Origin of the sequence: Pseudobacteriovorax antillogorgiicola (assembly GCF_900177345.1) — a bacterium.
GTDB classification, from domain to species: domain Bacteria; phylum Bdellovibrionota_B; class Oligoflexia; order Oligoflexales; family Oligoflexaceae; genus Pseudobacteriovorax; species Pseudobacteriovorax antillogorgiicola.
The window spans coordinates 403,699-485,325 of the sequence record NZ_FWZT01000002.1 but is presented as its reverse complement, the minus strand read 5'-3'; the positions used below and the strand labels follow the sequence as shown (position 1 = coordinate 485,325).

At 45.9% G+C, this 81,627-nt stretch carries 82 protein-coding genes (1 of these 82 only partly in view); 34 read left to right on the top strand and 48 right to left on the bottom strand.

The annotated features are described in order from the left end of the window. Positions 1-21 precede the first annotated feature (21 nt). Positions 22-678: a DUF4272 domain-containing protein gene (locus tag B9N89_RS04540; RefSeq protein WP_132314906.1), complete on the top strand. Its 657-nt coding sequence runs from the start codon at positions 22-24 to the stop codon at positions 676-678. A gap of 208 nt (positions 679-886) precedes the next feature. Here B9N89_RS04540 and B9N89_RS04535 read toward each other — a convergent pair whose 3' ends face one another. Genes B9N89_RS04535 through B9N89_RS04510 form a run of 6 tightly spaced genes read right to left on the bottom strand, consistent with a single transcriptional unit; the run spans position 887 to position 6,136 of the window. Further along, on the bottom strand, positions 887-1,354 hold the full coding sequence (locus tag B9N89_RS04535; protein WP_132314908.1) for a hypothetical protein: 468 nt from the start codon (positions 1,352-1,354) through the stop codon (positions 887-889). 15 nt (positions 1,355-1,369) lie between these two features. Beyond that, a complete protein-coding gene (locus B9N89_RS04530) occupies positions 1,370-2,842 on the bottom strand; it encodes a C1 family peptidase (protein ID WP_132314910.1) in 1,473 nt (490 codons plus the stop codon). Continuing rightward, a complete protein-coding gene (locus B9N89_RS04525) occupies positions 2,842-4,095 on the bottom strand; it encodes a hypothetical protein (protein ID WP_132314912.1) in 1,254 nt (417 codons plus the stop codon). Before B9N89_RS04525 ends, B9N89_RS04530 begins: the two co-directional genes overlap by 1 nt. Then, a complete protein-coding gene (locus B9N89_RS04520) occupies positions 4,096-4,785 on the bottom strand; it encodes a hypothetical protein (protein WP_132314914.1) in 690 nt (229 codons plus the stop codon). A gap of 9 nt (positions 4,786-4,794) precedes the next feature. Continuing rightward, a complete protein-coding gene (locus tag B9N89_RS04515; protein ID WP_132314916.1) occupies positions 4,795-5,457 on the bottom strand; it encodes a hypothetical protein in 663 nt (220 codons plus the stop codon). Between the two features lie 13 nt (positions 5,458-5,470). Beyond that, positions 5,471-6,136, bottom strand: a complete 666-nt coding sequence (locus tag B9N89_RS04510; RefSeq protein WP_132314918.1) for a hypothetical protein — start codon at positions 6,134-6,136, stop codon at positions 5,471-5,473. Between the two features lie 609 nt (positions 6,137-6,745). On the opposite strand from B9N89_RS04510, the gene B9N89_RS04505 reads away from it, so the two are divergent. The 6 genes from B9N89_RS04505 to B9N89_RS04480 all read left to right on the top strand — a co-directional run bounded on the left by B9N89_RS04505 (position 6,746) and on the right by B9N89_RS04480 (position 12,646). Then, on the top strand, positions 6,746-7,495 hold the full coding sequence (locus B9N89_RS04505) for a helix-turn-helix domain-containing protein (protein ID WP_132314920.1): 750 nt from the start codon (positions 6,746-6,748) through the stop codon (positions 7,493-7,495). A 13-nt stretch (positions 7,496-7,508) separates the two neighbouring features. After that, positions 7,509-7,811, top strand: a complete 303-nt coding sequence (locus B9N89_RS04500; protein WP_132314922.1) for a hypothetical protein — start codon at positions 7,509-7,511, stop codon at positions 7,809-7,811. Between the two features lie 80 nt (positions 7,812-7,891). After that, a complete protein-coding gene (locus B9N89_RS04495) occupies positions 7,892-8,371 on the top strand; it encodes a hypothetical protein (RefSeq protein ID WP_132314924.1) in 480 nt (159 codons plus the stop codon). Between the two features lie 640 nt (positions 8,372-9,011). Next, positions 9,012-9,722, top strand: a complete 711-nt coding sequence (locus B9N89_RS04490; RefSeq protein WP_132314926.1) for a hypothetical protein — start codon at positions 9,012-9,014, stop codon at positions 9,720-9,722. 403 nt (positions 9,723-10,125) lie between these two features. Next, entirely contained in the window at positions 10,126-11,208 is a 1,083-nt protein-coding gene (locus tag B9N89_RS04485; protein ID WP_132314928.1) for a Fic family protein, read from the top strand. Positions 11,209-11,506: 298 nt separating this feature from the next. Next, positions 11,507-12,646: a hypothetical protein gene (locus tag B9N89_RS04480; RefSeq protein ID WP_132314930.1), complete on the top strand. Its 1,140-nt coding sequence runs from the start codon at positions 11,507-11,509 to the stop codon at positions 12,644-12,646. A gap of 348 nt (positions 12,647-12,994) precedes the next feature. Here the strand turns inward: B9N89_RS04480 and B9N89_RS04475 are convergent, their stop codons facing one another. Continuing rightward, positions 12,995-13,375: a VOC family protein gene (locus tag B9N89_RS04475; protein WP_132315746.1), complete on the bottom strand. Its 381-nt coding sequence runs from the start codon at positions 13,373-13,375 to the stop codon at positions 12,995-12,997. A 192-nt stretch (positions 13,376-13,567) separates the two neighbouring features. Between B9N89_RS04475 and B9N89_RS04470 the strand changes: the two genes are divergently transcribed. Next, complete coding sequence (locus B9N89_RS04470; RefSeq protein ID WP_159455139.1) at positions 13,568-14,458, top strand: effector binding domain-containing protein; 891 nt, start codon at positions 13,568-13,570, stop codon at positions 14,456-14,458. A 49-nt stretch (positions 14,459-14,507) separates the two neighbouring features. On the opposite strand, the gene B9N89_RS04465 is transcribed toward B9N89_RS04470, so the two are convergent. The 3 genes from B9N89_RS04465 to B9N89_RS04455 all read right to left on the bottom strand — a co-directional run bounded on the left by B9N89_RS04465 (position 14,508) and on the right by B9N89_RS04455 (position 17,266). Next, positions 14,508-15,368, bottom strand: coding sequence for a PAS domain-containing protein (locus B9N89_RS04465; RefSeq protein ID WP_132314934.1), 861 nt, complete (start codon positions 15,366-15,368; stop codon positions 14,508-14,510). Continuing rightward, complete coding sequence (locus tag B9N89_RS04460) at positions 15,365-16,012, bottom strand: hypothetical protein (RefSeq protein ID WP_132314936.1); 648 nt, start codon at positions 16,010-16,012, stop codon at positions 15,365-15,367. Before B9N89_RS04460 ends, B9N89_RS04465 begins: the two co-directional genes overlap by 4 nt. Positions 16,013-16,363: 351 nt before the next feature. Next, complete coding sequence (locus tag B9N89_RS04455; protein WP_132314938.1) at positions 16,364-17,266, bottom strand: LysR family transcriptional regulator; 903 nt, start codon at positions 17,264-17,266, stop codon at positions 16,364-16,366. Between the two features lie 135 nt (positions 17,267-17,401). On the opposite strand from B9N89_RS04455, the gene B9N89_RS04450 reads away from it, so the two are divergent. Continuing rightward, complete coding sequence (locus tag B9N89_RS04450) at positions 17,402-18,040, top strand: YceI family protein (RefSeq protein WP_132314940.1); 639 nt, start codon at positions 17,402-17,404, stop codon at positions 18,038-18,040. Between the two features lie 36 nt (positions 18,041-18,076). Here B9N89_RS04450 and B9N89_RS04445 read toward each other — a convergent pair whose 3' ends face one another. The 5 genes from B9N89_RS04445 to B9N89_RS04425 all read right to left on the bottom strand — a co-directional run bounded on the left by B9N89_RS04445 (position 18,077) and on the right by B9N89_RS04425 (position 24,049). Next, positions 18,077-19,240, bottom strand: coding sequence for a tetratricopeptide repeat protein (locus B9N89_RS04445; protein ID WP_132314942.1), 1,164 nt, complete (start codon positions 19,238-19,240; stop codon positions 18,077-18,079). A gap of 135 nt (positions 19,241-19,375) precedes the next feature. After that, the gene (locus B9N89_RS04440) at positions 19,376-19,765 is read right to left on the bottom strand and encodes a response regulator (RefSeq protein WP_132314944.1); all 390 of its coding nucleotides are present in this window, start codon (positions 19,763-19,765) and stop codon (positions 19,376-19,378) included. 292 nt (positions 19,766-20,057) lie between these two features. After that, on the bottom strand, positions 20,058-22,040 hold the full coding sequence (locus B9N89_RS04435) for a neutral/alkaline non-lysosomal ceramidase N-terminal domain-containing protein (protein ID WP_234996065.1): 1,983 nt from the start codon (positions 22,038-22,040) through the stop codon (positions 20,058-20,060). A 328-nt stretch (positions 22,041-22,368) separates the two neighbouring features. Next, positions 22,369-23,325, bottom strand: coding sequence for a sigma-70 family RNA polymerase sigma factor (locus tag B9N89_RS04430; RefSeq protein WP_159455138.1), 957 nt, complete (start codon positions 23,323-23,325; stop codon positions 22,369-22,371). Positions 23,326-23,353: 28 nt separating this feature from the next. Beyond that, positions 23,354-24,049, bottom strand: coding sequence for an aspartate/glutamate racemase family protein (locus tag B9N89_RS04425; RefSeq protein WP_132314950.1), 696 nt, complete (start codon positions 24,047-24,049; stop codon positions 23,354-23,356). Positions 24,050-24,072: 23 nt separating this feature from the next. Between B9N89_RS04425 and B9N89_RS04420 the strand changes: the two genes are divergently transcribed. Together B9N89_RS04420 and B9N89_RS04415 are read left to right on the top strand one after the other, a co-directional pair. Next, complete coding sequence (locus B9N89_RS04420; protein ID WP_132314952.1) at positions 24,073-24,486, top strand: gamma-glutamylcyclotransferase family protein; 414 nt, start codon at positions 24,073-24,075, stop codon at positions 24,484-24,486. A gap of 93 nt (positions 24,487-24,579) precedes the next feature. Next, positions 24,580-25,023 (top strand): hypothetical protein, encoded by a 444-nt coding sequence (locus B9N89_RS04415; RefSeq protein ID WP_132314954.1) that lies wholly within the window; start codon positions 24,580-24,582, stop codon positions 25,021-25,023. A 30-nt stretch (positions 25,024-25,053) separates the two neighbouring features. Here B9N89_RS04415 and B9N89_RS04410 read toward each other — a convergent pair whose 3' ends face one another. Continuing rightward, the gene (locus B9N89_RS04410) at positions 25,054-26,763 is read right to left on the bottom strand and encodes an ABC transporter ATP-binding protein (RefSeq protein WP_132314956.1); all 1,710 of its coding nucleotides are present in this window, start codon (positions 26,761-26,763) and stop codon (positions 25,054-25,056) included. A gap of 139 nt (positions 26,764-26,902) precedes the next feature. Here B9N89_RS04410 and B9N89_RS04405 point away from each other — a divergent pair, with 139 nt between their 5' ends. Continuing rightward, on the top strand, positions 26,903-28,234 hold the full coding sequence (locus B9N89_RS04405) for a hypothetical protein (RefSeq protein WP_132314958.1): 1,332 nt from the start codon (positions 26,903-26,905) through the stop codon (positions 28,232-28,234). 9 nt (positions 28,235-28,243) lie between these two features. Next, entirely contained in the window at positions 28,244-28,648 is a 405-nt protein-coding gene (locus B9N89_RS04400; protein ID WP_132314960.1) for a thiol-disulfide oxidoreductase DCC family protein, read from the top strand. A gap of 60 nt (positions 28,649-28,708) precedes the next feature. On the opposite strand, the gene B9N89_RS04395 is transcribed toward B9N89_RS04400, so the two are convergent. Continuing rightward, complete coding sequence (locus B9N89_RS04395) at positions 28,709-29,443, bottom strand: energy transducer TonB (RefSeq protein ID WP_165931682.1); 735 nt, start codon at positions 29,441-29,443, stop codon at positions 28,709-28,711. A 290-nt stretch (positions 29,444-29,733) separates the two neighbouring features. Then, positions 29,734-30,600 (bottom strand): Hsp33 family molecular chaperone HslO, encoded by an 867-nt coding sequence (locus B9N89_RS04390; protein ID WP_132314964.1) that lies wholly within the window; start codon positions 30,598-30,600, stop codon positions 29,734-29,736. Between the two features lie 101 nt (positions 30,601-30,701). On the opposite strand from B9N89_RS04390, the gene B9N89_RS04385 reads away from it, so the two are divergent. After that, positions 30,702-31,856 carry a GNAT family N-acetyltransferase gene (locus B9N89_RS04385; protein WP_132314966.1) on the top strand — a complete coding sequence of 385 codons (1,155 nt, stop codon included), beginning with the start codon at positions 30,702-30,704 and terminating at the stop codon, positions 31,854-31,856. Between the two features lie 45 nt (positions 31,857-31,901). Here the strand turns inward: B9N89_RS04385 and bfr (B9N89_RS04380) are convergent, their stop codons facing one another. From bfr (B9N89_RS04380) to B9N89_RS04355, 6 genes are all read right to left on the bottom strand, one after another. Continuing rightward, entirely contained in the window at positions 31,902-32,369 is a 468-nt protein-coding gene (bfr, locus tag B9N89_RS04380) for a bacterioferritin (protein WP_132314968.1), read from the bottom strand. Between the two features lie 37 nt (positions 32,370-32,406). Continuing rightward, positions 32,407-32,871, bottom strand: coding sequence for a bacterioferritin (gene bfr, locus B9N89_RS04375; protein WP_132315748.1), 465 nt, complete (start codon positions 32,869-32,871; stop codon positions 32,407-32,409). 106 nt (positions 32,872-32,977) lie between these two features. Beyond that, complete coding sequence (locus tag B9N89_RS04370) at positions 32,978-34,207, bottom strand: alpha/beta fold hydrolase (protein WP_132314970.1); 1,230 nt, start codon at positions 34,205-34,207, stop codon at positions 32,978-32,980. Between the two features lie 157 nt (positions 34,208-34,364). Beyond that, entirely contained in the window at positions 34,365-35,912 is a 1,548-nt protein-coding gene (locus B9N89_RS04365) for an ATP-binding protein (protein WP_132314972.1), read from the bottom strand. Positions 35,913-36,017: 105 nt separating this feature from the next. Then, positions 36,018-37,706 carry a Kelch repeat-containing protein gene (locus tag B9N89_RS04360; protein WP_132314974.1) on the bottom strand — a complete coding sequence of 563 codons (1,689 nt, stop codon included), beginning with the start codon at positions 37,704-37,706 and terminating at the stop codon, positions 36,018-36,020. Further along, the gene (locus B9N89_RS04355; RefSeq protein ID WP_132314976.1) at positions 37,703-38,518 is read right to left on the bottom strand and encodes a TIGR02147 family protein; all 816 of its coding nucleotides are present in this window, start codon (positions 38,516-38,518) and stop codon (positions 37,703-37,705) included. The genes B9N89_RS04360 and B9N89_RS04355 overlap by 4 nt, the downstream gene beginning before the upstream one ends. Positions 38,519-39,030: 512 nt before the next feature. On the opposite strand from B9N89_RS04355, the gene B9N89_RS04350 reads away from it, so the two are divergent. Further along, the gene (locus B9N89_RS04350; RefSeq protein WP_132314978.1) at positions 39,031-39,471 is read left to right on the top strand and encodes a YbaN family protein; all 441 of its coding nucleotides are present in this window, start codon (positions 39,031-39,033) and stop codon (positions 39,469-39,471) included. 52 nt (positions 39,472-39,523) lie between these two features. Here B9N89_RS04350 and bcp read toward each other — a convergent pair whose 3' ends face one another. Next, the gene (gene bcp / locus B9N89_RS04345) at positions 39,524-39,997 is read right to left on the bottom strand and encodes a thioredoxin-dependent thiol peroxidase (RefSeq protein ID WP_132315750.1); all 474 of its coding nucleotides are present in this window, start codon (positions 39,995-39,997) and stop codon (positions 39,524-39,526) included. 95 nt (positions 39,998-40,092) lie between these two features. Between bcp and B9N89_RS04340 the strand changes: the two genes are divergently transcribed. Then, on the top strand, positions 40,093-40,713 hold the full coding sequence (locus tag B9N89_RS04340) for a histidine phosphatase family protein (protein WP_132314980.1): 621 nt from the start codon (positions 40,093-40,095) through the stop codon (positions 40,711-40,713). 18 nt (positions 40,714-40,731) lie between these two features. Here the strand turns inward: B9N89_RS04340 and B9N89_RS04335 are convergent, their stop codons facing one another. The 4 genes from B9N89_RS04335 to B9N89_RS04320 all read right to left on the bottom strand — a co-directional run bounded on the left by B9N89_RS04335 (position 40,732) and on the right by B9N89_RS04320 (position 45,442). Further along, a complete protein-coding gene (locus tag B9N89_RS04335) occupies positions 40,732-42,081 on the bottom strand; it encodes a TldD/PmbA family protein (RefSeq protein WP_132314982.1) in 1,350 nt (449 codons plus the stop codon). Next, complete coding sequence (locus tag B9N89_RS04330) at positions 42,078-43,463, bottom strand: TldD/PmbA family protein (RefSeq protein ID WP_132314984.1); 1,386 nt, start codon at positions 43,461-43,463, stop codon at positions 42,078-42,080. The genes B9N89_RS04335 and B9N89_RS04330 overlap by 4 nt, the downstream gene beginning before the upstream one ends. A gap of 117 nt (positions 43,464-43,580) precedes the next feature. After that, on the bottom strand, positions 43,581-44,510 hold the full coding sequence (locus tag B9N89_RS04325; protein ID WP_132314986.1) for a hypothetical protein: 930 nt from the start codon (positions 44,508-44,510) through the stop codon (positions 43,581-43,583). Between the two features lie 239 nt (positions 44,511-44,749). After that, positions 44,750-45,442 carry a TIGR04211 family SH3 domain-containing protein gene (locus B9N89_RS04320; RefSeq protein WP_132314988.1) on the bottom strand — a complete coding sequence of 231 codons (693 nt, stop codon included), beginning with the start codon at positions 45,440-45,442 and terminating at the stop codon, positions 44,750-44,752. A 229-nt stretch (positions 45,443-45,671) separates the two neighbouring features. Between B9N89_RS04320 and B9N89_RS04315 the strand changes: the two genes are divergently transcribed. The 3 genes from B9N89_RS04315 (at position 45,672) to B9N89_RS04305 (ending at position 50,836) form a co-directional block, all read left to right on the top strand. Next, positions 45,672-47,831 carry a lytic transglycosylase domain-containing protein gene (locus B9N89_RS04315; RefSeq protein ID WP_132314990.1) on the top strand — a complete coding sequence of 720 codons (2,160 nt, stop codon included), beginning with the start codon at positions 45,672-45,674 and terminating at the stop codon, positions 47,829-47,831. Positions 47,832-47,892: 61 nt separating this feature from the next. Further along, positions 47,893-48,846, top strand: coding sequence for a metallophosphoesterase (locus B9N89_RS04310; RefSeq protein ID WP_132314992.1), 954 nt, complete (start codon positions 47,893-47,895; stop codon positions 48,844-48,846). Between the two features lie 169 nt (positions 48,847-49,015). Further along, a complete protein-coding gene (locus tag B9N89_RS04305; RefSeq protein WP_234996064.1) occupies positions 49,016-50,836 on the top strand; it encodes a hypothetical protein in 1,821 nt (606 codons plus the stop codon). Here B9N89_RS04305 and B9N89_RS04300 read toward each other — a convergent pair. Beyond that, positions 50,812-51,555 (bottom strand): 3'-5' exonuclease, encoded by a 744-nt coding sequence (locus B9N89_RS04300; RefSeq protein WP_234996063.1) that lies wholly within the window; start codon positions 51,553-51,555, stop codon positions 50,812-50,814. The genes B9N89_RS04305 and B9N89_RS04300 overlap by 25 nt on opposite strands. A gap of 87 nt (positions 51,556-51,642) precedes the next feature. On the opposite strand from B9N89_RS04300, the gene B9N89_RS04295 reads away from it, so the two are divergent. The 4 genes from B9N89_RS04295 (at position 51,643) to B9N89_RS04280 (ending at position 55,292) form a co-directional block, all read left to right on the top strand. Continuing rightward, positions 51,643-53,640, top strand: a complete 1,998-nt coding sequence (locus tag B9N89_RS04295) for an HD-GYP domain-containing protein (RefSeq protein WP_132314998.1) — start codon at positions 51,643-51,645, stop codon at positions 53,638-53,640. Positions 53,641-53,690: 50 nt separating this feature from the next. Beyond that, complete coding sequence (gene aat / locus B9N89_RS04290; RefSeq protein ID WP_132315000.1) at positions 53,691-54,311, top strand: leucyl/phenylalanyl-tRNA--protein transferase; 621 nt, start codon at positions 53,691-53,693, stop codon at positions 54,309-54,311. A gap of 178 nt (positions 54,312-54,489) precedes the next feature. Then, positions 54,490-54,687, top strand: coding sequence for a 30S ribosomal protein S21 (gene rpsU, locus B9N89_RS04285; RefSeq protein ID WP_132315002.1), 198 nt, complete (start codon positions 54,490-54,492; stop codon positions 54,685-54,687). Between the two features lie 14 nt (positions 54,688-54,701). Then, positions 54,702-55,292 carry an IMPACT family protein gene (locus B9N89_RS04280; protein WP_159455135.1) on the top strand — a complete coding sequence of 197 codons (591 nt, stop codon included), beginning with the start codon at positions 54,702-54,704 and terminating at the stop codon, positions 55,290-55,292. On the opposite strand, the gene B9N89_RS04275 is transcribed toward B9N89_RS04280, so the two are convergent. Next, on the bottom strand, positions 55,235-56,917 hold the full coding sequence (locus tag B9N89_RS04275) for a TldD/PmbA family protein (protein ID WP_132315006.1): 1,683 nt from the start codon (positions 56,915-56,917) through the stop codon (positions 55,235-55,237). The genes B9N89_RS04280 and B9N89_RS04275 overlap by 58 nt on opposite strands. A 65-nt stretch (positions 56,918-56,982) precedes the next feature. On the opposite strand from B9N89_RS04275, the gene B9N89_RS04270 reads away from it, so the two are divergent. Next, the gene (locus B9N89_RS04270) at positions 56,983-57,657 is read left to right on the top strand and encodes an SOS response-associated peptidase family protein (protein ID WP_132315008.1); all 675 of its coding nucleotides are present in this window, start codon (positions 56,983-56,985) and stop codon (positions 57,655-57,657) included. A gap of 13 nt (positions 57,658-57,670) precedes the next feature. On the opposite strand, the gene B9N89_RS04265 is transcribed toward B9N89_RS04270, so the two are convergent. Then, on the bottom strand, positions 57,671-58,132 hold the full coding sequence (locus tag B9N89_RS04265) for a hypothetical protein (RefSeq protein ID WP_132315010.1): 462 nt from the start codon (positions 58,130-58,132) through the stop codon (positions 57,671-57,673). A gap of 328 nt (positions 58,133-58,460) precedes the next feature. Between B9N89_RS04265 and B9N89_RS04260 the strand changes: the two genes are divergently transcribed. Continuing rightward, positions 58,461-58,880, top strand: a complete 420-nt coding sequence (locus B9N89_RS04260) for a hypothetical protein (RefSeq protein WP_132315012.1) — start codon at positions 58,461-58,463, stop codon at positions 58,878-58,880. A 187-nt stretch (positions 58,881-59,067) separates the two neighbouring features. Then, entirely contained in the window at positions 59,068-60,249 is a 1,182-nt protein-coding gene (locus B9N89_RS04255) for an HD-GYP domain-containing protein (protein ID WP_132315014.1), read from the top strand. An 11-nt stretch (positions 60,250-60,260) separates the two neighbouring features. Here B9N89_RS04255 and B9N89_RS04250 read toward each other — a convergent pair whose 3' ends face one another. Beyond that, entirely contained in the window at positions 60,261-60,530 is a 270-nt protein-coding gene (locus B9N89_RS04250; protein ID WP_132315016.1) for a TMEM165/GDT1 family protein, read from the bottom strand. A gap of 232 nt (positions 60,531-60,762) precedes the next feature. Here B9N89_RS04250 and B9N89_RS04245 point away from each other — a divergent pair, with 232 nt between their 5' ends. Then, entirely contained in the window at positions 60,763-61,161 is a 399-nt protein-coding gene (locus B9N89_RS04245; RefSeq protein WP_132315018.1) for a response regulator, read from the top strand. A gap of 41 nt (positions 61,162-61,202) precedes the next feature. On the opposite strand, the gene B9N89_RS04240 is transcribed toward B9N89_RS04245, so the two are convergent. Continuing rightward, complete coding sequence (locus B9N89_RS04240; protein WP_132315020.1) at positions 61,203-61,853, bottom strand: coiled-coil domain-containing protein; 651 nt, start codon at positions 61,851-61,853, stop codon at positions 61,203-61,205. A 533-nt stretch (positions 61,854-62,386) separates the two neighbouring features. After that, positions 62,387-62,983, bottom strand: a complete 597-nt coding sequence (locus tag B9N89_RS04235) for a hypothetical protein (RefSeq protein ID WP_132315022.1) — start codon at positions 62,981-62,983, stop codon at positions 62,387-62,389. Between the two features lie 217 nt (positions 62,984-63,200). Here B9N89_RS04235 and B9N89_RS04230 point away from each other — a divergent pair, with 217 nt between their 5' ends. After that, positions 63,201-63,644, top strand: a complete 444-nt coding sequence (locus B9N89_RS04230; RefSeq protein ID WP_159455134.1) for an NUDIX hydrolase — start codon at positions 63,201-63,203, stop codon at positions 63,642-63,644. A gap of 85 nt (positions 63,645-63,729) precedes the next feature. Here the strand turns inward: B9N89_RS04230 and B9N89_RS04225 are convergent, their stop codons facing one another. Both B9N89_RS04225 and B9N89_RS04220 read right to left on the bottom strand, forming a co-directional pair. Beyond that, complete coding sequence (locus B9N89_RS04225; protein ID WP_132315026.1) at positions 63,730-65,031, bottom strand: DUF1552 domain-containing protein; 1,302 nt, start codon at positions 65,029-65,031, stop codon at positions 63,730-63,732. Next, complete coding sequence (locus B9N89_RS04220; RefSeq protein WP_132315028.1) at positions 65,028-66,623, bottom strand: DUF1588 domain-containing protein; 1,596 nt, start codon at positions 66,621-66,623, stop codon at positions 65,028-65,030. Before B9N89_RS04220 ends, B9N89_RS04225 begins: the two co-directional genes overlap by 4 nt. A gap of 747 nt (positions 66,624-67,370) precedes the next feature. Between B9N89_RS04220 and B9N89_RS04215 the strand changes: the two genes are divergently transcribed. Further along, a complete protein-coding gene (locus tag B9N89_RS04215; RefSeq protein ID WP_132315030.1) occupies positions 67,371-68,378 on the top strand; it encodes a hypothetical protein in 1,008 nt (335 codons plus the stop codon). 112 nt (positions 68,379-68,490) lie between these two features. Here the strand turns inward: B9N89_RS04215 and B9N89_RS04210 are convergent, their stop codons facing one another. Further along, positions 68,491-68,919 (bottom strand): hypothetical protein, encoded by a 429-nt coding sequence (locus B9N89_RS04210; RefSeq protein WP_132315032.1) that lies wholly within the window; start codon positions 68,917-68,919, stop codon positions 68,491-68,493. Between the two features lie 341 nt (positions 68,920-69,260). Between B9N89_RS04210 and B9N89_RS04205 the strand changes: the two genes are divergently transcribed. Beyond that, positions 69,261-69,476, top strand: a complete 216-nt coding sequence (locus B9N89_RS04205; protein WP_132315034.1) for a hypothetical protein — start codon at positions 69,261-69,263, stop codon at positions 69,474-69,476. Positions 69,477-69,515: 39 nt separating this feature from the next. On the opposite strand, the gene B9N89_RS04200 is transcribed toward B9N89_RS04205, so the two are convergent. Genes B9N89_RS04200 through B9N89_RS04180 form a run of 5 tightly spaced genes read right to left on the bottom strand, consistent with a single transcriptional unit; the run spans position 69,516 to position 73,200 of the window. After that, the gene (locus tag B9N89_RS04200) at positions 69,516-69,809 is read right to left on the bottom strand and encodes a hypothetical protein (RefSeq protein WP_132315036.1); all 294 of its coding nucleotides are present in this window, start codon (positions 69,807-69,809) and stop codon (positions 69,516-69,518) included. Positions 69,810-69,812: 3 nt separating this feature from the next. Then, positions 69,813-70,445, bottom strand: a complete 633-nt coding sequence (locus B9N89_RS04195) for a hypothetical protein (RefSeq protein WP_132315038.1) — start codon at positions 70,443-70,445, stop codon at positions 69,813-69,815. 3 nt (positions 70,446-70,448) lie between these two features. Further along, on the bottom strand, positions 70,449-70,751 hold the full coding sequence (locus B9N89_RS04190) for a membrane protein insertase YidC (protein WP_132315040.1): 303 nt from the start codon (positions 70,749-70,751) through the stop codon (positions 70,449-70,451). Positions 70,752-70,753: 2 nt separating this feature from the next. Next, positions 70,754-71,206: a cytochrome c-type biogenesis protein gene (locus B9N89_RS04185; protein WP_132315042.1), complete on the bottom strand. Its 453-nt coding sequence runs from the start codon at positions 71,204-71,206 to the stop codon at positions 70,754-70,756. Beyond that, positions 71,203-73,200 carry a heme lyase CcmF/NrfE family subunit gene (locus B9N89_RS04180; RefSeq protein ID WP_132315044.1) on the bottom strand — a complete coding sequence of 666 codons (1,998 nt, stop codon included), beginning with the start codon at positions 73,198-73,200 and terminating at the stop codon, positions 71,203-71,205. The genes B9N89_RS04185 and B9N89_RS04180 overlap by 4 nt, the downstream gene beginning before the upstream one ends. Positions 73,201-73,453: 253 nt before the next feature. Between B9N89_RS04180 and mtaB the strand changes: the two genes are divergently transcribed. Beyond that, a complete protein-coding gene (gene mtaB / locus B9N89_RS04175; protein ID WP_234996062.1) occupies positions 73,454-74,788 on the top strand; it encodes a tRNA (N(6)-L-threonylcarbamoyladenosine(37)-C(2))-methylthiotransferase MtaB in 1,335 nt (444 codons plus the stop codon). Between the two features lie 128 nt (positions 74,789-74,916). Beyond that, positions 74,917-75,081: a hypothetical protein gene (locus B9N89_RS31235; RefSeq protein ID WP_159455133.1), complete on the top strand. Its 165-nt coding sequence runs from the start codon at positions 74,917-74,919 to the stop codon at positions 75,079-75,081. Positions 75,082-75,085: 4 nt separating this feature from the next. On the opposite strand, the gene thiI is transcribed toward B9N89_RS31235, so the two are convergent. Next, on the bottom strand, positions 75,086-76,528 hold the full coding sequence (gene thiI / locus B9N89_RS04170; RefSeq protein WP_234996068.1) for a tRNA uracil 4-sulfurtransferase ThiI: 1,443 nt from the start codon (positions 76,526-76,528) through the stop codon (positions 75,086-75,088). A gap of 199 nt (positions 76,529-76,727) precedes the next feature. On the opposite strand from thiI, the gene B9N89_RS04165 reads away from it, so the two are divergent. Then, positions 76,728-77,240 (top strand): DOMON domain-containing protein, encoded by a 513-nt coding sequence (locus B9N89_RS04165; RefSeq protein WP_132315050.1) that lies wholly within the window; start codon positions 76,728-76,730, stop codon positions 77,238-77,240. A 17-nt stretch (positions 77,241-77,257) separates the two neighbouring features. On the opposite strand, the gene B9N89_RS04160 is transcribed toward B9N89_RS04165, so the two are convergent. From B9N89_RS04160 to B9N89_RS04145, 4 genes are read right to left on the bottom strand one after another with little or no spacing between them, the layout of a single operon-like run. Next, complete coding sequence (locus tag B9N89_RS04160) at positions 77,258-78,733, bottom strand: biotin--[acetyl-CoA-carboxylase] ligase (RefSeq protein WP_132315052.1); 1,476 nt, start codon at positions 78,731-78,733, stop codon at positions 77,258-77,260. A gap of 8 nt (positions 78,734-78,741) precedes the next feature. Continuing rightward, positions 78,742-79,587, bottom strand: coding sequence for a carboxylating nicotinate-nucleotide diphosphorylase (nadC, locus tag B9N89_RS04155; protein WP_132315054.1), 846 nt, complete (start codon positions 79,585-79,587; stop codon positions 78,742-78,744). Positions 79,588-79,636: 49 nt separating this feature from the next. Next, a complete protein-coding gene (locus B9N89_RS04150; protein ID WP_132315056.1) occupies positions 79,637-80,812 on the bottom strand; it encodes a response regulator in 1,176 nt (391 codons plus the stop codon). 58 nt (positions 80,813-80,870) lie between these two features. Continuing rightward, a complete protein-coding gene (locus B9N89_RS04145; RefSeq protein WP_132315058.1) occupies positions 80,871-81,170 on the bottom strand; it encodes a hypothetical protein in 300 nt (99 codons plus the stop codon). A 180-nt stretch (positions 81,171-81,350) separates the two neighbouring features. On the opposite strand from B9N89_RS04145, the gene rdgC reads away from it, so the two are divergent. Continuing rightward, a protein-coding gene (rdgC, locus tag B9N89_RS04140) for a recombination-associated protein RdgC (protein WP_132315060.1) crosses the window boundary here: on the top strand, positions 81,351-81,627 show its start. 389 nt of this gene lie beyond the right edge of the window; only the first 277 of its 666 coding nucleotides appear in the window; its start codon is at positions 81,351-81,353; the stop codon falls past the right edge of the window.

Below are 81,627 nucleotides of genomic sequence, written 5' to 3'. Positions count from 1 at the left end.
TTCTAAGTACTTAGCGACTGCTTGTTCCTTAAATTCCTGGCTGTAGGTTGGTCTGGTTCGTTTGTTCTGAGTCACGGTAATTCTCCTCACTATGGTGAATTAGGCCGTTCAGTTAGATTTGTCCAGCACTTTTGGGGAGCTTCAGATAGGGATTCTATTGTAAATAGGACCTACTCCCTTCTTGTGAATGCAATCTGGGCGGAATCCATAAGAGAAAATAGTGAAACCTCACTCGACCAATTAGAGAAGTCGATCCCGCTAGGTTTTATAGAGTTATCAGCACAAGAGAAAGAGTTTCTTCACAGTAGCAAACCAAACCATCAAGAAGTGATTGATGCTCTTTGGAAGTATGAGGGGATAAATGTATTTCTATGGGTTCTTGGTCTAACTGATTCCCTCAGCCTGCCCAACAAAGTCTGCTCAGTCCCAGAGCTTGTATCAATGCTATTGGATAGCCAAGATCAAGTTATGAATGGAACGATGAGAAGTCCTGCCGATATCTTGGATGCTATCGACTTCAATAGGTGCTTGCACTGGCATGTTGTTGAAGCACGTTCGAAACAAAGACCAATTCCTGATGAGCTAGATGAAGGGGTCATCATGGAGCGATCCTACGCTTTCAATTGGCTTATCAACTATTGGGGACAGGATTGGGATAATACTTTTGTTTCAACGTGAAAGTATTGCACTATCCTCTACCCTCAGGACGATAGAAAGAAAGCATCATCAGATGAAGATTTACCATGGGGCTATTCATACAAACAACCTCGCAAGCGTTGCCGCTGACTTTGGCCATGGTATCGGTCAGATCTCGTGATAATGGTTATATCAATTAGAAATTAGACTGATCCTCTTCAGGGTCTATTCGGGCCCTGAAGAGGAAATATTAGTTCTTGAGATCTTCTTTATTGAAGACTTTCGTGCCTTCAATCAAAAACTCTTCTCCAGTAGTAACGTTCCTGATTTTTGCTTCTAGTCGGAATTCTGAAGGTGTACTGAACCATTCTGAATTGTCTATAGATACTTCTCGATTCAAGCAGAAAGCTCCTTTCTCACTTGATAATATCTCGTAGTGATCGCTCTCAAGTAAGTATAAATTACCTCTAGCAGAACCATCTAAACTAACGGTAGATAGGTACAACGTTTCGAGACTGTCTATTTCTATTGCATCCGAAGAGGCGATACACATCTTCACTTCATGTACGTACCATGGCCGTGTAGCTCGCAGGTATTCTCTGTAGCTAACACTCTCACTAATCAAGCTAAAGTCACTTGAATCACTATTTGAAGAAGCATTGTCACTGGAGCATGCTGTAAGAATCAAAGACGTAAAAACAAGCGTAGACTTCAACATACTTAAAAACTCCTTTCAAAGCTGATCTAGGTCATCGACCAAAGCTCTATCAAAAAAGTTTTTCCAAGAGCTAATATTTCTAAATCCTAGATCGAAGTTGTCTTTTATCAAGCTTTTCATGCCAGAGGACATCTCTTGGTTATTGGGCCAAACTCGTCCTTGTTGGCTGTTTAGTACCGAAGGATAGCAGTAAAAGTGATTGAAGTCACCACGAAGAAGCTCATCAAATCTTTTGTCGCCAAATTTACTATGGGTAGGAACTTGAGCAATTTTAAAATCGGCCCCTTTACGTGTTCCCAGCGCGTTTCGAAATAGAATATCTCTGTATAATACCCTTCCGAATGCATCGCCTGATTCTAATAAGTTAGTAGCATCACGCCACTCTGATATTGCAAATTGTACACGATCTTTCTCGGTTTCAGAAGATGTCGATCTTATTCTGGACCCCTCACACGCAAAGGGAACAGATAGAGTCTTGTAAGCACCTCTACTACGATTGTATGTGTTGTAAAAACTTCTGTAGTCAATATCGTAGATGGTAATACCAAAGTCTCCGTATTTTCTGGCCACTTTCCTTATGTAACTAAATGGTATGGCTGCGAACCCTGGAAGTTTTCGTCCATTTTGTAGTTTGCCTCTGAAACGATTGAAATCATCCAAATCCTCGTCTGAGACTTCTTGAGCAGCATTTATCCTAGATGGGCTATTCCAAGAATTTCTTACAATCAAAGCGCCTTCACCATTGTACAAGCTATTATCCCACCCTACAGCGACCACAGCATGTCTAGGCTCTTTTGCGTCTATTTCTTCAAACTTATAGCCTTTAGAGAGTCCTGTAGAAAGGTTCATATTCTCTTCTTCGAGAATATCGCCGTGAACAGTAATTACTGGTGCAAGATCTCTAGCAACGTTCTCTTTTACAAATTCAATAATATCGTTTCTGGAAGAGTAGGCATAAAAGCTATCCTTATACCCTAAGTTTCTTGCGTTTGAAAAAATGCCGTCATGCAAAACAGCCTTACTAACGCGAGGAACATGGAAGTTTCGGTAGTGATTTTCAATTTCTTCATCATTCTCTGAGCTACCAGTCACGCTGACAAACCATGAGCTACTGCCATTGTACGCAGTGAATAAACCTGCTCCATCTTCGGGCCACATGAATTCAGGTAAAATTGGTCCCCATTTTTCCATAAGGTCTAGGTCGGTACTACTTACCTTTATATTCTGCTCTTCAGCCCTTTCTCTCCAAATATAGTTGTAGGAATAAAAATTCGAGAGTCGAACCGAATAGCCTCTAAGAGCAAACTGATGTTCCAGCGCATGAGTTTGTGCAGCCGCAGCACATGAGCCGAAATTACCTTGCATAAGGCCAATAATACGAGAGGGTACGGTGCTGGGATAGAATTCTCGCTGCGAACTATTGGCTGCAGCACCAAAGCTAGTGGTAGAAGCGATTACTAGCGCTCCAAATAAGTAAGTTATTTTCATTACAAACTCCCTAATAGTTGATCTAGTAGAACTTTTTTGTACTGTCCGGGCCATCGAATTATCGTTAAGTCATACACATTTAGAGTTTCAACGTCTGGTGTTTTACACTCAGATGTTTGGCGAGCTGCGATGCAGTTGCTAGCGTGCTTATTGATTACAGCGACTGCCTCTTCTAAATCATCCTTTAGAGTGTTTAGGGCCGAGATATACTCATTACAATTGGGCCCGCGTGATGACTCGGATACCTGACAAAGTCTTGATCCGAAATACCTTCTAAGTGCGGGGCCGCCTTCACGGATGTAAGATCGTACCCTGCTTAGGGAAGTCATCACCTTCCTATAGTCGCTATAAAGATCTGTGAGAGTCTCTTTTTTATAGCTCTGGAACGTTACTGCCGAAATGTCGTTAGGCCGGCCTGGATAGGCTGAGGTGAGATATTTAGTTCGCACCGCCTGCGACTTCTTCATTTTCTTGAGATAGGACTCAATCTGAGTCATGAATTTCTCCGCGTCTTTGCTATTTGCTAGGAGCGCGCTCAAGCTAGCAACATCGCCGCCACCGAAAACTCTCGCAGCAACAGTGAGCTGCCCATACTTTGAAAGAAGTTCAGCAGATTTGACAAAATTACTCTCTATTGTATTTCCGCCCTTGGAGGCATCAAAATCAGCGGTAATCTTCTCGTAAGTTTCTAGTGTCGATTCTGACAGTGACATAAGAATATATACGCCTTGCCCTAAGCGGTATCCAGAGATGTACTCTCTGCCACATCTACGCTCGAACTCTTTATCGCTCAAAGCCGCATACTCTGGCTTGATACGCACGTTTTTCAGATAGAATCTTCCATAATCAGCTATGGCTTCAATCCCTATAGTCAGGTTGTCTGAGTCAAGGTCGAAGCGGTTCTCATACGAGGTCGAAAACGAACCAGTTGCACCAAGGTAGGAAAACGAACCTGAAATAGAAGCGTTCAGAAACCGATCGACCTCTTTATGGGTCGTAATTTGCCGCTGGTCGAGCTTGAGAGATGGGGCTCCAGAGTTGAAGGTGCTTTCACTGTGAGAGTCTTCAGACACCACGCCGTCATCAAACTCTACACAATTTTCATAGTTTTGTTCGTAGATCGGATCGATACCGAACCCCAACCGAGCTTCGGACTCTGTAGTAATAGGAATCACCGCATCTAACGTGCTAACACTTTCATTGCCGCATGAGGCAAGGAGGGCAATTGTCCCTGCTAAGGCTACATATTTCATTTAGTACCCCCTCGTTATATAAAATAGAGTCGCTCGTAAGCTCTGAGATCGTTCGCTGGTCAAGCTAGTTCCAGGCTTTGCCGAAACGAAATAGAAGAATCGACCATTAACTGTACTTAGAGAAACGACCGCATTTCGCCTAACTAAGGTTCTGATATTCGCCGATCCTCCAAGAATTTCTGCCTCGACAGCTGGCTTGAGGTTCGAGCTAAACTCGCGATCGAGACACTTACTTAGCGAATCGTTGAATAATCCATACTTTGAATCTGCTAGTGTGATATTTAGCTTCGATGGATCTTCAGGCCACTTGTTAGCACTTCGCAGCCTTGCCTTTTCTTCAACGACCTGTTCGAGAATGAGAGGAAAAAATTCTTCGATACCTTGAACATTAAACTTGGCCTTTTCGCGTTCTACAGCCCAGTTTTCCAAAGACTGTCTAATGGATGCTAGATCTAAGGTCGCGCTGCCGATCGCCAAATCGTAGGCCAAAGACCACTCCTCAAAAGTACGAGATACGCATATGGCCTGGATGGATCTCTCTGTGGAGTCTGTAACGACAATTCTCGACAGGTAAGACGAGTAGGCTGATACTATCTTGCTTACTTCTGCTTCAGCGAGCTTTTCAGCATGTGCTTGTGGCGAAAGACAAATAACAAGTGCACATGCTTTTAAAAAATTTTTGATTCTCATAAAAAACTCCTAAATTCCGGCTTTGATATAGTATAGTAGCTGACGCAGCGAAACCTTTCTCGAATACACCAGAGAGTTAGTGAATCCAAACGATAGGTCACCATTACTTATGCTAATATTGGGGTTAAAGTTACGAGGAAGAAAGTTTGCGGTGACTGTTCCAAAAGGATCTAAACTGACTTTAGAAAGTACGCGAGCAAGATAGTCGCTATCCTGACATTGAGATAGCTTTCTTTCAAAGTTACCAATCTTTGGATCATCCAATTTCATATTTTGCCTTTGTGACTGTATACCTGAATAACTATCAATCTCACTGACGACAGTCGAAATATAGGTATCTGGATCACCCGCAAAAAGCATAAGGTTTGAAATGTCTTGACCTGCTTTTAACCTGTACTTTACCCAATTTTTCAGAGATTGACCTATAACAGACTCATCGAGATCATATTGCTCCATGACTTTTTCGTATCTGCTCGACCAGCCTTCAAATACTGAAGAGACACAAACCACCATCACCGTGTTTTCTTCTAAGTCATTTGTCCTAGCCGCTAGGGCTAACGAAGTAGTGTATTGATCACTCATTTGATCTAAACTTGTAGCTGCCTGCTGCTCACCGAAGGCAGCATTTGCCAGCATTAAAGAACTGGCTAAAAGCATAGCTGTCGTTTTCATAGTCTCTCCCATATTAATAGTTACTTAGAATGCGACGCACCGCATCCTCAAGCTTTAAGTTTGTGGACCCGGCAAATCCGAGACCAAAATTAGGGGTTGATATATAGATTGTGTCTTCAAAAGTGACTTTCGAAGAGATTTCATCGATAAGTTCATCGTTCTCGCAAGCCATCTGTCGTTGCTCAAATCTGGAAAAATACGGCCTGAAAAGATCGATACGCGATTCGTGTCCGTGATAAACGAAAAATTTTTCTAAAGACGATTCCAAAGCGTCGCTGAAGCTATCTGCCTGTGGCAAAAATAGTAGTAGTAGTTCATTTTCATCTATTACTAAGTTTTTGTATTTGTCCAGACTAGCAGGGATAGCTTGTGAACGGTACTGGCCCGATAGTTCTAATGCCAGCGATGCTCGGTAGGCATCTGACCACGTTTCCCAGCCATAGTTGAAGCAAAGAAGCTTAATAGTATCTGTTTCAGAAAAGACGCTTCGCTGTAAGCTGGCTTTGAACGAGTCTTGAAGTTCCATGTAACGAGATAGATAAGTCTTAGCCTGATCGGCTTTATCTTTTGGCAAAAATGGATCACCAGGACCTCCTACCGGAGGCCAAGGGCTGGAGAATGCACTGGCATATATATAGCCACTCCAGAATAGAGCGAACGCTAAACACAAATTTTTCATATGTTGAAGCCTCCAATAAGAAATCGATAACTTGTTTAGATTGAGTAATCAGCAGTGCGGCGAGCTAGCTCTATCTTCACACTTTCTTTGCTTTTAGATAGCGTCCCATACTTAGAAAAATGAACCTTTATCTTTCTTCTTAAAGCTATGCAGGCCTGCAGTTACGAAGAGAAAAAAATGAACCTTGAAAAACTTGGTTGGAAGATAACTAGAGATAAATATAAGGGCAAACCGAAAGTCACGGTGACTGGTTTTTTTTCCACCGTGGTGGCCGGTCATCCCTACTTTAGATGGAAGGTTAGAACAACCACATAGTATTACTCAGGACTATTTGACTTGAAACATATTAGAAGTTAATTTTTGTGAAACTAAGAGTGATAGTGAGTATAAAAAGTCTTTAGAAACACATTGGAAACTACAACCATTACATTATTGATCTAAGCAATCTTTTTATAAGTTTTGATCGTGAGTAACGCCTAACATATTAGACGTGTTAATGTTTTGATGTTTTTTTGATGATTACGAGTAGCCATTAATGTATACGGTGAGTCTTGGAGTTATTTAGATGATGAATACGAAACACTACCACGAAATTGGTTGAGGTTTTTAATGAAGATCATGATGGACTTGTTGGTCACCCTTATTGAAAAGTGGCTAGAACCAGATTATAGAACTGTAGCGGCACTTGTCCGCAAAAGCGGAGTTTCTGAATCTTCTTTGAGAAGGATTATGAATCGGACTGTTACCCCAGGTGAAACAAATGTTAGGAAATTGCTAGACATCATAGCCACTCCTTCTGAGTATCATGAAGTAATGTCCGCCATGTTTCCTGGGAGCAAAGAGAATAAGGTCTATGTAGAACCAGGACCGAGGCAGGTTAACTCCGAAAATTTGGACGACTATTATAAGGACGACCATCTAGGATTTAAGATTTTTGCTGCGACTTCTAACATGAAAGGCTACAGCAAAGCGGCACTAGAGAAACTTCTTGGAACCGAAGGCAAAAGAAAAATAGATAAACTCCTAACAGCTGGAGCCTTAGAAGAAAAAGCAGGGAGGTTATACTCTGAAGAGCTTTTCCTTTCCAATGACGACGTGATTCTAGATCTCTGCACAAAAGCCCCTGACCTAGTAAGAAATAACCTAGACAAACTGAAGGGCTACTTTTTTTCGGCAGACAGATACACAGAAGAAGAGTTAGAGTTGATTGCAGATGGATTCAGAAATCTTATAGGTCTTATTGAGCAAATTAACACCTCAAAAGACAAAACTCAAAATGGTAGACCAACCGTTGTCTCCTTGTGCTTTGGGTCCATTGATGATGAAGAATTTCGTGAAAAAAATAATGACGACTTTTAAGAGGATTTAACCAATGACAAGAACGCTTGCGGCTAGCTTATCAATTCTTTTAGGCGGTACTCTTTTTAATAGTCACGTTGAGGCAGGATCGCATGGTGGGCACGTTGGTAAAACGGTTCAGCTTGACTCTGTCATATCTCTTTCCACCACTGAGTTTAGGGGGGCAATGAGAGAGGCTTTAACAAAAGGTACTGTCACTAGACCTGAAGCAGATTACAAAGTTACTACTAAAGATTCCATGTTGTTGAATAAGAAAATAGACGTAGTAAATCTAGCAACGGACAAAAAATTGGTTATTGTAGAAAAAGGGGATTAAGCGTATGCCCACGGCAGCGGTTCGTTACTTGAAATAAAATCTGTGTTGGAATGCCTTCTCACAATTGAGGAGGTCAAGCGATGCAAGCACATGTTCATAAACTCGAGGCTGTTCGTGAAGCAGTCGACTCCTGGCGTAGGAGCAAGTCACGCAAAAGCGAGTCGATGCCCGATCACTCGTGGCGAGAAGCCGCTGGATTACTAGCATGGTTTACTGCTGCTCGGGTTTCGGTCACTCGGCGCCTTAATCTCAATAGACTTAAAAAAGAGTTTGCGAAGCTAGGGCAAGAACCGGCGCTCATCCCACCTAAGCCTACTTCTGAAGAAAGAGCCAAGGCAGAGGCAGTAGCAACGGATGATCATCAGACAATTGAAGTCACTAGGGTTGATCTGGTCAAAGATGAATCTTGTTCACCTGTCGAGCCAATCCGTATTAGCGTAAATAAATTCGGGATGCAGATCGACCTAACCCTTCCGGCAGGCCATGATCCATCCTTAATCTCTTCTCTCATGAATCACTTGCTTCAAGGAGTATCTATCCTCTTCCAAAAAGTTCCATAGCGATCTTATAGTCATTCTCAAATGTAGCCAGGCTTTAAAAAGCGCATGAAAACGGGCTCGGCAGGTGTATTAAAACTGGCTCACCCTTCGGTCACTTTGAATGAGACGAATTTATTGCTTTTGCTTCCTCACTGTTGTCTATGGTACGTCCCAAGCCTCTGATGCTTTCCGGATAGTAAGATCAAGAGTCAGCGTTTCTAGGACATGAGGAGTAGTATTGGCAGCGGCATTCGTTCAAAAAGTCTGCATAACCTGTGGTAAAACCTTCAATATCTGCAGCTCGTGTTTCAGAGGCCAGAAGTCATGTTCTCTTGTAGACGATCACTGGAGTGATAATTGCAAACTAGCAATTATCTGATAAGCAGCCACTGATATATTGAGCGTCCCCCTCAAACTTGATAGTCGCGATTCCTAAACGGATGTCGTTCCTCTATATAGTTTGTGCTGGAAAAGTCTAAGCCTTACAGATGGTAAAAGTCGACGTCGCGCTAAACACCTTTCCAGTAGAGCATCGCAGTCTTAGGTTTTTGTCAGTCGGTTCAGCTTAGTCAAACTAACAAGATTGGCAGCTGCAATATTAGGCAAAATTGAAGCTCTATAAAGGGGACAGCTAACCTATTTCAGAACCAGGAATAATTCTATGCATTTTAAATCATTACCCTTAATTCTAGCCTCTATTATCTTTACGGGTTGCGTGACGACCCAAATACCCCTCGATAGTAGCTTTACGAAGGTTAAATCCTCTACAGTCGGTGTAGGTTCTAAGAAGCACCCGGAAGCAACGTTCTATCAGAAAGGCGCTCAAGGCATTCTCGATATGGCTATCTCGCAAGGTCTTAATTCCTCGTTGATTGCGACACTCAACGCCATGAGACTTGATGATGAGTACACCGATGGCTATGAGGGTAAATTCAGCAAGGCACTTTCGGGACAGGAAAGAAACGTTGTAACTATAGAAAGCAAGACAATTATGTCGCTACCTGAGTTCAAATCTCAAGATCGACGGACAAAAGGTGAAGATGAAATCCACTACGCGGACCTTGATTATCGTCAGCTAAAAAAAGACGGAATCGATTTTATTCTCGTCATCGAACCGATCCGCTACGGGCTTGAGAGAGCTTACTACGGTTTTATTCCTCTAGGTGCTCCCCAAGGACATGCCCAAGTACAGTTTGACCTTGTCGATACAGGAACAAACCGTATTGTATGGCGAGATACCGCTGAGGTTCGCTCACCCATCACTGGAGAATGGGATAATCCACCGGCATTTGCCGAATCAAAAGAAGCTATCCGGCTTAGCTACCAAACAGCACTGGGTAATCTCTTAAAAACAATCGAGAAAAACCTCTAATATGCTAAAGACTTGTTTCAATAATCAATTGATTCGATGAACTACATCCCTATAAGCCTCACAGTCTCTATCGAGCATGCTAAGGTATAGACGGAGTTTCTTGCTTCAGAGCAGGAGGCGCCTTCTCCACACCTAGGCCGGTTCCCGACCCGAAAGAATCAGCATGATAGGATAACTAAAAGATCACTTCTACTGGCCTAACCCATGGGGTCCACCTCAGAGTGAAATCCTTGTAGGGCTTGGCCAGCAGTGCTGGTGAGGGGTTTTTTGAAAAGTTCTGGGGATTTAGCCTTTCAGTATACTTTTTCCATATACTACTTGTGTTTTTCAGTATACTGTTAAGGTATACTTTACAAAGAAATACGGTATACCTAAAAAATCATTCAAATAATAATAGATAGTTATGAAATTCGAAATCAGAACATTACCTTCATACAGACCAGACCTGGACGTACTGGGAAACATCGCTGAAATTGAGCATGTCACGGGCCTCTGGGTAAAGACTACCGGGCTTTCAAAAAGCCTAATTGCATCACTAAAGAAGACTTCGATCATAACTTCTTCAGGGGCTTCAACTCGTATCGAAAAAGCTCTCATGAGTGATAAAGAGGTGGGTGACTTTGTTGCTAAGGGGCGAAAGATTACATCCATATCGTCCCGCTCTGAACGCGAGGTCGCAGGCTATATTGATGCTCTTCAATATATCTACGATAGCTCGGGTGAAGATAGAATTAGCGAGCACAATGTCAAAACCCTGCATCAACTGATGACTCAGCAATTTACTAACGAGATGCTCGCTCCAGAGCTAAGAGGGAACTACAAGACAGCCCCTAATAATGTTATTGAGCAAGATGAGATTGGTAATCCAATAAGAACCTGGTTTGAAACAACACCACCAGGGCCGCAAACTCAGTCGGCAATGACTGAACTCATTGAGATATATCACCAGCATATCGATCTCAATACACCAAAGCTAATGGTCATTGCCTGGTTTGTAGTGCACTTTCTGGCTATTCATCCGTTTCAAGATGGCAACGGCCGATTGTCTAGGCTTCTAACTATCTGGCTTCTTCTCAATAATGGCTATGAGTGGATACCATATGTATCTCATGAGAAGTATATTGAAGACAATAAGGAAGCCTATTACCTTAGACTAAGAGAAACTAAAGCCAGCTTTCTAAGCAATACAGTTGATTACCATCCTTGGATTAACTTTTTCAGCAATATTCTCGCAAGGCAGGCTAGATACTTGAAAGAGAATGTTATTGAAAAGGCAGACAGCTTCATTGTTGATAGCAATCTCGGTAAGAATGAGAAGCTTGTTATGGAAGCACTAGCTGATCGGGAGTTATCGCGGGCTGAGTTGCAGAATTTTGTGCCGATGACTGAGTTGGGTATGAAGAAGTTACTTGGGCGGTTGCGAGATAGAGGGCTGGTAGGGGTTACAGGACGTGGGAAGAGAACGAAGTACCTGATAAAAAGCTAGGGATTGAAGATCTCCCAGATGAAGCGGAACTAAGACAAGCAAAACACTTAAATAATTGAATGGAATGCGATCAGTCTTATATGAAAACTGTATCAGCACTAATTGCTCTAATGGATTTTGCCAGAAGAGCGGCAAGCCATAATCGACTTCTACAGAGCAAACCCTCTCAACGGCCTAGAAGGCTTTCTTACATGATGATTGTTACTACTAATGCCGGATGTAAGTTAAACTACCATCGTAGCTAAAGAGCTGATACCCTTAGGATTCAGTACCACCATTAGCTAAACATGGATTTAAGATGCATAGGTTTATCTTTTTAATTCTGTTCTCGATTGCCTGTAACGATGACGGTAGCAGCGATTCGAATGAAAGAGCTATATTAGAGAGTAACAGCCCTGTCCCTACGGGGGCACTAATCATCTCCGGCACGATCGAAAATGGAGAAGATGCTAACAATAACACGGTGGTTTCTGGAGAGGAGGTTTTGCTCGAAAGAAATGATGGGCTCGTCGTTTCTGAGGCAAGTATCGCCGAAGATGGTAGCTATACCTTTGATGTGGCACCTGGTAGCCTTGTAGTGGATGGCTCCTATTCCCTGACACAAACTGATGGTTCCACAGAGGGTAGTGACACTAGCACTACCGAAGACGATGATGTGGTGGGAGCCGTCGACGAAGAATACACTTATACCGTTAGAGTGGAAATCCCAGATGATGGCCAGGGCAAGGCCCTAGGCATTCGAAAAAAAGTCTCACTCAAAGAAAGTGATGTGAGCGAGGATGACCAGGGGCTGGATACTATTGCACTCGGGACTTACCAAGTTCGGCAAGTTTCCGCCATCGTTGGGACAGTTGCGTTCGCAGATGCCAATGTATCGCTTGCGGGAGTGGATGTGTACATTCCTGGTGAGCCCTACTTTGTGCGAACTGGTGACAATGGAGCCTTTAATCTCCTATTCACTCCCAAGGGGACTTATACGCTACGCCTAGAAAAGTTTCCCTATATTAAAGATGTATCCGTCACCGTAGAAAACGGCGTTACAACCAACTTGGGTACTACGACATTTGCAAGCAACGAAAGAAACCCTTTACCAATCGAAGACGTGATGATAGGCACCTGGAATGTTACCTGCTACTACAATGATAGCGCTTCTGGTGTAAGCCCGGAAAGTCCTAAAACTGGAACTTTGGTCGTAAGCTCCCTCAGTGAAGTCACAGTAACCAATGATTCATGTTTACTTCGCACGATGGCGGCGGCACCTGCAGCCTTTCAGCAATTTATCGTCTTGGGTGATGGAGCTATATCTGGAAAACACCAGGGAGATACCTATTATATCCACACGGTCATGAGTTATACCAACAATGAGATTACTTTCTCCGCTGATACCACCTCTCTAGTGTCAGGCAGTGCCATTGAAGTTTGGAGTCGTGTTCTTTAGGGTGGCATGAAACACATAGCACCATTCCTGACGCCAACTTAGTAGTAAAGCATCCGCTTGTATTATAGATTCATGTGAAACCTCATCTCCTAGGGAAAATGTCGCAAATCACGGTGGAGAGGAAATTGGATTTTAGAAATTCTATAGACGAATATTTATTAGTCAGTCTGAAAGAAAAGTCCTTCGAGCGGCTTCTCCTAGCTTATGGAAAGCAAAGCTTGCTCTTACGGCTAAGCTGTTGAGCCTTCGAAGGATCGTAAATAGTGCTAACCTTCCACGTCTAGTAGAGATCGCAATTTGGAGCATATCCCCCATTTTATCCATTCTACCTGACTTGCGAATTGAATATTACGATCTTGGGTTGTGAGTCACGAAATCGATGCCTATGCCGTTAGGATCCGTCACCGCAAAGTGACGATCACCCCACTCCTCATCCCTGATATCGAGGGCGATATTGACACCCTTAGCCCTGATCTTGGCGTAGACTTCGTCAACGTTGTCAACCTCAATGGTGAAGAAAACCCCATCACCCTTGAACGGCTTTTGAAACAGCTCTCCCTGGCTTGGGTGGTGGGGGGTGAGGAAGGCGACTTCGGATTTGGGATTGCCGGGGCAGTGAAGCAAGCAAAACCAGTCTGAGTCGAAAGTAACTTGAAAGCCAAGCTGGTCCATATAGAAGGCTCTTGTTTCCGCGAGTTTGTCGGTGATTATGCCGCCGTTGATTTTCATTTTTTCTGTATTCATTACGGTGTCCTTTCAAATTAGATGAGTGGATACTATATAAGGCGGACCTCTTTGTGCCTGCCTAGTTCCTTGCGCCTTCCGACAATAGGAAGACTATCTTCTTCAACGGTGACGGTTTTAACCGTTTGTGCTATTTTGAGTGTTGTAGGCTGTAACAAATTAAAATCAAAGACTAATATGCAACACTACATCCCCGCTGTCCGAAAGGCTCTAGCCTATATTGAGAACCAGCTGGCTCACCCTATATCTCTTGAAGCAGTGGCCGAGACTGCTGGATACAGCCTGTATCATTTTCAGCGGCTATTTGCGGCTTTGGTAGGGGAACCCCTGGCCGACTATATCCGCAAGCGTCGTCTCACGGAGGCCGCCAACAAACTAATGAGGACCAAGATTAGCATCCTCAATATCGCCCTAGAGGCTCAATTTGAATCCCAGCAGTCATTCCACCGCGCGTTCAAACGCTTTTTCAATCAGGCACCTGGAGCTTTTCGTAGAAAGCCGCAACCTTTCTTTCAAGGACGTCCTCCAGTGAGCCAAGAAATGTTGAAAAATCTTGCAGGAGACTTCTGTGCTCTCCATGATGAGGTTTTGCAGGAGGAAGCGTGGTATGTGGGAATGGGGAGGGCCTTAGGCGCCGATCATGTCCAAGAAGCGGGGCGTCTGTGGCATGATTTTATGTCCCGTCAACATGAAATCAACGGGCGTTGTTCCGACCAGACCTATGGGGTCTGCATGAACAAAGATGCAGATATACCAAGCCGCTATGGTTCTTACCTGACTTACCTCGCTTGTTGCCGGGTGGAACGGGTTCCTGATGAAGTACCCCCTGGAATGATCAGGCGATTAATACCAGGAGCGAGGTATGCCCGCTTTCGCCATGATGGCCCTCTCGATGCCTTCGCTTCTACTCTTGATTTCATCTGGGGCAAGTTTCTGCCTGAATCGGATTATGACAGGCTAGATGGACCTGATATGGAAATCTACGACGCTGATTTTGACCCTATCGGAGAGACGGTACGTATCGACGTTCTCATCCCAGTTGCGATCGGAGAAGCGGCTCAGAACTGAGTCTGTCCACCAAAATCACGTTCGAGTCGCCTCAATACTCAAGCCAAAATTATTTTGCAGACACTTTTATTTCGTTTATCATAATAATAAATCTATCAATGTGATCCTGCATATATACAGGATTATAGTTTAAACAGATTTTGACGCTCTCTTGTGAGTCTAGAGGCTGTACCTCCAATTCACTGGGTAACTGAACTCTATTTTTCTCATACCATTCATGACTTTGTCCGAACGCTTCCTTAAGTATCCGGAATTTTTTAAGTTGAAGATCCCTTAAATAACCTTCCATAATTCCAGAAAGCAAATCTAGAAGTGATTTACCGTCGAGAGAGTCTGATCCCAAAAGCGTCTTAGTATATTCACTGTAAGTGCCTTCTATACGTAAGCTACGATTAATTGTAAATAAACCTATGGGAATATGAGAGAAAATCACATCAATCTGACGCTCATATTCTTTTACCTTGGAAATGTCATGTCCCAGTATTTGGTATAGACGTTGAAAATTACCGCTAATGCCACTGAGAGGGCGCATAGTCCATAGGATTTCTTTAGTTTTACCCTCATAGTCGACTATCGGTAGTTCTATCTCGATGTGATGTTTGCGCTCTGCATTTATCAGGATCATTTCTTTTTCCTGGAAATCGCTCCATACTTCTGGATGAAAGATGTCTGATATCTGCCTTCCTAGAAGCTCTTCTATGGAGACATTAAAGTATTGCGCCATGAGTCTATTAGCTTTATAGATAATTCCAGCTTCACTGATAATCGCAAAAGATGTGGTTAGCCCATCAATCATCTGTTCGATATTGCGCTTAGCCCTTTCAAGTTCAACTACAATCTCGTGACTTGCTGCCAAGCTTTGAGTCGCTGCGATGAGCTCCGCAGTAGGATCTGACAATGACTGATTCATAGAAACTCCGTATTCCCAGCGGAATCTTCTTGCGGGGTTTGTAGGTCGTTAAAAACATCCCACTCAAGGACTTGAACTTCAGCTGTATAGGTGACGAGATGCCCGTTACAATTGATACTCCAGGTTTCTCGCGCTCTTTCTTCACCTTTATTTGCTTTAATAATTCGATCAATAAACAGAACTTCGTCAAAACCTCTTGTAAGTAATGGAAGGCTTAAACCGATAGCACTATTTTCTGATCCCAGGCTAGATTTGATCCTACCGGCAACTTCATTAGAGAGTTCTTTCATAAAGTCAAAAGATCTTAATAAATCAGCTTCGGACCTCTTTTTTCGTCCGATCGTAGATTGCTCTAAAAGATAGAAGCCTTCCGCGGTATTGAAGTGAGTCTTTAGACATATCTTTAGCTTTTTTCCAGAAATTATAATTAGCGTCATCCAGTGACCGAATATTGAAGAAAATGGATCTTGGCAGGGAAGAAGATCCACTTTTGAGCCCTTGCAAATCTCTTGATGTTTGTAGAGAGTTATGTCTCGAATTGCCGAGCTAAATGGCTCATATCTATCTCTCTGCTCTTTATTTTTGTCGAACTTGCAGAATGCAGCTTCAACCGGGTTTAACCTTTCTACTTTCAAAGCTTCCAAGGAGACCTCTTAAAATGTAGTTGTCTTAAGGGTATCAAATGATAGTAGAGTTTAAAAGATTGTGTCGTTAAGATTCTTTTTCAAAGTCAACTTTGGCGACATCACTATAGCTACGATCGTCCCTGCATAGCTATTTAAAAAGGAAAGAGAATAAAACATGCACCCCCATAGCCGGTAGAAAGTACGGAAGCGGATTTTGAAAATCGACCTAACTTCTAATGCGATAATGTGACAAAAACGGTTCCCTATCACTGAATTGTTATGAGCTCACGAAGTATGGATTCCAGGATACCAGGGAATCAGAGAAAGCAATCATGAGAGAAACGAGTCCTGGGCTAGCTGAATTGATAATCAGAGGATCGTATCTTCGCTTCGGGGATTGAATTGCTCCCAGAGCATATCCAGAAATACCTGGGTCTTTCTAGGTATATGGCGCCTACTTGGGTAGATTAGGTGAAAGCTACCAGAAACAATATTGGTACCTTGTAGCACTGGAACAAGATCTCCGGATGCGACCATCTTCTCGGCCAAGAATAGCGGCAGCAGAGCGACTCCAATTCCCGAGCGGGCTGCTATCATCGCTCCGTACATGTCGTTGCAAACCAGGATGGGGCTACCCGTGTTAACACGCTCTATCTTGCCATTACAGTTCAGTTCAACGTAGTCTACAGGAGTCCTTTGTATCACTGGAAACTGAACCAGCTCGTCGACCTTTTGTAAGTTTTCGATGCCATCCAAGTTTGGACTTGCATAGAGGCCCAAGCGGCTACGAAAAAGCTTCTTGGATATGTAGGACGAGTCTTCTAAACCCTTGGTTGCCACACGGATAGCGACATCGATCTGCTCCTGGATTAAGTCTAGATACTGATTTGAGCAACGAAAATCCACCTGCACTTTAGGGTAGTTAGCCCGAAACTTAGGGATGAACTCTTCCAAGAGTTGATAGCCAATATCGTGGGGCGCTGTCACCCGCAAGCGCCCTGAAGGCTCCTGGCTGAAAGAGTCGGAGTAAGCCATCACTTCGCTGACACTTTCAGCAACGTTCCGAGCTAGAGGCAAGAGCTTGATCCCTTCGTCCGTGACCGTCACCTTGCGGGTGGTACGATTCAGCAAGCGGACGTTGAGCTGTTCCTCCAGGCTGGAGATTCTCTGACTCACGACACTTTTGGCAAGCCTAAGCTCTTTTGCCACGGCAGAGAAGCTGCCTAGTTCATAAATTTTTACAAATAATATCAAGCTGTTGGAATCAATCATTAGGATAACCTTGATTGTTCTGATATACGAACAGTATATCCATTAATTAAGTATTTTCAAAACTTGCGGAACACCGAATAGTAGAGGTGTTGCCGGTGGCAACCCGTAAGTAAAAAACTCAAGGAGATTTCTGGTATGAAAAAGATATTCCTAAGCTTAGCATCAAGTGCCCTTCTTTTATCCTCATCAGCGCTCGCTGGCAATATGGACATCAACAAAGCTCAGTCAAAAATTGAGTGGATGGGTAAAAAGGTGATCGGTGACAGCCACAATGGGACCATCGATGTTAAGTCGGGGCACCTAAAAGTTGACAGCGGCAAATTAACTGGCGGTGAGATTGTCGTCAACATGAAGTCCATCAAAAACGAAGACGTCAAAGACCCAAAGTGGAATAAGAAATTGGTAGGCCATTTAGAGTCTGCAGACTTTTTTGCCACCGAAAAACACCCAGAGTCAAAATTGATCATCACTTCAGCTAAAAGTACTGGCAAGAATAAGTACGAGTTGCAAGGGAAGCTAACTGTCCGCGGTATCACAAAAGACATCAATAAGAAAAACAGCAAAGACAGTAAAGAAGTTGAAGTTAAGATCGAAAATGTGATGTTCGATGGCAACAAGCTTGTGGCCACCATGACTTTTGATCGCACGGTTTTCGATGTTAAGTATGGTTCTTCTTCAATATTCAAGCTAGCTGCAGATAAGGTTATCGATGACAAAATAAAGATCGATGCCACGATTTACACGACACCAGCTAACAAGCAAAGCAGCCTCTAAGTGCTGGCAAGGCTGAGGGGCGACTTTGCTCCCAGCCTAAGCTGTCTGCTTGTTTAGCTGAGCCATCATCTTCTGGGCCGGCTCCAGCCCTGAATCCGCCATCAGCGCCCTCTCACAAAACTCCCGAGCCTTTGTCATATTCTTGAGCTTTGCATAGGCAAATGCCAAGTTATAGCAGATCTTAGCGGTCATTTCTTCATCTTCGATGAGTCTTAAACAATCAAGGTACACCTTGATAGCTCCTTCGAAATCCTCGTCCTTAACGAGCTTTACTCCGGCCTTATTCAACTCTTCGGCAATCTCTTGGGAGTTATCTTGCCCTTCCATACGCTTGCTCGCCGTCTCGTAATCACCCTCACGGATAGCTACCTTTGTCAAAACTGTGTTTGCCGTATCGTTGTCACTATCCATTTTCTCCAGTTGAGCCATCTGTTGCTTGGCAAGATCGTCATAACCCAATTCAAAATTCGTGAAGCCCGCATTCTCCAAGGCCTTAAGATGGTGAGGATTCAATTCTACCATCTCGTCAAGCATCAGTTTTGCCTCGGTGTACTTGCCCTCAGCCATCTTTAATTTTGCTAGTTTGTTTCTGGCGCAAAGGGAGCTAGGGTTTTTGGTAAGGACCTGCTGATAGTAGCTAGCTGCCTCGCTGTTGTTCTGCTCTTGAGCTAGAATATCCCCTTTGAGGACCATAACACGCTCGTTGCTAACACCCATCTTGATCAGGTCATCGACCAAATCCCGGCTCATTTCATAGATTCCATTCCAATAGGCAGATTTTGCATCACGATATTTTTGAACGGGTTCGGGAAGATGATTTTCAGTTTTGATCAGATATTTGAGCTTCGCCTCGCAGCGCTCCTTGTCCAGAGCTCCCATCAAAACGTAGTCAACATCAAATTCGAGAAATAAGTTCAACGTCGACTCATTCATACGACTACCTAAAAAAAGCATCGGTTCAAAGCCGTAGTTGCCTGTGCTACGAAGCCTCTGCATGAGGGTCACTCCAGGGTTATCCGGCATATCCATCTCAACAATAAACAAGTCGTACTGGGCGCGAGAGCAAACTTCGTAGGCTTCGTGAGTGGTTTCGAAGGACTGAACATCAGTAAAGCCAAATGTAGAAAGGCACTCAATGATTAGTTGCTTAACATTGAAATTAGCCGTCACAATTGCTACTTTTGATTTTTTTGAAAGCATGTTGACCCCAAACTTTAGACGTACTCAGCATCTTCCTACATTATAAATGACATTTCATCCAATTGGCAGGAAACACCGGTAGCCCTTCTCAACAACGTCCTGCGAGTACGAGACACACATGGGGACAATCGGAATCTATTCCATAAGATTCCAGTGAAATTTCTTCGGTTGTGAAATTTGGTCAAAGGTAAATGGCTTTCTTACAATATAGTCTGGGCTGCATCGCCTACGAGATAGCTTGGTTTCAAAAAGGGACTGTCCCTCGTCCGGCAAGCCAGTCACAGCAATCACTGGAACCTCAACGCCCCTATCCTTAAGAATGCTGATCAAATCAAAGCCATCTAGTTCGGGCATCTTGATGTCGGTAAATATTAGGTCGAAGGCCGTTAGCTGCTCACTCGCCATGTTCAAGACTTCACTTGGATTAGACACTGCCTCACAGGTATAGTTATGCGACTCTAAGATGTCACATATCAGCAAAAGGATATCGAAGTCATCGTCGATTACGAGCACTTTTTGTTCCATACAGAAATCCCAATTAGCGCAGACATCAAGAATATAGGATATCGATGCCAGTCAGATATCAATATCGACGAAAACCTCTTGGGAACTTACGAAAAAGACTTGCAAAGTATGACGTTGGTAAGAATTCGCTGCGCTCGGAATTCTCAAGCCCCAGGTAGAGACTGGAGGGATACTTTTTAATAATACAGGGTAAATTCTGTTGACATTGAAAGATGAGGAAGCCTCCGAAACGAGATTTCAATCCATATCAAAAGGTATGAGGCGAACAACTCTATCGGCTAGCATACACGAACTATTTTCTTCGCAATGCAAACGGCTTGCTGCAAGTGTTGTAGGGCTGAAGCCCTGACCAGAGGCCTTTTGCTTGGCCTCGATGACAGATGCGATAAACTCCATCCTCCTGACTTGACAGTGACGTTAACCAGGTCAAAACCATCTGGGATTGGCGTAAACCCGCAGCCTCCCAATGGACGCGAGTTTCGTGATCGTGATCGTTTAGCACCTCTTGCCAGTCACTTGAAGTGGCGGACTGTTTCTCTATGCGAAAGTAATTTCCTTTGTTGGCTTGGCTATGTCGAGGATCTCCAGCCCAGAACTTAGCTGTTATTGGTTCTCCGTGCTGGTATTGACTCATCAGGGGTACCACCAAACTTCCATAGTTTTTGTAAATCGGTTTCGAGTCAAGTGTAAGCTCGATACCAGCCTTAAACCAAGGCCGTTGTAGAGCCTCATAGCCTTTTTTAACTCTGAATGGTTCGCTAGCCTTTAGCTGAGTCATGAGCTTGCGATAGATCTCTATGTAGGCTTCAAGGGTACGAATTCCAAAGAGAGTCGAACCGCCCTCGTAATGCTGTGCTTGATACTCCTCGGGGGTCGTTACATAGTGAGCATAGTCGTTGGCAAGCGCTGATAAGACCGTATAGCGAATCCCGAGGGACTCTATGGATTCACGAAGTAAACGCTTCATTCTTCGTCCCGCCATGGTTGTAATCTCAAATGGTGCAGCAATAATTGCTAAGGAGCCGATCGTGATAATCTGAAATGGTAGCACATGGGGCGTCCAGGAGGGATTGAAGCGCCCTGTGGGCAGCAGGATTTTTTTTTCGCCATGGCAGGACTGATCTTCAGGCATGAGCTGGAGATGAGGCCAAGAGGCCCCTTGCTTAGGTAGGCCTTCCTCAAAAAGAGCCAGAGGGTTTGCATTTTCAGTGCCTGCGGCAAACGCAAACCCTAAAGCTCCGTAGCATGTTTTCCCACCGTTCTGGCCATCAATCCCATAGGTATGAAGATCAATAAAGGTATGAACTATTTTCATTGGCCCAGCCAGCTCCTGCCTAGCTTCTTGATGAAGAACCTTTGCTTTTTGAAACTGTTTCTGGGCCGAATCTTCGAGCCTTTGCCAACCCTTTTGATGTTGATAGCCATCAATAGAGATTGGATAAGGGCTCACGTCTCCTGAATTGCCCTGTAGGAATCCAGCTACATAACCTTTTTGTCCTTGTTTCTGCGTGACAGATTTTTCCAAATAGTATGCTGCCAAGCCCTTGTTATCACCGCTAATCATCTGACCACTTAAAGGTAGCGATACGGGATGAACCGCAAACCAATTGAAACTGGCTAGATCCTGCCCACTTTTTTTAACGACTTTGAGCAACGTCATGGTCTCTGGCACTGGTGCTGAATAGAGGTCACGTTCCCAACTTGGGTTGCTGTTGTAAGCGGCTATCGACCGATTAAAACCAGCTCCAGATAGCCTTCCCTGATTCACAAACAGTCGACTGGGCTCCATGGAATGATAGGCATCTATGATAGATTTTACGGTCCCAGTGACGATCGCCTCATAGACCTCAGAATGAAAACCAAGGGTGGGAATATTATAAAGGGTGCGATGAGAGTAGCCCCCAAGAGCGGAATGGGTGTGGGTTGCAGCCAGCAACAGATTACGGTGTGAAAATTGCCCAGGGACTTCTTGCTCCAATCGATCTAAAATCGTCTGCTTCAAGTCAGAAAATATCATTCCCAAGTCATTCACAGTGAGACTTACAATTTGTCCCGTACAGGAGTCTTGTAACACCAAAGACCGCGACCAGAGCCTCATATGGATTCCGTGCGGCCGATGATCTGGGCTGCCGTAGCCATTCATTATGGTGCCGATCATTGGCCCGGTAATGTCATGAGCGCTAGCACCTGCAAGGTATTGGCAGTTCTTCTCTGCCTCTGCATGAGCAGCTTGAAAGAAGCTTATAAGAAGCATTCCTAGAATAGCTAGGCGCATATCAATCTTCCCAGTTCTTGAAAAATCACAAATCTTAGTCATTTTTTAGCTGGAAACAGACACTTTGGAAAGGAAAAGAAGAATCTCTAAAGCTTATCGCCGGGCCTGCAGTAGGGCGCAACCGATCAAATAGATGTAGCTAGGGGAACCCACCATTACGGTGGGTGCCACTCTGATCACTTTAGGCTCCCCTAATTGCTTAGGGGTCTGCACACCATGATCAAAGACAGCTCCCTGGAAACTAATTGTCGGTTCTCCTGCATCAATCTTGATGATTCGACCGGCGCAACCCCACCCTAGTGTACCACAGCAGCTGAGCTAAGAGCGATTAGCTCTCGCCATCGACAATCTGCCGGAGCCGTTTCAGAGCTTTCTTATGATTTTTCTTAAGAACATTGAGAGGTATATCGAGTGTCTCAGCAAGCTCTCTGGCGGAGTGATCTTGAAAATAGAGCCCATGAATCAAAGCTTTTTCTTTGTCATTCAACTGATCAATGGCCTCTTTGAGCAAGGCTTCGTTTTCTATACTTACCAATATAGCGAGGGCATTGGGAGATAGATCAGGTTCTTCAATATCTTCAATCACAACATCAGATTCAATTTCGGCACCATTGCCCCAAACAGCCTCAATCGATAGCAGTTCATCCAACTCCTGCTCGCTCAGCTGTAACGCGTCCCGTACTACGTCCTTGGTTAACGTGACGTCAGTTCGATAGCTGTAGGCCTCTCTGAGATCTCCCAGAGCGCGGAGCTTTTTTCGGATCTTGAATGGCACCGGATGCTTGCGACCCTGCTCCTCTTTAATTTTCTGCCTCAGTATAGGCCATACGAAGGATTTGAAGTCTCCCCTGGGCCTTCGCATATACTTTTTTGCTGACTGATAAAGAACTTCTTGGGCAACCCCAACAATATCGTTAAACTCTTGATCATTATCGTATTTTACGTCGATATGATAGGTTGCTGCGACTTGCCGAACGAGGTGCCAGTGCTTGGCCACCAAGCGGTGGGGCAAACGCTCCCAGTCCTGTTTTAAACGATCGAGAAACTCCGATTTGCCACTCTTATTGCTTACAATACGATCGAGTCTATCGGTATCTTCGGACCGGCTACAGATCTGATCCAAGATAATGAGCCTCAAGCGCTCGGCATCTTGCTGAGAGTCATCGCCATCTTCAACTGTCTCAACAATATCACTATAATAGCGGAGTATCTCCTGATCTAAGACCTCACTAAGTTTGGTCATATAATCGAGAGCAAACTCGCTAATGTTAATCTGTGTTGCCATGTCTGCTCCGCTGCACATTCCTCGGACTCTATTCTGACACAAGAAGGAATTCGACTCCAGCACTCACATGGGCTTCCAAGGAATCGAGAAACCGATCTTCGTCTGCGGGAATAAGAAGGCCAATCTCGGTGCACGACATGAGTATCCCATCGACACCCAATTCTTGATACTTGCTGCAAATGGCTTCGTAGAAGGCTTTCGAAGACTCTTTGATCATACCCTGAGTCAGCTCTTCGTAAATGATGCGACTCAGCTCAAGCTTCTCTTCAGGGTCGGGGCATAGGATACTCCCCTCAAACTTAGATTCAACGCGCTGCCGCAAAAAAGGCTCATCCATGGTTAACTTGGTACCCAGAAGCAGTACCTTTTGTTTTTGGCGCTGATTCAACTCAAAGGCGATTCCGTCGCCGATATGAAGCAGGGGTATTCCTAGCCTACTCTCTAATAGGGGTGCGAATTTATGTAAGGTATTGCTTGCAACCATGATTGCCTGGCAGCCAACCCGTTCGAGACGCAGCGCAGCAGACAAAACGGAGTTTGCGAGTTCCTGCCACTTTCCTGCCAGACGACAACGCTCCACAATTGAAAAGTCAAGGGAGTCTATCATGATTGGTGCCGAAGAATGGCCGCCTTTAGCTTTTCCATAAGCTTCGTTGATTCTTTTATAGTAGTGGATGGTTGAATGATAACTCACCCCACCGATAATTCCCAGGATGGGCAACATAAATCCCTTTCTTTGGTGTCAAAATGAGCAACTATGCATTTTATGGAACCCTAAGGGACTCAGAGGTTCTCAGCCTGGTAGCAGGTTCCACCATCTTGACTAAATTTCACGAAACCTTTGATCTCTCTGATTTTGGAGCTTTCTTCGTCAAAGGTCAGGCCTATCCAGCGCTCAGAGCCTGCCGCGGCAAGGTAGCCAAACTATCCCTTTTTCGCAACTTGTCTCCCAAGGAAGAGTCTGCGATTATCTATTTTGAGGGTGATGAATACCATCGCATCGCCAAGACCATTCAAGACTGTTCTTATCAAATTTTTATGGCTCATGAGTCAGTATTAATAGATCGTGAGGAATGGACTTTGCAGCAGTTTCAGAGCCTGCACAAGGCAAGCTATTTAGAAAACATTCCGGTATGGATGGAAGGGTTTAATTTTTCGTAAGATTTTGGTCGAGCTAGGAGAAGACTCCTGCCTCCCTCGGGAACGTTCCGATAGGAAGTGGGGCAAAGGTCTGAAAAGAAAAGGAAGGGCATCATGACCATTGGTAAGAATGAAGCAACCCTGGAACTCATTTTTCCTGAGGTCCGCCGCGAGCGTGTCGCTGTGCTCGCCAATGTGGAGGTCATTCTTTTCACTGGTAACCTCCCCTACGCAATCAAGCTGCAGAGGACCTGCCTGAGATGGTGTCTGAATTATTCATGGCAACTATTTGATCGCAAGAAGCAGGTCGATCACGAAGATTTCGACGTTGCTGTTATTGATTGCGACCTAGGATTTGAAACAGCCTTAAAAATCAGCCAAGTCATATATGAGCAAGAACAAAGCCTCCCTATTTTGCTCGTAGGCTCTGTTGCCAAAGGGTTTCAGTCCCATCAGTGGTCACCCAATGTGACTGGTTTTGTTCTCAAATCTTTGGGCACCGAGAAAGTTGTGGAGTACCTGATTTCTATTGGAAACGATCTGCACAAGAAGCAGTGAGACCTTGGAACATATACCTGGCCAGACCAATTAACGAATATAAATCTCATTTAACACATCATCAGTACCTACTGGAAAGTCTTTAGGAATAGCTGATAGCAGCTCCTGGGTAAATGCCTGCTGTGGATGATTGTAAATCTCATCTGCACGGGCATTCTCGATAATCCTACCCTGATACATAACAGCTACTTGATCTGAGAAGTATTTCACCACGCTCAAGTCATGAGAGATAAAGATATAGGTGAGCCCTTTTTCTTCTTGAAGATCTTGGAGAAGGTTGAGAATCTGCGCCTGCACAGACACATCTAAAGCGGAAACCGACTCATCACAGATAATAAGCTCTGGGTCGAGGCTCAAAACTCTTGCGATACATATCCGTTGTCTTTGCCCCCCAGAAAACTCATGGGGAAATCTCTGCAGCATTGTTGCATCTAGGCCGACTCTCTCAATTAGATGTTTCACTTTATCCAGGCGCTCAGCAAGAGAGCCACCATAGTTATGAATTTTCATAGGCTCCAGCATGATGTCCTCGACCGTCATCTTTGGATTCAAGGCTCCGTAGGGATTCTGAAAGATATACTGCATTTTCCGTCGAATATCGACCAAGTCTCGTTGGGGTTTGAACCCAATGTCCTGACCCTCCAAAAGGATTTGACCAGCATCGGGGGTCAAGAGCCGAATCATCGTCCGCGCTAGCGTCGTCTTCCCACAGCCTGATTCTCCAACAATCCCAAGGGTCAAGCCACGAGCTACCTTCAGGCTGACACTGTCAACAGCCTTGAATGCCTTTTTCTTTTGCCAAGGTAGAATACCTGAGCCAGCAAATGATTTGCTGATGTCTTTTAGCTCCAAGATGATTGAACTATCAGAATGGGGAACTTGCTCACTAAGCACTTCGATCTTGCGCTGCTGCAGAAAATCATCAAGGGTCGCCAGACGCCTAGGCTTAAAGTCCAGAGGCGGTCGACATGCAATCAAGCCCTTGGTATAGGCAGAGCGAGGCCTTTGGAACAGCTCGGTCATCCCGTTGACCTCTTCCAGCTTGCCTTGATACATCACACCTACGTGGTCGGCAACTTCAGCAACAACTCCAAGATCATGGGTGATGAAGAGCAAGCTCATACTAAACTCGTCTTGCAACGATCGGATAAGTTCGAGTACCTGCCTCTGCACCGTAACATCGAGAGCAGTCGTCGGTTCATCAGCAATCAAAAGCCTTGGATTGCACGACAAAGCCATCGCGATCATGACTCTTTGCTGCTGACCTCCCGAGAGTTCGTGAGGATATTTGTTAAAACTCTCATGGGGGTTGGGAATACCAACTTTATCAAGCAGATAAAGAGCTTTCTCTCGACTTTCCTTCTTGTCGTGGAGGCAGTGAACTAGCATTGGTTCCATAATTTGCCGCCCCACCCTGCTGAGTGGGTTCAAGCTGGTCATGGGTTCCTGAAAGATCATAGCGATTTGCTGACCTCGAATCTGTTGCAAGCGACGCTCATCCAGGCGGCTCAAGTCTTGCTGACCGAGAAATATTTTTCCCTGACTGACCTGAGCCATCGATGGCAACAGCCCTATAATCGCTAGCGATGTAATACTCTTACCAGACCCAGACTCGCCTACCAGGGCAAACGTTTGCCCCTGCTCGATAGAGAAGCTCACACCTTGGACCAGCTCCTTCTCAGTCTTCCCCGAACGGAACGAGACAGCCACATCTTCCAACTTTAATATCGTTTCACCCATCCGAATCTATTCCTCTACTGAGCCGATTGTCACGAGCCAGGGATCATTCTAGCACTTTTTCTAGGCCTGCCGTAGCAGTCTCCCTAGACAAGCTCTACAATATTTATAAGGGCAGATCAAATCAGGAGACTCCCACCCATTGAGACAAATCGCTTCCACCTTAGTTGTATGTGTACTGATTACTTTTGTCAGCGTCTGCAAAACAGTCGATCAGGAGAAGGCGCAACCAGCTGCTCCGGTGTTGCAACCTAGCGTCCAGATCAGAGCGCAATCTCACGACAACACTCTATGGATTCGGATCGGAGACAGCGTTGGCTGGCTGGAGCCAGGTCAGCCTTATCTGATACGATACGGAACACAAGAACTTGATTGTGAGCAGCATCCGGCGGAGTTTCAAGGAGTACTAGTAACACCGGGTTCTATCTCCCATAGAATCGCAAGCACCATTCCTTTTAAGGACCAAAAAAGCCTTTTTCTTTGCATGACCCAAAATGGAAGGCTCCTACACAAGGAAAAACTAGCCATCAGCGCCAGCAACCCTTTTGCCAGCCTAGACGGTGCACCACCGATAGTTAACTACGCACGGCGCTGTGCTGAGGAGATTGCCTATATTCCACCGATAAACTGTCTCGACGGAGAAACGCTTAGAGTCACAGTTCAAGGCCAAGAGCCGAGTACCTATCCACCAGGCCTCCAATGTGATCGACCAGCGATGTTGGATTATCAGGACCGGGCCGAAGGACAGTGCGTCCCCTATAGTAGGATTCAGAAAATTACCTTTGAAGACCCTGATGCTGTAGGTGTAATCATCTGCCGTCGCTATAAGCTACGCGACCCCAACGACCCATTATTTGATGATGTTTCCATTATCATCCACAGGAAATCCACAGGGGCAACCTGCTTTTTCCAGATGCCTGAAGATGTCGGAATCGCCCGTGATGGGCGGCGCGTTCCACCGCCTCACGAGCTTCCCACCAGCACCCCAGATGATAGCCCGAACGTGAAGGATTTTTGGCTTCCCCCCGCGGAGACAGCCCAACGCTATTGCCACCAGTGCCATGATAGCGACCCCTTTATCCACAGCCCCTATGTAGCCGGTTCGGGACAAGTTCCAAAGGCACCCGATACCCCATACAGGATTGTCGGGAAGGAGTTTGCCGACTGGCCTTCAACCCAAGCCGTCACGGTTGAGGGCGGCAACCTCTGCACATCCTGCCATCGTGTTGGCGATCGTTTTAGTTGCGAGTCCTTCTTGGATTACTCGGTGGGATTGAAGAGCATCAAAGGAGTACTTGCCAGCTTTTATCAATTTCCAGATTCCCATTGGATGCCGCCCCCTAGCGCCCTGCTGACGGCACAGGAGTGGCAAGATCGGTATCAAGAGCAGGTAAATCAAATCAGAGCTTGCTGCCAGGACCCTTCTAAGGCAGGGTGTAAGCGTGAGCCGATCACCGAGAACATTGGTTTCTAGAGCTAGGAATTGAATAAGAATAATCAGCCGATAATTTTTTATGATGGTGAGTGTGGGTTTTGTAGTCATTCTGTAAGAGTTATTCTCAGGATCGATCGTTCGGATCACTTCCTATTTGCCCCCCTACAAGGCCAGACCGCACAAGCGAGCCTTCCTGAAGACTACCGCAAGCTCGATAGCCTTGTGGTGAAAGACTCGGATGGTATGCTCAAGAAAAAGTTTTCAGCCATTGAAAGCATCGTGGCTCAGCTACCTCAGTTTCCATGGCCTCTGGTCTCGGCTGCCATGGGCCTAGTCCCCAGCGTACTTGGTGACCTTGTCTATTCTCTGATCGCTAAAAATCGATTTCTCTTTGGCCGCAAAGACGCTTGTGAACTGCCGTCTCCAACACAGAGGCAGCGATTTCTTGATTAAGGCCTTTAAAACGAGCTAGTACACTTCCATAAGAAAAAAATCGGTGCAGTCTGCCCGATTTCAAAATCGATAGCGTCTCATCTTCTGTTCTTCGCGGATAACATAGTCATAGTAAAGGGAGTAGTTGATGACAAACTTGTTTTCATCAAAATGCTTGGGTAGTGGTGGAAATGGAGCAGCCAGGTTTAGAATTTTGACCCAGGCATCGTCGATTTTCTTATCACCAGCTGATTCCACAATGGTTACCTCAGAAAGAAGGCCACTTTTTTCGATGGTCAACTGAGCCACAGATCGGCCAGAAAAGCGAATCTTGGCTCCACTTTTGATCTTTTCTCGAATATGCGGCTCATCCTTCAAAGATGACAAGGGGCTATAGAAGGCCAGCTCCACTGATTTTCGCAGGGCCGTGACGTAGCCAATGTATTGATATTCCGTGGTATTGACATCGAGCACCTCGCCTACGGGCAGGTTGTCATCGGGAATAAAGTCGTTGTAGCCGGCCATCTCTGTGCCACTAGGAAGTAAAGCCCCATAGCCCTCAGGCATAATCTTGCCACCATCCTTTTTCTGATCTGGGCTGCCCTTATTAGCCCTTGGGCTGGCTTCTAAACCCTTCTGGGTATTTTTTGGGATGATTCTCGTTTCCTGATTGGTGCGATGGTTCTGTTTGCCTAAATAGGCATCCTGAGTAGGAGGAGCGGTTTCTTCCAGAGGAGCTTCGACGATACTTTTGTTGCGGATAATTTTAATTTTGACTTTGGAATCAGCAGCCAATTGGTCTTTTTTCGGTTCCATTGACTCTAGCTGATAATCAATCAGTAGGACGAGCGAGTGCAAAACTCCGGAAATAAGCAGGGCCAGAAGCAAGACCGGTTTTGGTTTGTGGTGTCTATCTTTCTGCATACTTTCGAAGGCTATCACTGCTAGGATGAAGGAAGTATGAGACCGGTGTCTGAATATACTCTGAATCCCCTCACCAGCCCAACGTGGAAGCTCCTGCTCACACGGCGAATTCCGGCAACTGAGAAAGAATGCTTTTGCAATATTCAAGTGACATAGCAGAACCCAGCTGTTCCAACTGGGTATCAGGCTTTCAGTTCTGTAATAATTCTCTGAAGTTGAACAGGATTCACCTGATATGATTTGCCACAAAATTCACAGGTAACATCAAAGACCCGATTCTCTTGAATCATATCACGAATCTCAGCAACCCCCAATGTGCGGACCGAGTTTTCAATACGCTCCATAGAACAATCACATTGGTAGAAAGTATCGTGGGGGTGAACCAAGGGCTCAAACTCAAAATTCACCAGGTAATCCGAAACGAGATCCGATTCGCTAGCGCCCTTTGCGATCAGCTGATTGATAGGTGGGATCACCTGTTGCAAGGCTTCCAGGCGCTGCACTGTTTCCTCGGTGTAGCCAGGCATCAGCTCTAGGATATAACCACCTGCTGATTCGCAGCCGTGATCCCCAGGAATGGTGGATAGTGCCACAATGGACGGCACCTGATGAGACTGCTTAAGGTAGTATGAAATATCCTCCGCAATCTCCCCTGATACTAGCTCCACAGTTCCTCTATGAGGCTCTCTCTGAAAAGGGAGACTGCGCACCACTTCCAAGTGTCCAGAGCCTAGGCCATCAGAGATTTTGCCATGGGATGGCAAGTCAGCATTACGATTTTCACAATATACTTTGACTTTACCTTCGTATCGAGCTTCGGTGAATATGGACCCGACAGGACCATCGCCTTTGAAGTGAAGGCCAACGACCTGATCTTCTTTCAGTTGAGCTGCCATAAGGACAGCTCCGGTCATGGCTCGGCCCATCAGAGTGAGTGACAAGGCTGAAACCCGTTGGTGCTCAATCGCTGCCTGCACAAGTTCCGTTGATACGACACTTGCAATTCTGATAGTTTTGTCTTTTGAAAGATATTTTTTTACTCGAGTCATTCTTACCTCCGGCTGCCTGTTTACAAATTTTTTGTAGCCTTGTCACCTGAGTTCTGTACTACCAAGAAGCCGTAATCAATCACCCTAGGAACGAGGTCACCGTGGAAATTCGAATCGTCAAGTCGATGAGCAAGATCGAGCGCGACGACTGGAAGCCCCTAGAGTCAAGGAACTTTCCCTTCACAGACTATGACTTTTTAGCATCTTTAGAGCGATCTGGTTCCCTCGGAGAACGAACGGGCTGGTTCCCCCATTTTTTCGCCGCCTATGTAGACCACAGACTTATTGGCGCTTTGATCGCCTATCTTAAGACAAACTCCTATGGGGAGTACATTTTCGATTGGGAGTGGGCCAATGGTTTTCACCACCACCAGATCCCATATTATCCCAAATTGACTTCATCGATTCCATTCACACCTGCAACTGGGACAAAACTGCTACTCCACTCAGACTACGATCAAAAAGAGATCCGAGAAGAAGTGGATAAGGCTTTGTTGAGCCTTGTAAAAAGCAGCTCATGCAGCTCAATTCACCACCTTTTTATCCCTCAGGACGAGCTTCAGGCATGGCAGGGCTCTGGATATCACCTTCGATATAGCCAGCAGTATCATTGGCACAACCATGCCTACCAATGCTTTGATGACTTTCTAGCCAAGCTTAAGGGTAAAAGAGCCAAAGAAGTGAGGCGGGAACGGCGCCAGATTGCAGAGCAGGGTGTTGCAATCGAGTTACTTACTGGAGACAGCTTGGATCAAATGGCTAGCGATCGCTTCTACCAATTTTACCTAGCCACACTCGACAAGAAACACGGCCTAGATTACTTAACTCAGGAATTTTTCCGTCTCGTGTTCCAGTCGATGCAAGACCGGATCGTCTTATGCGTCGCTAGCTATGAAGGAGACTGGGTCGCCGCGTCCCTCAGCTTTCAAAAAGGCGACCACCTTTACGGTCGATATTGGGGTAGCACAGCATCGTTTCGAAGCCTTCATTTCGAGCTGTGCTACTACCAGATGATTGATTACGCTATCGCCAAAGGACTTAAGCTATTTGAAGCAGGTGCGCAAGGTCGCCACAAGATCCAACGTGGGTTCGTCCCCTCATGGACATACAGTGCCCACAAGATTTTTCACCCAGCCTTTGATCGAGCCATTGCTGAATATATTAGAGAAGAAAAGAGAATTCTAGACCAGGCCATGGAAGAGGATCAAAACCGATCCCCTTATAGGCCCTTCATATCTGAGAAAAGCCCTTGCTAAGCAAGCAACAGAGCTAACAAACCCATCACGCGAGTGTGCCAAGGGCTATAGTTTTTCAGCAAGATAGTTCTTGATTCCAATTTCATCAATAACGCTCAGCTGGGTTTCAAGCCAATCGATATGATCTTCTTCCGTATCCTGAAGAAGCGGCTCCACAGCTTCTTTGGTCACGTAGTCATGATGCTTGAAACAGAGGTCTATGATTTTAATGAGCTTATCTCTAACCACATGCTCATATTTCAAGTCGTTTTCAAACATGGTTTTCACATCGGTATCAACGGTAAACGGCTCTCGCTTGGATACGTCTGGTGTTCCCTCTAGGAAGATGATCCTTTCGATCACCCGAGTCGCATGGCCTTGCTCGTCTTCCATCTCGTGATTGAGCTGCTCATAGAGCTTATTGTAGCCCATGTTCCTCAAGATCTTCGACTGTACAAAATAAATGTCGATGGATGTTAGTTCACTGGTTAGCAGGTCATTGAGCGCTGCAATAATATCGGGATGACCTTTCATCGTAACTCCTTGTTTAAATCTGGCGTCTTCTTCGTGTCTACAATTGCTCAGCGAGATATTTCTCCGGCCCTAGCTCCTTGATATTGTATTGCTGGGTCTCAAGCCAAAGCAAAAACTTCTGCTCCCCCACTTCAATATCTTCCAAAAGTTCCCGAGAAACATGATCGAGCTTGTCGAGGCAAAGCTTGGTGTTAACCGCTAGCTTTTGGCACGCCCCAGAGCAAAACTTCAAGTCGTTGCCGAGACACTCAATTGCCGACTCCCCAATCGACAACTTGAGTAATTTCTGATAATTGGGCAGCCCTTCAAGCAACAGGATTCTATCTGTCACTTTTTCAGCAACCTTCATCTGCCTAATCGACTCTTTATACACTGGCTTGGCAATCTTTTCGTAGCCCCAGTCCTTCAGCATCCTTGCATGCAAAAAATACTGATTGATGGCTGTCAACTGCCCTGTCAGAACTTCATTGAGTCCTTTGATTACGTCCTGTTCACCTTTCATCGCATCCTCCCCGCAGTCAGGTTTAGAGACAATCTGCGTGGCAACAGCGTAACGAACTTGGGCCAAAAGAGCTAGACCAATCCAGTCGAGCGACTCAACCATGCTCCTAGCTGGTCTGACGAGGTTTGCGCTGCACCCGACTTGCTTTTTTCTTGCTTGTCTTGCGGCTCGCCTTAGCCTTGGCCCTTGTAAGAGACGGTGCTGGTCGCCGTGATTCGCTCGGCGCCGTCTCTACCTTCTTGGTAGACCTGCCCGGCGAACGCTTTTGTTTGTGAGGATTCCTGGTCGCTCCCTGTCGATCGCTAGGATCGTAGCCACGTGAGACATTGGTCCCTAAGCGATGGCTTTTTTGCCTTTCAACTCGGTCGAGCTGCAAGCATTGGCGGTGGAGAAATTTGCGAAACACTAGCGCAAACCGTTTAGGTGATTCAATTTGTGGACAGTGCCCCGTATCAGCTAGAAGATGCAGCTCTGCATGGGGTATTTTTTGTTGCATGAAGTAAGCTGTTTCCTTTGGAAAAAAGCTATCCTCATCACCCCACAGGATAAAGGTGGGCACTTGCACTTCAGGCAGGCGATCGTTCAAGGCCATATCATAGAGCCTAGGATCTTCATCTGAATCCAAACCCTTGATCAAATCCGCAAGAACCTTACGATGCCAGACTCCATGACGAGAGAACTCTTTGAATAAAAAATCTTTGATGGGGTGAGGAATGAACGGCTGTTTAGAAAAAACTCGCTGTAAAAAATACTCAAACTCGTCCCGAGTCTGAACATCAAAGATAACATGACCATCGAATAGCTCATGATGCAAACTATAGGGTTCATCCAAAAAGATCCCAGCGGGATCGATCAAAGTCAGAGTCTTGATCTTGTGAGGAATCATGAGAGCCACCTGCAAGGCCACCGCTCCACCTAAAGAGTTGCCAGCCACGTGAAAACCGACCAGGTTGATCGCTTCAATGAACTCAGAGAGCCAGGCGCCATAGTTCTCCAGGCAATAGGTGTCAGATCGACGTTTAAAGCTTTTACCAAAGCCTGGTAGATCGGGACAGATGATATTATAGTCAGCCACTAAATATTGGGCAGCATCGTAAAACGTGTCCTTGCTATCAGCAAAGCCGTGGAGAAAAAGAACTGTCTCATCTTTGCCACCGTCAATTTCTAAGTAAGAGATCTCACGATCACCGGTGAGCATCACTCGATCCACCCGTGCACCCATTATCTTGCGACGGAGACCGACAAAGGCTTCGTAGGCTTTCTCTCCGGCCTTGGCTTTTAAATCATCTGGAAAAACTTCGAGGACTTTGGAAAGGACTCGTTCTTGTTCTAGCAAGGCAGCCTCTAATGTGATTGCGTGATCCCTATGACTTTACTTAAAACGAAGCTGAAGCCCCTGTCAAATCTGATTTGGACGCGACCACGGAATGAAACAGAAGCAGCCACAAGAATCAGCCACGGATCAACGATCGTTAACGGGAGAACTTTATTAATTATGAAGCATTTTGGACTGGCTTTACAAATTGACCGACTACTTTGATAACGTAATCAGCCGTCACAGGTTTCTCAAGAACATGGTCAGCCTTATAGTCACTAGCGGCGAGATCCTCTGAAAGACCTGGGTAATAACCTGTACATAATATAAATGGAACGTCTTTGTCAGTCATACGAACACGAGCCAGTAGCTCTAGGCCATCGACATTAGGCATCCGGATATCACTCATGATGAGGTCTGGTTTATAGCGAAAGTAGGCGTGGATACCCTCTTCACCATCATGAGCACTGACAACATCATACTTTGCCATGCGAAGCTCTTCCTCAAAATACTCCCGTATTGACTCGTCATCTTCGACAATCAAGATTCGTGGGACATCGCTACGCTCACCTTCGCTAGACTCTGCCTTGCGTCCAGTCTTTGCACCTGGGATATAGGCTCGAAAGGAGGCTCCTTTTTGCCAGCCACCATCGACCTCCATAAACCCACGATGCAAGGATACAAACTTTTTCGCAATGGCAAGCCCCAAGCCGATTCCCAGGGTTTTAGCAACCCCCGATTCCAGCTGGCTAAACTTATCAAAGATTTTCTTCTGATCTTCTTCCTTAATTCCCATGCCTTCATCACGGACAGTGAGAACGAGGTAGGTATCTCCCTTACGAACTTCAGAGCTAGCTGACACGAAAATTTTCTTCCCCGATGGAGAGAATTTCACAGCGTTATTGACGAGGTTTTCTAAGACATGAATCATCCGTTTTCGGTCCATAGGAACATGCATATGCTCCTCGCACTCAACGACCACCTCAATATTCTTTTCGCTAGCAATGACTTGAAGATTTGAGATCACGTCACCTAAGAATTCGTCTACATCGACGTCGCCATAGTCAAGATCAAAGCCCTTTTCGAGCCTTACAACGTCGAGAATATCGGAAACCATGGTGGTGGCGTTCTTAGCATTACGCTTGATACGCTCGATAAACGATACTTGATCCGGGGTAAGGGTCTTTCGGCTCGACTCAGACATCAGGTAGTCGCAGCAAAGAGAGACAACGCTCAATGGAGTTCGCACATCATGAGAGACAACGCCCAGGTAGTCATCTTTATAGCGAAGCTGGTTACCGAGTTCTAACGTCTGATCCTCGAACCGCCCAAATTCCTCCAGGATAGAGGCTTGAATGTCGTGCCAGCTTACAATTCCTTTAATGATCTCATCCTCAACGACCGCGACATAATCCAGCTTGCAGTCCGTCATGGCCTTTGCAACTTGCCGCAGAGAGTCTCTCGGTGACACCACTGGAGGATTGTTGTGCATGATATCTTTGATTGTTGCAGTCTTGGATACTTTGTTGACCAAGGCGAGTATCAATTCGTGGGTGGTAATCAAGCCGACAACACGATCGTTATCGTTGACGACCAAGGCAACGCGATCGTTTCTCTGACCGAGATGCATCACGCAATTTTCAAAAGATGCGGTCTGGTTGAGTTTCAGCACCTTGTGATTGACTAAGCCTTCAATTGTCTTGTGATCCTGCGCTAAAGAAACCATAAGCTCCTTGCCGCCTATTCCATCGAACGATTCAACAGACTAGGGCATCGACAAGGAGCAGATAAAGCTTAGTTAGATCTTCTTACTTTTTTCGTAAATTTCCAATCATGGGTAATAAATACCACCATCGGCTAGATCAGAACCGATTCCTTGGTTGCCACCCCAGATAATCAAAGAGCTGCCTGTCCATATAGCTGTGTGATACCAGCGAGATACAGGAGTGAACTGAGAGTTCACACCAGACCAACGGCCACTTGCAGGATCAAAGTTGTACACTTCACCGAAGTAGGTCCGCAGGCGATTGGAGCGGCCGCCATAGACAAGGAGTTCATGTCCATTCCAAACAGCGCTGTGACCAACCCGCTCGATGACCATTTCCGTAGCCAGCGACGACCAGGTATCTGTGTTCGGGTTGTACAGCCCGCCAGTGCCTTTTAGCTCTCTTTGAGAACTCACGCCACCACCACTAAACACGATCATCTTGCTACCATTCCAGAATGCCTGATGACCGGCCCGTGCAGAGGGAGCATTGCTATCGTTCATCCCTTGCCAAGTTTGAGTGCTGGGATCGAAGATAGCACCAGACTGGGAAATCGTCCGTGTCGAGCCACTGACGCCTTCATACCCACCCCATACGATCAACTTTTCTCCTGTCCAAACCATGGAGTGCCCAGCAATCTTCGAGGGTGCTGCTGGATGCCCCTGATTGAGGTCCGACCACTGGCGAGTTTTGGGGTTGTATCGCCCACCTAATGGAACACCGTTGTGATCAATGCCACCCCAAACCCAAAGCTCATCGCCTGTCCATACAGTTTGCTGACGGGGATCAAAGACCCACGTGGAGCTCTGGGGTGTCCACCAGCTTGGTTTGCTTATGGTTTCGATCGCTTTGGTCTCAGGGTTCCAGATAAAGCCATCGTATTGCCAGGTTTCGGTTTGATCGACCCGTTGGTAACCACCCCAAACGATCATCGATTCTCCCGTCCAATGAGCGGAATGGAAATGCCTCGGCTTTAAACCTTGAAGTTCCGGAAGAGCGGCCCAAGAATCTGTGCTGGGTTGGTAAACCGCGCCATCACCTAAACTCGTATTTTGAGAGGAATCATAACCGCCAAAGACGACCATAGTATCCCCTGTCCACACTGCCGAATGCTTTTGCCGCGGGCTGGGGGCATCGTCAGTATTGATCGATAGCCACTCAATGCGGCCCTCCCGCCAAGCGTCAACCACCGCAATCGCGACTTTATCCGCCATGTCCTCACCCTCGCCGAAGTGATGGACCGATTCGTGGATCAGCAACTGAGTTGCCTCGTAAAAACTCTTAACCTTATCCCGGCAAGTTGGGTAAGACAGTTGTATAGGATTAGCCAGTGGCACCGGATCACCAGGCTCAGGCATCACCGTCCAACCACAGGTTGGTTTTGCATCCATCTCCCAGATATGCTTCGCCGCTAAGATATCGGCAGCCAAGAGGGCTTTCTTTTCTAGAATCCAGGTTCGTACGGCTTCGTCCTGCACAGTACGCAAAGACTCAGCACTCAAGCGACTCACAATATTCGCTGCATGCTCCCGTGCGCGCGCGAAGCCAATACGCAAGTAGTCACCACCATTACCCACACCCCAGTGACCCAATCGGCCTCCCGGCTGCACATACGGGCTTTCGACAACTGCCATGTTCGCTGCTCTCGCCTTTGCCCCAATCAAACCCCCAGTTAAGACCCCCTCAGGTGACCCAACCGCTAATCCCAAAAGGGGAATGAGGCCCATCATCATTTTCATAGACACTTCTTTCATGGTCCATCCTCCGCGATTTTAAAAAGCTGCATAGAAATGCAGTAGACTAAATCCTTTTGCTCTGGGGTTTGAAACCTTTGGCAAAAACGATGTTGAAACTTTTCGATCTCTTTCGATGCCTCAGGGACATCCTCTTTATTTAAAGCCAGGACATGGGTTTGGACATAGCGCTGATCGACTGGCTGTGTCGCAATCGCCTCCATGGCCTTTTGCAAGATTTGCCGATGAAACTTGCGGATGCTTTCTGAAGGGACCCCTCCAGGAATCCAGCCGTCGTTTTCCACGGCCTCCAGTTCATCGTCGCGATTTCGTCTTAGCAAGCCAACTCGAATCAGGCGATCAATCGCCAGTTCAATTTGGATAGGTGTGACCCCCAGACGTCGGGCAATCCATCGTGGATCACTTCGGAAGCCTTTCATATTCATCAGCTCTAAGATGCCAATGTGGTACCAATCCGAGATAATCTTGAAAGCATCCAACTTAAGTTGAAAGGTCTTGGTTTCCTCCTGCTCTGCCTGCTTCTTAAGAATCCGTAGGTGAGCATCCTGTCTCTCCTTTATCGATCGGGCATGCTTCACAGAGACCAAATCGCAAAAGTGGACCACTTCGGTTTCTCGAAAGCCTAAATTCTTGGCAATCTTTTCGGCGGCTTTTCTAGAGACTCCTTGCTTATGGTTCAGTATTTCGCTCAAGCGGGACGGCGATAGATTGAGATCCCTGGCAAAGGCTCGCAGAGAGTAGCGAGGGTTTTGCCCGCATCGCGAATCAAGTTCAGCCTTGAGAATCTGCCGATAATCGGCATGAGCTTCCATACATCTCACCTCCTGTTCCCTTATAGGGCGAGACTTTGGAGCCCATCAAGCCAACACAGAACAATTTGTTCTGTCGATCCAGGATCTTGTGATGATCGAGAATGTCAATTAGACGATATAGAATAGTCAAACCTGCAGCTTTGCTAAGATGTGCTGAGATTTCACTAGCGAACAGTAATCAGTTAGCCTGGATTAGCACTAAAAATACCAAATGGTAGGATCTAAGAAAGATAGACTAAGATTGGCAACTTATTTTTAGGATTTGACTAGACTTGAGCTGGTAAGACTCCCAAAAACAGAAAAACACCCATGCCATGATTCATTCTAAGACAAATGAAAAGGTGTCATTACAATTCATGGTCATATAGGTAAACTTAGAAGCATTCCTTGTGATCAGCAAGGTTTACTTGACGATGTGTTCTGTCTCCTTAAACGAGTCGCCAAACCAAGGCAAAGCTTCAGCGACAATCACAGAAATAAGAACGCCAGAACTTATGTCCAGAGAGAGTTTTATGGATCCACAAGCCTCGAAGAACACTAGGGTCGATTATAGCCACGAAGTGACGCCGATAAAGAATCCCATCCTGCGAACGATGCTGATGATTCTAAGCTTCGTATTTTTAGGGGTGGGCTTTGTGGGTGTGTTTTTACCAGTCCTTCCGACAACACCATTCGTACTGCTTTCCGCGTTCCTTTACGCTAGATCATCACCCCGATTCTATAACTGGATGATGAATCATCGACATTTGGGTCCTCCCCTCAGGCGCTGGAAGACGACAGGTAGTATTCCAAGGTCTGCAAAAATTTTGGCGATCAGCATGATCGCCATCACTCTCATTCCATCGATTCTTTTCGTGGTTCCTGTATTGGCAGTGAAGGTGCTTCTTGGAATCATTGGTATTCTGGTCGCAACCTATATTGCGACGCGACCGGAGTCAGACAAGGTCGCCTAAAGCGAAACCCCTAGTCTGAAGAAACCTAAGGATGATTGCCTCTCAGGCGGGGCTATAGGTGCTCTTTAATCCAATCAAGTGCATCGTCGTGATGGGTCTTTGTTTTAACTTTATCCATAATGTGCTTCAGCTTCCCATCTTTACCAACAATAAAGGTCGTTCGCACAATTCCCATGTACTCACGGCCATAGTTTTTCTTAAGAGCCCAGACTCCGTAAGCTTCCGCAACACTATGATCTTCATCAGACAAGAGATCGAAATTCAGTGACTCTTTTTCACGAAATTTATCCAGACGGGCCACTGGATCAGGGCTGATACCGAGAGCAACCGTACCCCGCGCACTCAGCTTGCGCTTTGCATCCCGCAGACCGCCAGCCTGAACGGTACACCCTGGAGTCATCGCCTTCGGATAGAAATAGACGATGACATTCTTCTCGCCACGGAAATCCTTGAGGGATACCTGCTCTCCGTCCTGATTGAGCAGCTTAAAGTTTGGAGCTAAGTTACCGATCTTTGGAAAATTCAATTCTGGCATTGGTGTTCCCTCTGAATTCTGTTAAAACTGCACACCTAATTTAGGTGAAGCCCATTCCTACGACAACAGATACTTAATGGCAAGTCATGACAAACAAGACCGTGGAAACAGAAATCTATCTCCTGCGCCATGGCCAAACGGTCAGTAACACCCTCAAGCGCATCCAAGGACAGTCAGATAGCTCCCTTACACCTAGTGGCTTAGAGCAAACAGAAAGATTGGCTCAGCGACTGGCACCGCTACAATTTGCAGCTCTTTACTCTAGCCCCCTTGGCCGTGCCTACGAAACAGCTAACGTGCTTGGTCGGTATTTAGACCTTAAAGCTCAAAAAGAGCCTCGCTTTCAGGAGATTAGTTTCGGCTCCGTCGAAGGGCTTACCTGGAGTGATGTTAAAGAAGCACACCCAGAGTTATGCGAGCAATGGCGTCAGCATGTAAATCACATTGCTCTACCTGATGGCGAAAGCCGTGACCAGGCTATGGAGCGTTTCACGACAGCCTTGGGAGAGTTGGTTCAACGTCACCAAGGCGAGAGAATTGCTATTGTCACGCATGGTGGAGTACTTGCAGCACTCTTTGCTCGCATTCTAGGTATTCCATCAGGAAAAAGGCCTCTTTGCATGATTGAGAATGCGTCCATCAACATCCTTCGGTACAGGGACGGGTGGAAAATCAAGACCTGGGGAGATGTAGCTCATCTTCCATGAGCTAGTAAAGTTTAACTATTACGCCCCCGCAACACTCACACCACCAAAACGAATCGTCGGCGCGAAAAATGTTTTGGAACTATTGGCGTGGATTTTAGAGCTTACCGCTTCAACTTGGTTGAGCAAGGAAAAGAAGTTGCCAGATATGGTTGCGTCGCGAACATATTGTTCTACTTTATCGCCATTCATCAAAATACCGTCGATAGCCAAAGAGAATTGGCCTGAAATCGGATTGGTTCCAGAGTGTAGGCCTTTCAAACCGATAACTTGGATATACCTACCTTCATGACACGTGCCTTCCTCATCTTGACCAGCTGCAAACACCAGTTGTGTTCCAGCAACTCCCAGGGCTCCCTTCGGAGAGCGAGCTCCATGTGCCGTGGTGCTTGTTCCAAAGTACTTGGCTGTGGCTGTGTTGTGATAGAAGCTTTGTAAAACACCATCTTTTAGCAAGCTCAAATCTCGTCGTGCCACCCCTTCATCATCAAACGAAGAATAGTAGAAACCTTGGTCGTACATTGGTAGATCCATCAAGGATAAGCGACTATCGGCTACCTCTGAGCCGACCTTATCCCGAAAGCGATTTTTGCCTTCCATGGCTGCCTTAGCTGAAAAACTCGATAAGAAACAGCTAAATATCTGGTCGAGCTCATCAGGAGAAAATATGATGTCGTATTTCCCGGTGGCAACAGCCTTGCCATCGAGAAGAGGAAGAGCGTACTTTAAAGCCTCATCTGCACAATACTTTGGATCAAGATCTTGAAATTTACGCCCCATCATGGAGACCCCATACATTGCCTGACGATCATCATTTTCAGTCAAGGCTGAGGTATAGCAGCTAAACGATCGCTCTCGATGATAGCCATAAGTCCCAAGGTGATTGAGATAGATCATCTCACTTTCACCATCACCATAGCCGTTGTAAGGTGAGTTTTTTACATGGCCACCACCACCCAGTACCGCAGACTCTAATTCTAGAGCCATGGCAAGCTTCTCTTCTGTCGGGGTATCGTCAGGCTGATAAAGCTTTTCTTTGGTTTCAATCTTTTCAGGCTCTTTGACGTCGATGGTTTGATACTCATCCACACCCGAAAACTTAGAGACTTCCACAGCCTGCTGAACCATCTGTCGGACGGATTCGGGGTCCATGGCTTCGGTGTAGCAGAGACCAACTTTTTGATCTTTAATCACCCGAATGCCGAGAACATTGGAACTGGAAACCTTGTACTTATCAATGGCTCCTCCTTGGGCTGTTAGAGAAAACGAATTCCCACGCAAACCCAAGACATCGCAGTAGTCAGCCTTCAACTCTAAAGCAAGATCGATGGCTTGTTGCCCTACGGTTTTCAAATCAACGGCCTGACTCATGCTTCGCCCCCCACTAAGATCTCATCGACTTTCAATGCTGGCTGCCCCACGGTTACAGGAATCGAGCCACTCACACTGCCACACATCCCAGGAGCTAATGAAAAGTTTGATCCGACCATACTGATTTTTTGCAGTGTTTCAGGACCAGAACCAATGAGAGTTGCTCCTTTCACAGCTTCCGCTATCTTACCCCCTTCGATCATGTAGGCCTCTTCGATAGCAAAGTTGAAGTCTCCCGTTCCTGGTGAAACCGAGCCACCACCCATGACTTTAGCGTAGATACCGCGGTCGACGGAACCAATAAGATTGTCGAAGGAGTGTGGTCCTGCTTCGATATAAGTGTTTCTCATCCGAGAGGCTGGCGCAAACTTATAGGACTGTCGCCGGCCAGAGCCGGTTCTTTCATAGCCTGTTTTCACAGAACCCATCCGATCGACAAGAAAACTTACGAGTTTGCCATCCTTGATCAACTGGGTTTTCTGGGTTGTCATGCCTTCGTCATCGATATTGATAGAGCCCCATTTTTGAGCCACAACCCCATCATCAACTGCACTTACTGCAGAGTGAGCGATCATCTCACCCATGCGGTCATGGAACACCGATGCCTTCTTTTCGACGGCGGTCGTTTCCAAGAGGTGGCCACAAGCCTCGTGAAAAATAACGCCTCCAAAGCCATTATCAATCACCACTGGCATTTTGCCAGCTGGGCAGGGCTTTGCCCGAAGCACTGTCACGGCTCGTTTCGCCAGAGTCTCAGCAAGTTCTTCGGGGTCGATGGATTCGGCAAACTCCCAGCCTTGCATTCCTCCCGGCCCAGCGTAGGCACGAGATTGCTCGTTGCCATCTTGGGCGATAAGCGACGTTGAGAGTCTGATGTAATGCCGCTCGTCATGAGCCTCTAGTCCTTCAGAGTTAAAAACATGGATCTTCTGCCATCGCTGGATCGTATTAATGTCAACTTGCTTAATCAGCTGATGAGACCTAGATTTTTGATCGATCGCTCGTAGCAAGCTAATTTTTTCATCAAGAGGTACGTGTTGGTCGAGTCCTCGAAGAATGGTTTGCCGATCAGGGTTTTGCGCTAGGGTAAAATCTTGGGGCACGACGGCGCGAGGATCTCTTCGGTCCTGAGCACAAAGCACATCAATAATCCGAAGAAGCTCTTCTTTATCGTCCAGGTTCGTGTAGCCGTATACAGCCTTGGTTCCAAACACCACCCGCAGTCCAATGCCATAGTCAGTGCCAGTTCTGATGTCTTTGACCTTCTGATCAACATAGGACACGGCCTCACCGACATTTCGCTCCACGAAGATATCAACAAAATCAGCTCCGTGAGCCATCCCTGCATCAATGACAGATTTTGCCACCTGACTATCAAGCATGGATACTCCTTTCACAATGAATTGATAGGGGTTCCCCACTATATCAAACCAAACAGTAAAAGCCTCCTTAAAAAGGAGGCTTTTACTGTTGAAATCGCTTATCCTAGATAGTTCAGCTTAGTTGACTGCTGCCTCCGCGATGGGAGAGGCAGTAACTGAAAAAATAGCAGTGCCAGTTAGAGCTACCACTTCGCCAACTGCTGCTTGAGTACTCTGGTCCAGCCAGACTCCGAGAGATGAGATTGTACCAACATCATTGATTGGCACGTCAGCAACGTTCCATGTCCAAACGCCTTCACTTTGATTAAGAAGAGCAAAGCGGTTATCGGAAGTTGCAAACCAATATCCACCTTGGACCGTTTCTCCTGCTGCAATGATAGTTCCGGTTGCTGCTGTAGGCAGCGTTGCTTCGAACTCATAGGCGGAAGTCAAGCCGTCTTTAACAGCAAACACAGCAAGGTGAGTCGCCATGTGTAGTATCAGAGTAGTTTTAGTGGCTCCGATCACGCGAAGCTGGCTGCGATCACCGGCAAGTTTCGTAATGTCGAAGTTATGAAGAACGACCTGATTGGGATCTGCTTCTCCTTCAGCGAGAAACTTTCGCTTTGATATTCGCTCAGCGTCCACCAACCAGAAATCTTCTGAATCGAGCGTATACATCTCACGATCACTGGGAGGCGTAATCTTTGGAAGGATAGGCACCAGACTCGTTTCCCCGGAGACACCATAGCTCCAGGCAAAGCCATCCTTGCCGAAGAATACCGTTTGGTCCTGATCGATCCGCGACACAAGAGCAATATTAGCAAAGTCTTCCGCAGCGTAGGCATCGCTGTTTGCAGCTTGCTGCAGTGCGATCCCTGAAAAATTCACAACGTCGTCACTAACGATCGCATCCTGCCTAATGTCGGAGTCCGTATCGACCACGGAATTCTCGTCATCGACGACCGCAGCCTCGACTTTCTCCCTTTTATCGACCGCCTCTTGCTCCGCCTGATTACACCCCCAAGCGGACATCGAGCAGATCAAGATGCCTACAGATACTCTCATTCCTAGTCCTCACATTTAGCTCATGACTCCGGTCCCCAAAGAATCGGAGCCTCATGTTGATGACGTAACTCGGTTTAACCCGAGGCTTTTTTTCGCCATGGTACCAATCTACGTTTCGGACTTGTGAGAGCCAAAGTTTAGGATTCAATTGAGAAAGGCCTGGGTGGAAAAAAAATGCTGTAATTATAGAGGTTAATATAAAAGCACGGCGACCCTATCGGCCACCTTTCAAGGGGCTCTCAGCGAAGCCGCACCCCTTTGTTCCGACGGCCACGAGGCTTCACATAGGGCAGCATAAAGCCTGCTAAGCCCCCCAAACTAATAGCAAATAGCCCTAGCTTGATGCCCTCATTGCGTTGGTTCGACTGAAGACGAACATTTTCGCGACGCAGTTCCTGAACATCTTGGGCCAGCTTGTCTTTTTCGGCTTTGAGACGCTTATTTGCCTCAAAAAGCTCGATCGAATTGGATGATATGTTTTTAATATCGTCCAGCCTGGCCTCTAGGTTGCTCTCCTTGCCCTTGAGCTGCTTATTTTCCGAGATCGCAAGTTTAAGTTTGGCCTTGAGTTCTTCAACCGTGTCCTTCAGAGGCTCTTGCTGACTTTGCAGTTTCTCGAACTTACTCTCTAATTGAGACAGCTTGTATTTGGCAATCGGCTCGTCCTCCAAATACCGGGTTTTTACCCAACCCTCGGTGCTGTCTTGTCCTACCAATCGAATCTTTGCGAAATCTGAGTCGCTTTTGTCACGCTCCACGATCGTAACTGCCGTGCCACTTTTCAGATGGCGTATCACGCGGCCTGCATTCTTACTCTGAGTTTTTAGAGGGATATAGAGTGTGTCTGAAACATATTTGGTTGCTCCCAGCAGTGAAAAGCTCACCCAAATAAGACTCGTTAGGACCACTGCATTTCCGGCAAAGCACCTCATCCCGTCCTCCTTTTCGATTCCTTAATCTTTTAAAATCCTATGATGTTTCCCCCATAAAAAAAAGCCCATATCGAACAATTGTACAACTGCTAAGCGTTCAAGATCCCTAAATCTATCAGATATTTGTCATATTTTTCTAAAGTTTTTAAGCAGTTTTTCCGATAAAGAACCCAGCGAAACCTAAATATCGAATTGCTTGTTGTACACCGTAGATCGGGAGGCTCATGTCGTGCACCTATTTCTGCTATTTGCACTTCTATATCCGCAGCTCAGCCTTGCTTCAACCCAAAGGCCATTGTCTGCATTGCGAATTAAACTTCATCAAAGCTCTGAAGGCATTCGAAGCAAACTTGACGAGTCAAAAAGAGCCTTCGAGGCGACTGTCCACGAAAGGTTTCTCCATAGCGAGTCTGTAGAGGAGCGACTCAAAGCAGCCATTTTCTTGGGAACCCTTTACAAAGGGCAGAACACGAGGCTATCACAGCAGTACTTAGCAACGGCAGCCTTGCTTCAGGACCCCTTTAAGACCTCTGAGTTCCGTGAAATGATTGCGCTTGCACGAGCGGAAAATGCCGCAGAGTATCAATTCAACCAGGAATCCATCGAGCTGATCAAAAGTCTTCTAAAAAGGAGTAAAAAGCTCCCATGGAGGATGGTCAAAAGTGGTTTCGAAACCGTGATGGACTACTACCATTCGCAGCAAGACCCTATGACATTTTTAGAGGTGTTTAAGGATTACTACCACAGTTTACCGAATTTCGTGCTAGATAGTCGGTACCTACAGATGGCGGCAATGGTTTTAAAGGAGCGGAAAGAATATTACTACCCGAGTTACAAACGAGTTCTTGAAGTCCTAGCCTCCTGGTACCCCTTGAATGGGGAAGCCGAGTGGGCCCTGAACCAGCTAGATACTCTGGCACAGGAGGGGCGCTATAGATTCAAGCTCGGCTATCTTAGAAAGCTATATCTGAATGGAACGATCAGCCAAGAGGCTCGGCAAAAGATCTTAGGTATCATTCGTCGTCCAATTCTAAAGGACAACAAGAAGACACCTCGCCGCATGGACAACTTAGAACTCGTGAAATTCTTTGTTCGCATTCGTGAATATGGGGAAGCCCTTGCTCTGGCAAAGACGACCTTCGAATCTAGCCAGAGCCAGTACCAACGCTGGCTGGCTGAGCAATGGATCGCATTCATCCATGGTCGGATGGGAAACCATGAGACAGCCATTGCAATGTATGAACGGTCGCTTATCCTAGAGAATAGGCCGAATACGTTCTTCATTGAAAACTACGCTGAAAATCTCATGAAAAACCAGCGTCACGTCCAAGCTGCTAGTAAATATCTAAAAGCGCTAAAAAAGAAGAATCATTATCGTTTGCGGTGGTATGCCTTCTGGAATAGCTATGCAGGAAAGATGAATCAAGATGCGCTCGACATTATCAATGGACCTGAGCGAGTCTTTAACTCATATCCCCTAAATGACAAGGCGAATGAGTATTGGAACGGTAAAATCAACTTGCAGCAAGGCAAGCAAATCGATGCCATTCGAAACTTCAAGGACGTTGTGTCTGATCATCAGCACAGTTACTACAGCACGATGATTAAAATCCAATATCAAGATATAACTCCAGTTTCCCAACATCCCATTGTATCTAGAAAGCTTCATGACGAGCATTTACCTTTTGGAGAAAGTGATCTAAAGCTCGCCTTAGACTGGGGGTTCGCTCCCCAAGCTGTAGATTTCAATGAGATTGAGGAAAGCCCGCTTCCAATTTTTGGAGCTGGCCCTCTGCCTTTAGCAATTAGCGTCACAAGCATCAGTACTAAAGAGCAAGAAGAGCGACTTAGAAAGTCTTATCCTCGCATCCTAGAAGACAAGGTTGGATTTATTGCGGAAGAGTTAGAACTCGACCCCTATATCCTGTACGCATTGATGAGAGCAGAAAGCTCGTTTAACCCAGTTGCAGTATCAAATGTGGGCGCTAGGGGGATCATGCAGATGATGCCCTACACGGCTGTCAAACTCTCTGAATTTGTTAATGACCAAAGGTTTTCCCTCGAAGAACTCAGTGACCCCGTTCACTCCATCTTCTATGGCGCTCTCTATTTCAAGTATTTACTAGAGATTTATAAGGGCAATCTTTTTGTCGCTATTGCAGCCTATAATGCTGGCCCTAAATCAGTTAACAGCTGGCTGGAAAGCTGCACACATTGCCAGGTTGATGATTTTGTCGAGTTAATCCCGTTTAAAGAAACGAGACTTTATGTAAAGAAAGTCATTAAAAACTACGCGACTTATAAAGATCTTTACGAAAGCCAACCGATTATGACTCAAATTCCAGAACTTCCTGTAGTTCCTGCAGAATTTGATTCTGAAGCATTTTAAAATCCGTTGATTTTCTCACCTACCGTGATAGGCTTCTGGATAACATTCCAGGAGCTTATTGATGTTCAGATTATGGCCTTTCGGTCTGTTGATCGCACTGCTTATTGGCTACGGTCATTGGCGCGAGAAACGCGCAAAGATGAAGGCTGGGCCACTTGTCACTGAGATAAGTATAAGAAACCCAGAACAAGTAAAACTGCTAGCCTTCGGTGATTATGGAACTGGCACCCAAGCCCAGAAAGATGTTTTCGATCTTGCTGAGACTTTATGCTTTGAAAAAAATATCGATGGAGTCCTGCTGCTGGGCGATAACATTTACATGGATGGAGTCGCCAGTGTTTCAGATCCCAAGTGGAAGTCCATCATTGAAAACTTCTTTGATCGACCCTGCCTATCTAAAATCCCACGGTATCCTGTCCTTGGCAACCATGACTATAAAGGCAACGCCGACGCTCAGATTGAATACTCAAGGCAGAACAGTCAATGGTACTTCCCCAATAGATTCTACTCTATAAAACTCGGCAAGCTGGTGGAGATCATCGCCCTCGATACAAATTATCCCGACCTTTGTTTTTCAGCTTCAGACTGTGTGGTAGACTTTCTTTGGCAAAGGCTACAAGAGTCTCAAGCACGGTGGAAGATTGCTTTGGGCCATCACCCTGTTGTAGGTTCAAGCTCTAAACACCCTATAAGTATTCAAGCTAAGCTTTTCCAACCTCTTCTTTGTCAGCTCGACGGATATCTGGCTGGTCACTCCCATCACCTAGAACACATAAAACCAAACGATTGCTCTGGAGACTTCTTTATCTCGGGAGCTGGTGGAGCTGAACTTTACCCCCCTGAACCTGGCCTTGAGACAAGCCGATTTGCAAAAGCCAGCCACGGTTTGCTATTTCTAGACATTGATGCTAGTGGAATTGAGTACAGCTTCTTCGATACAGATGGCAAACGACTTTATCGCTACTCGACACAGCAATTTGCACAAAAAAGCCAGGCTGAAACTGATGCCTACTAGTAACGATTCGATAAGGTGGTAATAAAACAACAACCTCACCTAAGAAAGATTTCTTCTAAATCTTATCGCTAGTTAATGTTTCTACAAGTATTATCCCCTTTTTATTGGCTGCTGTTTGGTGTAAAACACTTCTATCATTTCCTTACAAAATAGACTGAATTGACGAACGTTGCAGCGACAAGGTCTTCTTGCTATTGCGTACAAGTGGATCGCAAGTGGACACGACTTCAAGAGGCAGGATTTACTAGTGGCAGATCACATTAGAGATACCTATCACAAGACAAACTTTCTAGAACTTGGATACCTAGCCTTCCGACAAGGCTTTTTTAGGCATGGTAGACTTGTCAAGGTTTTTCATGAAGCAGGTCAACTTGTGGATGCAAGCGAACTATCAGACTTTCGGCCTCATATTGTTCGAATTCCCGACTTTCCTCTCAATGTGGAAGACAATCTAGACATAGTCCGTTGTATTGAACGCTTAAAGTCAAAGTCCCCTAAGATCATGACTTTGGGTTTAAATGCATCAGATGTTGTCAAGTACGCTATGGCAGAGAATCGAAACGTCAAAGAACTTCTAGAGTCTTACAAACAGGCTGGTCTCGACTATTTAGGAGGCAATGATTTTATCAATTGCGTTAGTAAATCTGCGAATGCGGCGTCCATGTGGTTCGAAGTTCACGAACTAGCTCATAGTATCGGACTACGTTCCGAAGTTTGTCTCTATCCCACACCGGATTTGGACTATGATACGCTTTGCGCCATATTCCATCGGATTGACCAATTGCAGGATCAGTATCGCGGCTTTAGTTATATAAGCTTTCCCGATCGTGGCCGCCTCAGAATGCAATTACGCTTAATTTCACTCGCGCGTTTACTAATACAGAACATTCACGACTTTAAAATTGTACTCAATTCAAAAAATACGATCTCATCTCAAGCAAAGCTTGGGTTTGGCATCAACCTCGTGGCCTGTGAACTAAGTGAGAACAATCAACTCAATCGACAAAACTTTGACACGATCATCAAAAAATCCCACCGAATCCCTGTTGACTTTGTGGAACATGCATTAAATGAACAAGAAGCGCAGAGCTTTAACTCGATGAAGCTTTATCGCCTCAAAAATAGTAGCAATCACGACTTAGACCACCTCAACGAAGTGATCACCCACAGCCCACTCCCCGCGATGGGGGTCAGTGTCGATCAGGCTTCCCATGACATCGAATTTACCGACTTCCACGCCCTAAGTATTGACACAATCCTGAGTGGTAAAGAATCCATTGCCATTCCTACAAACCGCAATATTGCTATTTGTTTCGGCTGTATGGATGATCAAAATTCAGTTTCACCATTTGGCCTAGAATCCTTAAAGGCTTTTCTGAAAGGTCGCGAAGGACAAGTACAACTGGTTGGCTTTCGAGGAATATGGGCCTTTTGCCAAGCATTAAAGATTAAATTGGAAGACTTTGCACCGATGATGCGTGACGCGGGAATAAGCGTCGTTTCAAGCTCAGAGTTAGAAACCGAAGCGTCGTTGACGACTAGTGAGATCATCAACCTTCACCGAATATTTCACAGCAACAATATCCGAACGGTTGCCAAACTAGAACTGGCAGCTCCTTACAACGGCACTGACACAGCCTTCTGGCAGCCATTCTTGCAACGCCTCCTTGCGTTTACAAGTCTGCACGAAGACACCGGGATGGTCGACGGAATTATTGTCCAGGAGTCGAGCAACTCGTTTATCTCCATCCAGGAGTACTTAAAGGCAGTATCCATCACTAGAATTGTAGCCCGCAACATTCAGAATATTATAACACCGATCAATCGGCTGTTCCGCGGCGTGATGCAACCAAAGATTACCACGGACAGAGAATTTAAGAACGTGGTGGACCTGCTACAAGCCTTTGGCGGCACTAAACTTGGGATCAAGAATGAGCCAGCAGGATCTGGCTCACCAGCAGAGGTCTATGAAAGTATCAGCTCTTCGTGAAGGTCGGCATCGGGGTAAACTTCTTCAGCTAAGAAAACTCTTTCACTTTCGATCATGTCTTCTAGAACTGTTTTGTACCAGACCCTCTTTGCACCATCCCATCGGTAAGCCCTAGCCTTCAGTTTATCTTTAGATTCAAATGGCGCTGCGGTCGCAAAAACCCGATATTCTTTCATAAATGACTTCCGAACCAGCTCTGCAAAATAAGGGCTCATCAACCTAAAGGTGGTGGCACAGTCGAATAGTGCTCTGTGAGCAAATGAGTTGACAAAGCCATGATCGGCAGCAAGGTAATTTAAGGCTCGGGTCTTGAAGCCATGTTTAGCCCAATCGATGTGTTTCATTGAACAAGCCCAGTGAGCATCCTCTAGCCCGGCAAGTTCTGCCCTTTTTTCTAAGAAGCTACGATCAAAATCAGCGTTGTGAGCAATGATGATAGAGCTTCTTTGGATCGCTGCTCGCACATAGACCCAATCTATTTTCTGTCCTTGAAGCATATAGTCGTCGAGTCCAGTAATCTTTTTTATCTCTTCGCTCAAAGCCTGCTTCGGATCTTCAACCGCACCGTACATATTCGTGATGGCAGGAACGGGTACGTCTTCTGATATCCTAAATTCGATAAGCCCGAGCTCGATAATTTTGTCTGTTTCTGGATCAATTCCTGTGGTTTCAAGGTCGATGATCAGTCCGGTATCCATATTCTGTCCTTTATAGGTCATATTGGCATTAAGTCGCATTTGTAATAGAATAGAGGTAGCTACAAGCAAAACACGTTTCTAAGCTGCACCCATTTCATAAGAGTACTCATGAGTACGGCAAAAAAAGTTGTTAAACAAGAACATTTAGACGTTCTTAAAGACCTAGATATTCAAACCTTTGAATCGCTTGTCGCGACGATTTCAAGCAACGAATACTTTCAGGCCTATGAAGTGGAGTATCCCACAGATGGAGTGTTGAGCCTCAGCTCTGGCCCCATCCACTTGGTTATTGTTGAAAAATCTGTTTGGAATGACAAGCAATCATTTCGACCATTCTTCGAACGTCGCCAGGACTCACATCTGTGCATCTGCCTCAGTTTTCTTGATAACGATGCTGACGTTTTGGATCTTGAACTCGATAGTGACCTACATGGTATAGGCCTCCCTGTTTCAGGCATCCAATTAGCCGTAACAATCGATAATCACTTCCGTCTACAGCAGGCCATCCACTCATCCACAACCGATAAAGAGAAGGTCGCCGAAACCTCTGAACACGTCAAATATGTCCTTAGAATTTCACGAGAACTCAATGGTATTCGAGATACCAATAAGCTTTTGTCACTCATTCTCCTAAAGGCCCGTGAAGTGACTAATGCTGACGCTGGCTCGATTTATGTGGTGGAGCGCCAGGATGGAAGCAATGATGGAGAAATCGTTTTCAAGGTGACACAGAATGAAACCGTCACCCAAGCACTTGACGAGTTTAGAATTCCCATTTCAGAAGGCTCTATCGTTGGTAATGCCGTGGTCAAAGAGCACAGCATCAATATTCCAGATTTGTACCATCTCGACCCCGACCCCGATAAGAACCCTTTCAAAGTAAAGCATGATCGCACTTGGGATGAAAAGATTGGCTATCAATGCCGCTCGATGCTGACTCTACCGATGTTTGATATTTCCCATCAGGTCATCGGCGTCATTCAGCTGATTAACCGGAAGAAAGACAATATTCCGAACTTGAAAAACCTAAAGGACTTTTCAGAGTTTGTTCTCCCTTTCGAGTCAGCTTCTGTAGAGTATGCAGAGATTGTTGCTCAGCAGGCTGGTATTGCCCTAGAAAACGCGCTGCTAACCCAGGAAAAGGAAGAGCTATTCGAAGGGTTTGTCCATGCCTCAGTTACTGCCATCGAGCAACGGGACCCGACAACTTCAGGTCATTCCAACCGCGTCGCTCAATTGACTCTTGGTATGGCACAGCTTCTAAACGATATCGACCATGGAAAGTTCGCATCGATTCGCTTTGATAAAAATCAGCTAAAAGAAATTGAATACGCTTCCTTGCTACACGATTTTGGTAAGCTGGGAGTACGAGAGCAAGTATTGACCAAAGCCAAGAAGCTTTATCCATGGGAGCTAGAGCTGGTTCTTGAGCGTTTTGATCATATTCGATCACGACATCAAATAGAATACCTAGAAGACACTATCAAGTACCTTCAGGATCAAAGAGCCTTCCCTCCTGGCTTCGGACCAGAAAATCTAAAACGATCCTACGAGCGAAAGCTTAACGAGCTACAAGAATTCCTTGAGTTCATCCTTAAATCGAACGAGCCGACAGTTCTAGAACAGGGTGGTTTCGAAAAGCTAAAAGACATTGCAAATCTTAGCTTTACCGATTGTCACAAAAAGCAGAAGCCCTTCTTAAAAGCCCGTGAACTAGAGGCTCTCTCTGTATCACGAGGCTCCTTAACAAGAGAAGAGTTTGCGGAGATTCAAAGTCACGTGAATCATACCTATGAGTTCCTTCGAAAAATTCCTTGGGGACGGGCTTTCTCAAATGTACCTCAGATTGCTGCCAAGCATCATGAAAAGCTCGATGGTTCAGGCTATCCAACCTCTGCGAGAGGCGGAGAGATTCCGGTGCAAACCCGGATCATGACGATCTCTGATATCTATGATGCTCTGACAGCGTCTGATCGCCCTTATAAAAAAGCTGTCCCAGTTGATCGAGCCCTAGATATTTTGAACATGGAAGTCAAAGCGGGCAAACTAGACTCGGATCTATTTAACATCTTTTTAGAATCAAAAGTTTACAACTCCACCATGTGAGCCTCATCTTCTAGATGTTGGATCGGTTTACTCGTGCTAGAATCGGGCCCATGACGACTTTGAATAAAGACATTCTCCTGCTCGCATATGCAAATGGCTTCTTCCCCATGCCCCATCCGCAAACTGAAGAGATTTGTTGGTTTAATCCAGATCCTAGAGCTATCATTCCCCTAGAACGCTTCCACCTTTCTCGCTCACTGAAACGATCCTTGCGCCGATATCAATTTGTACCCACCATCGATCAATGTTTCACTAGAGTGATGCAAGAGTGCGCTGCCCGGCAAGAAACATGGATCAATAACGAAATTGAGGCAGCCTATCATGAGCTACATATTGCTGGCCATGCACATTCGTTGGAAGTATGGCAAGATAATAATCTAGTAGGGGGGTTGTACGGCGTTGCACTGGGCCGCGCGTTCTTTGCTGAATCAAAGTTTCATCGCGTCACGGATGCCTCGAAAGCCGCTGTATATTTTCTTACAGAGCATTTAAAAATGCAGAACTTTCAACTTCTGGAAGTTCAGTTTCTAACCCCTCATCTATCCCGGCTCGGAGCGATCGAAATTCCTGCGAGCGAATACCAGAAACTCCTAAAGGACGCGATTGCCCAATCTGCCGACTTCACAGAGTTTCGATACCAATCTCCCTGGCTCACGAAAGAAAAGCCTTAACTAAAGGCTAAGTTATACCGATTCTTATGCAGCGTGACACGTTTCGCTGGATTAGTGCGCTGTTTTTTTTTACCATGGGGCATCCCGTTGCGGGAAACCCGGACATAAGTCGATTAATTTTAGGCACTTAGCCTGAATTTTTGTAAGTATAAATGACTATTTTATTACAGAGGAGTCTATGCCCGGAGTAAGATTAAGAGACGGAGACAACGTCGAGAGAGCACTCAAAGCTCTTAAAAAGCAAGTTGAGAAGGCAGGTACTATTGCTGAACTTAAAAAGCGTCAGCACTATGAGAAGCCATCGGTGAAACGAAAGAAAAAACTTGCAGCAGCTAAAAAGCGGCTCCTCAAGCAGCTTCGGATGATGAACTCCTAATTTCTGGAAATTATGTGAGCGAACAGATATTTACGAAGCCGATCACCATCGAGACGGTAGAAAAAAACTCCCGTTTCATTGGTTTCGGTTCCCCATGTGCCAACCAAGATGAATTCAATCAGTTCTTACAGGACCTTAAAAGTGAGTATCGGGACGCCTCCCACCACACCTTTGCCTATCACATTCGAGATCATGGCACGGCCCAAATTAGAGCTTCAGACGATGGAGAGCCATCTGGAACAGCCGGTAAGCCAATTCTGAATCACCTTCAAGGCAATCGACTGATTAACACGGCGATCGTCGTAGTTCGTTATTTCGGAGGAATCAAGCTCGGGGCAGGGGGCCTCGTGCGCGCTTACGGCAACTGTGCGCGGGAGGTGATTCAAGCCGCCCAGATCGAGCCCTATATCGAACAAGTTCCTATTGCATTTTCCCTGGCTTACGACCAGCAGCGGCATCTGGAGTACTGCCTTGAACGAGCCGGTGGCTCTGTGATCAGCACCGAATACACCCAGCACATGAAGTGCTGGGTACAGATTCCCAAAGATCACGTGGAAGATTTTCTCGGCCTTTTGGGTTTAGATCGCGACGAAGTTTCCTTTTGATCAAACCAAGGTAAGGGCAACGCGTACTGGGTTACCTTTGCTGGATTTTTTAGCTGAAGCTCTAGGTTTGATAGCAACAAGGCTGGTGAAATCGTGGAAACAGGAATCGTTCCCGACTCGGCGCCGCAATACCCGTTGTCGACATGATAATCCTTGCCTACTGCAACGATATTCGCCAGGCTGCTAAGGGGAGTACCAACAAAGTCTACACCCCGCACAAGGACTTCTCGACCTGTAGGATACACCTTGACTGCTGTCGTGATGTCACCAAGGAAGGCCTGGAAGTCATAAGCTTCTGTTTCCGTCTCACCCCCTTCCACTTCTAACAGGATAAACCCATAGGGAGCCTTCTTCTTCTTCACCAGCTGAATCAGTTGTTCTTTTAACTCAGCCCAATCTTTGCCATCATGACTCTCGATCACAAGGTTTCCCATCCTGCTAATAGGGCGCTCGTGAAAGTGATTGCGAGCATGTCCGTTACTTCGGTGCCGAGTCTTTTTTATAGGACTCCGTGTGGTTAAAAACCCCTTCAGCACACCTTTTTCCACTAAAAGCGACTTCTGCGGCGCTACTCCTTCATCATCGAACGGGTAGTGGCCAACAAGAGTATTTCCTGAAAAGGCACGGAGGGCTGGATCGTCATAAATCGTCAGACCCTCATGCATGATTTTCTGCCCGACGCGATCTTTGAACGTGCGACCTTCGTTTTCGGAGAGAAGCCGGTTGCCCTCTAAACGATGACCAACGACCTCGTGAATAAAAAGGCCCGCAGGTTTCGGCGCAAGTAGAACAGGCCCCGCAAAAGAGGTCATTTCATGACTCGATTCTAGCTGGTAGAGCGCCTCGACTTTCTCCTCGATCTGTCGCTTAAAAGTTTTCAGGTCTGGTAGCTCACTGATATCACAAGTGTGGGTCACGAGAGTATAGTCCTGATTCACCTTTTTGGTGTGATACCACATGTAGGCACTAAGACTGAATACCAGCTGCTGCCATACTCGCTCCACCCCCTCCGAACTAACGTAGATCTTTGTGACCACTTCAGCCGTGAACTCGCAAAACGAGCTTTTGATTTCTGGGTATTTTTTAAATACCAAGCTAGCCTTTTTCACCAAGTTCTGAAAATGCTCGTAGTCAACTTTATGGGTCTTAATATGACTCAGATCAACCACTGCAGCGTGTTTTTCAAACGAAGGCATGGTTTTATTTTCATCTAGATAGCTCACGTCTCTGGACTTGCGTCCATGATAGGCTGAGACAGCTTCCCGATACTTTGCATCTGTCAAGCGCCAGAGGCCAAAGCGAATCGCATCTTCGCTATCTTCGACTGGCATTTCAATCAACTCGTAGGATTCATTTTCCGTGGAATTGTCGCTCAGCCCACCCTTTGTCACGTGATCGTAGCGATAATTACCAACGCGAACATCAGCATAGCAATTGCGCTTGTGATCTTTTTTTTCACTACACAAGGCTCCATAACGGCCCCAAACTTCGTACGACTCTACATCACGAAACAGGTAGCTGATAAAATATGGACGAGGATGACCTGGGGCCTTAAGCTCCCTCATCGAGCGCTTGAGTTCTTTTCCCAGCGCATCACGTACCTTGTTAACAGAAGCTTTTTTCATGAACTTTCCTTGATCGTGAGACGATAAAATACTAAGCCATAGCTTAAAATAGGAGACTAGACTCCATGTGCTACTCGATGTTGATCGAACAGGACCTTAAAAACCTCGAAATCGAATTTGACGCTGAAGTAGATCAAGATGCCTTCTCTCGGTACGCGTCTATGACTCAACGAGACTCTAAGAAGTACAAGATCATCGCAGAGAATCCGCGGATCTATCCAAATTACTTTGCTCCTATTGTTACCATGAGGCGGGGCAAACGGATCGTCACTCCCATGAGGTATCGCGTTCGACCCAGCGGCTCACAATCAGAAGTACCAAGTAAATACAACATGTTCAATGCTCGAATTGACTCTCTTCTTAATCGGAAAAGTTGGCGGCCCCTGATTATGAAACAGCACGGCATTGTGATGGTACAAAGCTTTTTTGAGTGGGTCACAAGCAAGGGTAAAAAAGAAGTGATTCAAATAAGTCCCAGTTCCAAAACATTTATGGCAGTTCCAGTGATTTACGACCGCTGGGTATCCCCTGATGGTGGGGAGGGCTACGCCTCATTTGCTGTGATTACGCGGGCCCCTCCTCCAGAGGTCATAGCAGCAGGGCACGATCGCTGCCCCGTATGGCTGAGCCGCAGCCTCTACAAGCCCTGGCTTGAACCTACTGGCATGGCGGAAGATTTGATTGCAAAGATAGACCAAGAGAATCCAGAGCCCCTCGATTCTCAAGCTGCCACTCCTTAGATAGTTCCCAACATCAGTTCTCGATATATTTATCGATAGTGATTGTAATATCTTGGGTGCCAAGGGCGACTCCAGAGGCTTCCCCGGTAAGGTCTCCTGGCTGATCTCGACCAGCATTACCATCAAGATCCAAGCGGGCTTTAACTCTAAGCTTATAAGGAGGTGGTTGGTTCTCTCTCATCACCATAAGGCGCTCCTTAGTCACAAAGAATGGCAGGCTACCACCGGCTTCTGGCGCCTGATCCAGGCGGAGCTTCATAGCCCCATAGGGCATTGGCATCGGGCTTTCTTCATCGTAAACCACAACAAATAAAGTACTAATATTACTATTAATTTTATCAGAAAAGGACTCTGGAATGACCACCTCACCAGACACGTAAATATTCGATTTTTCACCGAAGTTCATGGCCGCCACCACCGACAAAATCGCCACAAAACCAACGACCAGTGTGCCAATCAACGCTATTTTCTTCATTCTATCCCCACGAAAATCACAACTGAATTGTTTCAAGGTGCGAAATATCGAACACTTAGGCAAAGTGCCCGCAACTCGCCAACCAAGAATATACTCCACTCTGGATATTATGCCAATAAGATCAGCAATTTATCAGAGTTCGCTGAGCCCAGACTTCCCTGCGAAAAGCTAACTATCTATTATAATTCATGATACAAAAAAAATTTGTCAATCCTATCATTTCTTATTGACATACATACCATATCGACGTATAAACAACCTATCAACGCCATATTGGCGTTAATGAGTTTGAAGATAAATCTGCAAATTGCTGTTAAGGAATAAATAGATGAAGTTGATTTTTTGCTTATCCACACTCGTACTATTCAACGTTGCCTGCGGTTCTGCTTCTTTCACTGGCTCAAAAGGTCGTGGTAATAGCGGTAACGAAGTTCCTCCTGAAGTTGTCTGTAGTGACAAGGATGGTTGCGAAACCCCTGAAACTCCAACAACTGAAACCCCTGGAACACCAGCTTGCGATACAGCAGACTGCCCAGTAGAAGGCCCCAACACTCCTGAAGGCCCAAGTAAGCCTGAAGAGCCAGGACCTGAGACGCCGGTTGAGTGTACTGTCGATAATAGCGGTGATGACTTCATCGAAGAAGACTGTGTTGAGACTTGTGAGGATGGTGAGTCTTGTGACAACCCAGGCCAGAACGATGATCCTTCACAGAATGACGACCCTTCACAAAGCGAAGATGAGTACTAATACTCAGAGTTCTTTATAAGCCATGACATGCTGAACATTCCTATTGGGCCGCTCTTCAACAAGAGTCGGCCCATTTTTAAGTCTTCATAATTAATACCTTTAAATTACGACCTAGGGAAACTGCTAAATGAATTTAAGATGTCACCGATTCTGTTCCTAAGGGGCTAAAAAGTTCAATAGGGTTTCCATGGGAAAACATTACAAAATATCAGAAGCGACCCGTCGCCGTTGTCATATTTTCGAGGTAGCACCGGAAGACCAGCATCGCTTCACCATCATCAGCCTTGAGCTTTTCCACTACCTATTCGAAGTGAAGCACATTGACTTCAGTATCTATTTCCGCGTTGGCAACACCATGATCGAATATATCACCCAGAGAGAATTCTCCCATGAGTTGGTCAACAACATCATAAAATCGCGAAATAAAGAGTACGATGATCTAGATATATGTCTCGAAACGAAGGACATGCCTCACTTCAATGGCATCATAAACAATGTCAGAAACAAAAAAATTCATAACCTTCTGCAAAAAGACCCACATCTCGACCCTGACACCCTCAAGCTGTTTAGTAACCTCTCTGCCGCCAGCCAAATGGTTGTCAAAGGTGGTATCGATCAAAAGGTAGCGACCTTTGCCAAGGAAACTGCTAGCCAGGTGATTGATAACCTCATGGAATCTGAGATTGCCATTGGTACCTTAAGTCGCATGGTTCTCGCTGATCCGACCTTGTACGATCACTCAGCATCAGTGGCCATGATCGCTGGTGTCATTGCTCAAAAGCTTCTGAAAAAACCGAAAGAGATTTCTGAAAAGGTCGCCCTAGGAGGACTGTATCATGACGTGGGAAAAACCTGTGTACCTTGCTATATCCTAAACAAGCCAGGCTCTTTTACCCCAGAAGAATTTGAAATTATGAAGACTCATACGACTCTGGGCTACGAGGAGTTACTGAAGGCAATTGACCAAGGGGCTCCCATCGAACAGGATGTCGCTCGGGTCGCCCACGAACATCACGAAAAATTCAAAGGCGGTGGCTACCCATGCGACAAGCATGGTCGCCTTGAAGAGCATGATCATGGCATCCATGAATATGCTCGAATTGTGACGATTGCCGACGTTTATTCCGCCCTTCTCATGAAACGAGTCTACAAAGAAGCCTTTTCCCAAGAGAAAGCTCTTTCAATCATGCAGAAAGCTTCAGAACAGTCTTACGATCCAATAATCTGGGGGATGTTCGAAAACAATGTCCAACGATCCCTAAAGTTCTACGATCTCCTAGAAAAGCGAATTGAGGACAAAAGCAAAATCATCGATATGGATGAGAAAAAGAAAAAAGATAAGGCTCAGAAATCCAGGAAATCGAGCTAAATTTTTGGCTCTCACGACGTCAGTAAAATCCACACTCCAACAACAATAAATAAGCTACCTGAAAGCCACTTCATAACGGAAGGCTTGATAAACTCTCCTAGCAATGAGCCAGCAATGACTCCTAGAGTTCCCGCAAGGGCTAGACCCAAGACAACGCCAAGAAGAACAGATAGTTTACTGCTTGATCCTGCTGATGCTGCAATGGCAGCAAATTGAGTTTTGTCGCCAAGCTCGGCGATGAAAATTGCTCCGAATGTCGTGAGAAACACTTTCCAATCCATAGCGCTTTCCGTCTTGCAAAAGATTGCAAAAAATTTGAAATTATCGTTTCTGCACTTGAATTGGTGGAAATAACAACAGTTTTCTTCCTATTGTTCCTGGCCTTTCGTTGCTCTTCATCGTCAGACAGGCTTGTCCCCAAACAGTGCGAACCAACCCAGAAAGTGTCTACTTGCTAAATATTTTTCAAGGCATAAAATCATATCTGAACAAAATACTAGCTGGTGGGCAACTGTGAACAAGCATAACAAAACGGCGGGAATTCTATTTCTCGATGATTCTCTCCCCGTCTTAGAGATGATGTCAAGGCACGTAGAGAAGTGGGGGTATACAGCCTATCGCGCAAAAAATGCGCAAAAAGCTCTGAGTTTAGTGAAAGAGAACCCTGATATTAAGGTCTGCTTTATTGATCTCAATCTTGGTGCCAATGAGACCAATGGATTCTATGTAATAAGAGATTTAAGAGCCCAATCTGATCCCAATAGGAACTTAAAAGTTGTTCTTTTAACGGCTGCTGCATCGAAGAATATTGGTGAGATAGCCAGCTCCTTAGGGGCAGACTCATACCTTACAAAGCCAATCGGCTCAGGAAAGCTCAGAGGTATCATAGAAAGCTTTCTAGCCGAAGGATAGGTTTTTCTTACGTACCTAGAGTCATGCAACCTGAGCCAGCTCTATTCCACTGAATAGAAGTTTCCTGCTAAGCATATTAAGAGAGTGTCACCATTCAGTAAGGCAATCTCCCCTGGAGTAAAAGTCTCCTCATTTGCAGAACAATTTTCTCCTTCTTTCCCTACAAATCGAAAATTTGGGCTAAAACAGCGGAATATTTCTCCGTTGTAGGAAATTCTTGCGCCCGCATCATACTTTTTATCACCAATAGTACAGCCATTGGGCTCCGCATCATTACTAGAACTATCTTCCTTCGGTTCCTCAAGTTCGTTCTTAAGGTTGTCAATATTAGCCTGTAAGATCTTATTTTCATCTTCGATCTTATCTATGGCATCGGATTTCTCGTCGATTTCCTTTTGGCTTTCAGCTAACTCTTCTTTTAGTTTACCTAGCGATTCTTCAAGATCTTTCTCGTCGGAGAGAAGATCATTTTGAAGGGAATCTACTTTGGCTTTCATCGCTTCATTGGCTTCTAATGCAGCTTCTAGGCGTTGCTCAAGTTTGGATATGTCGCCCTCACCTTGAGCTGCATCCGTAGGATTCTCATCAGTGACCGTAGTATCTAGGGGCCTATTTTGGTTTGACTGACTTCTCTTACAGCCCATCATTGTAGTGATACATAAAAAAATAACAAGTAGACTTCCTGCTTTCATGCCTGTGCTCCTTTGCTACGTCCATCGATAATCTGCAAAAACAAAAATGCAACTCTTAAGCCAATAATTCTGATTTTCAGGCTGCGATATATATTGTTGTAAACACGAAGGTTTTGGTATTTTTAAAAAAATATCTTACATAGAGACTGATCTAGATCTTTAACATCCCAGATATCGATTTCTAGTAATTTGCCGCAGTTAGCGCTGGATTGCTATTAATTACAACGTGTTTCGGCAATGGCATCAACCATGGTTAGCGATCGGCGTACTTGTGTTAATTGAAAAATATCAAAGGATTGACGGATGCTTCGCGTTCTGTCTTGGATACTAGTGCCTAGCCAAGTTGAATTCTTTTGGCTAGGCAACAAGGAGCGAGCAATGAGACAGTACGTGCTGGCTACGGTGATAAGCGAGTGACGAGGTCAACAACGCGAGGCTTCAAATCGACTAGGCACTCGATTTAGGGGAAGCTTAAAGACATTACATCAAAGGAGTTGCCGATATGATACTGGCAACTCCTTTAAAGAGCATTCCTATATGCTAGGTTTGATCACTCGTGGTTTCGTTTGCACACCATCTACGAAGTGATACAGCTGGTTGACTACCCCAGTTTGTAGGAGCTGAATGACTGAATCTCCATTATTGCCATTAAGCCCTAGATAAAGCTCTTTCACATTCCCTGTTACATTAACAGTCACATTGTTATCATTACCATTGACCCAAAGACAAACCTTATTGATCTGCGCTGCTGAGTTAAGGTTGATTGTCACTTCGTTCTCGTTGCCATTGACTAGTATATTCTCATACTTACTCACGTTAAAAACTGGGTTCCCGTTATTATCATTGAAACTTTGGGTGTACTCATCTCCCTCTGCAGCCGAGCATTCGGAATTTTGAATCGGAAGATTCACCTCTTCCACTTGCCTTACCTCCTCTTGAGGCAAGTCTATCACTGAGTCAGGACCAGCGGGAATTGAGTCTGGTGACGTCCCACCGTTTTCGGGAAGCTTGGCCTCTAAGTTGGACCCTTTACTAGCTTCCTTGTTACTTCCGCCACTTTGAAATTGATTTTCTCCACAGGAGCAGATCAAACCTAGGATCAAGTTTGAAAGAATGAACGATCGTTTCATAATGCGGTCCCTCTAAATAGTTACTTATTGCATGCTCGCTATAATTTCGATTGGTCTTGTTGCTTTTCGTCTTTTGATACTAGATTATTAACACTACTACGATTACTCTATGAGTTACCAGGCGTTAAAGGTGACTATTATTCGAACGCCTAGATGTAAGTATGCGACTTCTTTTTATAAATCTTACTCGCGATCAAGAAACATGGGAGTGTTTCCCGTGACTAAGCTAGGAGAAATATTACTTATGGTAGCCATAAATAGAATCCGAACTAGCGTCGTCGTAGTCCATAATAATGCTATCCTAGGCTTCACGGGGGAGGACCCATATAGTGGAAAAAACTACTTTTTTATTCCTGGCGGAAAGATTGAGGCAGGTGAAACCCCTTCTCAAGCAGCCATTCGTGAGACCCTAGAGGAAACCGGCTATAACATAGAAATCGACGTGGAATCTGAGAAGGTAGAAAATTACGATTTTAAGTGGAACGATCAGATCTATACTTGTCAAACAAGGTTCTTTCGGGGCTATCTCCAATCAACCAAAGCCCGAACTGTCGACGATGCTAGCTACCACAGGGGGGGTGTCTGGCTTCCCCTTAGTGAACTAGATGAAGCTTTGAGCTATCATAGAACGATACAACGAGTGGTGAAAGATCTTCTTTAGGGGGAGGCGAAGGATCAACACCCTCAGTCAAAAGGGTGCTGTTTTTCCAAAATGGTTGCAAGAATACTCGTTATTGGATTCCGGTCTATACTAAAACATCATCGATAGATTGCGTATCTCTGAGATTCAGTTGGCTAGATTCCATTTCAAACAACTTAGCGATCGTTGCAAGAACATTATCAGTACTCTGATTTTGACCTTGATAGTGAAAATTACCTTTTAGTTTGTTGCCCGCCTTCCCTATCAATAGAATAGGAAAATCTCTCGTGGAGTGTCTCAAAGCATGGCTCATCTCGGATGTAGCATAGATACAGGTGCTGTCGAGCAAGTTGCCATCACCCATAGCCTGGCTTCGTAGCTCCGTGGCAAGCGTATTAAGGTGCTCCATGACTGCTGTAGTCATTTGAGAAACTGTCCCTTGGGCATTAGGGTTATGGGTTGTCGAGTGATGATCTCCTGCTATTCCAGGAAACACCGTATTCGTCGCCCCTCCACTAAACTGAAATGAGATCACTTTACTTGTGCCACAGGAAAGAGCCAGAGTCGCAAGTTTCGCCATGATGTCATTCTTACCTTTGAGGGTCTCACCAGTAAGATCCATTTGAGGATCAATTTCACATTCCCCAAATTCACCATTAGCTTGCTTCTTCAGTTTCGATTCAATCTCGAAAATATTTTCTAAGTGAGCGTCAACTCTCTTTTGGTCTGACATTCCTAATATTTTCTTCAACTGCTTGGCATCTTCTTTTACAGCATCAATAACTCCGAGCGATAGCTCACTCTGAACTATAAGTGCCTTCTTCTCTTCTTCCGTTTTATTTATTCCTTGGAAGAGGTTTGCGAAAACCTGTTGTTGATCAAAAATGGGCTGAATCGGCGCTTGGTTCCGGTAGGAAATATTATTGAAAATTTGAATATTCTCGAAATAATGTTGCTGCGATACCCCTAACTGAATGCTCTTCTGAAGTGAGTTTCCCCCAATATGATCCGCAATAGCCTGATCAATAGTATTGTTTGGATGTGGTGAGCGGCCACTAAACTCTGAACCAGATAGGGCCGCGTAGATTCCTGACTCATGGGTTCCATTTCCCGAGCGACCATTAATACCAGATAGAACTGTCAAGTACTCCTGGTTTGCAGCGAATGGCATAAGGTTTGGGGAAAGCTGAAACTGTGCTCCTGCCTGCTGCGGGAAAAAGTCTTCGGGTATAATACCATTGCCCCAGAACCACAAGATGAAGTTATACGGTAGATTAGCTCCATTAGCCAACGCATCTCCATCGTTATTCAACAGTATGTCTAGCAATGGTAGGGCAACGGTCAATTGCACCCCCATCTTCGTTGTACCAGCCAGAAACCTGCGTCTAGTAAGATCTTTTAGGATCATGATTTTTGCTCCTCATTGATTTTGTTGGCAATCTCTTTTGCGATTTCGCTAATGAGGTCTTTCAAAGTATAGGATGATTTCTCTGATTTTTTTGTCAGTGCCTTGATCCATTCATCGGAGTTGGAATCAGGCTCTAGTCCTGTTGCTATCGCAAGCATCTTTTTAACCAAACAAGATCTTGATTCCGGCTTTTTGGATAGCTCCTTCATCAAATCTGCTGGCCCGTCGAAGCTAACATCATCAAAGCTATCTTTTGTTATAATAGGAAATCCGTTTTCTTGATTCCTAAACCTTCCCTCCTGATCAAAAACTTCAAACGCCAAACCGATTGGATCCATTTTCTTGTGGCATATTGCACATGCTTCCTGGGTCCCATGAACTTCAAGGCGATCTCTCATAGTATTAAATTCGTCCCCTTCAGGGAGAACCACCTCTTCATCACTCGGTGGTGGAGGAATGGTTTCACACATAAAGCTTTCCAATATGAAACTACCTCTTAAAGTCGGAGACGTTTTATCTACATGAGCCAAAAGTTTCATGAAACCAGGAAGTGTCGCAATACCAAGCCTATTTTGGTTCTTAGGCAACGAGATAACTTCTGATGTACCGGCAATCGTTTTACCGTAGAAATCCTCAAGAGGTTGTGTAATTCTTGTTTGGTCACCCAGATAAATATCATAGAACGAGCCATTAAGCATATTTAGGCTGATGAAATCATCGATTTCTCGCTCCATTGCAACGATAAGATCTCGGCTCGATGCTTGACTATCGGCAAGCTTTGCAAGTCGCGAAACTCCAAAGATCTCCCGAAAGATATTTTTAAACCTCTCTTCAAAATCCTTCGATGCAATCAGCTTGTCAACAAAACTATCGATAGATTCGCGGTCACTCAACTTTCCGCGTCTAGCTAGATCAAAAATTTCTTCGTCTATTACCTTATCTTTCAAAAATACGCTCAGAAACTGAGCAACCGAATAACTAGCATTTCCAACTAATGGTGAAAGGTAAAGAAACTTCGGTGACTGCAAAAAGTAGGCAAGTCCTTGGCTGATGCCATCGCAAAGATTTTGATTCTCTTTTCCGATGACATCCCGAACGATCTGATTATAGCGACTCATCTCAACCTCAGTTAAAGGCCTTCTAAAGAGCTTCTCGCCAACCTGTTTGCCCGTACGCACCGCGCATTCATCAAACTGACTTTTAATACAGTCGCATTGAGACTGAAAACTCTGTGTTCCAGTGTATTCTGCTGTAATACTTAGCGCCTTGTTATGGAGTTCAGTTGATGATGCAATTGAAAAAATTGAAATCCCTGTACCAAGACTTGTCAATCCCCTTATTCTCGCTTCGTCTGAAGATTGTAGATCTGGCCTCATTCCAAACACTTCTTCAATTGCAGAAACAACCTGTTCCCGGCTAGCTTTACGTAGGGCATGAGGTTGAGGTATTGATAAGCCCTCGTCCTGATCCTTTACGGTAGCTTCGCCTTTTGATATAGGAAGTGGTTTAAAAGGGTTTCGACTACAGGCAAGTATCATAAAAACTACGGCCAAGCCTATTAGTAATCTTGATGTTTCATATAGTATTTTCATTGCTCCTCCGCGCTCAAAACTCTATTCCAAAGTGAAGACGAGCAATTCTTGATCCACAAGCATGACCTTTTAAAACAGAGATTTAGCGAGGGAGTCCACTGATTAAAGCCAACGATAGCAATCCAAAAAGATATCTATTATTAGGATGTTCTAATGGAAATGTTAACATTAGAGCAAAAAAATCAGCCCTACGCTCATTTTCATAGCTTGATCAAGCGCACGTGAATCATTGCTACTTCGATCACCTGCCTGTACTTGAGGCACAATTTTGTGACTCTACGACTCGACGTGTTAAAAAAATGATGCACTGGGAAGTTATGCTAGAAAACAAGTACTCTTTTAAAGTGATCGTGAGTGATTACTGAGAAATGTAAAAGAATCTCATTATAGAAACAGTGGCCCAATACCCCCTTGTGCAAAGAGTTAGTTTATGGGACATACTGAGAACCAGACATTGTAGGCTATCAGCTTCAATTCACGAGATGCTGAAGAAGAACGCGACATCTGAATAGATACAGAGAACACGGTGTATGCTGTCCTCTTTCAATAAAAAGAGCATTTCTCTGTTAAGTCTTGAAAATCGAAGGAAGAATCAGCACAGGACTACCAAGTTAAGTTCTCCTTCATTTTAATAGGCTTAGATGACTGAAACAGTCAACCACTCGATGGTACCCATTTTGCTAATCACTAGATGAAGTCTTCTTTTAGAAGGCGACACGTTTTAATCCCCATAAAGGTGTAATTGCTATGAAACATTTGAATCTGTTGTTGTTAAAGGGGTTTGTAGTCTCTGTAGTTTCTTGTGGCGGCGGTAGCGATGATGGCAGTAATCATGATCAAGGCCAATCTCCCACTACACCCGTTGCTTTGTTTGCAAATGCAAATTTCGAGGGCGAGTCACAAGAGTTTGAAATTGGCGAGTATACTTTTGCCAAATTATCAAAGGTCGGTGATAACAAAGCTTCTTCCATCAAAGTCCCTCCACATCTTACTGCGTACGTATGTGAGTACTCGACTGAGCTGGGAGCCTGCAAGATAATCAAAGATGACCAAGCAAACTTAGATGATCTAGATGATAAAATTTCTTATATTCGAGTCGTCTCTCGTGAGGATCAGATTCAGTTTCAAGAGAAAACATACGAATCAAAGTCATGCACCGCAGGTAAAAAGAGATCACTAGACGAAGATAAGTTTGTTATGTTTGATTCTTTGCTAACTTACCCAGCGGGAAGTTTTTCTATCAATGGAGAAACAGCCGAAAATTCTCAGCGGTTCTTTGATACCATGCTATTATCAGCGCGCAGGGCTAGGGATACAATAAATGAACTGAATATCTTGTCTCCCTATTTATCTAGAGCATTACTAGAAGAGAAGAAGGTAGAGCTGGGATACTTTGATCCCGCTCCCTTCTTAAGATCCCCGGATGATAAGACTGTAGAAGTCGCTGGCGGCTTTTTGCTCTATGAATCAAGAGAATCAAGTCAACGTTTTAGGGGTAGACTTAGCCACCTTTGGGAAGGTAGTTTTATTCACTATAGCAGCAGCTTTGAAAAGTTGGAATATCAGTGGCATAGGGATGATGATGGCACTGAAACGTTCACCATGAAGCAAGGCGACAAGGATTTATTCACTCTCAAAGAGACTTCAAATTGCAGTGGATCTTTAACCTATGTTAACGAAGATAGCAGCACCTCCACAGTCGACTGGAATGTTGTAAGCGATCAGATAGAAGCTAGCTTGCGGCCAACGAACTAGATGCCCGCATTCTATTTAAAGGCTCCTGCCATTTGGCTAAGGGCCTTTTTTCTAATGATTACGGAGCTTCGATAGACGTATCTTTCCACCTGTGGACATTATTTTCCTACTTCTACCGACATTTCACCTTGATTGAGACTTTTCGATCATCACCTTTGAATTGGAAGCTCGTGCGGCCAATTTCTTCGCCTCTGGAAAAGGATTCCAAGCTAGCAACATACCAATCTTTCTTGAGGTATACTTTGGCTGAAAAAGTCTTTTTTTGCAGTTGTTGCGCGAACAGTTGCTTATCTTTGCTATGTATCTGAAACTCAAGATCAGAGTAAATAGTGGGTGTCTGACAGTGGGCATCAAGCAACTCTAATGTCAACTCAGCATCGAACATTTGTCCAACCCATTGCTCAACATGCTCTAATTGATCAGAAGGAGCTTCTTTATAGGGATCAGTGATTTGCTTTTTATAAGTCGGATTTCCTGTGTACCAAGTCCAGCAAGAGGTTTGAAATAGAAGAGCAATCATACCAAGAGTAAGACGAATCATAGAACTAATTCCCCAGTAAATATAGCAATATCCCCTATCCAAGCTCAGAAAACAATCGTATCGATACCTTTGGGATATTTTTTAGTTGGTCTAATCGGAAGTTTTTTCAATAAATTTAAGGGCTATTGCAGGACAAAGGCATGTTTTTAGCAGGTTGCCTAAACTCTCAGCTGCATGCCTTCCCCCCTGGAATCGCGAAAGTACAGCCACCTACTTTGTTCACTCACAGGACCTTTAAAAACTCTTTTTGACGCACTTTATCGAAATAGTCGCAATAAATTGACAAATCCGGGGTCACAATACATAAGTCTTAAAGCAAACTCTCATGCAGGAGAACTCGGGTGAAAAAACAGTCTAAGTCTGCTCCAAGTCCCTTGCCGAAGGTCATGAAGTATGGTGGTTTTCTGGCAGTATTTTTATTGCTTATTACCCAGGACAAACTTTCTACCCACCTGAGCTACCCCATGAATCTCATGGAATATGAACTAGACCCGAGCCACTGCGCTTTAACTGCCTTAGGTTTGTTGTTTGTCTATGATTTGAGTCAGAGGCGTTAGCTTAAGGAAACCCCGCGAAAGACCCGGTTTTAAGATTGATTAGGATCGCGGCTTAAATCCCATCTTACACTTCAGACACGAGTTTTCCTCGCGTCCGCAGCTTGGACAGATGCGGATCACATTGGGATCAGATGCGTCCCGTTCAGAGTCTTTTGGAAAGCTCTTCTTTTCTTTCTTATCTGGAAAAAGGAAGAGAGTGATGTGCTTCACCGCAAAGTAAAAGAGCACAAATGGCGCTAAGACCTTGGCTACTGAAAGAATGGCTGGCAGGCCGCCGCGAGATGCAAAGAAGACCAAAAATGCGGCAAGAGCAGCCGTTACCCACCAATTCAAAATCTAAACCTCGCTTGTTTGTTGCGGACGGGTCACGTAAGCAAGGCCAAAACATGCAAGCAACATGACCAGAGCTGCTACCCAACCATACATCCAAAACTGAGAGCGGCCGACATGCACCCCTTGGACTTCGACGCTAATCGTATCCCCGGCTTTAAGGTCGTAGAAGTGATACTTGTCATAGCGCTCGCCGGAGGTTCGCTTATTGGTGACCATCCCCTCACCAACGACGGTCACATCACCAGAAGTCATTAAGGAAAGCTCACCAACATCCATCGGCATCGTCAGTGTAAGCTTACCGCTACCACTGCTAGCAGGCGTCTTAAAACCGATGGTGTGGACGTTATCACCTGGTTTAAAGGCTTTGGTGAATTCCACACCACCCTTCTCGCCAAGGCTGAACTGAATCCCTTGAAAGCCTTCTTGAGCCTGCCAATCAACAGTTTCTTCTGGGAGAGCTACTTTGAAATTGGCAGTAGTTTCGTCTTCATTGTCATTTCTCACCATAAACATATACTGGCCCCAAACCGCATCAACGCCACCATGAAGCACGTAGATGAACTTGGGAACAACGGCTACGTCTGCCATCGCCAGGCCGCTGAGGGCCCAAATGATGAAAGCTTGCAACAATCGCATTGATTAGGCCCCTTTTTCTGATTGGAGAGTCTGAAGGTGTTTGAGGTAGTCGAGGCGTCTAGCAGCATCGATATAGCGAGTGGTCAAGAACCGCTTTCGACTTTGCCACACTCCCTCGCTGATAAGCTTCTTACGATGCGCCTCTTCATCTTCAAGATAGCGCTTCAGCAATGACTGCTTGATAGCCTCCAGTTTTTCAATGGAGTTCACCGATGAAGCATCTTGCAGTCTTTGTCCCCTAGCTATAAAAAAGGGCAAAATCAAGAATGCTACCAAAATGACGACAACAATAATTGCGAGTCCCATGATTACCCCTTACTCATCCGTTCCAGAGCCGACTTCATTTCTTCCACAATCTTCTCATCCGATCGCACGCCGAAAGTGTCAACCGTCACCTTTTTCCGCCATACACTGGCCCAGATTATGATGGGACCAAGAAACAACATAGCGATAGGTACAATCCAAGCCACTATGTTGAAACCTTCTTTGGGAGGCTCGCGCAAGATCCAAGGCCCATAGCGCTCGACGAAGAACTCAAGGATCTCATCCTTCGATCGGCCCTTCTCCATCTGCTCTTTGACCTGGTCCTTGATCTGCACCGAAAATTTTGCATCTGAATCCAGAACACTGAGGCCAGTACAAGTAGGGCAGCGAAGTTCACCAGCAACATCTTTAAAGTTCAAGTCATTGTCACTTAATTGAGACTCTTGTCCGAAAGCGAGAGACGCCACGAACCACACACTAAGAAGCAGTTTCTTCATGCCTTTACCTCCCAGTTACCAGCAACAACATCTCGGGATTTGTTACCTCGATATAGATCGAATAGGCCGATGAAACCTCCCACGCACATGATCGTAATCGCCCACCACACCATGCGAACAGTAGGATTGATGTTGATTGCAAAGGTCACTTGCTTGCCTGAAGCTCGATCGAAATCCACAAGAACAAGATAGACATCGTTCCAGAAGTCTCCCTCGATGCCAATTTCATTAAATGTTTGGTCTGGCTTGGTTGGATAACGACTCTGTGCCGGCTCCACAGTTCCTATGAGTTGGCCATCTTTTTTCACTGTCACCGGAGTCCAGAACAAGGTGGCATTTTCATCTTTTTTGATCTGGACGCCCTGATCCAAAGTAAACTCGTAGCCAAAGAGCGCTGTAGTTTCACCTTCATTCAAGGTAACTTTTTTCTCAAGACCACGGTAGTTGCCGAGGAAGCCCATAATAGCAATCATGAGGCCCATGTGAGCTACGAAGGCACCTAGATAGGCAAGGTTTCGGTCGAAGAATAGCTTCATATTAAATCTGAGGTCTTTCAACTTCACATAGAAGTCTCCACACAGGCAGCCTATGGCCCAAGACGTCAGATAGAATCCTATCAGCTGGGCCCAAAGATTCCAGTTGGAGCGGGTGGCCATGACATCACCCATGTACACAAAGAAGGCGGTCAGAGGAATAGCAAAGACCACTGAGCCGAAGATAATTTTCTTGCCATATGGAATCTTTCCACTCTGGAAACGCATCAGGTTCCCCACAGCTATCATGACAACGAACCCTAAACCTATCCAAGGCGCGAAAGCATTAAAGTAAGGTGCCTGTACAGAGATTCTTTGCCCTGTCATCCATTCTGAAACAATGGGGAACATGGTTCCAATAAATACAATGGCTGCAAAGGATAGCAGCAAGAACTGTGTAATCACAAGTGCCGACTCTTTGGAGAATCCCCAAACCTTGTCTGTTTCTGCTGGCAGAATCGATGGCGCACGCCAGACAAAAACTGAGATACATATAAACATGACCCCTGAAAGGTAGATAAGATAATTTTCACCAATCGGTGACTCAGCAAAGGAGTGGACAGACGAGATAATCCCAGACCGCGTGATGAAGGTTCCGAAGTAGCACATAAAAAAGCCAAGGATGGCCAGGATGATACTCAAACGCTTGAGATGCCCTAGTTTATCCTGAACGAGGAGAGAGTGCAGAAGGGCGGTCGCCATCAGCCAAGGCATGAAGCTTGAGTTTTCAACAGGGTCCCATGCCCAGTAACCAGCCCAGCCTAACTCAACGTAGGCCCAGCGGCCACCGAGCGTGATCGCTGCCGTCAAAAGAATCCAGGAGAACAGCGTCCATCGCCGAACTGTCTTGTTCCAGCCCTGTGTAATATCCCCATAGCCAAGAGCAGCCATGGCGTAGGCAAAGGGAATAGCCAGGCCAACGTATCCCAGAAAGAGCATAGGGGGGTGAATGGCCATGTAAGGGTTCTGCAGAAGCTCGTTCATTCCTCGCCCATTGGGCGGTGCTGGTAGCTGCTGGGCGAAAGGATCGGAGTGAGTGATCGCAAGATAGAACATCCAAGCAAGGACAGCCTGTAGAGACGCTGAGACCCATGGCATGATATGCTCGTTGTCTTTGGAATGAGTCCAGATTGCGACGAGTCCGACTAGCGCAAGCATCCAAGTCCAGATCAAGTGCGACCCCTCTAGCGAAGACCAGAACGCGGTGATCGTGTAGATAGCGGGGAGATCATTGCTCGAATTTTTCATCACGTAGAGAAGGCTGTAATCTCTTTGCTGAAACGCATAGAAAAGCATACAGCCCGCGATGGTCACCAGCACTGACGTGGCTGTCAGAGCAAACTTTGAAGAGAGGTACAGGCCTCGATGCCGCCAGTAGGCTGCCACGATTGCCGATAAGGTGCCGTAAATACTTGTGATACAGCAAAGAAAAATGAAAAAGAAACCGTAATTCGCTAACATAAAATCTCCCAAGCCCTTTAAATCTAAGGGATTTGATGACCCTATTGTAACCTAGCCCGCGGTGATTACCAAGAAAGCTCCTGATGGCATCAGGTTTAAATCATTGATTTAATTTCTAAAAGACTTATCTTGCAAAATAAGCCATTTTTCCGTAAAACTCAGAAATCTCGGTAACCCCGATGCCGTATCGGATTCGGGCCCAAAACCCCAAAGTGACTGCCACAAAGGATTTCACTCTATGCAAAGAGTCTACGTGAAAACGTTGGGTTGCAAAGTTAACACATATGATTCGGACTCTCTGGAAACCCAATTCCGTGAGAAGGGCTACCATGTCGTTCATGACCCCAAAGATGCTGATATCTCGATCCTCAACACCTGCAGTGTTACCGAAAATGCCGATAAAGAAGCCCGCTACCTTCTACGGCGGTTCAAGCGAGAGAACCCAGAAGCCCTCATCGTAGCCACGGGATGCTATGCCCAAACTGATTCCCAAAAACTACTCGGCATGGACGATGTCGACTTAGTCTTCCCCAACCAGGTAAAAGATCGCGTCGCTGATGTCGCTGACCAACAGCTTCAAATAAAAAAGCAAGGACAAGCACTCACCGCTCCTAGGATACCTGAGGATGTGAAGCCTGTAAGCAATAACCGTCAAGGTCACTTCAAATCATCTTTAAAAATGCTAGCCGCCGACTCAAATAAGACCCGCGCATTTTTAAAAATCCAAGATGGCTGCAATGGCTTTTGCAGCTATTGCCTGATTCCCTATGCCCGGGGTGCTTCCCGTAGCGTACGTGCTGATGAAGTGAAAACGGAGGTCCGCCGCTTGATTGACCAAGGTGTCAAGGAAATCGTTTTTACTGGCATCCACATCGGTGACTACGGCGCAGATTTTGACCAGGCTCCTACTCTAACTCAACTCATCGCTGAATTATTTTCGTGGCCAGACATGGTTCGGTTACGAATTTCGTCCTTGGAACCCCGAGAACTTCCAGAGGAACTCTTAAAAGTACTCGCCCAGCGCCCTGAGCTCTTCTGCGACCACTTTCATCTACCACTACAAGCCGGCCACGATCGCATTCTGAAACATATGAGGCGAACCTATACCAGCGCTCAGTATGCAGAGACGGTTGCCATGGCCCGAGAATACTTCCCGCGCGCCAACTTTGGTGCTGATGTGATTCCCGGTTTCCCAGGAGAAAGTGACGAGGAGTTTCAAGCAACAGTGGACTTCATCCGCAAAACAGGCTTGAACTATCTTCACGTCTTCCCCTATTCAAAACGCCCCAATACAGCAGCAGCAAAGATGCCTGATCATCTTGATGGCAGCGTTGTGAAGGAACGCTCAAGGACTCTCCGAAGTCTCTCAGAAGAGCTAAAAGAATCTTACGTCCGAGGTTTCTTCAATGAGACTGTCTCGGTCCTTTGGGAGAAAGATCTGGACCGCTCTGGCCGCCGAGTTGGGCACAGTCTCAACTATTTGGATGTCGTCGCTCCTGCGGGCTATGAAGCGATTCCAGGAACCATCGATCAGGTGAAAATTAAAGGTTTTGTCGAAAACCACCGCGTCTTAGGGCTTCCTCAATAATCACAGCCATAGTGGCCTGTGATGTCTGATAGATTCTGAGTTCAACTTGGTTATGGTTAGTATTAGGCAGAATATGCTGACCTATCAAGCCTCCGTCCTTGCTATGATCAAGGCAAAGAGGAGGCTCCATGACAAGTAAAGTACAAACAGATATCGAAAAGCTAGAGGAACGTGACTGGTTTGACTTTGGCAAGGGGCCCGAGCTTGTCGTCGCCATCACACGCTTTGATAACGATACTGCTTGGGTCCTCACTCAGGATGGCGAATACACCATACCCACCGCTCCGCGATAGCTGCCTAGGCTTTTTTCTCATACTTCATCAAGCCACGAGCGCCTTTTTCAAAGCTATAGGCTTCAAACCCCGACTTTTGCATCAGCTCAGCAAGAACCGCCGTCTGCAACCCAAATGGACAAACCAGAACATATCTTTTAGTTTTATCGAACTGCTTATAGGCTACGGCAGCTGTGGCAAGAGGCAAGTGTAAGGCACCAGGATAATGCCAAGCACGATACTCCATCTTATCCCTGGTATCGATAATCACTGTATCGCTATCAATTTCCTCGGTGAAAAGGTACTGAGTCATGAGCTCTTTATTGCTTAGCTCAGCAACCCGGATAGTATTAAAGCGATCGAGAACCTCATCCACCAAACCTTCCGGCAGTTTGCTTTCCTGCTCATCAAGTTGTGCTACCGAGGTGGCCGTCACAGGTTTCTTATTATTCAAAGCGCAGTATTCTTGAATATGCTCACAAAGGAGATAGGTACCAATGTCTCGGGCGATGTCTAGAATCTCTTCCTTATCAAAGCTGATCAATGGCCTCAGTATTAACTTGTTGGAAACGGCGTCAATGGCAGCTAGATTTGACAAAGTCTGTGATGACACCTGACCCACTGCTTCACCTGTAACAAGAGCATGGGCTTTGGCATGATCCGCCACCCGGCTACAGCAACGATAAAACAAGCGCTTTAAAACAACCTGAGAATAGTGAGGACTCACATGTTCATCAATAGCCTTGACCACAGGAGAAAAATCGAGCACATGAACCTTAGGCCTTGTGCCATGAGACCATCTCTCACAAAGGCCTTTAACCACTGCAAGCACGGATCGCTCGTAGGCACCGCCAGCAAGGTTGCAAAACACATAGTCTAGGGACACGCCCCGTTTCATCATGCGCCAGGCGGCGACAGCGGAATCAAATCCACCAGAGATCAGACACAGAGCTTTACCTTGGGAGCCTAATGGCAGACCACCAGGGCCTGGCAGGCGGTTGGTAAAGATGTAGCTACCGTGCTGGGTCATCTCTACTTCCACCTTAAACTCAGGTTTCGTAAGGTTCACTTTTAGAGCATGGGGCGCGAGGCGGGCTCCAATCAAACGCTCAGCTTCGTGGGATGTAATACCCTTCACAGCTCCAGACCGCTTCACGCGAACACAAAACGTCTTGCCAGCAACAGCTTCTGTATAGTGGCTTAGAACCAAATCCCCAATGACATCCACTTGGCTTTCGCACTCATGTTCAATGGGTGAGACAGATCCCACACCAAAGATCCGAGTCAATATCGCCACTCCTTCTTCAGAGTCAAGCTCTACCATCAGGCGGCTCCAACGCTCGTCGATGTGGTGTTGAATGCTCGCGGCTTCGAGAGCGTCTTCAATGTTACGAATCAAGGTCCGAAGGAACCGGGCTTTGATCTTGGGCGTCTTGATGTTGATTTCTGGGGCCACACGGACTAGCACCTTGAGCAACGGTCTTCCTCCTTCTGCGCTCGAAAGGCTGGCAATATGCCACAGGAACTGGCAGATTTGAAGCATATGGTCGGGAAAATATAGGAAAATCTGTACGATTCCTGGCATCCTTGAAGGAACTCAAGTATTTTCAGCTAATTACCTAGCAGGGATGCTAGCGAGCTTGCTTTATTTTCTCATGAGGGCAGCGATGAAATTTGATCTTCAGGCATTTCATACCCCTAGTCAGTTTCGAGTAGGGGGTGCTGTCGAGCTGCAAGACTCGGAGTGCCTCCTGAATCTTGACATCAGAGGACCAGTAGCCACACTAGACTGGGAGCGACCAGACGATCGTAGGCAAGCTTTCATCACCGACCTCTGGCGAGGAACCTGTTTTGAACTCTTTTTTCAAGCCGAAGACGGTCGCTACTGGGAGTGGAATATTGCCCCACACGGAGCATGGGCATGCTTTAGCTTTTCATCCTACCGCACGAAAACTGGCGACTTAAGAGACATAGAGCACCCGCGCCTTCAAATCCAGAAGGTCAGAGATCGTTGGCAAATCGCTATCAAGCTATGCCCTACACTGCCTGTCAAACTCTGCCACCGTCTTGGCATCAGCAGCGTCTTGAGGCATGGCACCACCACTGAGTACTTCGCTCTCAGTCACCCTAGTTCACAGCCAGATTTTCACGACCCCAGGAGCTTCGTCAACTTATTCTGACATGATGACTGGAACCCTTAGCCACCTCGGGCTAAGATCCCCATACCTTCAACAATCAAGGTCTCGTCATAAGGAACTTGCAACAGCTCTGCCACACGCTGACCTTCCCCGCCGGTGACGATCAGATTCCAGTCAAGATCGTAACGTTCTCTTAGAGCCTCGATGAGACCTTGAATCGTGTATACTGCGGCCCAAATTGCCCCCAATTTCATGGCTTCTCTGGTGTTCGTACCAAGGATTCGATCGCTGCGCCAAGCTTTATCCCCATAGGATTGAATCATTGGTAGTTTCGCAGTATTCTGATGAAGCGCTGTCAAAGAGGTTTGAAGCCCCGATAATATCCAGCCACCCAGATAGCGTTTGCTATCATCCAAAACTTCAACTGTGCTGGCAGTCCCCATACTAAACGCGATGTGGCCCACTCCCAAAGTCCTATCGCGAGCTGCCAAAGATTCGGCAATAGCCACACGATCAACGCCGATATCATCAAAGGCATAGGCATCAAAGTTCACCCGAACCGGTCGCTTTTTCAATGGAACCATGATCAAACCTAGCTTGAGAAGCCAAGACTTCAGCCCATCACTTATCTTGGTGACAGCCCCAAGATGAATGGGCCAGGGCGTTTGGGGCAAATAGCTTTGGATATCAGCTATCTGCTCTGCTGAAGGGCTTTGTAGGTAATCAAGATACCAGATTTTTGTAGCTTGCCCATGGTGTAGAATTGCAAGTTTCAGGCTGGTATTACCGGCATCACCAATGCAGCAAGAAGCATTTTCATCCTGGTAGAGCCAACGATAGCTGTGGTGACTATGATTGATGGTTTGCAGGTGACTTGTCTTCAAGTCTCTTAGAACCAGAAAGCCATCGTCGCTAAGCTGCTCTTGTTGCCCCCACTGTCCTCGGTCATCACACCAAATTTGCTGATACTCAATAAGGTAGGCATCCAAGTCAAAGAGAGAAAAAGGCTGGCATAAGCCATCGAGAAGATACTGCCCCAAGCGCCTCGCGGCATCACCCACAACGATTCCGTCTAGAGTGCAGTGTTCACCTAGGCTTGTGGTTCCTTGGTCCACCACAGGTGGAGTTTCTAGATTTAAGCCAACTCCAACAATAAATGGCCCCCAAGAGGTGCCATCCGATTGGCTTTCACAAAGAATGCCGCCAAGTTTCCTTGCACCGAATAGAAGGTCGTTGGGCCATTTGATCGTGAGTCGAAGCTGAAAGGTTTGCCACACCCAAGCAGCCACCAAGTACGCTGTTTTTAGGGGAAGTAAGCCGTGGTCTTGCTTGGGAATCCGCTCTTGGCTAAGGGCCAGACTAAGGTAGATGTTGCCAGCAGGGCTGGTCCACGTTCGCCCCGTACGCCCACGTCCGGCACTTTGGGATGTGGAACTCACCAGAAATGGCGGCATTTTTCCCTGATCAAGTTGGCGCTTCACCTCAGTTGAGGTGGAGTCAATTTCTGGAATATGAATATGCTCAATCGGCGCCATAAGACTGCCTACTGCAGGTCGAACAAAAGGCTGAGATCAGACCAGCGAGCACTGTGGATGATAGCACTGGTGGAAACAAAGTCCACACCTGTGGAGGCTACTTCTTTAATGTTGCTAATGCGAACGTTACCTGAAGCTTCCAGCAGCGCCCGGCCATTAACGAAGGCAACAGCCTGCTTCATTGCTTCAGGACTCATATTATCGAGCATGATAATGTCAGCACCAGCTTCGATAGCCTCTTGAACTTCATCTTGGTTGGTGGTTTCCACTTCAACCTTGATCGTTGGGGGAAGGCTTTCGAGCAAACTGGAAACTGCGGCCTTGATGCCACCGGCAGCTCTAATGTGATTTTCTTTAACAATCACCCCGTCGCACAAACCAAAACGGTGGTTGCGCGCACCGCCTACAACAGTGGCAAACTTCTCAAGAATCCTCAGGCCAGGAGTGGTTTTTCGGGTATCGAGAAGCTGAGTACGGGTACCTTCTAGTTGGCTAACAAACTCGCGGGTGATGCTAGCAATACCGCACATGCGCCCCATCAGGTTTAGAGCCACACGTTCGCCTTTCAGGATCGATCGGGCACGACCACTGATTTCCATCATTGTCTGGCGGTTGCTCAAGGCTTGGCCGTTTTCGACTTTGATCTGCACATCGAGGCTCGGATCGACTTTGAGAAATACAGCGCGAGCCACATCCATCCCGCAGGCGATGCACTCTTCTTTGGCAATAATTTTTGCGCTGGAAAATTTATCCGATCCCACACAGATATCTGTAGTCCAATCACCGTATCCCCAATCCTCTTCCAAGGCTCTTGAGATAATAGGATCGAGTTGTATGGCGTGTAATTCGTGCATTTGCCCCCTCCTAAAAGCGTTCTACAAAGGGACTCTGCGGGAATTGCTACTAATTGTCAATCAAGAGTCTGGATTTCTCGGAGGTCAGCTTTTCGAGCTCTGCAGAGATCACTTCCCGTGCTATTTTGGCGAAGTGCCGCTCGCAATAATCCTCAACCGTCTCACGCACGACTTTGGCGAGTTCGTCTCGCCAAAAGGGCTCCATGAGACCTTGAATTCGCTCCCGATCCTCGTGTTCATCGGAGTCGCTAGACCCTCCTCGGTAAGAAGGGTCGATGCCGTAGCTCCCCTCTTCTGGCATCATTCCCATTGACGCGGAAGATGGAGCGGAGCCGCCAAACTCTTCTGGAGGCGGTGGTGGAGGGCTGAAACTTCCTTCCATTGCAAGGGGATTAAAACTCGATTCGGGTTGATCATCAAATTCGCCTCCTGATTCCTCAAACCTTCGGCTAGTGGCGTTGGTTTCAGGGTAGTCATCACCATCATCGGGGCTATTGGGGTGAGTCTCATACTCACCTTCTGACTCCATAGCGTCATCGTTGGTATATTCGTAGTCTTGCTCTGTGGATTCTAAGTCGCGACTCGCAGTTTCCGCAGGCTCGGCAAAATCACCAAAGGATTCATCGTCATCCAAGTCGATTTGTGTGGTGAACCTTGGCCCATCTGTCTCCGGGTTTTGTGAGATAGGAGGGGGAGGAGGCGCTGACATTGTCGACGGGGGCACTGACGAATCTGAAACAGGTGGCGGGGGCGGTAGCGTGTCATCTAAATTCATTGCCACTCTGTTAGGTGGAACGGAAGTCTGTGCGAGAGCCGGGGGCGGTGGAGGAACTCCGTGTTTTTCATCCACCTGCCGCGACAGCTCTCGCCCCAATGCATCCCAGGCTGAGCGAATCAACTCTGATGCCTCAAAAGGTTTTTGTAGAAAATACTCAAAGCCGCAGTCCTCGAAAGCACTCCGATCGATACCATCGTAACTGCCGATGAGAATCACAAAAGGCACGTGATTGAGCTTATCCTGCAGGTTGCGGTAATCGTCTGCCCCTTTGATCCCTGGTAAAGACGCATCAGCAAATATCAATGAAGGGGACTGATTGTTCGATTCGTTGATGGCTTCGATGTAGCTATTGGCAACAGATATTTCAACGTCGAAGGGAGCAAACGCAAGTTGCACCACTTTCTGGATCGTCGACGAATCATCAATGACTAGGAATCGCTCAGACATATTCACCTCCTCCCCTAGTTTAACAAAAAAATGGGACTTGGCTTAAGGCTTGGTAGGCTTAGACGATTTTGGACTTACTCAACTTCTCATTGAAGACGCAGAGAATTAAAGATCTAACGTGTTTTCGATTTTCTTCAATAGCTCGCAAGATAAGCTGATAGTCGTCCTTCGAGAAATGGCTATCCTGTTTACCATTCATCTCCATGAAGCACTTGATTCTTAGGTTTTCCAAATAAACAGCCTTGCTTTCGTAAAGCCTTTTAAGGGTATCATGGTCGACGCCATCGGCGATGATCGGTTTCAACAACTCACCCATGATTTCCTGATAAGTTTCGTAGTCCGTTGCAAAATCTCCCATGGAGACCACCTCGCATCCTGCGATCAATGTCAATCCTAATACGTGAGTCTTCGGTGTCAGGCGCCAAAACTTTAACGGTTAAGGTGACGCACAGCTAGGTCAAGTTACAAAAATAAAGAGATTGTAAATGAAAGTCCTTGAGATATACTTACGTCCTATAAAGAAAAAAGGAGTTTTTGAGTGACGATCTTCAGCGGCAGTTTTTCGGCCAGTCGGTATCATATTATCGGCCGGAAATCACAGTTTAAATTAGCTGAATTAAACCAAAAGTTAAAAACCTATCAGGCTAGACCACTCCAGCTTAAAAGCTCCAAAGAGCTTAGCTTTGGCTGGGAGCGCCCTTCGGTCATTGACCCTGAAGCTAACGCCGAAACAGCCCACTGGGATATGTCAGACTGTCAGTTTGACGAAGGCTACTTGATGCGTATCCGGATCGAGAAGCGAAAAGTCCCGAGCG

Coding starts and splice junctions, on each gene's coding strand:
- B9N89_RS04535 (WP_132314908.1), bottom strand. CDS start 1,354: ATGTTGAAGTCTACGCTTGTTTTTACGTCTTTGATTCTTACAGCATGC.
- B9N89_RS04530 (WP_132314910.1), bottom strand. CDS start 2,842: ATGAAAATAACTTACTTATTTGGAGCGCTAGTAATCGCTTCTACCACT.
- B9N89_RS04525 (WP_132314912.1), bottom strand. CDS start 4,095: ATGAAATATGTAGCCTTAGCAGGGACAATTGCCCTCCTTGCCTCATGC.
- B9N89_RS04520 (WP_132314914.1), bottom strand. CDS start 4,785: ATGAGAATCAAAAATTTTTTAAAAGCATGTGCACTTGTTATTTGTCTT.
- B9N89_RS04515 (WP_132314916.1), bottom strand. CDS start 5,457: ATGAAAACGACAGCTATGCTTTTAGCCAGTTCTTTAATGCTGGCAAAT.
- B9N89_RS04510 (WP_132314918.1), bottom strand. CDS start 6,136: ATGAAAAATTTGTGTTTAGCGTTCGCTCTATTCTGGAGTGGCTATATA.
- B9N89_RS04505 (WP_132314920.1), top strand. CDS start 6,746: ATGAAGATCATGATGGACTTGTTGGTCACCCTTATTGAAAAGTGGCTA.
- B9N89_RS04500 (WP_132314922.1), top strand. CDS start 7,509: ATGACAAGAACGCTTGCGGCTAGCTTATCAATTCTTTTAGGCGGTACT.
- B9N89_RS04495 (WP_132314924.1), top strand. CDS start 7,892: ATGCAAGCACATGTTCATAAACTCGAGGCTGTTCGTGAAGCAGTCGAC.
- B9N89_RS04490 (WP_132314926.1), top strand. CDS start 9,012: ATGCATTTTAAATCATTACCCTTAATTCTAGCCTCTATTATCTTTACG.
- B9N89_RS04485 (WP_132314928.1), top strand. CDS start 10,126: ATGAAATTCGAAATCAGAACATTACCTTCATACAGACCAGACCTGGAC.
- B9N89_RS04480 (WP_132314930.1), top strand. CDS start 11,507: ATGCATAGGTTTATCTTTTTAATTCTGTTCTCGATTGCCTGTAACGAT.
- B9N89_RS04475 (WP_132315746.1), bottom strand. CDS start 13,375: ATGAAAATCAACGGCGGCATAATCACCGACAAACTCGCGGAAACAAGA.
- B9N89_RS04470 (WP_159455139.1), top strand. CDS start 13,568: ATGCAACACTACATCCCCGCTGTCCGAAAGGCTCTAGCCTATATTGAG.
- B9N89_RS04465 (WP_132314934.1), bottom strand. CDS start 15,368: ATGAATCAGTCATTGTCAGATCCTACTGCGGAGCTCATCGCAGCGACT.
- B9N89_RS04455 (WP_132314938.1), bottom strand. CDS start 17,266: ATGATTGATTCCAACAGCTTGATATTATTTGTAAAAATTTATGAACTA.
- B9N89_RS04450 (WP_132314940.1), top strand. CDS start 17,402: ATGAAAAAGATATTCCTAAGCTTAGCATCAAGTGCCCTTCTTTTATCC.
- B9N89_RS04445 (WP_132314942.1), bottom strand. CDS start 19,240: ATGCTTTCAAAAAAATCAAAAGTAGCAATTGTGACGGCTAATTTCAAT.
- B9N89_RS04440 (WP_132314944.1), bottom strand. CDS start 19,765: ATGGAACAAAAAGTGCTCGTAATCGACGATGACTTCGATATCCTTTTG.
- B9N89_RS04435 (WP_234996065.1), bottom strand. CDS start 22,040: ATGCGCCTAGCTATTCTAGGAATGCTTCTTATAAGCTTCTTTCAAGCT.
- B9N89_RS04430 (WP_159455138.1), bottom strand. CDS start 23,325: ATGGCAACACAGATTAACATTAGCGAGTTTGCTCTCGATTATATGACC.
- B9N89_RS04425 (WP_132314950.1), bottom strand. CDS start 24,049: ATGTTGCCCATCCTGGGAATTATCGGTGGGGTGAGTTATCATTCAACC.
- B9N89_RS04420 (WP_132314952.1), top strand. CDS start 24,073: ATGAGCAACTATGCATTTTATGGAACCCTAAGGGACTCAGAGGTTCTC.
- B9N89_RS04415 (WP_132314954.1), top strand. CDS start 24,580: ATGACCATTGGTAAGAATGAAGCAACCCTGGAACTCATTTTTCCTGAG.
- B9N89_RS04410 (WP_132314956.1), bottom strand. CDS start 26,763: ATGGGTGAAACGATATTAAAGTTGGAAGATGTGGCTGTCTCGTTCCGT.
- B9N89_RS04395 (WP_165931682.1), bottom strand. CDS start 29,443: ATGGAACCGAAAAAAGACCAATTGGCTGCTGATTCCAAAGTCAAAATT.
- B9N89_RS04390 (WP_132314964.1), bottom strand. CDS start 30,600: ATGACTCGAGTAAAAAAATATCTTTCAAAAGACAAAACTATCAGAATT.
- bfr (WP_132314968.1), bottom strand. CDS start 32,369: ATGAAAGGTCATCCCGATATTATTGCAGCGCTCAATGACCTGCTAACC.
- bfr (WP_132315748.1), bottom strand. CDS start 32,871: ATGAAAGGTGAACAGGACGTAATCAAAGGACTCAATGAAGTTCTGACA.
- B9N89_RS04365 (WP_132314972.1), bottom strand. CDS start 35,912: ATGGTTTCTTTAGCGCAGGATCACAAGACAATTGAAGGCTTAGTCAAT.
- B9N89_RS04360 (WP_132314974.1), bottom strand. CDS start 37,706: ATGAAAGAAGTGTCTATGAAAATGATGATGGGCCTCATTCCCCTTTTG.
- B9N89_RS04355 (WP_132314976.1), bottom strand. CDS start 38,518: ATGGAAGCTCATGCCGATTATCGGCAGATTCTCAAGGCTGAACTTGAT.
- B9N89_RS04350 (WP_132314978.1), top strand. CDS start 39,031: ATGGATCCACAAGCCTCGAAGAACACTAGGGTCGATTATAGCCACGAA.
- B9N89_RS04340 (WP_132314980.1), top strand. CDS start 40,093: ATGACAAACAAGACCGTGGAAACAGAAATCTATCTCCTGCGCCATGGC.
- B9N89_RS04335 (WP_132314982.1), bottom strand. CDS start 42,081: ATGAGTCAGGCCGTTGATTTGAAAACCGTAGGGCAACAAGCCATCGAT.
- B9N89_RS04330 (WP_132314984.1), bottom strand. CDS start 43,463: ATGCTTGATAGTCAGGTGGCAAAATCTGTCATTGATGCAGGGATGGCT.
- B9N89_RS04325 (WP_132314986.1), bottom strand. CDS start 44,510: ATGAGAGTATCTGTAGGCATCTTGATCTGCTCGATGTCCGCTTGGGGG.
- B9N89_RS04320 (WP_132314988.1), bottom strand. CDS start 45,442: ATGAGGTGCTTTGCCGGAAATGCAGTGGTCCTAACGAGTCTTATTTGG.
- B9N89_RS04310 (WP_132314992.1), top strand. CDS start 47,893: ATGTTCAGATTATGGCCTTTCGGTCTGTTGATCGCACTGCTTATTGGC.
- B9N89_RS04300 (WP_234996063.1), bottom strand. CDS start 51,555: ATGACCTATAAAGGACAGAATATGGATACCGGACTGATCATCGACCTT.
- B9N89_RS04295 (WP_132314998.1), top strand. CDS start 51,643: ATGAGTACGGCAAAAAAAGTTGTTAAACAAGAACATTTAGACGTTCTT.
- aat (WP_132315000.1), top strand. CDS start 53,691: ATGACGACTTTGAATAAAGACATTCTCCTGCTCGCATATGCAAATGGC.
- rpsU (WP_132315002.1), top strand. CDS start 54,490: ATGCCCGGAGTAAGATTAAGAGACGGAGACAACGTCGAGAGAGCACTC.
- B9N89_RS04275 (WP_132315006.1), bottom strand. CDS start 56,917: ATGAAAAAAGCTTCTGTTAACAAGGTACGTGATGCGCTGGGAAAAGAA.
- B9N89_RS04270 (WP_132315008.1), top strand. CDS start 56,983: ATGTGCTACTCGATGTTGATCGAACAGGACCTTAAAAACCTCGAAATC.
- B9N89_RS04265 (WP_132315010.1), bottom strand. CDS start 58,132: ATGAAGAAAATAGCGTTGATTGGCACACTGGTCGTTGGTTTTGTGGCG.
- B9N89_RS04260 (WP_132315012.1), top strand. CDS start 58,461: ATGAAGTTGATTTTTTGCTTATCCACACTCGTACTATTCAACGTTGCC.
- B9N89_RS04255 (WP_132315014.1), top strand. CDS start 59,068: ATGGGAAAACATTACAAAATATCAGAAGCGACCCGTCGCCGTTGTCAT.
- B9N89_RS04250 (WP_132315016.1), bottom strand. CDS start 60,530: ATGGATTGGAAAGTGTTTCTCACGACATTCGGAGCAATTTTCATCGCC.
- B9N89_RS04240 (WP_132315020.1), bottom strand. CDS start 61,853: ATGAAAGCAGGAAGTCTACTTGTTATTTTTTTATGTATCACTACAATG.
- B9N89_RS04235 (WP_132315022.1), bottom strand. CDS start 62,983: ATGAAACGATCGTTCATTCTTTCAAACTTGATCCTAGGTTTGATCTGC.
- B9N89_RS04225 (WP_132315026.1), bottom strand. CDS start 65,031: ATGATCCTAAAAGATCTTACTAGACGCAGGTTTCTGGCTGGTACAACG.
- B9N89_RS04220 (WP_132315028.1), bottom strand. CDS start 66,623: ATGAAAATACTATATGAAACATCAAGATTACTAATAGGCTTGGCCGTA.
- B9N89_RS04215 (WP_132315030.1), top strand. CDS start 67,371: ATGAAACATTTGAATCTGTTGTTGTTAAAGGGGTTTGTAGTCTCTGTA.
- B9N89_RS04210 (WP_132315032.1), bottom strand. CDS start 68,919: ATGATTCGTCTTACTCTTGGTATGATTGCTCTTCTATTTCAAACCTCT.
- B9N89_RS04195 (WP_132315038.1), bottom strand. CDS start 70,445: ATGCGATTGTTGCAAGCTTTCATCATTTGGGCCCTCAGCGGCCTGGCG.
- B9N89_RS04190 (WP_132315040.1), bottom strand. CDS start 70,751: ATGGGACTCGCAATTATTGTTGTCGTCATTTTGGTAGCATTCTTGATT.
- B9N89_RS04185 (WP_132315042.1), bottom strand. CDS start 71,206: ATGAAGAAACTGCTTCTTAGTGTGTGGTTCGTGGCGTCTCTCGCTTTC.
- B9N89_RS04180 (WP_132315044.1), bottom strand. CDS start 73,200: ATGTTAGCGAATTACGGTTTCTTTTTCATTTTTCTTTGCTGTATCACA.
- B9N89_RS31235 (WP_159455133.1), top strand. CDS start 74,917: ATGACAAGTAAAGTACAAACAGATATCGAAAAGCTAGAGGAACGTGAC.
- B9N89_RS04165 (WP_132315050.1), top strand. CDS start 76,728: ATGAAATTTGATCTTCAGGCATTTCATACCCCTAGTCAGTTTCGAGTA.
- B9N89_RS04160 (WP_132315052.1), bottom strand. CDS start 78,733: ATGGCGCCGATTGAGCATATTCATATTCCAGAAATTGACTCCACCTCA.
- nadC (WP_132315054.1), bottom strand. CDS start 79,587: ATGCACGAATTACACGCCATACAACTCGATCCTATTATCTCAAGAGCC.
- B9N89_RS04150 (WP_132315056.1), bottom strand. CDS start 80,812: ATGTCTGAGCGATTCCTAGTCATTGATGATTCGTCGACGATCCAGAAA.
- B9N89_RS04145 (WP_132315058.1), bottom strand. CDS start 81,170: ATGGGAGATTTTGCAACGGACTACGAAACTTATCAGGAAATCATGGGT.